The organism is Streptomyces incarnatus (genome assembly GCF_001027185.1).
Lineage (GTDB): Bacteria > Actinomycetota > Actinomycetes > Streptomycetales > Streptomycetaceae > Streptomyces > Streptomyces puniciscabiei.
This window is the reverse complement of the sequence record NZ_CP011497.1, coordinates 5144334-5259676: the sequence shown is the minus strand read 5'-3', so window position 1 is coordinate 5259676 and position 115343 is coordinate 5144334. Positions and strand designations below refer to the sequence as shown.

At 71.1% G+C, this 115343-nt stretch carries 89 protein-coding genes, 2 tRNA genes, 1 other RNA gene and 1 pseudogene (1 of these 93 only partly in view); 35 read left to right on the top strand and 58 right to left on the bottom strand.

Translation table 11 applies throughout. The annotated features are described in order from the left end of the window. The 6 genes from ABB07_RS23640 to ABB07_RS23615 form a co-directional block, all read right to left on the bottom strand. A protein-coding gene (locus tag ABB07_RS23640) for an amino acid permease (RefSeq protein WP_208900582.1) crosses the window boundary here: on the bottom strand, positions 1–1119 show its 5' portion. It extends 357 nt beyond the left edge of the window; 1119 of the gene's 1476 nt are visible here — the first part of the coding sequence; its start codon is at positions 1117–1119; its stop codon lies beyond the left edge, outside the window. A 388-nt stretch (positions 1120–1507) separates the two neighbouring features. Beyond that, on the bottom strand, positions 1508–2149 hold the full coding sequence (locus tag ABB07_RS23635) for an IclR family transcriptional regulator (protein WP_055707718.1): 642 nt from the start codon (positions 2147–2149) through the stop codon (positions 1508–1510). Between the two features lie 416 nt (positions 2150–2565). Next, entirely contained in the window at positions 2566–4368 is a 1803-nt protein-coding gene (locus ABB07_RS23630; protein WP_208900581.1) for a DEAD/DEAH box helicase, read from the bottom strand. A 117-nt stretch (positions 4369–4485) separates the two neighbouring features. Next, the gene (locus ABB07_RS23625; RefSeq protein WP_208900580.1) at positions 4486–4860 is read right to left on the bottom strand and encodes a type II toxin-antitoxin system death-on-curing family toxin; all 375 of its coding nucleotides are present in this window, start codon (positions 4858–4860) and stop codon (positions 4486–4488) included. Then, positions 4857–5057, bottom strand: a complete 201-nt coding sequence (locus ABB07_RS23620) for a hypothetical protein (protein WP_208900579.1) — start codon at positions 5055–5057, stop codon at positions 4857–4859. Before ABB07_RS23620 ends, ABB07_RS23625 begins: the two co-directional genes overlap by 4 nt. A 50-nt stretch (positions 5058–5107) precedes the next feature. Next, a complete protein-coding gene (locus ABB07_RS23615) occupies positions 5108–6538 on the bottom strand; it encodes an MFS transporter (protein WP_208900578.1) in 1431 nt (476 codons plus the stop codon). 175 nt (positions 6539–6713) lie between these two features. Between ABB07_RS23615 and ABB07_RS23610 the strand changes: the two genes are divergently transcribed. The 3 genes from ABB07_RS23610 to ABB07_RS23600 all read left to right on the top strand — a co-directional run bounded on the left by ABB07_RS23610 (position 6714) and on the right by ABB07_RS23600 (position 8150). Next, positions 6714–6811 (top strand) — tRNA-OTHER (locus tag ABB07_RS23610). A 17-nt stretch (positions 6812–6828) separates the two neighbouring features. Continuing rightward, a tRNA-Cys gene (locus ABB07_RS23605) sits at positions 6829–6903 on the top strand. A 281-nt stretch (positions 6904–7184) separates the two neighbouring features. Further along, the gene (locus ABB07_RS23600; RefSeq protein ID WP_244189484.1) at positions 7185–8150 is read left to right on the top strand and encodes a tyrosine-type recombinase/integrase; all 966 of its coding nucleotides are present in this window, start codon (positions 7185–7187) and stop codon (positions 8148–8150) included. A 389-nt stretch (positions 8151–8539) separates the two neighbouring features. Here ABB07_RS23600 and ABB07_RS23595 read toward each other — a convergent pair whose 3' ends face one another. Beyond that, a complete protein-coding gene (locus ABB07_RS23595) occupies positions 8540–8917 on the bottom strand; it encodes a DUF6415 family natural product biosynthesis protein (RefSeq protein WP_208900576.1) in 378 nt (125 codons plus the stop codon). Positions 8918–9035: 118 nt separating this feature from the next. Here ABB07_RS23595 and ABB07_RS23590 point away from each other — a divergent pair, with 118 nt between their 5' ends. Further along, on the top strand, positions 9036–10187 hold the full coding sequence (locus tag ABB07_RS23590) for a helix-turn-helix domain-containing protein (RefSeq protein ID WP_208900575.1): 1152 nt from the start codon (positions 9036–9038) through the stop codon (positions 10185–10187). 615 nt (positions 10188–10802) lie between these two features. Here ABB07_RS23590 and ABB07_RS23585 read toward each other — a convergent pair. The 3 genes from ABB07_RS23585 to ABB07_RS23575 form a co-directional block, all read right to left on the bottom strand. Continuing rightward, positions 10803–11465 carry a helix-turn-helix domain-containing protein gene (locus tag ABB07_RS23585; protein WP_208900574.1) on the bottom strand — a complete coding sequence of 221 codons (663 nt, stop codon included), beginning with the start codon at positions 11463–11465 and terminating at the stop codon, positions 10803–10805. A 180-nt stretch (positions 11466–11645) separates the two neighbouring features. Next, the gene (locus tag ABB07_RS23580; RefSeq protein WP_208900573.1) at positions 11646–11888 is read right to left on the bottom strand and encodes a hypothetical protein; all 243 of its coding nucleotides are present in this window, start codon (positions 11886–11888) and stop codon (positions 11646–11648) included. Next, positions 11888–12298 (bottom strand): hypothetical protein, encoded by a 411-nt coding sequence (locus ABB07_RS23575; protein WP_208900572.1) that lies wholly within the window; start codon positions 12296–12298, stop codon positions 11888–11890. Before ABB07_RS23575 ends, ABB07_RS23580 begins: the two co-directional genes overlap by 1 nt. Before the next feature lie 1437 nt (positions 12299–13735). Between ABB07_RS23575 and ABB07_RS23570 the strand changes: the two genes are divergently transcribed. Then, entirely contained in the window at positions 13736–14338 is a 603-nt protein-coding gene (locus ABB07_RS23570; RefSeq protein WP_208900571.1) for a recombinase family protein, read from the top strand. Positions 14339–14700: 362 nt separating this feature from the next. Here the strand turns inward: ABB07_RS23570 and ABB07_RS23565 are convergent, their stop codons facing one another. The 11 genes and pseudogenes from ABB07_RS23565 to ABB07_RS23515 all read right to left on the bottom strand — a co-directional run bounded on the left by ABB07_RS23565 (position 14701) and on the right by ABB07_RS23515 (position 26622). Then, a complete protein-coding gene (locus ABB07_RS23565; protein WP_208900570.1) occupies positions 14701–15264 on the bottom strand; it encodes a hypothetical protein in 564 nt (187 codons plus the stop codon). 67 nt (positions 15265–15331) lie between these two features. Then, complete coding sequence (locus tag ABB07_RS23560) at positions 15332–16045, bottom strand: hypothetical protein (protein WP_208900569.1); 714 nt, start codon at positions 16043–16045, stop codon at positions 15332–15334. 61 nt (positions 16046–16106) lie between these two features. Further along, positions 16107–16616: a SigE family RNA polymerase sigma factor gene (locus ABB07_RS23555; protein ID WP_208900568.1), complete on the bottom strand. Its 510-nt coding sequence runs from the start codon at positions 16614–16616 to the stop codon at positions 16107–16109. Positions 16617–16777: 161 nt separating this feature from the next. Continuing rightward, positions 16778–17938: an SUKH-4 family immunity protein gene (locus ABB07_RS23550; protein WP_208900567.1), complete on the bottom strand. Its 1161-nt coding sequence runs from the start codon at positions 17936–17938 to the stop codon at positions 16778–16780. Between the two features lie 128 nt (positions 17939–18066). Continuing rightward, positions 18067–18453, bottom strand: coding sequence for a hypothetical protein (locus ABB07_RS23545; protein ID WP_341845897.1), 387 nt, complete (start codon positions 18451–18453; stop codon positions 18067–18069). A 183-nt stretch (positions 18454–18636) separates the two neighbouring features. Next, positions 18637–20946 (bottom strand): xanthine dehydrogenase family protein molybdopterin-binding subunit, encoded by a 2310-nt coding sequence (locus ABB07_RS23540; RefSeq protein ID WP_208900566.1) that lies wholly within the window; start codon positions 20944–20946, stop codon positions 18637–18639. Beyond that, positions 20943–22725: pseudogene (locus ABB07_RS42030) on the bottom strand ((2Fe-2S)-binding protein). Before ABB07_RS42030 ends, ABB07_RS23540 begins: the two are co-directional and overlap by 4 nt. Next, positions 22722–23615 carry an FAD binding domain-containing protein gene (locus ABB07_RS23530; protein ID WP_208900565.1) on the bottom strand — a complete coding sequence of 298 codons (894 nt, stop codon included), beginning with the start codon at positions 23613–23615 and terminating at the stop codon, positions 22722–22724. The pseudogene ABB07_RS42030 and the gene ABB07_RS23530 overlap by 4 nt, the downstream one beginning before the upstream one ends. A 258-nt stretch (positions 23616–23873) precedes the next feature. Next, the gene (locus ABB07_RS23525; protein WP_208900564.1) at positions 23874–25565 is read right to left on the bottom strand and encodes a beta-N-acetylhexosaminidase; all 1692 of its coding nucleotides are present in this window, start codon (positions 25563–25565) and stop codon (positions 23874–23876) included. Positions 25566–25738: 173 nt separating this feature from the next. Then, positions 25739–26020, bottom strand: coding sequence for a DUF3039 domain-containing protein (locus ABB07_RS23520; RefSeq protein WP_055707729.1), 282 nt, complete (start codon positions 26018–26020; stop codon positions 25739–25741). A gap of 29 nt (positions 26021–26049) precedes the next feature. Beyond that, complete coding sequence (locus ABB07_RS23515; protein WP_208900563.1) at positions 26050–26622, bottom strand: YqgE/AlgH family protein; 573 nt, start codon at positions 26620–26622, stop codon at positions 26050–26052. Positions 26623–26899: 277 nt separating this feature from the next. On the opposite strand from ABB07_RS23515, the gene murA reads away from it, so the two are divergent. Beyond that, positions 26900–28240 carry a UDP-N-acetylglucosamine 1-carboxyvinyltransferase gene (gene murA / locus ABB07_RS23510; RefSeq protein ID WP_208900562.1) on the top strand — a complete coding sequence of 447 codons (1341 nt, stop codon included), beginning with the start codon at positions 26900–26902 and terminating at the stop codon, positions 28238–28240. 343 nt (positions 28241–28583) lie between these two features. Here the strand turns inward: murA and ABB07_RS23505 are convergent, their stop codons facing one another. The 9 genes from ABB07_RS23505 to ABB07_RS23465 form a co-directional block, all read right to left on the bottom strand. Next, on the bottom strand, positions 28584–28865 hold the full coding sequence (locus ABB07_RS23505; RefSeq protein WP_023550134.1) for an HU family DNA-binding protein: 282 nt from the start codon (positions 28863–28865) through the stop codon (positions 28584–28586). A 348-nt stretch (positions 28866–29213) separates the two neighbouring features. After that, complete coding sequence (locus ABB07_RS23500; RefSeq protein ID WP_208900561.1) at positions 29214–30629, bottom strand: NAD-dependent malic enzyme; 1416 nt, start codon at positions 30627–30629, stop codon at positions 29214–29216. 366 nt (positions 30630–30995) lie between these two features. Next, the gene (locus ABB07_RS23495) at positions 30996–33401 is read right to left on the bottom strand and encodes a HelD family protein (protein ID WP_208900560.1); all 2406 of its coding nucleotides are present in this window, start codon (positions 33399–33401) and stop codon (positions 30996–30998) included. A 182-nt stretch (positions 33402–33583) separates the two neighbouring features. After that, on the bottom strand, positions 33584–34351 hold the full coding sequence (locus ABB07_RS23490) for an anti-sigma factor family protein (RefSeq protein WP_244189481.1): 768 nt from the start codon (positions 34349–34351) through the stop codon (positions 33584–33586). 62 nt (positions 34352–34413) lie between these two features. Continuing rightward, the gene (locus ABB07_RS23485) at positions 34414–34998 is read right to left on the bottom strand and encodes a sigma-70 family RNA polymerase sigma factor (RefSeq protein WP_030167252.1); all 585 of its coding nucleotides are present in this window, start codon (positions 34996–34998) and stop codon (positions 34414–34416) included. A 217-nt stretch (positions 34999–35215) separates the two neighbouring features. Next, complete coding sequence (locus ABB07_RS23480) at positions 35216–35809, bottom strand: CGNR zinc finger domain-containing protein (protein ID WP_208900558.1); 594 nt, start codon at positions 35807–35809, stop codon at positions 35216–35218. Positions 35810–35950: 141 nt separating this feature from the next. Then, a complete protein-coding gene (locus ABB07_RS23475; RefSeq protein ID WP_208900557.1) occupies positions 35951–36517 on the bottom strand; it encodes a hypothetical protein in 567 nt (188 codons plus the stop codon). Continuing rightward, positions 36514–36717, bottom strand: coding sequence for a DUF397 domain-containing protein (locus ABB07_RS23470; RefSeq protein WP_208900556.1), 204 nt, complete (start codon positions 36715–36717; stop codon positions 36514–36516). Before ABB07_RS23470 ends, ABB07_RS23475 begins: the two co-directional genes overlap by 4 nt. A 10-nt stretch (positions 36718–36727) precedes the next feature. Beyond that, a complete protein-coding gene (locus ABB07_RS23465; RefSeq protein ID WP_208900555.1) occupies positions 36728–37582 on the bottom strand; it encodes a helix-turn-helix domain-containing protein in 855 nt (284 codons plus the stop codon). Positions 37583–37807: 225 nt separating this feature from the next. On the opposite strand from ABB07_RS23465, the gene ABB07_RS23460 reads away from it, so the two are divergent. Next, a complete protein-coding gene (locus ABB07_RS23460; RefSeq protein ID WP_208900554.1) occupies positions 37808–38305 on the top strand; it encodes an ATP-binding protein in 498 nt (165 codons plus the stop codon). Positions 38306–38323: 18 nt separating this feature from the next. Further along, entirely contained in the window at positions 38324–38680 is a 357-nt protein-coding gene (locus ABB07_RS23455; protein ID WP_208900553.1) for a hypothetical protein, read from the top strand. 137 nt (positions 38681–38817) lie between these two features. Here the strand turns inward: ABB07_RS23455 and ABB07_RS23450 are convergent, their stop codons facing one another. The 3 genes from ABB07_RS23450 to ABB07_RS23440 all read right to left on the bottom strand — a co-directional run bounded on the left by ABB07_RS23450 (position 38818) and on the right by ABB07_RS23440 (position 42584). Beyond that, complete coding sequence (locus tag ABB07_RS23450; protein ID WP_208900552.1) at positions 38818–39987, bottom strand: uroporphyrinogen-III synthase; 1170 nt, start codon at positions 39985–39987, stop codon at positions 38818–38820. 87 nt (positions 39988–40074) lie between these two features. After that, positions 40075–41454 carry a nitrate/nitrite transporter gene (locus ABB07_RS23445; RefSeq protein ID WP_208900551.1) on the bottom strand — a complete coding sequence of 460 codons (1380 nt, stop codon included), beginning with the start codon at positions 41452–41454 and terminating at the stop codon, positions 40075–40077. Between the two features lie 125 nt (positions 41455–41579). After that, complete coding sequence (locus tag ABB07_RS23440; protein WP_208900550.1) at positions 41580–42584, bottom strand: LysR family transcriptional regulator; 1005 nt, start codon at positions 42582–42584, stop codon at positions 41580–41582. Between the two features lie 96 nt (positions 42585–42680). On the opposite strand from ABB07_RS23440, the gene ABB07_RS23435 reads away from it, so the two are divergent. Beyond that, on the top strand, positions 42681–43871 hold the full coding sequence (locus ABB07_RS23435; RefSeq protein WP_208900549.1) for an MFS transporter: 1191 nt from the start codon (positions 42681–42683) through the stop codon (positions 43869–43871). A gap of 195 nt (positions 43872–44066) precedes the next feature. Here the strand turns inward: ABB07_RS23435 and ssrA are convergent. The 5 genes from ssrA to ftsE all read right to left on the bottom strand — a co-directional run bounded on the left by ssrA (position 44067) and on the right by ftsE (position 48067). Then, positions 44067–44435: a transfer-messenger RNA gene (ssrA, locus tag ABB07_RS23430) on the bottom strand. Positions 44436–44549: 114 nt separating this feature from the next. After that, the gene (gene smpB, locus ABB07_RS23425; RefSeq protein ID WP_153535457.1) at positions 44550–45092 is read right to left on the bottom strand and encodes an SsrA-binding protein SmpB; all 543 of its coding nucleotides are present in this window, start codon (positions 45090–45092) and stop codon (positions 44550–44552) included. Positions 45093–45173: 81 nt separating this feature from the next. Beyond that, positions 45174–46358 (bottom strand): S41 family peptidase, encoded by a 1185-nt coding sequence (locus ABB07_RS23420; RefSeq protein WP_208900548.1) that lies wholly within the window; start codon positions 46356–46358, stop codon positions 45174–45176. Between the two features lie 67 nt (positions 46359–46425). Further along, positions 46426–47343: a permease-like cell division protein FtsX gene (gene ftsX / locus ABB07_RS23415; RefSeq protein WP_208900547.1), complete on the bottom strand. Its 918-nt coding sequence runs from the start codon at positions 47341–47343 to the stop codon at positions 46426–46428. A 34-nt stretch (positions 47344–47377) separates the two neighbouring features. Then, positions 47378–48067, bottom strand: coding sequence for a cell division ATP-binding protein FtsE (gene ftsE / locus ABB07_RS23410; RefSeq protein ID WP_055707746.1), 690 nt, complete (start codon positions 48065–48067; stop codon positions 47378–47380). A 237-nt stretch (positions 48068–48304) separates the two neighbouring features. Between ftsE and ABB07_RS23405 the strand changes: the two genes are divergently transcribed. Beyond that, the gene (locus ABB07_RS23405; RefSeq protein WP_023550109.1) at positions 48305–48496 is read left to right on the top strand and encodes a hypothetical protein; all 192 of its coding nucleotides are present in this window, start codon (positions 48305–48307) and stop codon (positions 48494–48496) included. 101 nt (positions 48497–48597) lie between these two features. Here the strand turns inward: ABB07_RS23405 and ABB07_RS23400 are convergent, their stop codons facing one another. From ABB07_RS23400 to ABB07_RS23385, 4 genes are all read right to left on the bottom strand, one after another. Continuing rightward, entirely contained in the window at positions 48598–49503 is a 906-nt protein-coding gene (locus ABB07_RS23400; RefSeq protein WP_208900546.1) for an LPXTG cell wall anchor domain-containing protein, read from the bottom strand. 309 nt (positions 49504–49812) lie between these two features. After that, a complete protein-coding gene (gene prfB, locus ABB07_RS23395) occupies positions 49813–50919 on the bottom strand; it encodes a peptide chain release factor 2 (RefSeq protein WP_208900545.1) in 1107 nt (368 codons plus the stop codon). 242 nt (positions 50920–51161) lie between these two features. Next, a complete protein-coding gene (locus ABB07_RS23390; RefSeq protein WP_208900544.1) occupies positions 51162–52388 on the bottom strand; it encodes a serine/threonine-protein kinase in 1227 nt (408 codons plus the stop codon). Between the two features lie 144 nt (positions 52389–52532). Then, positions 52533–54215, bottom strand: coding sequence for a serine/threonine-protein kinase (locus ABB07_RS23385; RefSeq protein ID WP_208900543.1), 1683 nt, complete (start codon positions 54213–54215; stop codon positions 52533–52535). Between the two features lie 357 nt (positions 54216–54572). Here ABB07_RS23385 and ABB07_RS23380 point away from each other — a divergent pair, with 357 nt between their 5' ends. The 7 genes from ABB07_RS23380 (at position 54573) to ABB07_RS23350 (ending at position 69687) form a co-directional block, all read left to right on the top strand. Beyond that, on the top strand, positions 54573–58769 hold the full coding sequence (locus ABB07_RS23380) for an FHA domain-containing protein (RefSeq protein ID WP_208900542.1): 4197 nt from the start codon (positions 54573–54575) through the stop codon (positions 58767–58769). Between the two features lie 206 nt (positions 58770–58975). Continuing rightward, positions 58976–60361 (top strand): ABC transporter substrate-binding protein, encoded by a 1386-nt coding sequence (locus ABB07_RS23375; protein WP_208900541.1) that lies wholly within the window; start codon positions 58976–58978, stop codon positions 60359–60361. A 70-nt stretch (positions 60362–60431) separates the two neighbouring features. Continuing rightward, positions 60432–61712, top strand: coding sequence for a carbohydrate ABC transporter permease (locus tag ABB07_RS23370; protein WP_208900540.1), 1281 nt, complete (start codon positions 60432–60434; stop codon positions 61710–61712). Beyond that, positions 61709–62548 carry a carbohydrate ABC transporter permease gene (locus ABB07_RS23365; RefSeq protein WP_208900539.1) on the top strand — a complete coding sequence of 280 codons (840 nt, stop codon included), beginning with the start codon at positions 61709–61711 and terminating at the stop codon, positions 62546–62548. Before ABB07_RS23370 ends, ABB07_RS23365 begins: the two co-directional genes overlap by 4 nt. Before the next feature lie 159 nt (positions 62549–62707). Further along, positions 62708–64951 (top strand): bifunctional glycosyltransferase/CDP-glycerol:glycerophosphate glycerophosphotransferase, encoded by a 2244-nt coding sequence (locus ABB07_RS23360; protein WP_208900538.1) that lies wholly within the window; start codon positions 62708–62710, stop codon positions 64949–64951. A gap of 173 nt (positions 64952–65124) precedes the next feature. Beyond that, entirely contained in the window at positions 65125–67329 is a 2205-nt protein-coding gene (locus ABB07_RS23355; protein ID WP_208900537.1) for a bifunctional glycosyltransferase/CDP-glycerol:glycerophosphate glycerophosphotransferase, read from the top strand. A gap of 6 nt (positions 67330–67335) precedes the next feature. Then, positions 67336–69687, top strand: a complete 2352-nt coding sequence (locus tag ABB07_RS23350) for a bifunctional glycosyltransferase/CDP-glycerol:glycerophosphate glycerophosphotransferase (protein ID WP_208900536.1) — start codon at positions 67336–67338, stop codon at positions 69685–69687. Positions 69688–69752: 65 nt separating this feature from the next. Here ABB07_RS23350 and ABB07_RS23345 read toward each other — a convergent pair whose 3' ends face one another. After that, positions 69753–70166 (bottom strand): organic hydroperoxide resistance protein, encoded by a 414-nt coding sequence (locus ABB07_RS23345; protein ID WP_208900535.1) that lies wholly within the window; start codon positions 70164–70166, stop codon positions 69753–69755. Positions 70167–70268: 102 nt separating this feature from the next. Between ABB07_RS23345 and ABB07_RS23340 the strand changes: the two genes are divergently transcribed. Then, positions 70269–70745 carry a MarR family winged helix-turn-helix transcriptional regulator gene (locus ABB07_RS23340; protein ID WP_208900534.1) on the top strand — a complete coding sequence of 159 codons (477 nt, stop codon included), beginning with the start codon at positions 70269–70271 and terminating at the stop codon, positions 70743–70745. On the opposite strand, the gene ABB07_RS23335 is transcribed toward ABB07_RS23340, so the two are convergent. Beyond that, positions 70742–72325, bottom strand: a complete 1584-nt coding sequence (locus ABB07_RS23335) for a glycosyltransferase family 39 protein (RefSeq protein ID WP_208903585.1) — start codon at positions 72323–72325, stop codon at positions 70742–70744. The genes ABB07_RS23340 and ABB07_RS23335 overlap by 4 nt on opposite strands. 245 nt (positions 72326–72570) lie before the next feature. On the opposite strand from ABB07_RS23335, the gene ABB07_RS23330 reads away from it, so the two are divergent. The 4 genes from ABB07_RS23330 to ABB07_RS23315 all read left to right on the top strand — a co-directional run bounded on the left by ABB07_RS23330 (position 72571) and on the right by ABB07_RS23315 (position 77697). Beyond that, complete coding sequence (locus tag ABB07_RS23330) at positions 72571–73839, top strand: glycosyltransferase family 87 protein (protein ID WP_208900533.1); 1269 nt, start codon at positions 72571–72573, stop codon at positions 73837–73839. A 44-nt stretch (positions 73840–73883) separates the two neighbouring features. Further along, positions 73884–75584: a glycosyltransferase family 2 protein gene (locus ABB07_RS23325; RefSeq protein ID WP_208900532.1), complete on the top strand. Its 1701-nt coding sequence runs from the start codon at positions 73884–73886 to the stop codon at positions 75582–75584. Between the two features lie 179 nt (positions 75585–75763). Further along, complete coding sequence (gene galE / locus ABB07_RS23320) at positions 75764–76744, top strand: UDP-glucose 4-epimerase GalE (RefSeq protein WP_208900531.1); 981 nt, start codon at positions 75764–75766, stop codon at positions 76742–76744. 11 nt (positions 76745–76755) lie between these two features. Then, a complete protein-coding gene (locus ABB07_RS23315) occupies positions 76756–77697 on the top strand; it encodes an ADP-ribosylglycohydrolase family protein (RefSeq protein ID WP_208900530.1) in 942 nt (313 codons plus the stop codon). Here ABB07_RS23315 and ABB07_RS23310 read toward each other — a convergent pair. Beyond that, positions 77684–78307 (bottom strand): TetR/AcrR family transcriptional regulator, encoded by a 624-nt coding sequence (locus ABB07_RS23310; protein ID WP_208900529.1) that lies wholly within the window; start codon positions 78305–78307, stop codon positions 77684–77686. The genes ABB07_RS23315 and ABB07_RS23310 overlap by 14 nt on opposite strands. Positions 78308–78507: 200 nt before the next feature. Here ABB07_RS23310 and ABB07_RS23305 point away from each other — a divergent pair, with 200 nt between their 5' ends. The 4 genes from ABB07_RS23305 (at position 78508) to ABB07_RS23290 (ending at position 84378) form a co-directional block, all read left to right on the top strand. Next, positions 78508–79422, top strand: coding sequence for an ABC transporter permease (locus ABB07_RS23305; protein WP_208900528.1), 915 nt, complete (start codon positions 78508–78510; stop codon positions 79420–79422). 91 nt (positions 79423–79513) lie between these two features. Continuing rightward, positions 79514–80350, top strand: a complete 837-nt coding sequence (locus ABB07_RS23300) for an ABC transporter ATP-binding protein (protein ID WP_208903584.1) — start codon at positions 79514–79516, stop codon at positions 80348–80350. 150 nt (positions 80351–80500) lie between these two features. After that, on the top strand, positions 80501–82717 hold the full coding sequence (locus tag ABB07_RS23295) for a CDP-glycerol glycerophosphotransferase family protein (RefSeq protein WP_208900527.1): 2217 nt from the start codon (positions 80501–80503) through the stop codon (positions 82715–82717). Then, on the top strand, positions 82714–84378 hold the full coding sequence (locus ABB07_RS23290; protein WP_208900526.1) for a glycosyltransferase family 2 protein: 1665 nt from the start codon (positions 82714–82716) through the stop codon (positions 84376–84378). Before ABB07_RS23295 ends, ABB07_RS23290 begins: the two co-directional genes overlap by 4 nt. Positions 84379–84689: 311 nt before the next feature. Here the strand turns inward: ABB07_RS23290 and ABB07_RS23285 are convergent, their stop codons facing one another. The 3 genes from ABB07_RS23285 to ABB07_RS23275 all read right to left on the bottom strand — a co-directional run bounded on the left by ABB07_RS23285 (position 84690) and on the right by ABB07_RS23275 (position 91768). Beyond that, entirely contained in the window at positions 84690–86201 is a 1512-nt protein-coding gene (locus ABB07_RS23285) for a hypothetical protein (RefSeq protein WP_425264754.1), read from the bottom strand. Next, positions 86182–86673 (bottom strand): GtrA family protein, encoded by a 492-nt coding sequence (locus ABB07_RS23280; RefSeq protein ID WP_244189480.1) that lies wholly within the window; start codon positions 86671–86673, stop codon positions 86182–86184. The genes ABB07_RS23285 and ABB07_RS23280 overlap by 20 nt, the downstream gene beginning before the upstream one ends. Positions 86674–86833: 160 nt before the next feature. After that, positions 86834–91768, bottom strand: coding sequence for an NAD-glutamate dehydrogenase (locus ABB07_RS23275; RefSeq protein ID WP_208900524.1), 4935 nt, complete (start codon positions 91766–91768; stop codon positions 86834–86836). 847 nt (positions 91769–92615) lie between these two features. On the opposite strand from ABB07_RS23275, the gene ABB07_RS23270 reads away from it, so the two are divergent. Then, the gene (locus ABB07_RS23270; RefSeq protein ID WP_055704228.1) at positions 92616–93182 is read left to right on the top strand and encodes a DJ-1/PfpI family protein; all 567 of its coding nucleotides are present in this window, start codon (positions 92616–92618) and stop codon (positions 93180–93182) included. 149 nt (positions 93183–93331) lie between these two features. On the opposite strand, the gene ABB07_RS23265 is transcribed toward ABB07_RS23270, so the two are convergent. Together ABB07_RS23265 and ABB07_RS23260 are read right to left on the bottom strand one after the other, a co-directional pair. Beyond that, on the bottom strand, positions 93332–94000 hold the full coding sequence (locus tag ABB07_RS23265) for an HAD family hydrolase (protein ID WP_208900523.1): 669 nt from the start codon (positions 93998–94000) through the stop codon (positions 93332–93334). 67 nt (positions 94001–94067) lie between these two features. Continuing rightward, the gene (locus tag ABB07_RS23260; protein WP_208900522.1) at positions 94068–94580 is read right to left on the bottom strand and encodes a DUF6912 family protein; all 513 of its coding nucleotides are present in this window, start codon (positions 94578–94580) and stop codon (positions 94068–94070) included. 330 nt (positions 94581–94910) lie between these two features. Here ABB07_RS23260 and ABB07_RS23255 point away from each other — a divergent pair, with 330 nt between their 5' ends. Then, on the top strand, positions 94911–95549 hold the full coding sequence (locus ABB07_RS23255; RefSeq protein WP_208900521.1) for an Rv3235 family protein: 639 nt from the start codon (positions 94911–94913) through the stop codon (positions 95547–95549). A gap of 95 nt (positions 95550–95644) precedes the next feature. On the opposite strand, the gene secA is transcribed toward ABB07_RS23255, so the two are convergent. After that, positions 95645–98455, bottom strand: coding sequence for a preprotein translocase subunit SecA (secA, locus tag ABB07_RS23250; protein WP_208900520.1), 2811 nt, complete (start codon positions 98453–98455; stop codon positions 95645–95647). A gap of 262 nt (positions 98456–98717) precedes the next feature. Here secA and ABB07_RS23245 point away from each other — a divergent pair, with 262 nt between their 5' ends. Next, complete coding sequence (locus ABB07_RS23245; RefSeq protein WP_208900519.1) at positions 98718–99287, top strand: GNAT family N-acetyltransferase; 570 nt, start codon at positions 98718–98720, stop codon at positions 99285–99287. Positions 99288–99340: 53 nt separating this feature from the next. Beyond that, on the top strand, positions 99341–100516 hold the full coding sequence (locus tag ABB07_RS23240; protein ID WP_208900518.1) for a winged helix-turn-helix domain-containing protein: 1176 nt from the start codon (positions 99341–99343) through the stop codon (positions 100514–100516). Between the two features lie 3 nt (positions 100517–100519). On the opposite strand, the gene ABB07_RS23235 is transcribed toward ABB07_RS23240, so the two are convergent. From ABB07_RS23235 to mtnA, 7 genes are all read right to left on the bottom strand, one after another. Then, positions 100520–101266, bottom strand: a complete 747-nt coding sequence (locus ABB07_RS23235; protein WP_208900517.1) for a response regulator — start codon at positions 101264–101266, stop codon at positions 100520–100522. Positions 101267–101470: 204 nt separating this feature from the next. Next, positions 101471–102163: a ribosome hibernation-promoting factor, HPF/YfiA family gene (gene hpf / locus ABB07_RS23230; protein WP_388759058.1), complete on the bottom strand. Its 693-nt coding sequence runs from the start codon at positions 102161–102163 to the stop codon at positions 101471–101473. Between the two features lie 311 nt (positions 102164–102474). Beyond that, positions 102475–103395, bottom strand: coding sequence for a ComF family protein (locus ABB07_RS23225; RefSeq protein WP_208900515.1), 921 nt, complete (start codon positions 103393–103395; stop codon positions 102475–102477). A gap of 146 nt (positions 103396–103541) precedes the next feature. Further along, on the bottom strand, positions 103542–105380 hold the full coding sequence (locus ABB07_RS23220) for an LpqB family beta-propeller domain-containing protein (RefSeq protein WP_244189479.1): 1839 nt from the start codon (positions 105378–105380) through the stop codon (positions 103542–103544). After that, complete coding sequence (gene mtrB, locus ABB07_RS23215) at positions 105370–107481, bottom strand: MtrAB system histidine kinase MtrB (RefSeq protein WP_208900513.1); 2112 nt, start codon at positions 107479–107481, stop codon at positions 105370–105372. The genes ABB07_RS23220 and mtrB overlap by 11 nt, the downstream gene beginning before the upstream one ends. Position 107482: 1 nt before the next feature. Further along, complete coding sequence (mtrA, locus tag ABB07_RS23210; protein ID WP_191870552.1) at positions 107483–108172, bottom strand: two-component system response regulator MtrA; 690 nt, start codon at positions 108170–108172, stop codon at positions 107483–107485. A gap of 178 nt (positions 108173–108350) precedes the next feature. Continuing rightward, complete coding sequence (gene mtnA / locus ABB07_RS23205; RefSeq protein WP_208900512.1) at positions 108351–109493, bottom strand: S-methyl-5-thioribose-1-phosphate isomerase; 1143 nt, start codon at positions 109491–109493, stop codon at positions 108351–108353. 140 nt (positions 109494–109633) lie between these two features. On the opposite strand from mtnA, the gene ABB07_RS23200 reads away from it, so the two are divergent. From ABB07_RS23200 to ABB07_RS23180, 5 genes are read left to right on the top strand one after another with little or no spacing between them, the layout of a single operon-like run. Beyond that, on the top strand, positions 109634–111004 hold the full coding sequence (locus ABB07_RS23200; protein ID WP_208900511.1) for a DUF7847 domain-containing protein: 1371 nt from the start codon (positions 109634–109636) through the stop codon (positions 111002–111004). Between the two features lie 4 nt (positions 111005–111008). After that, positions 111009–111791 (top strand): DUF4129 domain-containing protein, encoded by a 783-nt coding sequence (locus ABB07_RS23195; RefSeq protein ID WP_208900510.1) that lies wholly within the window; start codon positions 111009–111011, stop codon positions 111789–111791. Further along, positions 111788–112984 carry a DUF4350 domain-containing protein gene (locus tag ABB07_RS23190; RefSeq protein WP_208900509.1) on the top strand — a complete coding sequence of 399 codons (1197 nt, stop codon included), beginning with the start codon at positions 111788–111790 and terminating at the stop codon, positions 112982–112984. The genes ABB07_RS23195 and ABB07_RS23190 overlap by 4 nt, the downstream gene beginning before the upstream one ends. Beyond that, on the top strand, positions 112984–113973 hold the full coding sequence (locus ABB07_RS23185; protein ID WP_208903582.1) for an AAA family ATPase: 990 nt from the start codon (positions 112984–112986) through the stop codon (positions 113971–113973). The genes ABB07_RS23190 and ABB07_RS23185 overlap by 1 nt, the downstream gene beginning before the upstream one ends. After that, positions 113973–115283: a DUF58 domain-containing protein gene (locus tag ABB07_RS23180; RefSeq protein ID WP_208900508.1), complete on the top strand. Its 1311-nt coding sequence runs from the start codon at positions 113973–113975 to the stop codon at positions 115281–115283. The genes ABB07_RS23185 and ABB07_RS23180 overlap by 1 nt, the downstream gene beginning before the upstream one ends. Positions 115284–115343: the final 60 nt, after the last annotated feature.

Below are 115343 nucleotides of genomic sequence, written 5' to 3'. Positions count from 1 at the left end.
GGTGTTGGCGCGGGGCACGCCGGTGCGGGGGTGCACCTTGGCGAACAGCGGCGGCACGAGCCCGTCCCGGGCCATGGCGAACAGGATGCGGATCTGCCCGTACTGCACGGTGAGCACCACGCTGGTGGTGGCCACGACGGCGCCGATGGACAGCAGGACGGGCCACAGGTTCCCGCCGCCGACGGACCGTACGAGCACCTCGCTGAGCGTGGCCTCGGTCCCCGCGAACTGCTTCCACGGCATGGCACCGAGCGCGGCGACCGCGACGAGGACGTACAGGGCGGTGACGAGGACGAGGGACAGGATGATCGCGCGCGGCAGGTCTCTTTGCGGGTTGCGTGCCTCCTCACCGGCGGTGGAGGCGGCGTCGAACCCGATGTAGGAGAAGAAGAGCGAGGCGGCTCCGGCACTCATGCCGGCGGCGCCCAGCGGGAAGAGGGGGTGGAAGTTCCCGGCGCGGAAGGCGGTGAAGGCGACGGCGCAGAACAGCACGAGGGCGGCGATCTTCACGCCGACCATGATGGTGTTGGCGACGGCGCTCTCCTTGGCCCCGCGCAGCAGGACGACCATGGCGAGTACGACGATGAGGGCGGCGGGGATGTTGAGGGTGCCCCCGGCCCCGGGCGGGGCGCTGAGCGAGTCGGGGAGGGTGACCCCGAAGGTGAGCTGGAGCAGCTCGTTGACGTACTGCCCCCAGCCCACGGCGACGGCGGCCACCGACACCCCGTACTCCAGGATCAGACACCAGCCGCACACCCAGGCGACCAGTTCGCCGAGGGTGGCGTAGGCGTAGCTGTACGACGACCCCGAGCCGGGGATCATGCCGGCCAGCTCGGCGTACGACAGCGCCGAGAACAGGGCGGTGACGCCGGCGAGGACGAAGGACACGACGATCGCCGGCCCCGCCTGGGGCACGGCCTGGCCCAGCACCACGAAGATGCCGGTGCCGAGGGTCGCTCCCACGCTGAGCAGCGTCAGCTGAGCCACGCCCATCGTCCGCTTCAGCGGGCTGCCGGCGGCCTCACCGACGAGTCGTTGCACCGGCTGACGCCGGGTGAGCCGACGCGTGCCGCTCGCGTCTCGTGCCGGGGCCTCCGGCCGGGTGCCTACTGTGTCCACCGCGCTGTTCCCTCCGCCTCGGGGCTGTATGGCCCTTGATGATGCGGAGGTGGGGGTGGGGTGGGGTGTGCGGATCGGCCAAAGGTGCGGGTTGGTGATTGGCCGGATGAGCAATGGGGTGGCAGGGGGTCGTGTGCCGGGTGCGGGTGCGCGGGGGCTGGTCGCGCAGTTCCCCGCGCCCCTTACGGGGCGCTCCGCCGCCGTAGCTGCGGGCAGTCGTGCCGCTGGGGCGGCACGGGTGGGCGGTGGGGGTCCCCCGCTCGAGCGAAGCCGAGAGTGGGGGAGGCACCCCGCGAGCGCGGGCGAGCGAGACCTACCCCCGGTCGGCACCAGTGCAGGTCAGCGAGTCAGTACAGGGCACCCGGCACACCGCTCAGCGCAGCCGGCGTCAGCGCAGCGCCTCCGCGACCTCCCGTGCCGCTTCCACCACCCTCGGCCCCACCCGCTCCGGTACGGAGTCCGCCAGCATGACGACGCCCACGCTGCCCTCGACGCCCGTGACGCCCACCAACGGCGCCGCGGCCCCGCTCGCCCCGGCTTCCAGCTCCCCGTGCGTGAGGGTGTACCCGGGATCCGCGGACGGCGACTGCCGGGCGGACAGGATCGCCTTGCCGGCCGCCCCCCGGTCCAGCGGATGCCGGAACCCGGCGCGATAGGCCACGTGATAGTCGGTCCAGGTCGGTTCGACGACGGCGACGGCCAGCGCCTCCGTCCCGTCCACCAGGGTCAGGTGCGCGGTGGCCCCGATGTCCTCGGCGAGCGACCGCAGTGCGGGCAACGCGGCCTCCCGCACCAGCGGATGCACCTGCCGGCCGAGCCGCAGCACCCCGAGCCCGACCCGGGCTCGCCCGCCCAAGTCGCGCCGTACGAGGGCGTGTTGTTCCAGCGTGGCGAGCAACCGGTACACCACGGTACGGTTCACGCCCAGTTTTGTGGACAGCTCGGTGACGGTCAGCCCGTGGTCGGTGTCGGCCAGCAGCTTGAGGACACGCAGTCCCCGATCGAGCGTCTGAGAGGTCTCCGCGGTCACGACGCCCACTCCTTCGGCGGTGAGGTCGGCGACCCCCTGAGCGGCGGATGCGTCGTCGAGTCCCGTCGGCGACGCGCTTCAGAGGCCGCCGATCGGCAGGACGCCCGGCGGCTCCGGGCCATGTCGCTTCACGGCTGCGCTCCGCGGCGGCGCTGCCACGGGGCGTGTGCGTAGCGGGACAGTAGCGAAGCCAGTTCGCTGAGCGGAAGTCTCCGTCCAGAATCCGGGCAAGACTACTTCCGGCCTGCCGCGATTCGTCCGGAAACGCACAGGCCCCAGGAACTGACAAAAGCCAATCCCTGGGGGGTCCGGGGCGAAGCCCCGCGCCGGCACCCGCCCAGCCGACCGAGACAGGTCGGTGGGTAAGCGGGTGGGCGGGTGGGCGGGCGGGCAGATATCGCCAACGCAGCGGAGCGTCACCGCATGCGCGTGGCCCACTCCTGCACCTTGGCGATCCGCTGCCGCAGCTGCCCCGCCGTGGCCTCCGCACTCGGCGGCCCCCCGCACACCCGCCGCAGCTCGGTGTGGATCACACCATGCGGCTTGCCACTCTGATGGACATACGCGCTGACCATGGTGTTCAGCTGCTTGCGCAGCTCCATCATCTCCTTGTGCGTGACCACCGGCCGCCGCTCGGCCGGCAGCTCCAGCAGGTCGGCCTCGCTGTCCGGCTTCTTCCGGCTGTGCGCGATCTGCCGGGCCTGCCGCTTCTGCAGCAGCAACTGCACCTGCTCGGGCTCCAGCAGCCCGGGAATGCCGAGGTAGTCCTGCTCCTCCTCGCTCCCCGGGTGCGCCTGCATGCCGAACTCGGCGCCGTCGTAGAGCACCCGGTCGAAGACGGCGTCGGACTCCAGCGCCTCGAAGGGCAGCATGTCCTGCTCGCCGGTGTCCTCGTCCTGCTGCTTGTTCGCCTCCTCCATCTCCTTCTCGGATTCGGCGTACGGGTCCTCCTCGCCCTCCTTCTTCGGCTTGTCGAGGGCGTGGTCCCGCTCCTTCTCCATCTCGTTGGCGAAGGTCAGCAGGTCGGGCACGGTCGGCAGGAAGACGGACGCGGTCTCGCCGCGCCGCCGGGACCGTACGAAACGCCCGACGGCCTGCGCGAAGAACAACGGAGTGGAGATGGTGGTCGCGTACACGCCCACCGCGAGCCGGGGCACGTCGACACCCTCCGACACCATGCGCACCGCGACCATCCAGCGGTCGTCGCTGCCGCTGAAGTCGTCGATCCTCTTCGACGCGCCGGCGTCGTCGGAGAGGACGAGCGTGGCCTTCGTCCCCGTGATCTCCCGGATCAGCTTGGCGTACGCACGCGCGGAGTCCTGGTCGGAGGCGATGACGAGGGCGCCGGCGTCCGGGATGGCCTTCCTGACCTCGGTCAGCCGCTGGTCGGCGGCGCGCAGCACGCTGGGCATCCAGTCGCCGCGCGGGTCGAGCGCCGTACGCCAGGCCTGGCTGATCGCGTCCTTGGTCATCGGCTCGCCGAGCCGGGCGGCGATCTCGTCACCGGCCTTGGTGCGCCAGCGCATGTTGCCGCTGTAGGAGAGGAAGATGACCGGCCGGACGACGCCGTCCGCCAGGGCGGACCCGTACCCGTAGGTGTAGTCCGCGGCCGAACGCCGGATGCCGGCGTTGTCCTCCTCGTACGTGACGAAGGGGATGGGGTTGGTGTCGGACCGGAAGGGCGTACCGGTCAGCGCGAGCCGGCGCGTGGCGGGTTCGAACGCCTCCAGGCAGGCCTCGCCCCAGGACTTGGAGTCACCGGCGTGGTGGATCTCGTCCAGGATCACCAGGGTCTTGCGCTGCTCCACCCGGTTGCGGTGCAGCATGGGCCGCACGCCGACGCCCGCGTAGGTGACCGCGACGCCGTCGTACTCCCGGCCGAGGGGTCCCGCGCTGTACTCGGGATCGAGCTTGATGCCTATCCGTCCGGCCGCCTCGGCCCACTGCTTCTTCAGGTGCTCGGTCGGCGCGACCACGGTCACCTGCTGCACGACGTGGTGGTGCAGCAGCCAGGAGGCCAGCGTCAGCGCGAAGGTGGTCTTGCCGGCGCCGGGCGTGGCGACGGCGAGGAAGTCACGCGGCTGCTCCTGGATGTACTTCTCCATCGCCCCCTGCTGCCAGGCACGCAGCTTGCTGGCGGTACCCCAGGGCGCGCGGCCCGGGAAGGCGGGCGACAGGTGGTGGGAGTGGGAGGAGGAGGTGGCGGCGGTGGTAGTCACGGTCTCCGTTTATGGGGCTGGGCGGCTCGGCTACGTATGACAACCGGGCCACCCTACCGGCGCCCCGACGGTGTCAACGCCCGGACGAGGCCGGGTCGCCCGTGGGTGGGACCCACGTCACAGCTGCCGCAGTCGCCCCGCGATCACCGCGACATCACCGAGGTCGCCGGAGGCCACATCGCTGACCAGGTCGTACGCGGCGTCCTGGTCGACGCCGGCGAGATCCACACCGTTGACGGCGAGGAAGGTGGCGGTGGCGAGCCAGGCGGTGCGCTTGTTGCCGTCGACCAGGGGGTGGTTGGCGGCGAGGGCGTGCAACAGGGCGGCGGCCTGGTCGGACAGGTCCTCGTACGCGGCCGTACCGAACATCCGGGCCCGCGGCCGGTGTACGGCCGAGGCCAGCAGCCCGGGTTCACGCGCCTCGGGCGGCCGGCCACCGAAGGCGATCTCGGCGATGGCGGTGACCTCGGCCACGGTGAGATGGCGGCTCATTCGCCCAGCCTCCGCAGCAGGTCGGCGTGGCCGCGCGCAAGGCGCTCGGCATGGGTGCGGACGACCGCCCGCTCCTCGTCCAGATACCGGTGTACGGCCGCCATGGCGACCTCGTCGGTCCGGCGGCCGGTGGCGTCGGCGAGGTCGTCCAGCGCCTGCCGGGTGGCGGGGTCGAGGACGACGGTCAGCTCGTGCATGGCGGAAGGCTAGCCGTGCGACAGGCCACCCGGCGACCGGTTTTCCCAGGTCACCGCGCCTTCAGCCGGGTCGTCACCCATGCCCCCACCAGCGCCACCCCCGCCATCGGCAGGAACACGGCGGCGAAGGCCGCGGGATGGGCGCCGGCGGTGCCCGTGGCCGTGGTGGTCGCGCTGCCGCCGCCCAGGGCCGCGAAGGCGGCGCCGGTCGCGGCGAGCAGGACGACGTTGGAGAGGGCGTCCGAGATCTGCAGCGCGGCGGAGTTGGCGCCGGCCTCCTCCGGGGCGGACAGCTGGAGCAGGAGCACGCTGGTGGACGAGATCACCAGGCCCATGCCGAAGCACCCGAAGGCCCAGGCGACGCCGACCGTCCAGACCGGCACGGAGTGCACGAGCACACCGGGCGCGGCGGTGATCGCGGCGGCGACCAGCACCATGCCGAGCGTCATCAGCCGTTCCCGGTACGGCTGCACGCGCGGCCGGGACTGCACCCAGGAGCCCAGCGCCCAGGTGCCGCCGCCCGCCGCCAGGGACAGCCCGGCGAGCATCGGCGACAGCCCGCGCTGGGTGACCAGCATCAGCGGCACGAAGGACTCGGCGGCGATGAAGGAACCGGCGGACAGACCGCGCAGGAGCACGACGGAGGGCAGGCCGCGAGCGGCCCGGTAGGTGCCGCGCGGCAGCAGTCCGAGGACGGCCGGCACGAGCAGGGCGGCGCCGGCCAGCCCGGGGAGCAGGGACAGCGGGCGCGGGTCCTGGGCGGCGTACTGCAGGAGGCCCGCGCCGAGGGAGATGCCGAGGGCGAGCCGGATCCGCCGCCGGTCGAAGGAGAGGGCGCCGGCCTCCTCGTCCACCGGGCCCGACGCCCTGCGCCGTATCTGCGGCAGGGCGAGGGCGAGCGGGAACACGACGAGCGCCGGAATGCCGAGGAAGACCCAGCGCCAGCCGAGGTGTTCGGTGACGGCGCCGGAGGCGAGGGGGCCGACGATGGACGGTACGACCCAGCCGGCCGCGAACGCCGCCATGATCGCGGGGCGCAGCCGCTCGGGGTAGGCGCGGCCGACGACGACGTACAGGGCGACGATGACCAGCCCGCCGCCGAGCCCCTGCACGGCCCGGCCGAGGATGAACACCCACATGACCTGCGCGGTCCCGGCGATGACCAGCCCCGCGGCGAAGGCTCCGATCCCCGTGGTCAGCGCCCCGAGCGGCCCGCGCCGGTCGGACCACTGGCCGGCCAGCACCATGCCGAACAGGCTGGTGGTGAAGTACCCGGAGAAGGCGAACGCGTACAGCGTCAGGCCGTCCAGTTCCCGCGCCGCGACCGGCATGGCCGTGCCGACGGCGGTGGCCTCGAAGGCGATCAGCAGCACGACGGAGACGATCCCGATGCTGAGCGCCCGGTGGGCCCGGCCCAGCACGCCGTCGTCCTGCCCGACGGGGTTGCGGACGGCGGCGGCACGCGACTCGAGGGCACTCATGGCGTCAGAGTAAGGCGCACAGTGCGGTATGACCCCTGTCGGTGGTCCTGCTCGCGCTGCGACCTTGGTCGTACGCCTCCGGCCGTTCATGAACGCCGTATGGCAGTCGCATTGCGGCCCGCCCGTTCCCCTTGAGCCCCTCTCCCCCGGCCCCCTACGGTTACTCCATCAACACGGCCGTGTGCCCGAGTGGTTCAGGGGCTCACCCGCGCTGCACCCAACAGCGAGCTCCGCTCGCGGGGAGTCACGCGGGTTCGCATCCCACCACGGCCGACACAACAACCGAACACGGCCGTGTGCCCGAGTGGTTCAGGGGCTCGCCTGCAAAGCGAGTTACGCGGGTTCAATTCCCGCCACGGCCTCCATAAGTAGCTTTGATCTGCATGTTCCTTGATCAAAGACTGCTCTCACAGCAAGGGACTCCCGTCCGAGACGGGGCTAGGTCAGTTGCTTGGTCCACTACCGACTGACCTAGCTCCACAGAGCGCCGTACGGCGCACAGGGAGCCCAAGTGACCAACCGAGCAGCCACACGTACACCTCTCCGGAGCGCGCTCAGGAAGCCTCAGAGCAGCGCTGAGCCGACACAGCCGACAGCACCTCTCCGCGTAGTCGACGGACGCTCAGCCACGGATGCACGTACGGCCATGCTGGAAGAGCTGGACTTGCACCTGAGCACGATCACCAACAGGTTCGGCCGACCGTTCCAGCGCAAGACCATCAACGCGTACAAGTTCGCTGGTGTCGCTCTCCACAACTGGATGACCGAGAGCGGCATGGAAGGTGACTTCACCGCGTGTGATGTGGCCACCCTCAACCGCTTCTTTCGCTGGTACTACCAGGTGCACGACGTGCCCAAGAGCCAGGACGGCAAGGGCGGTTACACGGGAGGGACCAACACCCTCCAAAGGAACCTGCGCCCTCTGTTCATCTACTTGGCAGAGGAGTACGACCACGCCAATCCGTATGACTCCCCCAAGCTCCACAGGTACACGGCTCCCCCTATCGGTAAGCCCAAGACGCTCTCAGAAGAGTTCGTGAATGACGTACTCAAGGTCACTGGGAACGGCTCCCCGAAAGTCCGTGACTTCCAGACCGTGAGGGATCACGCGATCATCCGTGTACTCACGGAGGGACTGAGGGCAGAGGAACTGTTGAACCTGCGGGTTGAAGACCTTGACCTGACTGGACACACGCTGGTCGTCGTTCCCCTCAAGATGGACCGGAACAGCATTGACGGGAGGGTCATTCCACTTCAGCCAAAGACGGTAAAGGCTCTCGTTCGGTATCTCCGAGTGCGCTCCACTCACCCCATGGCCGACGCAACGCCGTTCCTCTGGCTCGGTACCCGTGGTAGGGGTCCACTCCAGTACAGGGGTCTGTACGTCATGGTGAAGAAGCGTGCTGACCAGGCAGGCTACGACCCTGCACAGGTAGCCCCTCACTCGTTCTGCCACACGTGGGCAGACGACTTGAAGGCAGCAGGAGTCTCGGGAGAACACATCATGGCTATCCGGGGATGGAAGTCCCCCGCCATGTTGCGGCGTTACGGAGCAGACATGGCCAGCACTCGGGCTGTGAATGCCGTACAAGGATTGGGAGACAGATACTAATTCGACACAAAAAAGAAAGGCCCTGCCGAATAGCGGGGCCTTATTCTTTTTCTTTATGTAATTTTGAACTCCGACCCCCCCCACCTTTAAAACTTGGTAAATCTTCCGGGGTGCCCCAGTCTTTCGAGTGCCTAGAGCTTCGTAGGGGTTAGGCAGTAGCCGCTACGACTCCTTACGCCATGGGGCATCAGGGGAAGTCAGTTTGGCCACCAGGACGCGCGCCAGAATGCGAATGGGAGCCTCATCCGGTTTCACCAGGTGAGCGTGTTCCCGGTGTGCCCATACGGTCCAACCAGGACCGGAGTTGCCGTATTCGTGAGCGACGGCTACCGCGTCCTCTGGCTCTATGATCAGTCCGTCGCAGTACCGGCACACGTGAAGGGTCTGGGTCACTGCTCACCCCCGAGGTTTACGTAGTGGTCGGCAAGGGCTCTGACGGACCGTGCGAGCCTCTGAGCGTGCGCCACACCGGCCGGAAACGAACCGTTGGAGGGTTCCAGCCTCAGCCGCATACGGGCCTCTCCTACGCACGCCAGAGCACATGCGCGCGGTACGTCATCCTCGGGGAGCCTCCCGGTTGCTTTCTCGATCTCGGGGATAGCCAGCATGACCATTCCCCGGAGTAGGAGAGTCAGGGTCTCCAGCTCTTCCGTGCTGGGAAGCTCAGCGTCTTCCGAGAGCAGCCGTGTAGCCGTCTCACGCATCGTCTGTACGTCGATGGGAACAGGCTTGCTCCCTGTGGCCTCTGCGGCGGTACGGCGCGCCATGTCGGCTCCTGTGGTCGGTGGGGTTCTGCGTCTGTCCACCCAACCGATCCGCCGACGCCATAGGGCAGTTGACCAGCGTTGACTACGATGGACGTCAACAGTCAACGGGAGCTGCACCATGGTCGACTTCGGGTCAGAGGTACGGACGGCACTCAAGGCACAGGGGAAGAGCCTCAGAGGTGCAGCCAAGGAACTCCATTACGACGTGGCCTATCTGAGCCGTGTACTCAATGGGAAACAGGCTCCCTCAGCCGAGTTGACCCAAGCCGTTAACGAATACCTAGGGCTCTCCCTCACCGTTGAAGACAGCGGCTCTCATGACGATGAGATGGACGCATGGGAACTTGCTCGACGTGTCCAGGCCAGCGACGTAGGAAACGCCACCCTAGAGCGGCTAGAGCGCGCCTTTGACGGTCTGGCCATGGCGTACCCAAAGGCTGATCCGGCAGAGCTGTTGAGGCACGTACGGAAGCACTCCGCCTATGTCGTAAAGCTCTTGGACGGTAAGAAGACGCTCTCAGAGCACCGACGCTTGTTGGTCATCGGAGGATGGCTCTCCCTCTTGGGTGCGACAGTCCATATCGACCTCATGCAAGACGATGCGGCTACGGCTCGACTGGAGACAGCAGCAACGCTTGCAAGGGAAGCTGGACACCCTGAGATTGAGGCATGGTGCTATGAGACAGAGGCTTGGAGAGTCCTCACCGATGGGGATTACGTCCAGGCCGTTGACCTCTCCCGTGCGGCTCAGGAGATAGCTCCTGCCAATGGCTCAGCCATCATTCAGGCAACGGCACAAGAGGGCAGGGCACACGCACGGCTCGGGGAAGCCAAAGAGACTTACTCTGCCATTGAGCAGGTACAGGCTCTCTCGGCTTCCAGGGGAGCCCCTGACAGTCCAGAGCACCATTACCGCTACGACCCCGCCAAAGCCCTTTCCTACACGGCTACAACGCTCGCATGGCTAGGGGATTCGGCGGCAGAGCCTTACGCACGGGAAGTAATCCAGAGGCTGAGTCCGAGTGACGACGTAAGCAAGTGGCCTAGGCGTGTGGCTTCAGCGAATATCGACCTTGCTCTAGTTCTGTTGAAGGATGACCGGCTGGATGAGGCTTGCGACTCTGCACAGAAAGCCATTCTGTCCGGCCGAGTAGTCCCCTCGAATCATTGGCGTGCGCTGGAAGTAGTGAAGGCTGTTGAGGCTAGGCAGCTTCCGGAGAGTGCAGATCTGAGAGAGGCATACCAGGGGCTCAAGGCCATTGAGTCTTAGCCAGACAAGTAACTCCCTGGTGATTCTGAGAGCACCCTCAAACTCGGAACTTTTCCCCTGGTACTCAGAGCCCCATCAACAGTAGTAACTCATCTATAGCCCTGACACCCCAGAGCCTAGGGGTATTGGCTGGAATTTCCTTTCAATTCAAATGCAGTGGCCTCATTTTGGCTATTCAATAAAGGAATTGATGTACCCCAGCCGGCATCTGCACTACGGAATTCCAGTGAATTCATGAATGCCGCTTTGAGGCGCGGCGGTTTCTAGAGCCTATTGAACTTACCTAACAAGAAAAACCAGGGAATCCAGGGGAGACCAAGGCTTAACCAGAGCCTTCCATGTCCAATAGGTCTTACCGAAGGTGCGGAGCACCGTAGGGAGAGACCAGAGCTAGCCAAATCCAATACCATTCCATACCTTCAATCAGCTCTAAGCTCTGGTCACCTCCTGGTTTTGCTGTTTCCCTGGTGTGTGTTTATTACTTTGTTTGTTTAGTGGGTCTCACAGACCCAAGGTTTCCCAGACCATTGGGTCTCTCTGACCCAATGCTTTGGGTCTCACAGACCCAATGCTTTTGACCTTTGGGTCTCACAGACCCAATGTGGTGCAGTCTCCCTAAGCATTGCGCTTCTCCAGATCCTCACGCATGTAGTCCAAGACGCTCTGTAGGCCGTGGTGGTCTCGAACTCCATACTCCTCCTTGGCTTCCGTCCAGGTCTTAGGGAAGGGAGGCCAGCGCTGGTCATCCGGCAGAGTGCTGTATGACTCTAGGAAGGCTTCCAGGGAGTCCCACCCTGGTACCTGTAGGCGAGAGGTATCGATCTCGTCAGAACGGCTCTCAGGGGCGCTCTTGGTACTGCTCTTGCTCTCCTCTGGCTCAGACTTCCCGAGAACCTTGTTTAGGTACGACTGATCCAAGTCCTCTGCGAACTCTGCTGGCACGTAGAGGGTGTAACTGTTGGTCGGGTACTTCTGATTCTCAGACGTCTTGACCTTTGTGTAAGAGATGAGCCCCTTGTCTTTCAGACCGGCAATGGCTCTCTTCACTGTGGAGTCTGAGAAACCCACATACTCAGCGATGTGCTCACGGGAACAGAAGATCTTTCGGTCATCTCCTCCACGGATATTGAGGAACTGATACACGCTGCGCTCATAGTGAGTCATGAGACCTGGTGTCCATACCCACTTGGCGTCCTGGTCAAATCTGGAGCGCTTCCATCTGATCCCTGGCTTATCCAGTGGGATCATGCCTCTTGGTTCATCTAGGTTGTCGGTCATTTGGTGTATCCTTATCTTAGCGAGATTGCTTTAGCTACCGGGTTAATAATTCGATGCATGAAATGGCTCCCCTGTCTACACTTCGTTCATCGCAGTTTCCCTCCTTGAAGTCATGAGGCCAATGACACAGAGAGACCCCCATTTCCATCTGATTGGATCTGGGGGTCTTTCTATTTCTGCTCAATCAATGCGAATGGGTCGTGCAGTTCTTTGATGAAATAGAACCCCTCTTGGAGTTTCAGGGTGGAATGCTCCGGACGGCTCGGAGAGTAGACCCGAGTTCTTCAAAGAATCAAGAATTGTCCAGTAATCATCCTCGGGGAACTCTTTTGAAAACCTCTCTTCACTGATGAGTTCTCCGGTGGATTCAAGTTCTGTGTAGATTGCTAGTGCGGGAAGGCTCAATTCCTCTGGTTTGGTCACTAGCCCTCCAATGGATTTGGGTACAGGTGATAGGTACGCTCTCCCATGTATCCCTGAGTGCTGCTGACTAGCTTGTGAATGTGCCCGGACTGCTCTAGAACCTCTAGCGCGTTGTTGAACTCAATCTCTGTAGCCCCTGGAAGACGCTCCAAAAATTGCGCCTTTACGGCACTGGATACAGCCGGACGATTCTGACCTAGGTACTGGTGGACGATATCCAAGATGGCTGGTCCAGCCTGAGACATAACAGCTTGTCTGTGCTGCTCTCTCTGGTGAGCTTCAATCATTCTTCTGTGCTCAGCCTCCATAGCCGCTTCCTTGGCTCTCTTCTCTGCCTGGTATTCAGGTGTCGTCACACGAGCCCAGTAGTTCTCACTGGCTCCGAAGCTGAATGCGTTTGGGTTGGTCATTGTCTTTCTCCTTGGTTAGTTCAGTGTGTATCTGTGTGGTTTGTGGCTACGGTCCACCACTAGCCAGCCTCTGTCTTCAAGCTCGAATACTGCCTCTTTGAGGTCTTGGCGATTCAGCCCCAGACCCAGAGCCTCACAAAGCTCATCCTGAGTGTGTCTTTTACCGTCCCCCTCGAATGACTTCAGGTACATCCATAGAAGGTTCGCTCTCGCGGTAACTCGGCTCTGCCGTCTGGCCTCTTGGTTGGGGTCTCTACCTTTTCCTTCTAGCTCGATTACTTCTGTCTGGTCTTCCATCTCTTCCTTTCTCCTATGCTGCTGCTCTGAGGCCGGTAGGCCAAAGGCTGTCTGTAAGGTGCTCTCTCACCTCTTCTAGACACTCTCTTAGCTCTGTGAGTGTCATACGGCTTTCTTCTGCCAGCGTGGCCGCAGAGACGTTCTCAGCGCGTCCGTGGTGCTGTTCCATGAGGCAGAGGACTGTGAAGGCTTTAGGTGTCATCGCCGTACCCCCTACCTATGCCAACCAGCCGTTACGGCGTAGCTCATCCATGCACTCTTCAAGCGGGAAGTACGGAACTCGCATACGGATTAGGTAGTCTTCCCAAGCCTCTTCACTGAGAGAGATACCCTTACTCCACACAGTCCAGGCTGCTTTAGCGTGCTTGGATAGGCCGGGTACCTGGTGAATGGCTGCTGTTGTACGCGGGATTGTGCTCATTGTTTCTCCGGGAAGTCGTAGTTGCTTTGCTACGCCTCTCCCTCCTATAGATATTTTCTCACGAATACGTGCAACGTTGGATTGAGCCCAAGACAGCAAAGAGCCCCGACCGCTACGCCATGTAGTCGATCGAGGCTCTAATTAACTCTTTAGCTACTCTAAGTAGTTTTGGAGTTGGTACTGTTTATAAATCAGTGATCTCGCCGTTATGAAATCGTTGTAAAAACCCCTTGCTTCTCAGGGTCAGAAGTGTCTATGCGGCTGCCTCCAGGGCAGTCCCTAGACCTCCCTCAATGGCCTGGTAGCCACGTCCCTCCACGGCTCCCTGGGTGAAGCTCCCTGAGCGGCCCTCTAGCGCGCCAGCGAACTTGCGTAGGCCGTCCTCTGCTAGCTGCACCCCCTGCTCGCTGCGTGCTGCTGTCTCGGCTCCCATGCGGTCGACTGCATCCATGTCTACCGGTGCGCCTGGTCCAATGTTCATGATCGTTCTCCTGTCTGTCGTCTCTGTCTGGCTCCATCCCTCCCTGACTCCATTGTCCCAGTTCTGTAGCAACGTTTGTAGCGTTCTCGCCCGTTCATCAAACGATCGTTAGATGAACCTGCGCCGACAGTGCCCGAGTTGACCCCGAGAGCCCCCGAATCTGTTCATCAACCCGTTCATCTATCTGCTACTGTTCATCTTGTTCGGGCGGGGGTTTGATGAACGCGGAGGGGTAGTCATGGCACTGGTCGGCATGGTTCGGGTGAGCACCGACAAGCAGGAGACGGCTCGGCAGCACGACGCACTCACTGAGGCAGGGTGCGTGAAGGTCTTTGAAGAGAAGATCTCCGGAAAGCTCACCGTTGCGGAGCGCCCTGGTCTCTCTGCTGCTCTCGACTACATGCGCGAGGGAGACATGCTCACCGTTCAGGCCGTTGACCGACTCGGCCGGAACCTCCTTGAAGGTCTGCTCATGCTCAATGAGCTGTTCCAGAAGGGATATGCCGTGCGTGTCCTGGAAGGCATTGCCAAGGGTGACCACACAGAGCGCAGCCTGATCCTCGACCTTGCTTTCGCTCTGGCTGAGGACCGGCGACGGGAGATCGTCAAGGAGACGAACAAGGGTCTTGAGGCTGCCCGTAAGCGTGGTCGCGTAGGTGGTCGCCGTCCGGTCATGTCTGAGGCTCTGACGGCTCAGGCTGTAGCGCTCCGGGACAAGGGATTCACCATCCGGCAGATTCAGCCGCACCTCACCTACAAGACCCAGAGCGGAGAGAGCCGTAACCCGTCCGTTGGTGCCATCTCTCAGGCTCTCCAGGCTCACGACGAGAGCCAGAGCTGAACTCCCCCACCACGGCCCCTCAGAGCCCCGTACAGCGCCCCTGGTGCCTACGGGGTTCTCCTGTGTTCCGACGTGTCTACGGCCGTCTCTGCCCGGTAGTTGAGTCAGTCGCCTGCACTGGTCAGAACCGCTTGACCATGGGGACGAGCCTGGTCAGACTCGGTACGAGTCCCAGGCTGCGTGAGCAGACTGCAAAGCGAGTTACGTGGGTTCGAATCCCGCCACGGCCTCCAGCGCCTTGACCAGGCACAACGAAAGGGCGGCATCCCGGGAAGGGTGCCGCCCTTTCCGGTCGTCCGTCTCAGTTGTCTCTCGGACGGTGGCTGACACCTGACCACGTGGACTGACGTGACGGGCCTCGTCTAAGAAGGCGGGTAGTTGGCCTGGTACAAGGCGAGCCGCTGTTCTCGCCCGCCGACAAGCTCCGAGAGCCGCAGCATGATGTGCTCGTTCAGCTGGGCTCGCAGGGAGTAGAGGCGGTCGACCTCCGTTGCCGCGTAGGGGCCGCCGTCGTCATCGGCCGCGCTCAGGGAACCGTCGACGTACTGCAGGACCCGGCGTGACGCGCCCCGCGTGTGCGGGTCGTACGAGCCGACCCACCATCCGTCACGCATCACGGCATCGGTTGCCGCCTGCGTAGCCTTGCGAAGTTCCTCGATACGGTCCTCCACCTCGGCCGCGGACTCGCGCAGCCGACCATGGGCCTTGGCGTCCACCACCTCATACAGGTAGTCGTGCCAGTCTCGATAGGCCGCGCGTAAGGCGATCAGCCGTGTGACTTCTTCCTCGCCCCGCTGCCTGCGGCGCTCCTCAGCCCTTTCCTCGGCGGCGACGCGCGCGACGCGCAGGGGACCCAGATATCCGCCCAGGGCCGTAAGGCCGGCCCCCAGTAACGCGCCGAGCGCGCCCCACAGCGCACCATCCATAGGCCCCCCCTCTCCGAGCCCAGAGTTTCACACACCCGCGCAGCGAGTTACGTGGCTGCTGCGGGCGTTACTGCCACTGCGGGCTGGTCGCGATGGCGCGTAGTTGGGCCGGTGTCAGGATCGGGGTGGTGCGGGTCGAGGGGGCGTTCTGGCTCGGTGCCTGCCACTCCATGAGGGTGATGTAGAGGCCGTCGGGACGCAGTACGTTCACCGTCTCGTGCCCGGGGTCCGTGCCGGGTGGGGCCTGCCGGGACTGGATCAGGGTGCCGTCGGGCAGGGGTTTCGTGCCGGCGAAGACGTGGCTGCGGATCGCGGTGGTGGAGGTCTGCCGGGAGACGTGCACCTCGAGCAGCGACGTGCCGTGGCCGTCGTCCACCCACAGCTGCCCGGACCGCCGGCCGCCGGGCGGGCTCGCATGGGTCAGGCCGGTCGGCAGCAGCGCGGTCAGGGTGGCGAGGGCGCGGTCGGCGGGCAGTGTGCCGGTGAAAGTCGGCTTCGGGGTGGCGGATGCCGTGGGCGAGCCGGTTGTGGCCGAGGCGGCCGGACCGGCGAGCGTGCGGTCGGCCGGTCCCCGGTCGGACAGCTCCCCGGAAACGGCCGTCGCGCCGAGCCCGGCGAGCGCGAGCACGGCTGCCCCGCTCACGCCGAGGGCCGTGGCGCGGCGGCGGCGCCTGCGCCGGCCGTTGCGGACACCGGCCTGCAGCAGTGACGGGGTGTTGGGCGGCTCGAAGGTCAGGAGGGTGGTGCGGAGGGCCTCGGTGAAGTCCTCTTCGATGGGCATGGCGGGTCACCGCGTTTCCGGGGTCGACGACAAGGGCGAGGTGGGTGCCGCGGCACCGGGGTCAGGGGCTGACGAGCTCGGACAGGTCGTGGCCCAGCAGGTCCCGGATGCGGGCGAGCGCCCGCATGCTCTGGTTGCGTACCGCGCCCGGCCGGACCTGGAGGATCTCGGCGGTCTGCTCGACGCTGCGGTCCTCCCAGTAGCGCAGGAGCAGCACGGCCCGGTCACGGGCGGAGAGCCGGCCGAGAGCGTCGAGCAACGTGAGCCGCAGCGTGGCGTCGGGCTCGGTGACGGCACCGGTGTCCGGCAGGGTGTCGGTGGGCTGCTCGGAGCTGCTGCGCCGGCGGCGGTGGGACAGGTAGGTCCGTACGAGGACGGTGTGCGTGTAGGCCGCCGGGTCGTCCGCCTGCGCGATCTTGCGCCAGTTGGCATACATCCGGCCCAGCGTGTCCTGCACCAGGTCCTCGGCGAGGTGCACATCACCGCTGGTGAGCACGCACGCCGAGCGGAACAGAGGTGCGGAGCGGGCGGCGGCGAACGCCATGAATTCCTCTTCGTACCGGCGCTTCATCCGAGATCCTGTTCGTCGTCCACACTCTGAAGACGCTGTGGCCACCGGATTGCGTCCCACCCTCAGAAGCAGAAATCCCGCCGCCCCCGTGCCCTCGGTCCCGCCGCCCCACCCACGGGAGGAATTACGCCGGTTCCGTGCCGGTCACAGCCCCCGGCGGGTCAGAGGACGCCGCCCGCCTCGTCCTGGAACAGTTCCGTCCAGTAGTGCCAGTCGGTGCCGGGCGCCGTGCCCGTGGGGTCGACGGCCGACAGGATGTGGATCATCACCGCGGCCAGCTGGTCGTAGGCGGCCGTGGTCAGTTCGTGGCCGAGGTGTTCGTCGATGGTGCGCTCGTGGTGCAGGAGCCAGAGCGTGAAGGCGAGGGTGGAGACGTCGGTGTTGAGGGGGTGGAGCGTGCCCTCCGGCTCGCTGAAGGTCAGGACCGCGCCGGTTCTGCCGTCGAGCACCAGGCTGTTGTGCTCGACGAGGTGACCCAGCCGGATCAAGTGGTCGGCGTGGGCGGGGAGTTCACCGATCGGGTGGCCGCCCGAGCACTCCTCGGTGACGTACTCCCGGAGCGTCGGCAGCGGGATGTCCGTGTCGGCGTGGAAGAGGACCGCCGCCTCCGGCAGCCCGGTCTCCCGGAGGAAGCGCCGGGTCGGCTCGTGCGTGAGCGTCGCGGGGAAGTCGACCTCCTCGAAGCGGGTCACCCGGCCGTGGCCGAACTCCTGGTCCAGGATCCGGGCCGGCACGTCCAGGGTCAGGCCGGATGTCGTGCCGGGGCCCGCGACCAGGGCGAGCGGGCGGATCAGGGCCGCCGCCTTCCAGTACGGCGGGACCTCGCCGCCCGCGCCCTCCTCGAAGAGGGAGAGCAGCCGGCGGGTCGCCTCGGCCACGGTCCCCGGGCCGTACTGACCCGCGAGGGAGGCGAAACGGCCGCGCAGGCCCGCCAGTTCCTCGGTGACCGCGGCGAAACGCAGCAGAGTGTCCAGGGAGGGAGCGAAGGGCCGGGGGCGTGACGGGTCGAAGAGGTAGGCCGTCGTCAGCTCGCCGGTGCCGCCGTCGAGCAGGATCGACTCGCGCTTCATGCCCGCCGGGCTGAGGAGTTCGCCTATGACCAGGCGGTCGCGCAGCTCGGCCGCCACGCGGAACGGTCCGTCCGCGGCGTCGGCGAGGGTGCGCAGGCCGTGCCTGCGCAGCGGGGAGAAGGTCAGCAGACCGGTGTCCGCGGGCAGTCCGGCGCCGCTGAGCAGGCCGCGCGTCGGCGCGTGCGTGACATAGCGGTCCAGCTCGGCCTCGGTCAGCGTGATCGCCGCGATCCCGGCATCCGTCGTGCTCATCGCTCCCCCGCGATCTTCCCCGTCGGTGCGCATGTGCGCCGGGCGCACATCAGTCCGTGCGTGCGAGTGCGCCCACTGCTCCGCACCCTACGCCGCCCCACTGACAACGGCCCTCACCAGGAAGGACGTCAGGCGACCCGGGCACGTTGCGCGGGCGCGAGGAGCTCCTGCACCGTCTGCTCCGGCGTCCACGCCGAGGTGTCCGGCCACAGGCCGGTGCGCGGGGTGCGGCGGCGCGGTTCCCCGTCCAGGCCGGCGACGGTCCGGCTCGCGCCGTAGCCCGACTTCGCACGGCCTGACTCCCGGGCCGCGACCGCTTCCGCGTCCGGCGCCAGGACGACGACGTGCAGCGGGCGGGTGCGGATCAGGCCGACGCGGGCCCGCGGGTTCTCGCCGAGCGCACTCGCCGAGCGCACGTCCTGCACCACGGCCGTGAAGCCGGCCTCCGCGTACGCCGTCGCCGTCGCCGTCGCCGTCGCCGTCAACAGGCGGTACCGCAGCCGGAGTCGGGTCACGGCCTCCTCGTCGGCGCCTGGGGTGTGCTCACAGCGGCTGGTGACGACCGTCCGGCGGAAGACGACACCCCGGACGTGCGCCGCGTGCGGCAGCTTCCGCCGGCAGTTGCGCCACCGTCGGCCTGCCCGCGGCCATCGCCCCGGTGATGACCCACAGCCCCGTCGATCAGGTGCGGCGGCGGCTCACTGCGCCGTCACCACCGCCGCCTGCGGCCGGATCGGGAGCCGGTTGACCGGGCGGCCGGTGGCCGCGCGGACGGCGGAGGCGATCGCGGCCGGGGCCGTGACGACCGGGACCGCGCTGACGGACTTGGCGCCGAACGGGGCGACCACGTCCCGTTCCTCGACCAGTCTGACGATCCGGATGTCCGGGGCGTCCAGCGCGGTCGGGAGGGCGTAGCCGGTCAGGTCGGGGTGCCGGATCAGGCCCCGGGGGGTACGCAGGTTCTCGGTGAGCGCGATGCCCACGCCCTGGGTCACGCCCGCCTCGATACGGGCCGCCAGCTGGGTCGGGTTGAGGACCCGGCCCACGTCCTGGGCGACCGCCAGCTCCACCACCCTGACCGAGCCCAGCTCGATGTCGACGTCCACCACCGCGCGGATCGCGCAGAAGGCCAGGCCCACGAAGGCGTCGCCCTGGCCGGAGCCGTTCAGCGGCTCGGTGGGGTGCGGGCGGCACTGCGCCGTGGCCCACAGCTCCTTGCCGTCCATCGCCTCCGTGACGGTGGTCGACAGCACGCCGTCGTACGAGGTGATCTTGCCGTCGGTGATCTGCAGCAGCTCCGTCGACATGCCGAACTTGTGGGCGAGCGGCTGCAGGAGCTGGGTGCGGACCATCTTCGCCGCGCGCTCCACCGCGCCGCCCGACACCCAGGTGTGGCGGCCCCGGCAGCCCGCGCCGGCCGGCGGCTGGTCGGTGTCGACCGGCGCCACGTGGACTTCCTCGATGCCGAGGGTCTCCTGGACGATCTGCCGGGCGAGGGTGGTGAAGCCCTGGCCGGTCTCCACGGCGGCGCACAGGACGGTCGCGACGCCGTCGTGGACCTTGACCGTCGCGGTGGACACCTCGTCGGCGCCCTCCGCGCCGAGCATGTGCACCATGCCCAGGCCGTAGCCGACGCCCCGGCGCACCGCGCCCGGTTCGCCCGCGCCCTCGGGGCCGCCGGGCAGCAGCCACTCCTCCTCGGGCGTGTCCTTGGGCAGGGCGGGCAGCGGGAAGTCCCGCACCGCTTGCAGGAGTTCGGCCACCGGGGCGGGGCAGGTCACCGTCTGGCCGATCGGGAGGACGTCACCGGTCGCCAGGACGTTGCGCAGGCGCACCTCGGCCGGGTCCAGGCCCAGCTTCTTGGCCAGCTTGTCCATCTGCGCCTCGTAGGCGGCGCACACCTGCATGGCGCCCTCGCCGCGGACATGGCCGGAGGGCGGGTTGTTGGTGCGCACGGCCCAGCCCTCGATGAAGGCGTTCGGGACGACGTACGGGCCGCACGCGAAGGAGACGGCGGCGGCCAGCGCGTCGGAGGAGGTGTCGGCGTACGCGCCCGCGTCCAGCAGGATCTGCGCCTCCACCTTCACCAGCTTGCCCTCGGCGTCCGCGTGGTGGCGGTACCGGAGGAGCGTCGGGTGACGGTGGGTGTGGCCGAGGAAGGACTCCTCGCGGGTCGCCGTGAGCTTCACCGGGCAGCCGGTCCGCAGGGCGAGCAGGCCGAGCGGGAGCTGGAAACCCTGGTCCTCGCGGTCGGCGGTGGCGCCCGGCACCCCGGTGACGACGATCTTCACCCGATCGGGGGACAGGCCATAGCAGGCCGCGGCCGTGTTGCGGTCGGCGTGCGGGTCGGTGGAGGCCAGGTACAGCTCCACGCCGCCGTCGGGGCGCGGCACGGCGAGCCCGGCCTCGGCGCCGATCGGGGCCGGGTCCTGGCGCCCTATGCGGTACAGGCCCTCGACGACGACCTCGCCGACCGCCTCCGGGTCGCCGTGCCGGAGCGGGATGTGCCGGATCAGGTTGCCGTCGGGGTGCAGCGGCTCGGCCTCGAAGGCCTGCTCGGGGTCGGTGACCGGGTCGAGTACCTCGTACTCGACGATGACGGCCGCCGCGGCCATCCGCGCGGTGTCCGGGTGGTCGGCGGCGACGGCCGCGATGGGCTCGCCGTGGTGCCGTACGACCTCGGAGGCGAACACCGGCCGGTCGGGGGTGCCCCGGCCGTGGCGCGGGGTGCCGGGCACATCCTCGTGCGTGACGACGGCCCGTACGCCGGGCATCTCGCGCGCGTGGCTGGTGTCGATGGACACGATGCGCGCGTGCGCGTGCGGGGAGCGCAGGACGGCCGCCCACAGCAGGCCTTCCGCCCACAGGTCGGCCGCGTACGGGAAGGTGCCCTCGGTCTTGGCGCGGGCGTCGGCGTGCGGCAGGGAGGCGCCGAGGCCGTGCGGCCACGGCTCGGCCTCGGGGGCGGGTTCCGCGGCGGTCGTCGCCGTGGCGGCTTCGTTGCTCACGCCTGGCCTCCGTCCTGGCCGTAGTGCGGGTCGTGCGGGCCGTGCGGTCCCGGGGTGCCGTGCGGCGGCGTGCCGTACGGGTCGGGCGTGCCGTACGGCGGCGTGTCGCCGTAGCCGCCGGGAGCGGCCTGCGGGGTGTCGAACGCGCCCGGCGCCTCGAACGCCGACGGGTTGACCCCGCCCGCGCCGGGGCCGGCCTGGTGGGGAATACGGGCCTCGTCCGCGTCCGTATCAGCGTCGGCCGCGCGGGAGGCCTCGCGTTCGGCGACGACCTCCTTGACGGCCTCCAGGACGCCCCGGTAGCCGGAGCAGCGGCACAGGTTGCCGCACAGCGCCTGCCGGGTCTCGAGCTCGGTCGGCGCGGGGTTGCCCTCCAGCAGGTCGTGCACGGTCATCGCCATGCCGGGCACGCAGAAACCGCACTGCACGGCCCCGCACCGGGCGAGCGCGCGCTGCACGTCGGAGGGCTGCCCGTCGGCGGCCAGGCCCTCGACCGTGCGCACCTCGCTGCCGGCCGCGGTGACCGCCGGGACCAGGCAGGAGGCCACCAGGCGGCCGTCGACCTGGACGTTGCAGGCCCCGCACTCGCCCTGCGAGCAGCCGTCCTTGGCGCCCGCGAGGCCGAGCCGCTCGCGCAGCACGTACAGCAGCGACTCGCCGATCCAGGCGTCGGTGACGGGCCGGTCGACGCCGTTGACGCGCAGGACGTAGGAGGCCAGGGGGTGGTCGTCGTGCGGCGGGACGGGGGCGGTGTGCTCCGCCTGTCCCTCGGCGGCTTCCTGCGGCCGGGGCGCGGTGTCCTCGGCGGCTCCCTGCGGCGCGTCGTCCGTGCCGGGTGCGGCTGCGACGGCGGCCTCGGATGCGTCGTCGGCGTGCTCCGGTACGGCTGCGGAGGCCGGGGGCCGCGGCGCCGCGGGGTCGGCCGCCGCCGCGTCGGGCGTGGCGGGGCCGGTGGGCTTCGTGGGCTCTGTGGCCGCCTGTGGGGCTCCGGCGGAGGCCCGGACCGGCCGGCCGGTGCCCGGCGTCGCCGGGTCCGGGCTCCCCTCCCCCGGTCCCCCCGGTCTCCTCGGGGGCGGCCGGGCCGTGGTCGGGCGGGGCCTGTCCGTACCGCTCGTCGGGTGCGGGGGCATAGCCCGGCGTCGCCGCGCCCGCCGGTGCCGGGGCGCCCGGGCCGCCCGCCGGGTGGGCGTCGGTGTGGTCGGGCAGGCCGGTGCGGCCGGTCTCGGCGGGCCGGTCCCAGGAGCGGGCCGTCTCCGGCGTCGCCCAGGGCGCGGGCGCGCCGCCGGGCAGCGTGGCCGGCGGGGTGCCGCCCCACTGCTCCACGAGGGAGGACGTGGTGAACTCGCCCGACTCGTCCGGGAGGTCACCGCCGGCGACGGGGATCGACCACTGCCCGGTGACGTCGTGTCCGGGCGCGGCCGGCGCCGGGGGCTCCTCGAAGGTCCAGTGCTGGGTCGCGCCGGGGTTGTACGAGAACCGGTCGTCCGCGGCCTGCGCCTGGGGCGCGGCGTTCGGGTCGGGCCACTCGGCGCCGCCCGCGGGCGCGCTCCAGGTGCCGTTCGCGGCGGGGTCCCCGGTGCCGGGGGCGACCGCTATCCGCGGCGGCACATAGCCGTGACCCGGCGCGGCCAGTGGGCTGTCGCCGGACAGCAGGGCGTCGATGCCGCCCTCGGGGAGCTTGACGAAGGCGGTGGCGCCGTCGTCGTAGTCGCCCTGGGGCAGCGGGTCCCAGCGTCCGCCGCTCTGGGGCGTGCCCTCTCCGTGCTGGTCGTCGGTCACGACAGCGCCCTCCCCAGTGCTCGTCGGGCCAGTGCGGCGACGGTGCGCCGCAGGTGCAGTACGGCGGGCGGAAGCGCGGGCACCGAGCCGTCGGGCTCCGGCGCCGGGTCCGGGATGCAGGCCGCGGCGACGTACTCGCCGAAGGCGTTCAGGGCCTCCGGGACGAGCGCGCGGTCGTTGTCCCAGTCGATCAGCTGGGCGACCCACTGCTCGGCCTCCAGGGGCCTGAGCGGCATCGGCGCTATGGCACCGACGGCGCACCGCACTCCGCGCCGGGCGGGGTCGAGGACGAGGGCCACGGAGGCCAGCGCGCGGCCCGGGCCGGTGCGTCCGGTCGCCTTCAGGAAGACCTGCGGGGCGTGCAGCAGGGGCACGCGCACGAAGCCGATGAGTTCGCCGCCGCGCAGCATCTCCATGCCGGCCAGCAGGTGCGACACCGGGATCTCCCGGCGGGCTCCGCCCGGGCCCGCGATGATCAGCGTCGCCTCCAGGGCTGCCAGCACCGGCAGCGCGTCCCCGGTGGGGGCGGCCGAGGCGATGTTGCCGCCCAGGGTGCCCGCGTTGCGGATGTGCGGCGGGCCCGCGGCACGCGCGGCGGCGGCGAGCGCCGGGATCAGGGCCGCGAAGTCGGGGCGGCCCATGCGCGCGTGCGTGAGTCCCGCGCCGAGCAGCGCGTGGCCGTCCTGGTACTGCCAGCCGCGGATCTCGCTGATCCGCCCGAGGCCCACCAGGGCGGCGGGCCTGAGCTGGCCGGAGTTGACGGCGGCCATCAGGTCGGTGCCGCCCGCGACGGGCACGGCGGCGGGCATGGCCGCGAGGGCCGCCACGGCCTCGTCCAGCGTCGTGGGCAGCGTGACGGCCTGCTCCGCCTGCGGTGCGTGCGTGGTCAAACCGGCTGCCCCTTCCCGCTGCCCCACCTGGTCCCACCTGTGTGGCCGTACGGTACGTGCTCACAGGGCGGACGTGGCAACTCTGGCACATCTTCGCAGGGGGCGAGCGCGGGGGTCCTTTAGGAGGCATTCACCCACTTCATCGCGGAGATGGTCCGGTTTCGCACGGCATCGCCGGTGCGCGCCGATTGACACTCTTCGGTGACCCTTGGCGCGGTTTTCCAGCACTTGTTCGAAACGGCCCGCCAGACCGTACGGTCACCTGTTCGGCGGCGGTCCTTCGATCGGGCGACCGAGGACGCCGGGGCGTTTCTGCCACGGCCGGGGTCCGGCGGGTGGCCGGTAGGCGACGCCGAGGGCGTCAAGTCGCGCGTAGTGGGTGGCCATACGGCGTTCAAAACCGGCGAAGTCCCGCTCGTCGGGGGCGGGCAGCCGGCTCCAGGCCACCTCGGCGAAGGCCGCGAGCCGGGGGAAGGTCTGGTAGTCCACCCGCCCGATGTCCTCCATCACCTCGGTCCAGACGTTGGCCTGAGTGCCCAGCACATGCCGGGCCTCCGCCTCGGTGAGGCCCTTCGGGACGGGCTCGAACCGGTACACGTCCTCCAGGGTGCGCACGAACCCGATCGGCACCGGCTCGTCCTCGCCCGGGGCCTGACGGTGGTCCAGGTACACGTACTGCTCCGGGCACATGACGACGTCGTGCCCGGCCCGCGCGGCCGCGATCCCGCCGCCGTAACCGCGCCAGGACGACACCGCGGCGCCCTTGGCGAGCCCGCCCTCCAGGATCTCGTCCCAGCCGATGAGCCGGCGCCCGCGCGCGGCGAGCCAGGCGTCGAAGTGCCCGATGAACCATGACTGGAGCTCGTCCTCGTCGGCGAGCCGGAGATCCGCGATCCGGGTCTTGGCGGTCACCGACTCGGTCCACTGCTCCTTGCGGCACTCGTCGCCGCCGACATGGATGAACTCGGACGGGAACAGCTCCAGGACCTCCTCGAACACCCCCTCGTAGAACCGCAGGGTGGTGTCGGTGGGGGCGAGTACGTTGGCGGAGATCCCCCAGTTGTCCCAGACGGTGAGGGCGGTGGTGTCGATGACGTCGGTGTTGCCGAGTTCCGGGTACGCGGCGATGGCGGCCTGCGAATGGCCGGGTACGTCGATTTCCGGGACGACGGTGATATGCCGTTCGGCGGCGTAGGCGACGATCTCCCGGATGTCGTCCTGGGTGTAGTAACCCCCGTGGGGTTTCTCCTCCCACAGCGGGGACGCCCGGTGACCGAATTTCGACCGTGCCCGCCAGGAGGCGGTTTCGGTCAGTTTCGGATACCGCTTGATCTCGATCCGCCAGCCCTGGTCGTCGGTCAGATGGAAGTGGAGGACGTTGAGTTTGTGCGCGGCCATCAGATCCAGATAGCGCAGCACGCCCTCCTTGGGCATGAAGTGCCGTGCCACGTCCAGGAGTAGCCCGCGCCAGCGGAAACGGGGTGCGTCGCGGACGGTGACGGCCGGGATCTCCCACTCGGTCCGGCCGGTGACGGGGGCGCGCCGGAAGGCCTCCGGGCCGAGCAGCTGACGGAAGGTCTGGGCGCCCCAGAACAGGCCGGCCTCACTGGCGCCGCAGATGTCGACGAGGTAGCCGTCGGCGCACAGCTGATAGGCCTCCGGGCTGCCGAGTTCGTCCTCCAGCGAGGGGTTGATCCGCAGCAGGATGCGCGAGCCGCTGTCGCGGTGCGGGTCCAGCGGCAGCCCGGTCGCCGCGCCGACGGTCGTCCGCAGCCAGCGCGCGACCCGCCCGGCGCCCTCGGTGGCGTCGATCTCGGCGCCCGCGTCGATGACGAATCCGGTGCCGCCGCCGGGCAGCGAGGCCGAGACACGGTTCGGCGCGGGGATGAGCGCCACGTCGGGTTCCGGGAAGAGGGGTGTGTCGCTCGTCTCGCCGAGTTCGTCGCTCATGTCGCCCGCCGCACCTCCGTCACGTGCGTTGCACTGCGTGCAACCACCGTTCCGCTCCGTACAACTTCGACCGGAGGCTACAGGTCTGGACCACTCCCTGACCAGAGAACGCGAAAACCCCGGCGCGTGCGCGGCGCACACGCACCGGGGGCCTCACGTACGCGGGCGGACCGCTACTTCTTGTCGCCGCCCTTGTCGTCGCCGCCGCTGCCCATGGAGTCGTAGATCTCCTTGCACATGGGACACACGGGGTACTTCTTCGGGTCGCGGCCCGGCACCCAGACCTTGCCGCAGAGCGCCACGACGGGGGTGCCGTCGAGGGCGCTCGCCATGATCTTGTCCTTCTGGACGTAGTGGGCGAAGCGCTCGTGGTCACCGTCGCCGTGGGACACCTGCGGCGTCGGCTCTACGAGGGTCCCCGTACCAGTCCCGCGCTCGGGCTCGAGAGTGCTCATATCGCCAAGGGTACTGAAGCTCACAGGCATCAGTTGAGCGACGGGTCGTCCGGATACGTGGCCACCATCGCGAGCTCGTTGCGCTGGCGGCGCAGCACCTCCCGCCAGAGCCTCTCCGGGGCCGGGGAGGAGACGTCCCCGGGCTCCGACTCGACCACGTACCAGGCGCCCTCGACCAGCTCGTCCTCCAGCTGGCCCGGGCCCCATCCGGCGTACCCGGCGAAGATCCGCAGGGAACCGAGGGCGGCGGCGAGCAGTTCCGGCGGCGCCTCCAGGTCGACCAGGCCGATCGCGCCGTGCACCCGGCGCCAGCCGAGCGGGGCGAGGTCGCCGCTCGCGCCGCCCGGGATGACCGCGACGCCGAGCGCGGAGTCCAGCGAGACGGGGCCGCCCTGGAAGACCACGCCGGGCTCGCCGGTCAGGTCGGCCCAGCCTTCCAGGATGTCGCCCACGTCCACCGGGGTGGGACGGTTGAGGACGACACCGAGGGAACCCTCCTCGTCGTGGTCGAGAAGGAGCACCACCGCGCGGTCGAAGTTCGGGTCCGCCAGGGCGGGAGTGGCCACGAGCAGCCGCCCTGTGAGCGAGGACACCTCGGTCATGCCAGACATGATCCCGCATCTTCCCCTTCGGTGGGGAGCCAATCGGGGTGCGGGAGTGAACGCAGCTCAGGGAGTCCGGGAGCATCCCGGGCGCACGCCACGAGCGGTGACCCCATGTGCCCGTTTGGGAACGGTTCGTGTTGTGACACAGATATGACGTTCCTGGGCGGTCCTTGGGCTTACGGGCGGGGGGTGATCGGCGATTACCCTGTCTCTCCCGGCCCCCGCGCAACAGTGATCGGCCGCCCCCTGACCAACTCATCGGAACGCGAGATACATGACCGTCAACGACGATGTCCTGCTTGTCCACGGCGGAACCCCGCTGGAGGGCGAGATCCGTGTCCGCGGTGCGAAGAACCTCGTACCGAAGGCCATGGTCGCCGCCCTCCTGGGCAGCGCGCCGAGCCGCCTGCGCAACGTTCCCGACATCCGTGACGTGCGCGTCGTCCGCGGCCTGCTGCAGCTGCACGGCGTGACGGTCCGGCCGGGCGAGGAGCCCGGAGAGCTGGTGATGGACCCGACGCACGTCGAGAGCGCCAACGTGGCTGACATCGATGCCCACGCGGGTTCCAGCCGTATTCCGATCCTGTTCTGCGGGCCGCTGCTGCACCGCCTCGGCCACGCGTTCATCCCGGGCCTCGGCGGCTGTGACATCGGCGGCCGGCCCATCGACTTCCACTTCGACGTGCTGCGGCAGTTCGGCGCGGTCATCGAGAAACGCGCGGACGGGCAGTACCTGGAGGCCCCGAAGGGCCTGCGCGGTACGAAGATCCGGCTGCCGTACCCGTCCGTCGGCGCGACCGAGCAGGTGCTGCTGACGGCCGTACTGGCCGAGGGCGTAACGGAGTTGTCCAACGCGGCCGTGGAGCCGGAGATCGAGGACCTGATCTGCGTCCTGCAGAAGATGGGCGCGATCATCGCGATGGACACCGACCGCACCATCCGCATCACGGGTGTGGAGCGGCTCGGCGGTTACACCCACCGCGCCCTCCCGGACCGCCTGGAGGCCGCCTCCTGGGCTTCCGCGGCGCTCGCGACCAACGGCAACATCTACGTCCGCGGCGCCCAGCAGCGGTCGATGATGACGTTCCTGAACACCTACCGGAAGGTGGGCGGCGCCTTCGAGATCGACGACGAGGGCATCCGTTTCTGGCACCCCGGCGGCCAGTTGAAGTCGATCGCGCTGGAGACGGACGTACACCCCGGTTTCCAGACCGACTGGCAGCAGCCGCTGGTGGTCGCGCTGACCCAGGCGACGGGCCTGTCCATCATCCACGAGACGGTCTACGAGTCCCGGCTGGGCTTCACCTCGGCGCTCAACCAGATGGGCGCGCACATCCAGCTCTACCGCGAGTGCCTGGGCGGCTCCGACTGCCGCTTCGGCCAGCGCAACTTCCTGCACTCCGCGGTCGTCTCGGGCCCCACCCGGCTCCAGGGCGCCGACCTGGTCATCCCCGACCTGCGCGGCGGCTTCTCGTACCTCATCGCGGCCCTGGCGGCCGAGGGCACGTCCCGCGTCCACGGCATCGACCTGATCAACCGCGGCTACGAGAACTTCATGGAGAAGCTGGTCGAGCTCGGAGCCAAGGTCGAGCTGCCGGGCAAGGCGCTCGGCTGACGACGGCCACTCCCACCCGGCCGGGGCAGCACGCATCCCGGCCGGGGGTCCGGGGGCCCGCGGCGGAGCCGCTGATGTCATGGCCCCCGGGTAGACACAGCATGGAGAAGCCGGTCGAGGTCGGAGCCGAGGTCGAGCCGCCGGGCAAGGCGCTCGGCCGGTCCGCGTCAACGGCGAAAGGGCGGCCTCCCTCGTGCGAGGGGGGCCGCCCTTTTCAGCGTCTTCGGCTCAAGCGCCCCAAGGGGGCGCGGGGAGCTGCGCGACCAGCCACGACGGGCCCGCAGCCGCCCACGGCGCTCCACCGCAGCGGTGCTCCGGTGGACCGGCGCTCGAAGCGGAGCGCTTACTTGCCCTTGGCCGCTTCCTTGAGCTTGGAGCCCGCGGTGACCTTCACGCTGTAGCCGGCGGGGATGTTGATCGGCTCGCCGGTCTGCGGGTTGCGCGCGGTGCGAGCGGCACGGTGGGTGCGCTCGAAGGTCAGGAAGCCGGGGATGGTGACCTTCTCGTCGCCCTTGGCGACGATCTCGCCGACGGTCTCGGCGAACGCGGCCAGCACGGCGTCGGCGTCCTTGCGGGTCACCTCGGCGCGGTCGGCCAGCGCGGCCACCAGCTCACTGCGGTTCATGTTGTTACTCCCGTGTTTTTCTTGCCGTTGGGGTGTGCCTTGCGGCGGAGACGCCCGAGGCACTGCGATGCCGATGCGCTCGCGCCCAGGGACGCATCCTGCCCCTACCTGCGGCGGTAAAGCCAATCCGGCACCCGTAGGAGTCGTGAGAACACCCTGGGGAGTCACACGAAAAGCGCCCGCTCGGCGTCACCCTAGAGGGCGCCCGGCATCGGCTGGTTCCACGACGCGCCGGTGCGGGGGCCGCCGTGGTGATCCTCACAGCCCCTGCACAGTACGGCACGCCGTCACCGGGACGTCGCCCGGCCGCCACTCCGCCGTCACCCGGCGGAGCGGCACGGCGGGCGGCTAGGCCGTCGCGCCCGCCGCCCTGGCGGCCTCGCGGACCGCGCCCGCCACGGCGCCCGCGACCTTGTCGTTGAAGACGCTCGGGATGATGTAGTTCGGGTTCAGCTCGTCCTGGCTGACCACGTCGGCCAGGGCCTTCGCGGCGGCCAGCATCATCTCGGTGTTGACGGTGCGGGACTGGGCGTCCAGCAGGCCGCGGAAGACGCCCGGGAAGACCAGCACGTTGTTGATCTGGTTCGGGAAGTCGGAGCGGCCGGTGGCCACAACGGCCGCCGTCTGCCGGGCGATTGCGGGGTCGACCTCGGGGTCGGGGTTCGCGAGCGCGAACACGATGGCGCCGTCGGCCATGGCGGCCACGTCGTCGCCGTCGAGGACGTTCGGGGCGGAGACGCCGATGAACACGTCGGCGCCGCGCACGGCCTCCTTCAGGGTGCCGGTGAGGCCCTCGGGGTTGGTGTTGTCGGCGATCCAGCGCAGCGGCGAGTCGGCCGGGGCGTTCACCAGGTCCTCGCGGCCGGAGTGGACGACCCCGTGGATGTCGGCGACGACGGCGTTCTTCACGCCCGCGGCGAGCAGCAGCTTGAGGATGGCCGTACCGGCGGCGCCGGCGCCGGACATGACGACCCGGATGTTCTCGATCGCCTTGTCCGTGACGCGAAGTGCGTTGGTCAGGGCGGCGAGGACGACGATCGCGGTGCCGTGCTGGTCGTCGTGGAAGACGGGGATGTCGAGGGCCTCGCGCAGCCGGGCCTCGATCTCGAAGCAGCGGGGGGCGGAGATGTCCTCGAGGTTGATGCCGGCGAACCCGGGGGCGATGGCCTTGACGATCTCCACGATCGCGTCGCTGTCCTGGGTGTCCAGGCAGATCGGCCAGGCGTCGATGCCGGCGAAGCGCTTGAAGAGGGCCGCCTTGCCCTCCATGACGGGCAGCGCGGCCTTGGGGCCGATGTTGCCGAGGCCCAGCACGGCGGAGCCGTCCGTCACGACCGCAACGGAGTTGCGCTTGATGGTGAGGCGGCGGGCGTCCTCGGGGTTCTCGGCGATGGCCATGCAGACGCGGGCCACGCCGGGCGTGTAGACCATGGACAGGTCGTCACGGTTGCGGATGGGGTGTTTCGACGCCATCTCGATCTTGCCGCCGAGGTGCATCAGGAAGGTTCGGTCGGAGACCTTGCCGAGGGTGACGCCCTCGATCCCGCGCAGCTTCTCGACGATCTCCTCGGCGTGCGCGGTGGAGGTGGCCGCGATGGTGACGTCGATACGGAGCTTCTCGTGGCCGGACGCGGTGACGTCGAGGCCGGTCACCGAGCCTCCGGAGGACTCGACCGCGGTGGTGAGCTGCGAGACGGCGGTTCCGCTCGCGGGCACCTCCAGCCGGATGGTCATCGAGTAGGAGACGCTGGGCGCCGTTGCCATGGCCGACTTCCTCTGCTTTCACCGTGTCGCGAGTTGTGCCGTCCGATCGTCGCACCTACCGCGGAGTACGTGGTAGTCGCCCTGGATTGCGGACGTTGTGTTCATGAGCGGTGCGGGGGTGCCGCATGGTTTCGGAAAACCACTTCCACCATACGAGAGAGGATCAGGCAAAGAAAGAGACCCACGTCACAGTCCGACGTGGGTCTCTCTCACGCTCATGACACCGACCCGCCATGCTCGCCTCGCGGCAAGTGGTCCCTCGCAGGGACGAAGGTTGGGCCCGGGGGCTTGGATCGGGCCGGTGCCACACCAAGGCTAACAAACCGGCGCCCCGGGGCCATTCCCGTACCGGATGTTCACAGGAAGTCAGTCCCGCAGCAGGTCCGGCACCCCGGCCGCGTCCGGCTCGTCCCGCTCCCCCGACACCACCGTCAGCTGCTGGGTGGCCCTGGTCAGCGCGACGTAGAGCACGCGCAGCCCGGCCGGCGACTCGTCGGCGATCTCCGCGGGCGACACGACGACCGTCGCGTCGTACTCCAGCCCCTTGGCCTCCAGGCTGCCGAGCGCCACCACCCGGTCGCCGAGCCCGTCCAGCCAGCGCCGGGCCTCCGCGCGCCGGTTCATGGCGACGACCACGCCGACCGTGCCGTCCACCAGCTCCAGCAGCCGTTCGGCCTCCGCGCGCGCGGTGGCCCCGAGGGAGTCCCGTACGACCACGAACCGCGGCTCGACCCCGGTGGACCGCACGGCGCTCGGCGCCTCGGAGCCGGGCATGGCGAGCGCGAGCACCTTGGCGGCGAGCTCGGCGATCTCGGCCGGGTTGCGGTAGTTCACCGTCAGCTCGAAGCGGCGCCGGGGCCGGGTGCCGAGGGCCTCGTCGCGGGCCTCGGCGGCCTCGTCCGGGTCGGACCAGGAGGACTGCGCGGGGTCGCCGACGACCGTCCAGGTGGCGTGCCGGCCGCGGCGGCCGACCATGCGCCACTGCATCGGGGTGAGGTCCTGGGCCTCGTCGACGATGACGTGCGCGTACTCGGTGCGCTCCTGCGCCAGGCGCTCGGCCCGCTCCCGCTGCGACTCCTCGCGCACCGGCATCAGCTCCTCCAGGCCGGTGAGCTGGTCCAGCGGGTCGAGCTCGCGCTTCTTCCGGGGCCGGGCCGGGGCGCCGAGGATCGCCTGGAGCTCGTCCAGCATGGCGATGTCGTGCACGGAGTGGCCGTCCCGCTGCAGCGAGCGGGCCACCTTGCGGATCTCGCCGGGGTTGAGGATGCGGCGGGCCCAGCGACCGAGCCGCTTCTCGTCGGCCATGGCGGCGAGCACGGCCCCAGGGGTGAGCTCGGGCCACCAGGCGTCGAGGAAGGCGAGGAAGGAGTCCTCGGAGGTGACGTCCTCGTCGAAGGAGGAGCGCAGTTCGGCGGCCAGCTCGGGGTCGGTGTGCCGGGCGGCCGCCCCGGACTTCGCCCACAGGGCGTCCAGCAGCAGCCTGCGGGCGCGCGGGCGCAGCAGGTTGACCGGCGCGGTGCCGCCGAGGGCCGTACGGCGGATACGTTCCAGCTCCTCCGCCTCCAGCTCCAGACGGCGTCCGAAGGCGACGACGCGCAGGCGGGACGGCGGCCCGGCGAAGGCCCGCGCCGCCCTGCCGTCGGCGCCGGCCGTCCCGTCGGTCTGGTCGCCGCCGTCGTCCAGGGCGAGCTGCCCCAGTGAGCCGGTGCCGGCCGGTCCCAGTTCCAGGGCGCCCCGGGCGGCCTTCCGCAGCACCTTCAGCATCCGGTGCGAGCCCTTGGCGCGGGCCACGGCCGGGGAGTCGTACAGCGTGGCCTCCGCACCGTCGACCAGCGAGCCGATCGCGCGGATCGCGACCTGGCCCTCCTCGCCGAGCGAGGGCAGCACGCCCTCGGTGTAGGCCACGAGCAGCGGGGTCGGGGAGACGATCAGGATGCCGCCCGCGTATCTGCGTCTGTCCTGGTAGAGCAGGTAGGCGGCGCGGTGCAGGGCGACGGCGGTCTTGCCGGTCCCCGGGCCGCCCTCCACATAGGTGATCGAGGCGGCGGGGGCGCGGATGACCAGGTCCTGCTCGGCCTGGATGGAGGAGACGATGTCCCGCATGGTGTGGCTGCGGGCCTGGCCGAGGGCGGCCATGAGGGCGCCGTCGCCGATCACGGGCAGCTGACGGCCGTCGAGGCGGGCGGTCAGCTCGGGCCGCATCAGGTCGTCCTCGACGCCGAGCACCCGGCGCCCCTTGGACCGGATGACCCGGCGCCGTACGACCCGCCCGGGATCCACCGGGGTGGCCCGGTAGAAGGGGGCGGCGGCGGGCGCCCGCCAGTCGATCACCAGCGGCGAGTAGTCCTCGTCGAGCACGCCGATCCGCCCGATGTGCAGGGTCTCGGCGATGTCGGCGGTGTTGTCGGGCCGGACCGCGCCCTCCGCGGGCTCGACGGCCGTGTACGCGCCGTCCGGTCCCTTCTTGCCGTCCTTGCCGAGCAGCAGGTCGATCCGCCCGAACAGGAAGTCCTCGAACTCGTTGTTCAGCCGGTTCAGGTGGATGCCGGCCCGGAAGACCTGCGCGTCCCGCTCGGCCAGCGCGCCCGGGGTGCCGACCTGGCCGCGCTTGGCCGCGTCGTGCATCAGGAACTCGGCCTCGTGGATCTTCTCCTCGAGCCGCCGGTACACCCGGTCCAGGTGTTCCTGCTCGACGCCGATCTCCCGGTCACGGACGGAATCGTGTGCGCCGTGTACCGAGCCGACCGCGGACTGCTGAACCTGAGCGGCCACCGGGCCCCCTTCTGACGTGCTGGGCAGCCGTCAACCGTACGTCAAGGGGACCCGTCAAAGCTACGGGGCGGCAGTTCCCAGGGGCGCGGGGCCGTGCCGATATGCGGCTCCGCCGCGTGGGCGCGACGAGCACGGACAGGACCCAAAACCGCCCCAGGACCCGGCCGAGCCCGCCGCAGGCGCTACGCGTTCACCTGTACGAGCTTCTTGCCCTCGAAGGTCACGACCTCGAAGTGGTCGATCTCGTTGGGCTTGAAGGCCGCCGCGCCGCCGATGTAGAGCGGTTTCCTGGACTCCGGCGTCTTCCCGTCCGGGATGCCGTAGCCCCAGTTCGGCACGGACCAGGAGGACATCGTCACGCGCTGCCCGTTCTTCGCGACGAGCACGAGGGAGCACTTCAGCGGCCCCTTGGCGTTCTTCAGCTCCAGGACCGCCTGGGTGCCCCAGTCCTTCTGCTGCATCGCGATGGTGGCGCTGGTCTGGGACGCCGGGTCCGTGGCCGACTTCCTGTCGGGCATGGACTCGAAGGTGGTCTGCGCCGCGGACGCGGTGACCTGCCCGCCCCCGCCCGACCCGCTGTTCACCGCCACCGCGGCCAGCGGTCCGGCGATGATCAGCGCGGCCGCCGCGGCGATCATGTAGAAGCTGCGCCGGCGCTTCTGGGCGCGCTTCTCGGCGACCTCGTCGACGAGCTTCTCCACCAGCCGCGGGCTGGGCTTGGCGGACAGCGAGTCGCCGATCGCGGGGCTGCTGCCGGAGCCCGGCAGATCCGCGAGCGCGGCCAGCATCGGCTCCATCCCGGCGAGCTCGTCCAGCTGCTGGGCGCACCACTCGCAGCCGGCGAGGTGTGCCTCGAAAGCGGTTGCCTCGGCGTCGTCGAGAATCCCGAGGGCGTACGCGCCGACGGTCTCGTGCTCGCTCGGCACCGAAGATCCCGATTGGGGGCTCATGGGTCCAGACATACCCGGACCACCTGCACCGAATCCCTGCATCCCCCCGTAACCACTGCTCATCACGCCGTCACCCCCCGCTCCTCCAGTGCCAGCTTCATCGACCGCAGGGCGTAGAACACCCGAGAGCGCACCGTGCCGCTGGGTATACCCAGCGTCTCGGCCGCCTCATTGACCGTACGCCCCTTGAAGTACGTCTCGACGAGGACCTCCCGGTGGGCCGGGGTCAGGTCGTCGAGCGCGTCCGACAGCGTCATCAGCCACAGCGCCTTGTCGATCTCGTCCTCCGCGGGGATGACCTCCAGCGGCGACGGATCGACCTCCTGCGGCCGGGCCTGCCGGCTGCGGTGGCCGTCGATGACGATGCGGCGCGCGACCGTCACCAGCCAGGGGCGTACCGAACCGGTCGCCCGATTGAGCTGACCGGCGTTCTTCCAGGCACGGATGAGCGTTTCCTGTACGACGTCCTCGGCGCGCTGCCGATCACCGGCGACCAGGCGCAGGACATACGCGAGCAGGGGTCCGGCGTGCTCTCGATACAGCGCACGCATCAGCTCCTCGTCAGGTTCCGAGGGCTGTGAGGACATGCGATGTCGGGCCCTCGATCCACGTTCATTGGCCACGGCCGCATCCTTGCGCACGCCCACCTCCGGTGTCCGGGGGTTCCCCCAGTCGGTCGCTCGCCCACCCGTACGGAAGGAGGCGGCGTGGCGTTCAAACGGAGGTGACAGTTTTCTCCGGGGTGACGTGACGAGCGGGACATGCGACCACAATCCCCCCACTTGATCTTCACATTTCAGACACGCGGCCGGGGAAGGCCGACGATTCCCGTGTACGACACACCTAAACCCGGTGTTACGGAAATCACGCCCGCGCGAGCGCGGCCCGCCGCCGGTGCCGGGCCACCCGCTCCCGGTTCCCGCAGACCTCGCTGGAACACCACCGCCGGCGCCGGCCCCGGGAGGTGTCGACGTACACGAGCGGGCAGTCGTCCCCCTCGCACTCTCGCACGGCCGCCCGCGCGACGGGATCGGTGAGCAGGTCCACGGCGTCCCGCGCGACGACCGCGAGCAGCCTGGCGCAGGTCGGCGGGTCGGCCAGCTCCCTGGTGAGCCCGCCGTCCGGACCGCGTACGGCACGCGGGGCGGGGGTCTCGCCCCGCGCGACCTCGTTGACCCGCCGGAGCGCGCTGTCGTACGCCGACGTGTCCGGCGCGTGCGGATTGCGCACCAACTGCCCGATGTGCGCGCGCAGTTCCCGGAACCCTACCAGCCAGGAGGCGTCGGCCCCGCCGAGCGCCGTCCCCTCCGGCACGAGCCCCACCCCGCCGATCCACGCGCACAACGCCTCGACACCGTCCAGCCGTTCGGCCGGATGCGTGGTCGCGAGCAGGTCGAGACAGACCCGCCCGGCGTCGAACCGCGGCTCGTACGGGGGTGTGGCCGTACCCAGTGCCATGCGCCTGTCACCGCCTAGGCAGGAAGCGGGGTTCTTCTCTTCACAGTGCCTGCCCGGGGGCTTGGTCGGAACCCCTCGTACTCCTGTTCCGGCCGACCTGGACGCCGCACGGAGGGCCGGAGCGCCGGGGGTCATCCTCTCCTAGTCTTCCCAGAACGCCCAGAAAACGCCCACTTCGGTATCGGATACTGCGACGAGGCCACAATCGGTCGTGTACACAGAGAGGCACGACCATTCCGTGTCAGGGTTCAGGAGGTCGACGGTTGGGTTCTCGTACGCGTCTGCCGCATTCGTAAAGAAGGTGGAGTTCGCCCCAAATCTGGCCAGAACTGTCCGACTATCCTTGAAAAGTTGCTCTTTGCGATTTTCGAAATCTTTGATCCCGGCCGCCTGATAGAAATCTCCCTGCAGGGCGACCAGGAGTTGAGTCGCCGATTCCCCGCCAATCTCGTAGAGACTTTCCTGAATCTGCTCGGGACTCCATGGCATGAAAGGGGAGCCGATTCCACTTCGGTCCCCGTTGACCTCTGGTGCATGGTTCATCGAGTGCCATCCGCGCGGATCAGTCGCCTTGAGCACCATCAAGGCCACTGCGTCCCGGCGCCAGTCGTCATGCTCTCGCGGGCCTACCCGCACGAAGGTACACGCACCGCCGAAGAGGTTGAGCACTGCGGATTTCCAGGCTGCCTCGACGGTCAGACCGGTCATGAATGCCCCTCTTGCATGCGGGCCTCTGCGCGGGTCCACGGCGTCAGGAATTTCGCCCAAGTGGCGGGGGTGACGGTGAGGTGGGGGGCGGTGGGGGTCTTGGAGTCTCGGATGTGGATGGTGGTGGGGGTGGTGGCTATCTCGACGCAGTTCGAGCCGTCGGGACTGTAGGTGGACTTCTGCCATCGAAGGGTCGGCATGGTTACTCCTTCATAGCTCCTGGATGCGGTGGTGAATGAAGTCGCGCGTCTCGGCTGGGCTGAGCGCACAGGACTCCATGCGGTTGAACACCGCCCGGTACTTGTTCAACTGGGCCTCGGCGTCGATGAACTCGCAGGCGCCATGGTGCGAATCCAGCTGGACGGTGTCGAGCTGCGGGACAGGGCCCTCGACGTAGTCGAAAGGCTGGCCGGTGGTCGGGAACTGGTCGGCGCCGAAGGGGATCACTCGGACGGTGATGTGCGGCAGTTCGCTCATGTCGAGCAGGTGCTTGAGCTGACCACGCGCCACGGCAGGGCCGCCGAAGTTCATGCGGAGTGCCGTCTCATGAATGATCGCTGTGTATGGGGTCGGGTCGGTCCTGTGCAGAACGCCCTGCCGCTTCATGCGGTGCGTGAGGCGGTGTTCGATCTCGTACTGCCGCATCGGCGGCGCCGCCGACCGGAAGATGGCACGGGCATGGTCGGTGGTTTGCAGCAGGGCTGGGACATGGATCACGAGCGCCACCCGCAGCGCGGACGCGTGATGCTCCAGCTCGGCGAGATCGACCAGTGCGACCGGCACGTGCTCGCGGTACTCCTCCCACCAGCCGCGGGTCCGTCGGCCGGTCATCGCTGCGAGGGCGTCGATGAGTGCTTCGTCCGCGCAGTCGTAGACGTGCGCCATGGAGCGCAGCCGGTCGGCGCTGATGGGAGTACGGCCGGTCTCGATCATGCTGATGCGTGCCTGGTTGACGCCGAGCAGTTCGGCGGCGCCGGTTGCGGTAAGTCCCGCACGCTCACGAAGTTTGCGCAGCTCTGCACCCAGCCTCCGCTGCCGGAGCGTCGGACTGTTGGTGGGCGGCACTCCTTCTCCTTCCTGGCCGCGCCGTGGTGCCACTCTCCCTCACACGAGTGAAGAATGGACGCATCCCATGTATTCCGTTAGATGCATCTAACCATCTGCCCTACGGTAATCATGCGTCGCCCAACTCCCCACGCCCATAAGCCGGAAGCGCACCTCCCCAGGCAAAGCCACCGTCTGCGTGATCAGTTGAGCGAGCCCGAGTCCCTTCTCTCGACGGAGGTTTCCATGGGCACCGTATCCCTGCCCGACACCTGGGTGTACGCCCTTCGCCTGCCCCATGATCCCCGCGCGGCACGGGTCGCACGTATGACCGTACGGAGCGTGCTGAGCGGACACGGCAGACAGGACCTGCTGGAACCTGTCGAGCTGCTGGCGTCGGAGCTGGTCGCCAACGCCTACCGGCACACCCACGGCCCTGCCTCCCTCCGGCTCACTGCCCTCGCGGACGGCAGGCTCAGGGTCGGGGTCTGGGACAGTCACCCGCGCATCCCGGCGCCCTTCGGAGACCCGCCCTGGGACCGGGTGCAGGCGGCCCCGGCGGACGCCGAGTGCGGGCGAGGACTCCACCTCGTGCAGGAGTACGCCGACTGGTGGGGCGGTTTCCGGATCGGTGACGGTCCGCTGGAGCGGGGCGCCGGGAAGCTGTTGTGGTTCGAGGTGGGCGGGCGGTCGACCTCGGGGCCGTTGTCACTCCCGGCCGGTACCGTGAGTGCAGGAAGCTGAGCATGGAGGAGCCGCCGCGTGAGCACACAACCGGATCACGGCCACGAGCTGATTCCCCGCCCCGAGCGCACTCCAGCGGCCGTGCGCATAGCGCTGGCGCGCCTCGCCCCGCACCGGCTGAGTGAAATGGAACAGCACAAGGAAGAGGCTTTGGGAGCCGCCCTCCAGGACGGCAAGATCGGCCACCTCCAGTACTGGCTCACCTACTGGCATGCGCAGGTGGAGATCGAACGGCGACCCGACCTGCGCTCCCGTTACCAGGCCGCGTTGGACTCCGTACACAACACGGGCACCAGGGACGACCCCGACTTCCGCGCGGCCATGTCCGAACTCCGCGCGGTCGAAACCGAGGCCCGCCAGGCGATGTCCGCATGAGCTGGCGGCAGGAGGCGGGCCCGAAGGGCAATGTCGCGCATGTACCCGGTGGATTCTTCCTGTACTTGATCGTCCCGCGGCACGAGTGCCTGTACATCCACCAGGCGACCTACTTGTGAGCTGAAGTCCGGGCCCGCCTACGCGTCCGCGTACTTCGCGTCCGTCGCCGGGTCCAGGGCCAGGCGGTAGCCGCGCTTGACCACCGTCTGGATCAGCTTCGGGGCGCCGAGGGCCGTGCGGAGGCGGGCCATCGCCGTCTCCACCGCGTGTTCGTCGCGGCCCGCGCCCGGCAGGGCGCGGAGGAGGTCCGCCCGGGGCACGACCCATCCGGGGCGGCGGGACAGGGCCCGGAGCAGGGACATTCCCGCCGGAGGGACCGGCCGCAGGGCGCCGTCGACCAGGACCGCGTGGCCCCGGATCTCCACCCGGTGGCCGGCGATCGGCAACGCGCGGGCGCGGGCCGGGAGTTCCTGGCAGAGGAGCTGGACCAGGGGACCCAGGCGGAAGCGTTCCGGCTGGATCGTGTCCACGCCGTGGGCCTGGAGGGGGAGCGCCGTCACCGGGCCCACGCAGGCCGGGAGGACGTCATGGACGAGGGCCGACAGGAGCTCCTCCCGCAGGCCCCGGGTTTCCGCCCGGGAGAGCAGAGACGCGGCCGCGGGCGCGCTGGTGAAGGTCAGCGCGTCCAGGGAGCGGGAGACCGTCGCGTCCAGCAGGCGGTCCAGCGGGGTGACGTCCTCCGGGGGCATCCAGCGGTACACCGGGACCGGGACCACCTCCGCCCCGCCGGCCCGCAGGGACTCGACGAAGCCGGGCAGCGGCTCGCCGTGCAGCTGTACGGCGATACGGCGGCCCTCGACGCCCTCCTCCAGCAGGCGGTCCAGGACCTCGGCCAGCGATTCCGAGGAGGGCGACCACTCCTCCGTCAGACCGGCCGCGCGGATCGCGCCCTTGACCTTGGGGCCCCTGGCCAGGAGCTCGGCGCCGCGCAGCCGGCCGAGCAGCTGCTCGCCCAGGCCCCAGCCGTCGGCGGCCTCTATCCAGCCCCGGAAACCGATCGCCGTGGTGGCCACGACCACGTCGGGCACCTGGTCGATGATCTCCTTCGTCGCGGCGAGCAGTTCGCCGTCGTCAGCCAGCGGCACGATGCGCAGGGCCGGTGCGTGCAGGACGCTGGCTCCGCGCCGCTGGAGCAGTGCGCCCAGCTCGTCGGCCCGGCGCGCGGCGGTGACGCCCACGGTGAAGCCCGCGAGCGGACCGTGCTCGACGGCGCCACGGGGTCCGGGGTGCTGCTCTTCGTCGTACATGGGGCTCTCCTAGCTGGCCGGCGCGCGAATCGAGCCTGTCAACGGCGCGTGACAGGCTCGGTTCGGCTTCATTGCACCGGTGTTACGTCACACTTCCGCGTAGCTGAGCTGCGCCTTTGTCTCCGAAGCCGCCGCTTGCACAGCCTCTCGCGCCGGGCGGCGAAGGTATACGGCCCACGTCACCGCGAAGCAGACGCCGTAGTAGGCGAGGAAGGCGACGAACGCCCCGGTGCCGGAGCCGTAGGAGAGGAAGGACTGGCGGAAGGCGAGGTTGATGCCGACTCCGCCGAGCGCGCCGACCGCGCCGATCAGCCCCATGGAGGCACCGGAAAGACGCCGGCCGTAGAGCACCGCCGCCTCCCCCTCCAGGCCCTTGGCCAGGGCCTTGGTCTGGAAGATGCCCGGGATCATCTTGAACGTCGAGCCGTTGCCGAGCCCGCTGAGCACGAACAGCACCACGAACACGCTCGCGAACAGCGGCAGCGACTTCGCCTGGCTCGCGGCGATGAGGCCGCCGGTGGCGGCGGCCATGGCGACGTAGTTCCACAGGGTGATGCGGGCGCCGCCGAAGCGGTCCGCGAGCCGCCCGCCGATGGGCCGGACCAGCGAGCCGAGCAGCGGGCCCATGAAGGTGAGGTACGTCGCCTGCAGCGGGGTCCGGCCGAACTGGTTCGTCAGCACCTGGCCGAAGGCGAAGCTGTAGCCGATGAAGGAGCCGAAGGTGCCGATGTACAGGAACGACATGATCCAGGTGTGGGCGTCCTTCGCGGCGTCCTTGGCCGCGCCGGTGTCGTTCTTCACCGTCGCCAGGTTGTCCATGCAGACGGCGGCGAGCACGGCGGCCACGACGATCAGCGGGATGTAGATGCCCAGCAGGACGCGCGGGCCGCCGCCGGCGCCGATGACCGCGAGGGCCACCAGCTGGATCGCCGCCACGCCGATGTTGCCGCCGCCCGCGTTCAGGCCCAGCGCCCAGCCCTTCTTCCGCAGCGGGAAGAAGGCGTTGATGTTGGTCATGGAGGAGGCGAAGTTGCCGCCGCCGATGCCGGCCAGCAGGCCGACGACCAGGAACGTGCTGAAGGACGTGCCCGGCTTCATGACCGCGAAGGCCGCGATCGTCGGGATGAGCAGCAGGCTCGCGGAGATGATCGTCCAGTTGCGGCCGCCGAAGACGGCCACGGCGAAGGTGTAGGGGACGCGCACGACCGCGCCGACGAGGGTGACCATCGAGGTCAGCAGGAACTTGTCGGCGGGCGTGAGGCCGTACTTCGGGCCCATGAACAGGACGAGGACGGACCACAGGGTCCAGATGGAGAAGCCGATGTGCTCCGAGAGGACGGAGAACCACAGGTTGCGGTTGGCGATCCGTTCCCCGGTCGCCTTCCAGAATCCCTCGTCCTCCGGGTCCCAGCGCTCGATCCAGCGGCCACTGCGACGGGTTGGGGCTGTTGGGGCTGGGGCTGTCATCACGCCTCCACGGGGGCTACGGCTGCTAGGTCTGCCGTCGACCTGCCATCGACTGACTCAGCCCGAAGGTAGGGAGGGCGCGTTTCCTGTCTGTGGCTGTGGGTGACCGGAAGGGAACGTTGCTCTCACTCGGCCGGGGACCGGTCGGTGAGGCCCGCTCCCGGGCGCATGACACCGGCGTCGATGGCGGGAATCCATCCCCCGGCCGGCCGCCGCAGCCACCCCCGCTCCCCCGCGAGCTCCGCCGCCGCCCGGCGCAGCGCGTCCAGCCCGGGATGGACCAGCCCCTTGCGCCACACCAGGGAGACCGGCGACAGCGGGACCGGATCGACGAGCGGCCGGCGCACCGTGCGGGGCAGCGCCGGGAAGTCCACGACGGCCAGCACCGGATGCCGGTTCTTGGCCATGATCCGCTCGAACTCCTCGTCCCCGACCGCCAGCGGCAGGGGCGCGGCGAGCCGGATGCCCCGCCCCTCGAAGAGCCGGGTCGCCAGGTCGGTCCACTCCAGGGTGCGCGGGTTCCCGGCACCGGCGTAGACGGTCTCGCCGGCCAGCGCGGCCACCGGCACCTCGGCGCGGGCGGCCAGCGGATGGTCCTCGGGCAGGACGACGGCCATCGGCTCGTACCGCACCGGCTGCTGCTCCAGACCGGACCGCAGCGCCGGGTCCAGGCCGGCGAAACGGCCGAAGGAGGCGTCCAGCCGGCCGGCCAGCAGCTCGGCGGCCGCCCCGGTCAGGCCGCTCTCGTAGCGGGCCATCAGCTCGCAGTCCGGGGCGAGTTCGCGGGCCCGGTGCAGCACCCGGCGGCCGGTGGCCAGGCCCGCGGAGTTGAGGTCCACCAGCAGCGGGCGGGACCGGCCGGGGGCGAAGGCGGCGAGCAGGTCGTCCTGGGCGGCGAGGACCCGCCGGGCGTGCGGCAGCAGCCGCGCGCCGTCCGCGGTCAGGGTCACCTGCCGGGTCGTGCGCACGAACAGCTCGGCGCCCAGCTCCCGCTCCAGCCGCCGTACGTCCCGGCTGAGCGCCTGCTGGGCGACGTACAGGCGGGCCGCGGCCCGGGTGAAGTGCAGGTCCTCGGCCACGGCGAGAAACGCGCGCAGGAGACGGGGATCTATGTCGGCGGGGACGGGCATGCCCGTGAACTTACAACGCAGGTGCGTGAATCCGCACCGAGAAGGTGTTGGACCCCGTGATCCACTCGGGGCGAGGGTGAACCCATGCCCTCCGTCATGTCCACAACCACCGGCGCCTACCGCCGCCTCTTCTCGCTCCCCGGAGCCCGCGCCTTCACCACCGGCAACCTCCTCGCCCGGCTGCCCATGGGCATGTTCAGCGTGAGCGCCGTCGTGATGATCGCCGGCTCGCGGGGCTCCTACGCCCTGGCCGGTGCCGTCACCGCGACCGGACTCGCGGCGACCGCGCTGGCCGGGCCCTGGACGGCCCGCCTGGTGGACCGGCACGGGCAGGCCCGCGTCGCCGTACCGGCCACGCTCGTGTCCGTGCTCGGCAGCCTCGCGCTGCTGCTGTGCGTCCGCTACGACGCCCCCGGCTGGACCCTGTTCGCCGCCTACGCCCTCACCGCGGCCACTCCCAACATCGGCGGCCTGTCCCGCGCCCGCTGGGCGCATCTGCTGCGCGACGAGCCGGGCGCGCTGCACACCGCGAACTCCTTCGAACAGGCCGCCGACGAGCTGTGCTTCATGCTCGGCCCGGTGCTGGCCTCCTTCCTCACCGGCACGTTCTTCCCGGAGGCGGGCACGCTCACGGGCGCGGTGCTGCTGCTCGCCGGCATGCTCCTGTTCACCGCCCAGCGGAGCACCGAGCCGCCGCCGCGGGCGCGTTCCCAGGCGCCCTCGCCGCTGCGCAGCCCGGGCATCCCGCCGCTGCTGGCCTGTTTCACCGCCATCGGGGCGGTGTTCGGCTCCATGGAGGTCGTCACGATCGCCTACGCCGACGCGCAGGGTCACCGTACGGCGGCCGGCGCTGTCCTCGCCCTGCAGGCGGCGGGCTCCTGCGCGGCAGGCCTGGGGTACGGGGCGGTACGGCCGACGGGGGTGCGGCTCGGCCACTGCCTGACGGCGATGGCCGCGCTGATGACCCTGCCCTGGCTGGCCGCGGGTCTCACCGGTTCCCTGTGGGCCCTGGCGGGTGCGCTGCTGGTGGCGGGGATGGCGACGGCTCCGACGATGGTCACGGCGATGACGCTGGTACAGCGCCGCACACCGCAGGACCGGCTCAACGAGGGGATGAGCCTGATGGTGACGGGGCTGCTGACGGGGATAGCGTGCGGCTCGGCGACGGGGGGCTGGGCGGCGGAGCACCTCTCGCCGGTCTCCGCGTACGCCGTACCAGCGGCCGGCGCCACGCTCGCGCTGGGGGTGGCTACGCTCACCCGCGCCGGCGGGGTGCCGGAGCCTTGAAGCCGACGGCACTGCAGCTCCCTAAGGGGCGCGGGGCTGTATCGATATGCGGCTCCGCCGCGTGGGCGCGAGCAACCCACCACCCGCCCGCACCCGGCAACAGCGAAGCACCCCCACGACGCATCCCCGCATGACAACGGCCCCGCCGCTGAGAGCGACGGGGCCGTTACATGGGGCTGAACCCCCGGAGGGGCCTCGTGGAGATGGCGGGAATCGAACCCGCGTCCAACGGTGCGGAATCAGGGCTTCTCCGTGTGCAGTCCGCTTCGCTTTTCTCAGCCCCGGCGATCACGCGAACAAGTCGCCGACGGGCTCAGTCACTGTTTGATTTCCCTCTTCACCCCGTGACCGGGATCAAGGTTTAGTTCCCTAGCTGATGCCAGGATCCGGGTCGGGAACAGCCCCGGGCTGACACTTCGCAAGTCGCTACTTAGGCAGCGAGGGCGAAGGAATCGCGCTTGGTGTTGGCGATTATTTTTTGCGACATATGGTTTACGAGATCATTGCCGCTTCCTCGACACGCTTCCCCTGCTTCGACAGCCGCTGTCGAAACCGATCATCCCCATGTTGATTTTTCAAACCCTCCGTGGAGGGGCCGCGCGCACTCGCTGTGGAGTGCGGTGCCATCGTACGTGACCAACGCACGACGATGCCAGCGTATTCCCTGCGGTCGGCCGGCTAGACGCCGCGCTGCCTGCGCTTCGCCGCCGCGATCGCCCGGTCCGACTCCCGCCGGTCCTGCTTCTCGCGCAGCGTCTGCCGCTTGTCGTACTCCTTCTTGCCCCGTGCGAGAGCGATCTCGGCCTTCGCCCGGCCGTCCTTGAAGTAGATCGCGAGGGGCACGATCGTGTGACCCGTCTCCTGGGACTTCGACTCCAGCTTGTCGATCTCCTCGCGGTGCAGGAGCAGCTTGCGCTTGCGGCGCGCGGAGTGGTTGGTCCAGCTGCCCTGGTGATACTCGGGGATGTGGGCGTTGTGCAGCCAGGCCTCACCCCGGTCGATCTGGACGAAGCCGTCGGTCAGCGAGGTCCGCCCCTCGCGCAGCGACTTGACCTCGGTGCCCATGAGCACGAGCCCGGCCTCGTAGGTGTCGATGATCGCGTAGTCGTGCCGGGCCTTCTTGTTCTGGGCGACGATCTTGCGCTTGCCGCCCTTCTCGCCGTCCCTGGCCTTGGCGGCCCCGCCGCCCTGCTTGGGCTGGGACTCCTTCGGTACGTACATTCCCTTGCTCATAGTGCCGACCATTTTCGCACCACACAGGGGGTGTGAGTACAGCCGATTACGAGGGGCCACCAGGCGTGGCTACGACGCGTCGCCCAGCCCCGCGAGCACCGTCTCGGCCCGCGTCAGGGCCTCCGGGCCCGCGTCCAGGTCGGGGGTGATGCCCCGGCCGTCGACCGCGTGGCCGGAGGGGGTGCGGTAGTGGCCGACGGTCAGCTCGGCCACCGAGCCGTCGGGCAGGGTCGTCGGCATCTGGATGGAGCCCTTGCCGAAGGTGCGCGAGCCGATCACCACCGCGCGGCCCCGGTCCTGCAGGGCCCCCGTGAGCATCTCGGCCGCGCTCATCGTGCCGCCGTCGACCAGGGTGACCAGGGGCCGGGTGGTGTCGCCGCCGGGGTCGGCGTGCAGGGCGCGCTGGGCGCCGTCGACGTCGTACGTGGCGACCAGGCCGCCGTCGAGGAAGGCGGAGGCGGTGTCCACCGCCTCGGTGACCAGGCCGCCCGAGTTGCCGCGCAGGTCGAGTACGACCCCGGCGTCGGCCGGGGCCTGCCGCAGCGCGGCGCGTACGGCGGCGCCGGAGCCCTTGGTGAACGCGGCGATCCGGATGACGGTGACCCCGCCGGGCAGCCGGTGCACGGTCACGGAGTCGGTGGACAGGCTGGCCCGGTGCAGGGTCTCGGTCCACGCGCGCGTGCCGCGCTGCAGGCCGAGCGTCACAGCCGTACCGGCACTCGCGTCGTCGGCGTCGCCGCGCAGTAAGGAGACCACGTCGGTGACCGGACGCCCGTCGACCCGCTCGCCGTCGACGCTGCGCAGCCGGTCGCCCGTGCGGATCCCGGCGGCGGCGGCCGGCGAGCCCGGCTGGACCTTGGTCACCTCGATCCGGCCGTCCCGCTCGCGCCGCGCCCACAGGCCGACGCCGGTGTAGCGGCCGTCGAGGGCCTCCTGGAACTCCTGGTACTCGCCCTCGCTGTACACCGCGCCCCAGCGGTCCCCGCTGCGGCTGACGGCCCGCTCGGCGGCCTCCATCGGGGACTTGCCGTCGGCCATCGCCTCGGCGGCGGCCCTCTGGACGTCCTCGTGCCCGGTGGCCGCGCCCTTCGGGGCGGGAGCGGCCTTGCGCGCGGAGGCCACCGGTGCGGCGGCCTCGGGTTCCGGGAAGGAGCCGGTGGCGGCGCCGGTGACCAGGACGCCGGCGAAGACCAATGTCAGGGCGGCCCCGCGGCGGAAGCGGCGGGGCGGACAGAACAGGTCGCGGCCTGACATGGCGGTGAGTCTAGGACAACGCGAAGGGCCGTACGGGCGGATGCCCGTACGGCCCTCTTGGCATGCGTCACACCTTCAGGTACTTGCGCAGCGCGAAGAACGCCGCAAGTGACGGCATCAGAACGCTGGTTGCGAGGATCAGCGGCAGCTTGGTCAACACCGCGTCCCAGCCGACGAAGTTGATGAGGGTGAGGTGGTGGGCGAGGTCCATGCCGTGGTCGATGGTGAAGTACCGGCCGACCACCAGGGCCACACAGGCGAGGCCGCCGCCGATGAGCCCGGCGACCGCGGCCTCGGCGATGAACGGCGCCTGGATGTAGAAGCCCGAGGCGCCGACCAGGCGCATGATCCCGGTTTCGCGCCGGCGGCTGAACGCCGAGACGCGCACGGTGTTGATGATCAGCAGCAGCGCGACGATCAGCATCATCGCCATCACGCCGAGCGCGCCGCGGTTCATCAGGTTCAGCAGCGTGAAGAGGTTGTCCAGGATGCCCTTCTGGTCCTGCACGGACTGCACACCGGCGCGCCCGTTGAAGGCGGACGCGATCACCTGGTACTTCTGCGGGTCCTTGAGCTTGATCCGGTACGACTCCTGCATCTGGTCCGGCGTCAGCGAGCTGGCCAGCGGGGAGTTGCCGAACTGCTCCTTGTAGTGCTTGTACGCCTCGTCCTGCGACTCGTACGACACCTTCTCGACGACCGGCATCTTCTTCAGGTCGGCGAGGATCTGGTTCTTCTGGTCCTCGGTGACCGCGCCCTTGGCGCAGTTCACGTCCGAGTCGGCGTCGTGCTTGTTGCACAGGAAGATCGAGACGTTGACCTTGTCGTACCAGTAGCCCTTCATGGTGCTCACCTGGTCGCTCATCAGCAGCGAGCCGCCGAAGAGCGCCAGGGACAGGGCGACGGAGACGATGACGGCGAAGGTCATCGTCAGATTGCGGCGGAGACCGACACCGATCTCCGACAGGACGAACTGGGCGCGCATGGCGTCTGGTCGAGCCTTTCCGTCGTGAACTTGCTTAGTGCTGGTAGCCGTAGACGCCGCGGGCCTGGTCGCGGACGAGGCGGCCCTTCTCCAGCTCGATGACGCGCTTGCGCATCTGGTCCACGATGTTCTGATCGTGTGTCGCCATGATGACCGTGGTGCCCGTCCGGTTGATCCGGTCGAGCAGCTTCATGATGCCGACGGAGGTCTGCGGGTCGAGGTTGCCGGTGGGTTCGTCGGCGATCAGCAGCTTGGGCCGGTTGACGAAGGCCCGCGCGATGGCCACGCGCTGCTGCTCACCACCGGACAGCTCGCCGGGCATCCGGTCCTCCTTGCCGCCGAGCCCGACGAGGTCGAGCACCTGCGGCACGGACTTGCGGATCTCGCCGCGGGACTTGCCGATGACCTCCTGGGCGAAGGCCACGTTCTCCGCGACGGTCTTGTTCGGCAGGAGCCGGAAGTCCTGGAACACCGTCCCCAGCTGGCGGCGCATCTGCGGCACCTTCCAGTTGGAGAGGCGCGCGAGGTCCTTGCCCAGCACGTGCACCTGGCCGTGGCTGCACCGCTCCTCGCGGAGGATGAGCCGCAGGAAGGTGGACTTTCCGGAGCCGGAGGACCCCACGAGGAACACGAACTCGCCCTTCTCCACCTCGAGGGAGACATCCCTGAGTGCGGGGCGGGTCTGCTTGGGGTAGACCTTGGAGACGTTGTCGAATCGGATCACGGATGCACCACGGGTCGCCGGGGGTAGATGAGCGTGACCATACGCGAACCGGGTGTGCAAGTGCAGTCGCAGGTCGAGGTTGGGTAAGGCTTGTACGTTTTTGTACCGGCAGCTCTTCCCGCCCGGCTCTCCCGGGCCCCGCGCACGCGCTCCGTGAACCTGGCACAGTGGAAGGGGGAACGTTCTCGTTCCCGTGCGCGTTGTACGAGTGAAGGCCGGTTCGAGGAGGGCGAGCGCATGACGTACGACCGGTTGGTGTGCGCGAACTGCGCGGCGCCCGTGAGCGAGGGCCGGTGCCCGGTGTGCCGTGCCAACCGCGAGCGACTGCAGCAAGAGGGCTTCCTGGGCGGGGTGAACCCGATGGCGCTGATCGCACTGCTGGCGGTGCTGATCGCCGCGGTGGCGCTGCTGGCGCACCAGACGGCCTGAGGCCGGCAGGCGTAAGAAAAGCTTCAGAAATCCGCGAGGGCCCGGGGCGTTGAGCCCCGGGCCCTCGCGTCTGCGCGTCGGTGCGCCGCGTGACCGTACGGTTACGCGGCCGCGCCGCCCCGGCCGCCCGCCAGTCGCGGCAGGACACGGAAGCCGATGCCGCCGGCGATCATCGTCGCGGCGCCGATGAGCAGGAACGCGGTCTGGCCGGCACCGGTCTCGGCGAGCTGCTTGCCGTTGCCCTTGTTCTGGGTCTGGGTGTCGGAGCCCGTGTCGGTGAGCTGCGAGGAACCCTGGTCCTGGGTGGCGGGGCCGTTGCCGCCGTTGGGCTTGTCGTTGTTGCCACCGGTGGTGGAGCCGCCGGTGTTGCCGCCGCCCGTGGTGCCGGTACCGCCGGTGTTGCCGCCACCGGTGGTGCCGGTGCCGCCGGTGTTGCCGCCGCCGGTGCCGTTGCCGCCACCCGTGCCGTTGCCGCCGCCGGTGGTGGTGCCGCCGGTGCCGTTGTCACCGCCAGTGGTGTTGGTGCCACCGGTCGTGTTGGCGCCACCGGTGGTGTTGGTGCCACCGGTGGTGTTGGTGCCACCGGTCGTGTTGGTGCCGCCGCTCGTGGTGTCGCCGCCGCCGATGACGCCGCCGATGGTGACGTCACCGCCGGTGGTGTCGGTGCCACCCGTCGTGTCGGTGCCACCCGTCGTGTCGGTGCCGCCGGTGGTGTCGGTGCCACCCGTCGTGTCGGTACCGCCGGTGGTGTCGGTGCCACCGGTCGTGGTGCCGCCGGTGCCGTCCGTGCCGCCGGTCGTGGTGCAGACGCCGAGGTCGCAGCCGCCGTCACCGCCGTCGGTGCCGCCGTTGTCACCGCCGTCGGCGTGCACGCCCAGATTGATCGGGCCCGCCTGGACATCGATGCCCGCGGCGGAGGCCGCGCCGGCCGCGGTCAGTGACGCACCGGCCGCGATCACGGCGCCGGCGGCTATCCGCGCGACCCGGATCCGCGTCTTCTTCGTCATGTGGTTGCTACCCCCAGTAGCTGATCGTCAATGAGGCGGCGCCTGGGGCCTTGCCGTGATCGACGGGAGGCAGCCGGTGACGAAGACAGCGTCAACCCATTCCCCCGGTTCACATGCGCCCCAAGGTACGCATGCCGCGCTTAACCCTTCCGATTTTTCAAAGCAACGTCAAGGCCGTTGCGGGCGCGATGTCCCTTCGGGAGGTGTTTGCGGCGAGTTGAAGCCTGTGAGTGTGATGTAAAACCCAGACAAAAGACAACTGCCGCCTCGCGGGCGGCAGTTGTCCTATCGGCTGTCATGTCGACAAAGTTACTTCTCCTGCTGCTTGCGCCAGCGAATGCCGGCCTCCAGGAACCCGTCGATCTCGCCGTTGAACACGGCCTCCGGGTTGCCCACCTCGTGCTCCGTCCGCAGGTCCTTGACCATCTGGTACGGGTGCAGCACGTACGAACGCATCTGGTTGCCCCAGGAGTTGCCGCCGTCGCCCTTGAGGGCGTCCATCTTGGCCTGCTCCTCCTGCCGGCGCCGCTCCAGCAGCTTGGCCTGGAGGACGTTCATGGCGGTGGCCTTGTTCTGGATCTGCGACCGCTCGTTCTGACAGGAGACGACGATGCCGGTCGGCAGGTGGGTGATGCGGACCGCGGAGTCGGTGGTGTTGACGCCCTGGCCGCCCGGGCCCGAGGACCGGTAGACGTCGATCCGCAGCTCGCTCTCGTCGATCTCGACGTGGTCGGACTGCTCGACCACGGGCAGCACTTCCACGCCCGCGAAGGAGGTCTGGCGGCGGCCCTGGTTGTCGAAGGGCGAGATGCGCACGAGGCGGTGCGTGCCCTGCTCGACGGAGAGGGTGCCGTAGGCGTACGGCGCCTGGACGGCGAAGGTGGTCGACTTGATGCCGGCCTCTTCGGCGTACGACGTCTCGATCAGCTCCGTCTTGTAGCCGCGCTGCTCGGCCCAGCGCAGGTACATGCGCTGGAGCTTCTCGGCGAAGTCGGCGGCGTCGACGCCACCGGCCTCGGCGCGGATGTTGACGAGCGCCTCACGGGAGTCGTACTCACCGCTGAGCAGCGTCCGGACCTCCATCTCGTCCAGCGCCTTGCGCACCGCGGCCAGCTCGGACTCGGCCTCGGCACGGGTGTCCGGGTCGTCCTCCTCCTCGGCCATCTCGAAGAGGACCGCGAGATCGTCGATCCGGCCGCGCAGCGCCTCCGCCTTCCTGACCTCGGCCTGGAGGTGGGAGAGCCTGCTGGTGATCTTCTGCGCCTCGTCCGGGTTGTCCCACAGGGACGGCGCGGCCGCCTGCTCCTCGAGCACGGCGATGTCTGCCCTCAGCTTGTCGAGGTCCAGGACGGCCTCGATCGACTCCATGGTCGAGGAGAGGGACTTCAGCTCTTCGGATACATCGACGACTGCCACGCATCCAGCGTAACGGCTGTGGCAAGCGACCTGGGCCGACCGGTGCCGGTGCTGCGATGGCCGTCCTGGGGGCTCCGCCCCCAGACCCCCTTTTGCCCACCCGCCCACCCGTCTCGGTCGGCTGAGAAGTACCGCGGGCTCCTGGGGCTCGGTGGGCTGGGAGGGTGCCGTCTTGGCCGACCGAGTCGGGTGGGCGGGTGGGTGGGAAACGGGGGTCCAGGGGGCGGAGCCCCCTGGGTGGGTCACGGGGCCGACGTGCTGTGGGTGCCGGACGGTGCGTCGGAGTCCCCGTCGGCGGACGCCCACCACGCCCCGACGCCCACCACGGCCGCCACGACGACCCCGGCCACCCCCAGCGTCACCCGGCGCCGCCGCACCGCGGCCCGGTGCCGGGCCGACCCCGGCCGGGGCGCACCGGTGGCCCGGGGAACGCGCGCCGTGCCGTGGGCCCCGCCCGCCAGCTCGTCCGGCCCCGGCACCCTCATCGAGGTGTGCGTGTCGCGGTTGGAGTCGGGTTTGGCCCCGGGGACCAGGGACACCGCACCCCGCCGCCGTACCGGCTCGTCCCCCGGCGGAGCCGGCGGCAGCGCCTCGGCGGCGCCCTCCTCGGAGAGGTCCGGCTCGTCCACGTCCAGCGGCGGTATCCCGGCCAGCGTCGGCAGCTGTTCCCGCAGCCGCGCCGCCAGCTCGGAGGCGCGCAGCCGGGACGCGGGCGCCTTGGCCAGGCACTGCACGATCAGCTGCCACAGCTCCTCCGGGATACCGGGGAGGGGCACGACCGTCTCGGTGACGTGCCGGCGCAGGACCGCGCCCGGATGGCCCCCGCCGAAGGGCGTGAAGCCGGCCAGCAGCTCGTACAGGACCGTCGCCAGGGCGTAGATGTCCACGGACGCGCGCGGCGGCAGGCCCTCGACGATCTCCGGGGCCAGATAGTCCGGCGTACCGATGATCTTCGTGGCCCGCGTCCGCTTCGGCGAGTCGATCAGCTTGGCGACGCCGAAGTCCGTCAGCAGCGCCGGGTGCGCGCCGCCCGGCCCGAGCGGGCCCTGCATGTCCAGGAGCACGTTCTCCGGCTTGACGTCCCGGTGGACGACCCCGGCCGCATGGGCCGCCGCCAGCGCGTCGGCGACGTCGGCGACGATCGCCACGGCCGCCTCGGGGGCCAGCCGCCGCTCGCGCTCCAGCCGGGTGCGCAGGTCGGTGCCGCGCACGAGGTCCATGACCAGGGCCAGGTCGTTGCCGTCGACCACCAGGTCGCGCACGGTGACGATGTGCGGGTGCTCCAGGCCGAGCAGCGCGGTGCGCTCCTGGACGAAGCGTCCGACGAGCTCCTGGTCGGAGGCGAGGTCCTCGCGCAGCAGCTTGACGGCGACGGGACCCTCCGGCCCCTCGCCCAGCCACACCGTGCCGGCGCTGCCCCGCCCCAGGATCTGGTTCGCGGTGTACCGGCTGCCGATCTTCCGTGCCAAGACTGCTCCTACAGACGCGCGTTGTCGCGTGGTGTCGTTAAAACTACGCGTCCGGAGAGCCAACCTTCACCGCGGAGACGGAAATCACCCGCCAGATGTCGACAAATCCGCAAACTCGCGGTCAGTTACCGCGAGTACACGGGGTCAGTTGCCGCCGCCCGAGGAGCCGCCCAGGTCCTTGACCCACTTGCTCACCCGACCGGCCCAGTGGCTCACCTCGTGCCAGTAGCTCCGGCCCTGGCCGATCCAGGTGTGCAGCGGGGTGAGCTCATAGATCAGCCAGCTCGCCACGACCAGGATGACGATCGTGAACAGGCAGCCCTTCAGACAGCCGAGTCCCGGGATCTTCATCGGGTTGGCGCTGCGCTGGCGGGGCGCCCGGGGCTCGCGGGCGGGCCGCTGCGGCTCCGGCGCGGGCGGCGCGTACCGCTGCGGCGCCTGTGGCGGGGCGTACTGCTGGGGCTGCTGCTGCGGCGCATAGCCGTACCCCTGCTGGTACCCCTGCTGCCGGCCGCGCGGCTGCGGCTGCTGCGGACGGCCCTGCGGGGCCTGCCGCGGCTGCTGCTGCGGACGGGCCACCTGCCGCTGGGGCCGGTGGCGCAGCGGGTCGTCCTCCGGGGACAGGTACTGGATCTGCGTCTGCTCGTTGCGGTCGCGGGCCGCGCGCAGCTGGGTCTGCCAGGGGTGCGGCTGCTCGGGCTGCTGCCCCTGCGGGCCGGTGTTCGGCAGCACCGCCGTCGGGTCGGCCGCGCCCGTGTGCGGCAGTACGGCGGTCGGGTCGGCGGCGCCGAGGGGGCCGCCGGTGTGCGGCAGCACGCTGGTCGCCGCGTTCGGGTCGTACGCGCCCTGGGGACCGGTGTTCGGCAGCACCTGGGTGGGGTCGGCGGCGCCGGGCACGCCCGGGACGGCGGTCGGGGCCGGGTCGGGGGCCAGCAGCGCGCCCACCCCCTCGGCGGCGGCGATCTGCGCGGGGTTCGCGTGCACCCCGATGCCCTCGGCGACGACCCTGAGGCCGCGCGCGAGGTTCTCGGCGCTCGGCCGGTCGTCCGGGTTCTTGCGCAGGCAGCGCTCTATGACCGTCCACAGCGGGTCCGGGACGGTGGAGGGGCGGCGCGGCTCGGCGCTCAGGTGCTGGTGCAGCACCTCCAGAGCGGTGCTGCCGGCGAACGGCGGGCGGCCGGTGACCAGCTCGTACAGCAGGATGCCGGCGCCGTAGATGTCCACGGCGGAGGTCTGCGGGCGGCCCTCGGCGGACTCCGGCGCCACGTACGCGGGCGTGCCGACGAACTCCTGGGTGCGGGTCAGGCCCGGGGAGTCGGCGAGGCGGGCGATGCCGAAGTCGGTCAGCATCGGGTGCATCTGGCCGTCCTGCTGGGCGAGCAGCACGTTGGCGGGCTTCAGGTCGCGGTGGACCACGCCGTCGGCGTGGCTCGCGGCGAGCGCGTCGGCGATCTGCGCGGTCATCAGCGCGGCGGCGACCGGGGTCAGGGGCCCGCTCTCGCGCAGGTAGCGGTGCAGGTCGGGGCCGTCGACGAGGTCCATGACCAGCGCCAGCAGATCGCCCTCGACGACCAGGTCGCGGACCCGGACGATGTTCGGGTGGGTGAGGCGGAGCAGCACGGACCGTTCGCGCAGGAAGCGCATCACGATGTCCGGGTCGCTCGCCAGCTCCTCCTTGAGGACCTTGATCGCGACCGTCTCGCCGGGCTGCCCGGGTACGGCCGCCTCGGCGCCCGCGGTCTCGCGCTGGCGGGCACGCCAGACGGTGCCTGTGGCGCCGCGTCCGAGCGGCTCCTCAAGCAGGTACTTGCTGCCGACTGGCCGCACGTCACGCGCTCCCTGCTGCTTGCTGGTGCTTGCTTCGCTGCATTCCGGTTGTCGTTCCGGTTGTTCCGACCCACTGTAGTGCCGCCCCTGTGGGCACCACGTGTCGACGGAAAGACGCGCGTCCCGGTCTGCTGGTTGCCGGAGCCGGACGTGACCGATCTCAAGTGATCGCCGGTGCGCCACTGGTCAGGCACTTTTGGGGGCAGAGCCGACCAATCAAGATCACTTCTCTCCGGGTTCCGGGCGCGTTGTCGGTGGCAGGTGCGAGGATGCCTTCCAGTACTGGCCGACGTGCTCGTGTGGGGTGGGGGGAAGTCCGTCCCGCGCAGACCCGCGCAGAAGGGACCGCTGACGCCGATGCAGATCCGGCTGACCGTCGTAGACCCGCTGGGCCCGGCCCCGCAGCGGGGCCGTGCCGCGAGCCGCGACGTGCTGGTCACGGCGCCCACGGGCACGGATCTGGCCGCGGTCGCGTCGGCACTGGCCGGGGCGGTCACCGGGGAGGGCCGCGACGCCGCGAACTCCTCCGTCGTGCTCTACGCCGGCACCGAGCGGCTGGACGCACGCCGCTGCACCCTCGGCGAGCCCCCGCTGGTCGACGGCGCCGTGCTGTCCCTGGGCGCGCCCGCGGCCCCCGAGCCGCATCCCGAGCTCGACGACGCCCCGACCCAGCTGCATGTCGTCGCGGGTCCGGACGCGGGCGGGGTCCATCTGCTGCACGGCGGCCGGATCACCGTGGGCCGCTCGGCCGAGGCGGACGTGCCGCTGGACGACCCCGACGTGTCCCGGCTGCACTGCGCGGTCACGGTCGCCGCGGACGGGCAGGTGTCCGTCGCCGACCTCGGCTCCACGAACGGTACGGCGCTGGACGGGGTGCGGGTGGGCGAGCACCCGGTGCGGGTCCCTGCCGGGGGCTTGCTGCGGATCGGGGAGTCGGCGCTTCGGGTTGCTCCGTCCGGGGGGCCGGGGGCGCCGACCGTCGCCGACGGTGAGGGGTGCCTTCGGGTCGTCCGGGGCGCGTTGCCGGGTGCGGGTGCGTCGGGGTTCTCCGGGTCCGGTTTCCCACCCGCACCACCCGTGCGGGCATCGTCGTCGGGTGCGGGTGGCCCTGGTGGGGCGGTCTCGCCGTCGGCGGGTGCCGGTGAGGCTGGTGGGGCGGACTCGCCGTCGGCGGGTGCGGGTGGGGCTCGGGGGGCGGGATCGCCGTCTGCGGGTGCCGGTGAGGGTCGTGGGGCGGGATCGCCGTCTGCGGGTGCCGGTGGGGCTCGCGGGGCGGGATCAGCGTCGGCGGGTGTGGGTTCCGTCAAGGGTGTGTCGGGTGGCGGTGGGCTCCTTGACGGTGCGGCGTCTTCTGCGGCCGGTGCCTCCGGGGTGGGGCAGCACAGTTATGGCTCCGGTGGCTGGGGGACCTCCGGCAGCGGGGGGCAGGAGCACCGGCGCGGGGAGTCGGCCGTGGTGCCGGGGCAGGGCGGGGCGCCCCGGATCGAGAGCTCAGCCGGTGCCGCCTCCGGCGGGGACACGCACGCGGGGCGCGTCGGGGTCGGCGGGACGGACGGGGAGCCGCTGGGCAGTGGCCGCCAGGGCACTCCCGTCCGGGGCATCGACGGCAGGGGCATCGGCGGTAGGGGCGTCGACGGCAGGGGCATCGACGCCCCGCAGGGCGCGCGGCGGCGTGGGCTCGGTGCCTGGGCGCGCCGGCTGGCCGGTGGGCGGGGCGAACAGGCCGCCGTTCCCGAGGCGTACGACGGCACCGGCGCCCGAGCCGGCGCCGCTCCGGCGGTCACCGCACCGCAGCAGCCGGAGACCTGGCCGGATCCCGCCGCACTGCTGCTGACCGCTCTCGGTCCTGGGCCCCGGCTGTGGGAGCGCGGGCCCGGTCATCCGGAGACGCTGACCGTGCGGCTCGGCACGGCGGACCGCAGCGCGCCGGACGGCTCCGGTGTGCTGCCCGCGGTGCCCGTGACGGCGGCGCTGCGCGAGGCGGGCGCGCTGGGCCTGGCCGGGCCACGCCCCCGGCTGTCCGGGCTGGCCCGTGCGGCGCTGGCCCAGCTGGCCGCGCTGCACTCGCCCGGCCTGCTGGAGATCGTGCTGATCAGCGCCGACCGGTCCCGCCCCGTGGAGGAGCGCACGGCCGAGTGGTCGTGGCTGGGCTGGCTCCCGCATATCAGGCCGGGCCACGGCCAGGACTGCCGGCTGCTGCTGGCCTACGACCGCGAGCAGGCGGCGGCCCGCACGGAGGAACTCCTGCGCCGGCTCGACGACCACGCGGCGACCGGCAGAACAGCGGCCCACCCCGCCCGGGTCCCGGCACCTGGCACGGCACCGGGCGCCCCGGCCCCCGGCGAGCCGGCCGGCACAGCCACGCCCGGCGCCCGCTCGGGTGCCGCCGGTACTCCCTTCACGGGCGCACCGGACCAGAGCACGTCCGACCCGTTCGGCACCCCCGCGCACGGCCCCCGCACGGGCGCACCGGACCAGAGCACGTCCGACGCGTTCGGCACCCCCGCGCACGGCCCCGGCTCGGGTGCCGGCGCCCAGTCCTTCCTTTCCGGCACACCGGCCCAGGACATCCCGACCGAGGCGTCCGGCGCCCCGGCTCAGGGCCCGATCCCCCACGCCCAGGGCGCCGGGGCCCAGGCAGAGGCCCAGCCCCAGGTTCCGGAGACGGACCGGTGGGACACCCCCGGCGACCCCGCCCAGGCGGGCCTTCCCGGCCCCCGCGTCACTCCCGCGCCAGGCACTCCCACCCAGGCCCGGACTTCGCGCCACCCCGGCACCACCGCGCACGCCACCGGCACCACCGACACGGCCGGCACCCTTCGCACCCCCGGCGCACCGCGCACCCCCAGCACCCCACCCCACGGGACCACCCCGACCCCCACCTCCACCGGCAGCCCCGCCACCGCCCCCGAACAAACCCCCACCGGCACCCACCCCCCGGTCACCCCCTCCGCCCCCACCCACCGCCCCTCCTGGGCCAAGGAGGAGGCCGAGGTCGGCGGGGGCGGCGGGTTCGCCGGTCCCTGGACCGTCGTCGTCGTGGACGGCGATCCCGGCGGCGGCGCCCTGCGGGATGCCCTGGCGCGGCTGGCCGTGGCCGGGCCGCGGGTGGGCATCCATGTGGTCTGCCTCGCCGAGACGGAGCCCGCCTCGCCCGCCTCCCCCGTGACGCGGACGTACGAGGCCGCGTGCGCGGTGCTGCCGACGTTCCGGCACTGCGGTGCCGTGGCCCTGCTCAGCGGGGATGTGGCGACGGCGCTGCGGCTGCTGCGGGTGGCGCCGGGCGGGCCCGTCGGACCGGGGACGCTCGCCGCCGTGGACGCCGTCTCCCTCGCCTGGGCGGAGCGGTTCGCCCGGGCGCTGGCGCCGCTGCGGCCGGACGGCCCGGCCGGCGAGCAGGACACGCGCGTGGCGGCGCCGTTGCCGCAGTCGGCGCGGCTGCTGGACGAGCTGGGGCTGGCCCGGGCCACCCCGGCGTCGCTGATGGCGCGCTGGGCCGACGCGGCCGATGACACCCAGGCGCTGGGCGGCCGGGCCCGGGCGGTGCTCGGTGCCGGGCCGCGCGGGCCGCTCACCGCCGACCTGGTGGCCGACGGACCGCATCTGCTGATCGAGGGGCCCGCCGGCAGCGGCCGTACGGAGCTGCTGCGGGCCGTGGTGGCCTCGCTGGCCGCCGCCGAGCGGCCGGACCGGCTGGGTGTCGTCCTGATGGACGGGCGGGACGGCGTCGGGACGGGGACGGGGCGCGGCGAGGGCCTGCGGGCGTGCACCGACATACCGCATGTCACCACCCATCTGATCGCCAACGACCCCGTGCGCATGCGGGAGTTCGCCCAGTCGCTGGCCGCCGAGCTGAAGCGGCGGGCGGAGTTGCTGGGCCGGACGGACTTCGCGCAGTGGCACGCGGGGCGTGAGGTGTCGGGCCGGATCGTCGCCCAGCGCACGCCCGGCACCGCGAGCGGGGACATAGAGGCGCCGCCCAGCTCCACCCTGCGGCTGCGGCCGGGGGCGGCCGCACGGCAGCGGGCCGAGGCCGCGCCGCCGCTGCCCCGGCTCGTGGTCGTCGTCGACGACCTGGACGCGCTGGTCTCGCCCCCGCTCGGCTCGCCGGGCCGGCCCGCCGCCGGTTCGGTGATGCGCGCGCTGGAGGCGGTGGCCCGGGAGGGCGAGCGGCTCGGCGTGCACCTGGTGGCGGCGGCCGGGACCGGTGGTCGTACCGCGGAGACCGAGCCCGCGCGCCGGGCGGCCCTGCGGGTCGTGCTGGACGCTCCCCGGCCGGGGCCGGACGAACCGGCGCCGGGCCGTGGCCGGCTGGCGTACGCCGACGGGCGGGCCGTCGGTTTCCAGGCCGGCCGGGTGACGGGCCGGATCCCGCGCACCGCGACCCAGCGGCCCACGGTGGTCCCGCTGGACTGGCAGCGCATGGGCGACCCCCCGGCCCGCCGGCCCGTGCGGGAGCTGGGCAACGGCCCCACCGACCTGGCCCTGCTGGCGAGCGCGGTGGACCGGGCGGCCCGGGAGGTGTCGGCGGCCCAGGTGCCGTCCCTGCTGTAGCCGACAGACCCTGCTGTCACCGAAGCTGTTAGGGAAGAACGACGCATACACCCCCGGTCACGAGCCGGTCACGATGCGCCGCTCGACACCGCAGACGCTCTTGCCGCCCCTGAGCGGCCCGGCGTAGACCGGATCGCACGGGACAGTCTTCTTGACGTTCATCGACGTCCAACGACGTTCAACGGAGAACGACGAACGGGGAAGTGATGCGCAGCAGAAGCAGCAGCACCATCCGGACACACAGGACCGTCACCACACTCGCCGCGCTCCTCACGGGAGCCCTCGCCCTCAGCGCCTGCTCCAGCAGCGGCAAGGACACCAAGGACGGTGGCACGGGCGGCGGCCCCTCGAAGAGCGCCTCCACCGTCAGCCTGCCCAAGCTGAACGGCGCGCACCTGGAGATCGCCGCCGTCTGGACCGGTCAGGAGCAGAAGAACTTCAAGCAGGTGCTGGCCGAGTTCGAGCGGCGCACCGGCGCGCAGGTCACCTTCGTGCCCGCCCAGGACCCGATCATCAACTTCGTCGGTTCCAAGATCGCGGGCGGTCAGCCGCCGGACGTGGCCATGCTGCCGCAGCCCGGCGCCATCAAGCAGGCCGTGCAGCGGGGCTGGGCCAAGCCGCTCGCGCCGGACGCCCTGAAGGAGCTGCGGAAGAACTACTCCCAGGGCTGGCAGGACATCGGCAAGGTGGGCGGCAAGCAGTACGGCGTCTACTACAAGGCCGCCAACAAGTCGCTGATCTGGTACAACGCCAAGGTTTTCGAGGGTGCGGGCGCCACGGAGCCGAAGACCTGGCCGGAGCTGCTGAAGACGGCGCAGAACGTGTACGACTCCGGTGTCACCCCGTTCTCGGTCGGCGGCGCCGACGGCTGGACGCTGACGGACTGGTTCGAGAACGTCTATCTGTCCCAGGCGGGCCCGCAGAAGTACGACCAGCTCGCCCAGCACAAGATCAAGTGGACGGATCCGTCGGTCAAGCAGGCGCTGACGACCCTCGCGCAGATCTGGGGCAGGAAGGACTATCTGGCGGGCGGCCAGGACGGCGCGCTGCAGACGGAGTTCCCGGCCTCGGTCACCCAGACCTTCACCGGCGGCGACCAGCCGAAGGCCGCGATGGTCTACGAGGGCGACTTCGCGCAGGTCAACATCGGTGAGACCAAGGCGAAGGTGGGCACGGACGCGAAGGTGTTCCCGTTCCCGGCGGTCGGTTCGAGCGCGCCGGTGGTCTCCGGCGGTGACGCGGCGGTGATCCTGAAGGACTCCAAGGCGGCCCAGGCCCTGGTCACCTTCCTCGCCTCCCCGGACGCGGCGACGATCCAGGCGAAGCTCGGCGGCTATCTCTCGCCGAACAGGAACGTGCCGGTCTCGGCGTACCCGAACGCGGTGCAGCAGAAGATCGCCAAGGCGCTGATCGCGTCCGGCGACGACTTCCGCTTCGACATGTCCGACCAGGCCCCGCAGGCCTTCGGCGGCACCCCGGGCAAGGGTGAGTGGAAGGACCTGCAGGACTTCCTGAAGAACCCGGCGGACGTGGCGGGCACCCAGGCGAAGCTGGAGAAGGACGCGGCGGCCGCGTACGGAAGCGGGAGCTGATCCGGCGATGACGTCGGCAGCGGCGGCCGGGGCCCCACCGGGTCCGGCCGCACCCCGCAGTCGTAGGAGCGTGACCGGCACCCGGAGGACGGTGGCAGCGCTGTTCCTGCTGCCCGCCCTGGTGCTGCTCGGCGCGCTCGTGGTCTACCCGATCGGGTACTCGGTCATCCGCAGCTTCTACGACGCCAACGGCGACGGGTTCGCCGGCGTCGGCAACTACAAGACCCTCTTCACGGACGACGGCATCCGCACCGCCCTGAAGAACAACGTGATCTGGGTGGTGTTCGCCCCGACGGTCTCCACCGCGCTCGGTCTCGTGTTCGCGGTGCTGACCGAACGGGTGCGCTGGGGAACGGCGTTCAAGCTGGTCGTCTTCATGCCGATGGCGATCTCGATGCTGGCGGCCGGGATCATCTTCCGGCTGGTGTACGACCAGGATCCGCACAAGGGGGTCGCGAACGCGGTGTGGGTGGGGGTCCACGACACCTTCGCGCAGTCGTCGGCGTTCCCCAAGGCCCACCCGGGCCGCGAGTCGCCGCTCGTGCCCCAGGGCGGCGGCTTCATCACCAGGGTCCCCGTGCACGCCGGGCAGCCGGTCGCCCTGCCGCTCGTCGGCGTGGCCCCGGACCAGATGCCGGACAGCGCGAAGAGGGCCGTGGCCGCCCGGCCCGAGCCCGGGAGGATCACCGGGACCACCTGGCAGGACTTCACGCGCGGCAAGGGCGTGGGACGGCTCGGCGCGCCCGACCCGTCCGAGCTGGGCTACGCGGGGATGCGGATCGAGGCGGTGAAGGACGGCACGGTGGTCGCCACCACCAAGGCGGCCGCGGACGGCACCTTCACGCTGCCCGCCTCGGCCGACGGCGCGCGGCTGCGGCTGCCCGCGGGCAACTTCAAGGAGCCGTACAACGGCGTCGAGTGGCTCGGCCCCGCGCTGGTCACCCCGGCGATCATCGGGGCGTACGTGTGGATGTGGGCGGGCTTCGCGATGGTGCTGATCGCGGCCGGGCTCGCGGGCGTGCCCCGGGAGCTGCTGGAGGCGGCCCGGGTGGACGGTGCGAACGAGTGGCAGGTGTTCCGCAAGGTCACCGTGCCCCTGCTGGCGCCGGTCCTCGCGGTCGTCACCGTCACCCTGATGATCAACGTGCTCAAGGTGTTCGACCTCGTCTACATCATCGCGCCGGGCTCCTCCCAGGACGACGCCGACGTGCTCGCCCTGGAGCTGTACCGCAAGGGCTTCGCGGAGAACCAGCCGGGCGTCGCGAGCGCGATCGCGGTGCTGCTGCTGGTGCTGGTCATCCCGGTGATGGCGTTCAACATTCGCCGGCTGCGGCGGGAGGTGCGGCGATGACCTGGCTGCTGGAGAAGATCAACGGTGGTCTGGTCCGCGCCTTCCTGATCGTCGTGGGGCTGTTCTGGCTGGTGCCGACGATCGGGCTGCTCGCCTCCTCCCTGCGCTCGCCGGAGGACATGAGCGCGAGCGGCTGGTGGAAGGTGTTCACCGAGCCGTCCCAGCTCACCTTCGCCAGCTACCGGAAGCTGCTGGAGAACGGCGACATCACCCACTCCCTGTGGAACACCGTGCTGATCACGGTCCCGGCGACGGTCCTGGTCGTCGCGGTCGGCTCCCTCGCGGGGTACGCGTTCGCGTGGATGGAGTTCCCGGGCCGGGACTGGTGGTTCCTGGGCGTGGTGAGCCTGCTGGTGGTGCCCGTGCAGGTGGCGCTGATCCCGATCGCCGAACTGTTCGGGAAGATCGGCCTGTTCGGGAGCATCCTCGGTGTGATCCTGTTCCACACCGGCTTCGGTCTGCCGTTCGCGGTGTTCCTGCTGCGGAACTTCTTCGCGGAGATCCCGCGCGAGCTGCTGGAGGCGGCCCGGCTCGACGGCGCCGGTGAACTGCGGCTGTTCGCCCGGGTGGTGCTGCCGCTCGCCGGGCCGGCGATCGCGAGCCTCGCCATCTTCCAGTTCCTGTGGGTGTGGAACGACATGCTGGTCGCCCTGGTGTTCACCAAGTCCGGCACCCAGCCGATCACGGTCGCCCTGCAGACGCAGGTACGGCAGTTCGGCAACAACATCGACGTGCTGGCACCCGGTGCGTTCATCTCCATGGTGATCCCGCTGGCCGTGTTCTTCGCGTTCCAGCGGCAGTTCGTGTCCGGGGTGATGGCGGGCGCGGTCAAGTAGCAGGACACTTCAGCACTCTTCCGAGGGGCGGGCCGCAAGGGGCCCGCCCCTCGCCGTTCACCCGCTGTCCCCCACATGCCGTACGAACCGTAACCAATTCACTCCATCGGCCGTTTCCGGTCAGAACCCCCGCGCCGACCGACGACCCTTGGATGTCCCTTGCCCAGGTTCAGTGTCATTGTCCCCGCGTACAAGGTCCAGGCGTATCTCTCCGAGTGCCTGGACTCGGTGCTCTCGCAGTCGTACCCCGATCTGGAACTGATCGCCGTGGACGACTGCTCGCCGGACGCCTGCGGGGCGATCATCGACGAGTACGCGGACCGGGACGCGCGGGTGCGGCCCGTGCACCTGGCGGAGAACCAGGGGCTCGGCCGGGCCCGGAACGCGGGGATGGCCGAGGCGACCGGTGACTACCTGGTCTTCCTGGACGGCGACGACACGCTCACCCCGGACGCGCTGCGCTCGATCGCCGACCGGATCAAGGAGACCGGCGAGCCGGACGTCCTGGTGTACGACTACGCGCGCACCTACTGGGACGGCCGGGTGGTGCGCAACCAGCTCACCGGCCCGCTCGCCGAGCAGAGCGCGGCACCGTTCCGCCTGGAGGACCGGCCGGGGCTGCTCAGGGTGCTGATGGTGGCCTGGAACAAGGCGTACCGGCGGGACTTCGTGGCGGAGCACGGCTTCACCTTCCCGCCGGGCTACTACGAGGACACACCCTGGACCTTCCCGGTGCTGATGACGGCGGGGTCGATCAGCACCCTGGACCGGGTGTGCGTGCACTACCGGCAGCGCCGCCGGGGCAACATCCTCGGCACCACCAGCGCGCAGCACTTCGATCTGTTCGAGCAGTACGACCGGGTCTTCGCGTACGTCGAGGAGCGTCCCGAACTGGCGCGGTGGCGGCCGGAGTTGTTCCGCCGGATGATCGACCACTACGCCACGGTGTTCACCAAGCGGGACCGGCTGCCGCGCGGCAGTCACGGCGAGTTCCTGCGCCGGGCGCGCGCCCACTACCGCCGCCACCGCGTCCCCGGAGCCCGGATGCGGCGCCGCAGCATCCTGGTCCGCTTCGGCCTGCACCGCACCTTCCGCGCCCTCCAGCTGGCCTCGGCCGTGCGCCGGCGCACGTTCAAGGCGGTGGTGAAGCTGGCCCGGGCCGTGCGGACCGGCGGGCTGCGGCTGCACTACCGGATCCAGCTGCGGCTGCCCGTGCGCGCCGACCGGGCGGTGTTCGGCTCCGGTGCGGGCCGGGGCCACGGCGGCGACCCGGGCGCCCTGGAGGAGGCGTTCCGCACCCACGTCCCGCACATCCGCACCGCGTGGATCGCCCGTCCCGAGCACCAGCACGCGGTCCCGCCCGGCCCGCGCCGGCTGCGGCCCGGCACCGCCGCCTACTGGACGGCGCTGGCCCGCGCCAAGTACCTGGTCACCGACGACGTCCTGGACCCGGGCCTGCGCAAGCGGCCCGGGCAGATCCTGGTCCAGACCCGGCAGGGCACGCCCCTCAAGCACATGGGCCTGGACCTCCAGGAGCGCCCGGCGGCGGCCCGTGACACCGACTTCGCCCGGCTGCTGAGCGAGGTCGACCAGTGGGACATCGTCCTGTCCGGCAACCGGCACTCGACCCTGACCTGGGAGCGGGTCCTCCCGGGCCGGTACCGCACCCTGGAGTACGGGTCGCCGCGCAACGACGTCTTCCAGCGGGCGACCTCGGCGGACGTGACCCGGCTGCGCCAGTCGCTGGGCATCCCGGAGGGCGCGGTCGCGATCCTGTACGCGCCGACCCACCGGGACTACCTGCGCACCCAGCGCCCGCTGCTGGACCTGGAGCGGATCGTGCGCCGCCTCGGCCCGCGCTTCGTGATCCTGGCCCGCCCGCACCCCACCCGCGGCGGCCCCCTGGGGGCGGGCGGCCGGATCATCGACGTCGGCGACCATCCGAGCGTGCAGTCGCTGTGCCTGGCCTCGGACGCCCTCCTCACCGACTACTCGTCGATCATGTTCGACTACGCCAACCTGGACCGGCCGATCGTGGTGCACACCGGCGACTGGGACGCGTACCGGGCGGCCCGTGGGACCTACTTCGACCTGTGCGACTTCCCGCCGGGCGCGGTCGCGCACAGCGAGGACGAGCTGATCGACATCTTCGCGACCGGCCACTGGCGCGGCTCGCGCTCGGCCCAGCTGCGGGTGGCGTTCCGGGAGCGGTTCTGCCCGTACGACGACGGACGCGCCGCCGAGCGGGTCGCACGGCACGTGGTGCTGGGCGGGACGGGGCTGCCGCCGGTGGTGCCGCTGGAGCAGCGCAAGCCGGTGCCGTCGGCCTGTGCGCGCTCCCCGCTGGCCACCGCCACCGTGCCGCAGCCTTCGGGTTCCCGCCCCGTCACCGAGAGGCGCTGACCGGCGTTGATCTCTTCGGGAGTTCCCGTGCCCCTCGGCTCGACGCGGCCGACCCCGAGCCGGCCGTCCACCTGGCGTCCGGCGGGGCGGCCCGGCCGCGGGGCCGGCCCAGGCCCTGTCGTCAGGACACGCCTCCGCACGACACGCGTCCGCAAGACAACAGAAAGAGCAGAATGCCCCGCTTCAGCATCATCGTCCCCTCCCATGGGGTCGCCGCCCGGCTGTCCCAGGCGCTGGACTCGGTTCTCGGCCAGTCCTTCGGCGATCTGCAGCTGATCCCGGTCTGCGACGCCGCCGACTCCCCGGCCGCAGCCGTGGCCGCCGGACACGCGGAGCGGGACTCCCGGGTGACCCCGGTCCACTCGCCGCCGTCCGCCGGTCTGAGCGGGGCACGCAACGCGGGGATCCGTGCGGCGACCGGCGCGTATGTGCTGTTCCTCGACGGCGACGACCTGCTGCTGCCGGGCGCGCTCGCGGCGCTGGACGCCCGGCTGACCGAGACCGCCGACGTCGACGTCCTCTATGCCGAGCACGAGCGGGCCCCCTGGTGGGAGGGCGAGCCGACCAACCCGGCCGCGCCGCTGTTCGCCGGGGCGCCGAAGGGTGCCTTCGCCCCCGCCGACCGGCCGGAGCTGACCGGCGTCCAGCTCCCGGCGTGGAGCGCGGCCTACCGCCGCGGCTTCCTCACCGAGCACGAACTCGCCTTTCCCGACAGCTACTTCACCGACCTGGGCTGGGGCGGGCTGACCACGCTCGCGGCCGGGCGGATCGCGGTGCTGCGCCGGGTCGTCGTACGGCACCGGCTGCGCCGGCAGGGCAGCCGGCTGAACCTGCCGGGGCCGCACCAGCACGACCTGCTCGACCAGGTGGAGCTCGTGCTGACCCGGGCCGCCGAGCGGGAGCTGCCCGCCGAGCGGACGCGCGCGCTCTTCGAGCAGCTGTTCGCCCAGGTGCTGAAGACCGCGTCCCGGCCGGAGCGGCTGCCGTCCGGGCACCGGGCGTTCTTCCGCCGCGCCGCCCGCCTCTACCGGCGCCACCGCCCGGCCGGTTTCCGGGCCCCGGGCGGCAGCCTGGGCGTGCAGCACCGGCTGCTGGCGACCGGGGCGTACAGCGCGTTCCGGGCGCTGCGCGGCGCCAACCAGCTGGCCGTGAACACCGCCGAGGCCCTGCCGCGCCCGCGCGCGGTGCGCACCCGGCTGCGCTACGCCCGCGACCTGCACCGCCCGCTCGACGAGAACCTGGCCGTGTACTGCGCCTACTGGGGCCGGGGGTACACCTGCAACCCGGCCGCGATCCACGCCAAGGCCCGCGAACTCGCCCCGCACATCCGCTCGGTGTTCCTCGTCGAGGCCGGTCAGGCGCACGCGATGCCGAAGGACGTGGAGTACGCGGTGATCGGCTCCCGCCGCTACTGGGAGGTGCTGGCCCGCGCCAAGTACCTGGTGAACAACGCCAACTTCGCCGAGGGCATCGTCAAGCGGCCCGGCAGTGTGCACCTGCAGACCCAGCACGGCACCCCGCTGAAGACGATGGGGGTGGACCAGTCGACGTACCCGGTGGTGGCCGCGCGGTCCGGCAGCTACACGAAACTGCTGGGCCGGGTCGACCGCTGGGACTTCAACCTCTCCTCCAACCGCCACTCCACCCAGATGTGGGAGCGCGCCTTCCCCGGCTCCTGGGAGGCACTGGAGTACGGCTATCCGCGCAACGACGTCTACTACACGGCGACCGGCGAGGACGTGGCCCGCGTGCGGCGGGAGCTGGGCGTCCCCGAGGGCAGCACGGCCGTCCTCTACGCCCCCACCCACCGCGACCACCACACCGGCTTCGAGCCCGGCCTGGACCTGGAGGCGTTCTGCGCGGCGGCCGGCGAGGACGTGGTCGTGCTCCTGCGCGCCCACTACTTCTACGACCGGGGGCCAGGAGGCCCGAGCGATGGCCGGATCATCGACGTCACCGCGCACCGCTCGGCCGAGGACGTGTGCCTGGCGGCGGACGCGCTGGTCACCGACTACTCGTCGATCATGTTCGACTACGCCAACCTGGACCGGCCGATCGTGGTGTACGCCGACGACTGGGACGTCTACCGGGAGACCCGGGGCGTCTACTTCGACCTGATGGCCGAGCCGCCGGGACCGGTCGCGCGCACCCCGGACGAGCTGGCCGCCGTCTTCAGGGACGGCTCGTACGCGGGCGACCGGGCCGCGGCGCTGCGGGCGGCGTTCCGGGAGCGGTTCTGCGAGTTCGACGACGGCCGGGCCGCCGAACGCGTCGTACGGCGGGTGCTGCTGGGCGAGCCGCCGGAGGCTCTCCCGCCCGTGATCCCGCCGGCGCGGCGCGTCCCCGCCCCCGCCGCCGCGACCCTCGTGAGGAGCTGACCCGCCGTGCCCCGCTTCAGTCTGATCGTGCCCTGTTTCAAGGTGCAGGGCTTCCTGCGCGAGTGCCTGGACTCGGTGCTGCTGCAGTCCTTCAACGACTTCGAGCTGATCGCCGTGGACGACCGCTCCCCCGACGGCTGCGGCGCCATCCTCGACGAGTACGCCGGACGCGACCCGCGCGTGAAGGTGCTGCACCTGCCGGAGAACGTGGGTCTCGGCCGGGCCCGCAACGCCGGGCTGCCGCACGCCACCGGCGACTACCTGTTCTTCCTGGACAGCGACGACACCCTCACCCCGGGCGCGCTGCGGGCGATCGCCGACCGGCTGACCGAGGCCGGGGACCCGGACGTGCTGGTCTTCGACTACGCGCGCACCTACTGGTGGGGCGGCACCCGGCGCAACGCCCTGGCCGAGGTGCTCACCGAGGCCGGTCCCGGCACCTTCGGCGCGGACGAGTACCCGCAGATCCTCGACCTGCTGATGGTGGTGTGGAACAAGGTCTACCGGCGGGAGTTCGTGGCGGCGGAGGGCTTCGCGTTCCCGCCGGGCTACTACGAGGACACGCCCTGGACCTTCCCGGTCCTGCTCAGCGCCCGGCGGATCGCCGTGCTGGACCGGATCTGCCTGAACTACCGGCAGCGCCGGCAGGGCAACATCCTGTCCACGACCAGCCGCAAGCACTTCGACATCCACGACCAGTACGAGCGGGTCTTCGCGTTCGTCGAGCAGCGCCCGCAGCTCGCGCACTGGCGGCCGTACCTGCACCGCAAGATGGGCGAGCACTGCCTGGACATCCTGGCCAAGCCGGACCGGCTGCCGCCCGCGGACAAGGCCGAGTTCTTCCGGCGGACCCGGGAGATGCTGCGGCGCCACCAGCCGGTGCAGACCGCGCCGTCGGGGCGGGCCGTGGCGCCGGGGCAGGCCGTGGCGCCGGAGACGCTGCCGGGCGCCCCGGCCGGTGGCGGGGCCGCTCTGCCGGTGGGCTCCTGGACGGCGTACCGGATCGGGCGGCAGGCGGCGCGGGCCGGGCAGGAGGCGGCACGGCTGGCCGCTCTGGCGGGCGGCGCGGCCGCCGCCCGGGCCCGCGCCGGCTGGGCGGCCGTGCACACCCGCCGTCCGCTGGACCCGCACCTGGTCGTCTACTCGGCGTCCTCGCACCGGGGCGTGCTCGGCGACCCGGCCGCCGTCTACGCCAAGGCCCGGGAGATCGCCCCGCAGCTGCGCGGGGTATGGGTGCTGAAGGACGAGGAGACCGCCGACCGGCTGCCGTCCGGGGTGGAGCACGTGATCGTGGGTTCCCGGCGCTATCTGGAGGTCACGGCGCGGGCCACGTTCTTCGTGAACGACGTCAACTGGCCCGGCACGCTCACCAAGCGGCCCGGCAGCGTGCACATCCAGACCCACCAGGGCACCCCGCTGAAGTACATGGGCGCGGATCTGCTGGACAAGCCGGGCGCCCGGCTCGGCTTCGACGTGCCGCAGATGCTGCGCCGGGCCGACCGCTGGGACTACAGCCTGGTCGCCAACCGCCACTCGGAGCTGGTCTGGGAGCGCGCCTACCCCTGCCATTTCACCTCGCTGCGCACCGGCAGCCCGCGCAACGACGTGCTGGTGAACGGCGCCGAGAGCGACTTCCGGCAGCGGTACGGCATCCCGGAGACCGACACGGTCGTGCTGTACGCGCCGACCCGCCGGGACTACCGCCGCAGCGGGCACGTGGACCGGATCGACCTGGCCCGGTTCGCGGCGGACCTGGGCGAGGCGCTGGGGGCGGGCCCTGGCGAGGGTCTGGGTGAGGGCTCTGGCGAGGGTCTGGGTGGCCTTAGTGAGGGCCGGGGCAACGGGCTCACCCTGGTGGTCCGGCTGCACCCGTCGCTGGCGACCGGCCCCGCGCGGGGCATGGGCCTGACCGAGCTGGACCGGCGCGGGATCGTGGTCGACGCGACCGACGAGCCGCGCGTGGAGGACGTCCTGCTCGCGGCGGACGTGCTGGTCACCGACTACTCGGCCGTGATGTTCGACTACGCCAACCTGGACCGGCCGATCGTGGTGCACGCCGACGACTGGCCCGCGTACACCGCGAGCCGGGGCGCCTACTTCGACATCACCGCCGAGCCGCCGGGGCACGTCGCGCGCTCCTACCGCGAGCTGGCCCGGCTGTTCGCCTCGGGGTCCTGGCGGGACGAGGAGTCGGCGCGGCTGCGGGCGGCGTTCCGGGAGCGGTTCTGCGAGTTCGACGACGGCCGGGCCGCCGAGCGCGTCGTACGGACGCTGCTGCTGGGCGAGCCGATGACCGGCCCGGGCGCGGCCCGGATCCCGGGCCAGGCGGTGGGCCCGGACGCCCTGGCGTCGGCGTAGGCGCACGCCTGGAGGGTGCCGGCCCGGACCGGCACCCTCCAGGCGGTTCTCCGCGGATTACCGGTTCACTCGATGACGAGGTCGACCTCGACGTTGCCCCGGGTCGCGTTGGAGTAGGGGCAGACCTGGTGGGCGGTCTCGACCAGCTTGCGGCCGGTCTCCGCGTCCACGGTGTCGGGCAGCTCGACGCGCAGCGTCACCTTCAGGCCGAAGCCCTCGCCCTGCTTGCCGATGCCGACCTCGGCGGTCACGGCGGCGTCGCTGACGTCGACCTTGGCCTGCCGGCCGACGAGGCCGAGGGCGCTGCCGAAGCAGGCGGCGTAACCGGCGGCGAAGAGCTGCTCGGGGTTGGTGCCCTCGCCGTTGCCGCCGAGCTCCACCGGCGGGGCCAGCTTCAGGTCGATCCGGCCGTCGGAGGAGACGGCACGGCCGTCCCGGCCGTGGGTGGCGGTGGCGACTGCGGTGTAGAGCGCGTCCATGAAGACCATTCCCTCTCGGGTGCGGGGTTCGCTGTGACCACAAGTAGAGCACACAATTAAGTTGTGCACAACCAAATGGCTCGCAAGAGCTATCCTGGAGCCATGACCGCCTCGCCCACCGCCGTCGACTGGCTCCGCCTGGACCGCCAGATCTGCTTCTCCCTGCACGCCGCGTCCCGCGCCTTCAACGGCGTGTACCGAGTGGTCCTGAAGGACCTCGGGCTCACCTACCCCCAGTACCTGGTGATGCTGGTGCTGTGGGAACAGGGAGACCTGCCCGTCAAGACGCTGGGCGAGCATCTGCGGCTCGACTCCGGCACCCTGTCCCCGCTGGTCAAGCGGCTGGAGGCGGCCGGCCTGGTGCGCCGGGAGCGCAGCGCCGAGGACGAGCGCTCGGTATGGGTCCGGCTCACCGAGGAGGGCGCGGCTCTGCGCGAGCGGGCCCTGGAGGTGCCGCGCCGCATCGCCCGGGCGACCGGCTTCGAGCTGGAGGAGATCACCGAGCTGCGCGCCCGCCTCGACCGGCTCACGACCGCGCTGGACGCGGCGGCCCTGACCGCGGGGGGCGAGGAGAGCTAGCCGACGCGGGCAGGAGCCGGCGCGGGCAGGGGCTTCATCGGCTCACGGACGTACAACCGTACGGCCATGCCGCCCCGCAGCACCTCTTGCCGCCCGGTGAAGTACCGCCGCAGCACGGCGAGTTCGGCCCGCTCGGTGCGGTTGCGGGGGATCCAGCGCCCGGCGAGCAGGTCCGGGTCCGCCACGACCCACACCCGGTCCAGCCGCGCCATCCGCCGCAGCACCTCCCGGGCCCCGGCCTCGCGCCCGTACAGCGTCCCCGACCCGGCGGCGCCCTCCCCCAACGCCACGTCCCGCGCGCCCCGGAACGCTCCCGGATAGGCCAGAGCCACGTTCCGCGCGTGCGCCGGCAGGAACACCACGGCGTCCCCGGGCCCCAACTCCCGCGCCACGACCCGCGAAACAGCACCGAGGTCATCGGGCCGGGCCCCGGGGTCCCGGTCGGCCCGGAGGAGGGGGAGCTGATGCAGGAAGGCGAGGGCGACGGCGAGGACACCGGCGAGGGTGACGAGGGGGGACCGCGAGAGCGTGCGGGATGGCGGCGAAGGGCGCTTTTCCGGCCGGCCGTCGACGCGGGCGGCGTTCGGCCCCCGTGAACGGTCGTTCCTCGGCTGAGGCAGAAAGCACCTCCCCGGCCGGCCGCTCCGCCGCAGCCGCCCCGCCACCCCAGCCACCCGCTCGGCCCCCGCCGCCACCAGCAACGGCGCCCCGCTCAGCGCGTACAGCACGTACCGGTCGACGAACAGCGGCGAGGCCTGGGAGGCCAGCATCAGCACCGCGGGCGGCACCACGGTCAACGGCAACGCCACCCCCGCGAGGGTGATTTCCCCCCGCCGCCCCACGAGCCCGGCCGCCCCGGCCAGCGCAAGGCCGAGACACACCGCGTACACCCCGCCCGAGGGCCCGAGGAACCCCCGCACCAGCCCTTCCGCCGTCGCCGCCGTAGGCCTCCGCAGCCACGCCACCTGCGCCGCCTGCCCCCGCGACACCACGGCCATCGGCACCAGCGACACCACGACCCCGCCCGCCGCGCACGCCCACCGACGCCACACCCTCCCCCCGACCCGGGCCGGCGCCAGCGTCCCCGCGTGGGCGCACAGCACCAGCACCGCGAACTCGTGCAGCCAGCAGGTGAGGCCGAGGACGGCGCCGTACGCCGCCCAGGAACGCGCGGAACCGCGGTGCACGGCCCGTACGAAGAGCAGCGTCGCCCAGGTGGCCCCGGCGGCCACCAGGGCGTACGAGCGGCCCTCCTGCGCATAGTGGCCGGCCATCGGCGCGACGGCGTACAGCAGCCCGGCCCACAGCCCGACGCGCGGCCGGGACAACCGGATACCGAGCGCCGCCACCAGCGCGGCCGTCGCCGCCGCCGCGCACACCGACGGCAGCCGCAGGGCGACCTCGCCGGGACGGACGGCGAGGACGGCGTGCACGAGGAGGTAGTACAGGCCGTGCACGGCGTCCACGTCGTGCAGCAGCAGCCAGATCTGCGGCACCGTGCGCCGCCCGACCTGGAGGCTGACGGCCTCGTCGCGCCACATCCCGCCCCGGTCGAGCCCCCAGAGCCCGACCGCGAGCATCACCAGCGCGGGCACCCCCACGGCGATCAGGCGGTGGGGCCGGGCCCGTCGACCGCGCGGCACGCGCCCCGCCCCGCCGGCCGGCGCGCCGACCGCCGTCGCAGCCGCCCCGCGCGACTGCCGTTCCACAGGAAGCCCGACGTTCACCACGGCCCGCCCGATCTTTTGCGATTAGCCAACCTTTTCACAGCCATGACGGCGTATCGGCAGGAATGGACCATCCGCCCGGCTTAGGCTCCCATGCGATGAACCGTCTCCGTGTCAACTCCGGTCCGGTCCCCGGCGTCACCGCCCTCTGGCTCGCCACCCGCGCGCTGATGCTGTGGCTGCTCACCCACGACAGCGCCCCGCTGCTCGGCGGGGGGACGGTGGCCCGTGAGGTGTGGTGGCTGTACGGCGACTGGTACGGCGTCCTCGCACACGGCTCGTTCCCGGCGCACGACACGCTGTGGCAGTACCCGCCGGGCGCCGGAGTGGTGCTGCTGGCGCCGCGCCTGCTGCCGTGGCTGACGTACTTCCAGGCGTTCGTCGTACTCACGCTGGCCATGGACGCGCTGGTCACGGCGGCGCTGACCCGCGCGGGCCAGCTTCCCGGGCGCAGCCCGCTCGGCGCGGTCCTGTGGGCGGGCGGCCTGCCGCTGCTGCTGCACCTCCCGCTCGCCCGGTACGACGTCCAGGTCACCGCCCTGGCCGTGCTCTCGCTGCTCGCGGTGGGCCGCTCTGCGCGCGCGGCCGGGGTCTGGGGAGCGCTGGGCGCACTGGTGAAGGTGTGGCCCGCGCTGGTGCTCCTGGGCACACCCCGGGGGCCGGCCACGCGCCGGGCCTGGGGGTGGGCGGCGGCCACCGGCGCCGTCGCCCTCGCTGTGCTCGCCGCGCTGTTCGCCCATCCCCTGTCCTTTCTGCGGGAGCAGGGCGGACGGGGCGTGCAGATCGAGTCGCTCGGCGGTACGGCGCTGAACCTGGCCCGGCACGCCGGCTGGCCCGGCCGCGCGCGCTACCGGTACGGCGCCACCGAGCTGGTCGGCCCGCATGTGCAGGCGGTCGCCACCGCCTCCCTCGCGCTGACGGCGGCCGCGTTCGCGCTGCTGGTGGTGTGGCGGACGCGGGCGCGGCGGTGGAGCGAGGCCACGCCGTTCGACGCGGCGCTGTGCGCGGTGCTGCTGTTCACGGTCACCAGCCGGGTGATCAGCCCGCAGTACATGATCTGGCTGCTCGGGCTCGCGGCGGTGTGCCTGACCTCGCGGCACACCAGCCAGCGGCCGGTGGCGGCGCTGCTCGTGGCGGCGGCGGCGCTGAGCGCCCTGGTGTTCCCGATGAACTACGGCGAAGTGATCGACGGCACATGGACCGGCTGTCTGCTGATGCTGGCCCGCAATGGGATCCTGGCGGTCGCGTCCGCGCTGTCGCTCCTCCGGTTGTGGCGTTCGACACACACCGAGGAAAAGACTCCGCAGAAAACGGAACCCCGGCCCGATTCCGACCGTCTTCCGGACCGGGCGCTAAGCCTCTCTTAACAGGGTATTACCGAACATTTCTACGCTCCCGGCCTGTGGACCCGATGCGATCAGACTCGACTGACACACCCGATACAGCAGGTACCGCCGAGTCGCCGCGCCCGGCGCAGGTCGGTGTCGTCGTCATCGGCTACAACGACCTTACCCATGTGGGTGACGCCGTGCGCTCCGCGCTCGCGCAGGGACCGGCGGTCGCCGAGGTCGTCGCCGTGGACGACTGCTCCACGGACGGCAGCGCCGAGCTGCTCGACCGGCTGGCCGCCGACGAGCCCAGGCTGCGGGTGGTGCACCGGAGCGAGAACAGCGGCGGCTGCGGCAGCCCGCGCAACGCCGGGATCGACGCCGTGACCACGCCGTACGTGATGTTCCTGGACAGCGACGACGTGCTGCCGCCCGGTGCAGTGGACGCGCTGCTGGCGGCGGCCACCGAGGCGCGCGCCGAGGTCGCGAGCGGGCTGTGCGTCCGCCGGGAGCTGCCCTCGGGGCGCGAGCAACCCTGGCAGGCGCCCCTCTACACGGCGCACACCGTCCTCGCGCGCCCCTCCCAGCGCCCGCGCCTGGTCCACGACACGCTGTGCGTCAACAAGCTGTACCGCACCGACTTCCTGCGCGAGCACGGCATCCGCTTCCCCGAGGGCCGCTTCCTCTACGAGGACATCGTCTTCACCGCGCGCATACTCGCCGCCGGCCCGCGCATCGCGCTCGTACCGGACCGCGTGTACGTGTGGCATGTGCGCCGTGCCGCCGAGCAGCTGTCGCTCTCGCTGGACCGGGAGCACATCGACAACTGGAAGGCGCGCGTGGAGGCGTGCACGCTGGCGTACGAGATCCTGCTGGGCGCCGGGCAGAAGGAGCTGGCGCGGGCGGCGCGGGCCAAGTTCCTCGACCACGAGGTGCGCATGTACGCCCGCGAGCTGGGGTTGCGCGACGCGCAGTACCGGAGCGCGTGGTGGGCGCACACCCGGGAGTACCTCGCGGGCTACGACGCCGCCGACTGGGAGCTGAACCCGGGCGCCCCGGGCCGGCTGCTGGCGCGGGTCGTCATGGAGTCGCCCGAGCCCCGGGACCTGCCCCGGCTGCGCGAGCTGGCCGCCCGCCCGGCGCGCCTGCTGCCGCCCTACGCCAGCACTCCCGACGGTGTCCCCGTCTGGGCCGCCGACCTCCCCCAGGTCACCCTCACACCGCTCCTGACCCGCCCCACCGCTCTGCTCCCGGTGGCGGTCGACGCGGAACTGCGGCCACGCGCGCGTGCCTCGCTGCTCCATCTGCGGCTGCACGAGCTGTACGGCAGGGTGGCCGAGGCGGGCCCGCGCGAGGTGGACGTGGAGTGGCAGTCCCGGGAAGACGAGGAGCAGAGACGGGGGCGTACGACGGTTCCGCTCACGCCCTCCGGCGCGGAGACCGGCACGGCGACCGAGGGAGAGACCGGCGCGGGGAGCGGACGGGAGACCGGCGCGGGGAGCTGGACGGCCGAGCTGCCCGTCGATCTGGCCGGTCTCGGCGCCGGTACCTGGGACCTGCGGCTGACCGTGCGCTTCGCCGACGGCGCGGAGCGGGAGGTGACGGGGCACGCCCTGACGGGCGCCGGCCGGCTGCGCCGGCGCGCCGTCCCGAGCGTCCGGCACGGCGTGCTCCTGGTGCAGCCGTACGCCACGCACTCCGGCGCACTTGCCGTACGCCTGGCGACCGGGGTAGGCGGGGTGGTGCAGGTGGCGCGCAACCGGCTCCGGCGCCTGCTTCACTGAGACGCCCGCCGGTTCACGCGGGACACCCGCCACTTCACCGGGACACCCCCTGATCCGAGGGAAACCCGGTGATCCGAGGGAACACCCGCCGACCCGGCGGGACGCCCACTGCTTCACTGAGAGACGCCCGCTGCTCCACCGAGCGGCTGAACGGGCCAACTGACGAGGAGACGGCCGCAATGACCTGGCTGATCACCGGCGGTGCCGGATACATCGGGGCACACGTCGTACGGGCGATGACCGAGGCGGGCGAGCGCACGGTCGTCTACGACGACCTGTCCACGGGCGTCGCCGAGCGCGTGCCGGCGGAGGTCCCCCTGGTGCGGGGCTCGGTGCTGGACGCGGAGCTTGTGGCCCGCACGCTCGCCGAGCACGAGATCAGCGGGGTCGTGCATCTGGCGGCGAAGAAGCAGGTGGGCGAGTCGGTGGAGCGCCCGCTGCACTACTACCGGGAGAACGTCGAGGGCCTGCGGGTCCTTCTGGAGGCGGTGACGCGGGCGGAGATCGGGGCCTTCGTCTTCTCCTCCTCGGCCGCCGTCTACGGCATGCCGGACGTCGACCTGGTGACCGAGGAGACCCCCTGCCGGCCGATGTCCCCCTACGGCGAGACCAAGCTGGCCGGCGAGTGGCTGGTCCGCGCCACGGGCCGGGCGACCGGCATGTCCACGGCGTCGCTGCGCTACTTCAACGTGGCGGGCGCGGCCGCCCCCGAATACGCCGACACCGGCGTGTTCAATCTCATCCCCATGGTCTTCGAGAAGCTCACCGAGGGCGCGGCGCCGCGCATCTTCGGCGACGACTACCCGACGCCGGACGGCACCTGCGTGCGTGACTACATCCATGTGGTCGACCTGGCCGAGGCCCACGTCACCGTCGCCCGCGCCCTGGCCTCCTCCCCCGGCACCGACCTGACCCTCAACATCGGCCGCGGCGAGGGTGTGTCGGTGCGCGAGATGATCGACCGCATCAACGCGGTCACCGGCTACGACCGCGCCCCGACCGTCACCGCGCGCCGCCCCGGCGACCCCGCACGCGTGGTCGCCTCCGCCGCGCGCATCGCCACCGAGCTGGGCTGGCAGGCCAAGTACGACGTCCAGGACATGATCACCTCGGCCTGGGAGGGCTGGGTGCACCACCATCCGGAGGCGGCGCGGTCCTGAGGCTCCGCGGGGTGAGCAGTCCCGGAGTCCTCGCACGCGCGGCCGGCGCCGTGCTCGGCTCCGCCGTCGGCGACGCGCTCGGGGCGCCCTTCGAGTTCGGCCCCGAGGGCGCCTTCTCCGCCCGTTTCCCCCGCCCCGGACACGGCGGCGAGATGTGCGGAGGCGGCGGCTGGGAGCCGGGCGAGGCGACGGACGACACCCAGATGGCGGTCCTGATCGCCGAGTCGCTGCGGGACCGCGGCGGCCTGGACCTGCCGGACGTGTTCCACCGCTTCCAGCGCTGGGCGGCGGCCGATCCGAAGGACATCGGCCTCCAGACGGAGGCGGTCCTGACCGGCGGCGACCCCTGGGACACGGCCGCCGCCCGGCACTTCCGGACCAGCCAGCGGGCAGCGGGCAACGGCGCGCTGATGCGAGCGGCCCCCTCAGCGGTCCACTTCGCCCACGCCGGCCGCGCGACCACCATGGACGCCGCCCGCCGCCTCGCCGCGCTCACCCACGGCGACCGCGCGGCCTGGGAGGGCACGGCGGCGCTGCACGAGCTGATCCGCGTCGCCCTGACGGGAGACGACCCGCTCAGCGCCGTACCGGCGACGCTGCTCGCCGTCCACCCCGACCACCGACGGCGCTACGCGGTGGTCCTCTCCCCCGACTGGCACCCCGACCAGGCCACCGAGTTCAACGGCGCGGTCTGGCCATGTCTGGGCTCGGCGGTGTGGGCGCTGCGGACGACGACGTCGTACGAGGAGGCGGTCCGTGCGGCCATCGACCTCGGCGGGGACACGGACACGGTGGCGGCGGTCACGGGGGCGCTGGCAGGGGCGGTGTACGGGGTCGGCTCGATACCGGCCCGCTGGACCGGGCCTCTGCACGTGCCACTGCCGGGATTCGGCAGCCGGGTACTGCGCGCGACGGACCTGGCCGAACTCGCCGTGAAGCTCACAACGCCTTGAGCGCCCCCGCCGTGGCCCGGGCCAGGTTGGCCAGGTAGCCCTTGGGGAGCTTCGGGGAGCGGATGACCACCGCGCGCCAGTACAGCGGGCCGGAGATCACGTCGAGGGCGAGGTCGGGGTCGACGCCCGCGCGCACCTCACCCCGCTCCTCCGCCGCCGCCACGATCTTGCTGGCCACGCCCTCCTGCCCGTCCCGCAGGGCCTTCTGGAAGGCGTCGGCGATGTCGGGATTGCGGGCCGCCTCCGCCTGGAGGTCGGGGACGATCTGCGAGGCGACCGGATGGCGCAGGGCGCGGGAGGTGACCTCGTACAGGAGGCGGAGGTCGCCCTCCAGGGAGCCGGTGTCCGGTACCGGCAGGCCCAGCACCGCCATCGCCGACACCACGTCCAGGACGAGGTGCAGTTTCGAACGCCAGCGCCGGTACACCGCGGTCTTGCCCACCCCGGCCCGCCGCGCGATGCCCTCGATGGACATCCGCGCGTATCCCACGGCCGCGAGCTCCTCGAAGACCGCGGCCCGGATGGCCTCGGTCACATCCTCCCGGAGTACGGCGGCCCCGGCGGGGGTCCGGCGCGGACGCGTCGTCGGGTCGTCGGCGTTCGTCGTCATGACGCACAGCATAGGGCGTAACGACGAAACGGTTGCGTTCCGACGTCGATTGGTTCTACCCTCGCCGTTGCGACGATACGGTCCCGTCCCGACGTAAGAGAACGTGAAGAGAAACGTAAGGAAACGTCGGACCGGTGACCGTGCGCCCCGGCAGCCGGCCGGGCCGCGGCATCCCCTCCCCCCGAGCGAAAGCAGCGGATGTGAGCCAGGTCCTCGACACACCGCCCCCCACCCAGGCCCCGGCCGACGACGACCTCGCGGCACTGGCCGCCCGGCACGGCCTGACGGTCAGCGGCGCCCGCCCCTCCCTGCCGGAGTACGTCCGCCAGCTGTGGGCCCGGCGCCACTTCATCACCGCCTTCGCCACCGCCAAGCTCACCGCCCAGTACAGCGAGGCGAAGCTCGGCCAGATCTGGCAGGTCATGACCCCGCTGCTGAACGCGGCGGTCTACTACTTCATCTTCGGTGTGCTGCTGGGCACCAGCCACGGAGTGAAGGACTACGTCCCGTTCCTGGTCACCGGCGTGTTCATCTGGACGTTCACGCAGAGCTCGATCCAGGTCGGCACCCGCGCGATCTCCGGCAACCTGGGCCTGGTTCGCGCCCTGCACTTCCCGCGCGCCGCCCTGCCGATCTCCTTCTGCCTCCAGCAGCTCCAGCAGCTGCTGTTCTCCATGACCGCACTGGTCGTCATCCTGCTCTGCTTCGGCATCCCGGTCGCCGCCTCCTGGCTGCTCGCGATCCCGGCACTGGTGCTGCAGTTCGTGTTCAACGCCGGCATGTCGCTGATCATGGCGCGCTGGGGTGCCAGGACTCCGGACATCGCCCAGCTGATGCCATTCATCCTCCGCACCTGGATGTACACGTCCGGCGTGATGTGGAGCATCAGCAAGCTCACCAAGAAGGACCACCTGCCGCACATCGTGACGGTCCTGCTGGAGACCAACCCGGCTGCGGTCTACATCGACCTCATGCGGTACGCGCTGATCGACAGCTTCCACGCCAAGCAGCTCCCCCCGCACGTGTGGCCGACGGCGATCGGCTGGGCGCTGGTCGCCGGCGTCGGCGGCTTCATCTACTTCTGGAAGGCTGAGGAGAGGTACGGCCGTGGCTGAGCAGACACCCGGGAACCCCGAGAACCCCAAGAACCCCGAGCGCTCCGCGAACCCTGACGGGACCGCCGAGGAGACCCCCGACGAGCGCATGATGCGGGAGCGGCTCGAGCGCCTCTCCAGGGCCGAGAAGATCCCCACCGTCGTGTGCGACGGCGTCGACATCGTCTACCGCGTCAACGGCACCGGCTCCGGCCGCGGCTCCGCCACCGCCGCCCTCAACCGCATCCTGCGCCGCAAGCAGGCGGAGAAGGCGGCCGGTGTGCGCCGGGTGCACGCGGTGAAGAACGTGTCGTTCGTCGCCTACAAGGGTGAGGCGATCGGCCTGATCGGCACCAACGGCTCCGGCAAGTCCACGCTGCTCAAGGCCGTCGCCGGCCTGCTGCCGGTGGAGAACGGCCACATCTACACCCATGGCCAGCCGTCCCTGCTCGGCGTCAACGCGGCCCTGATGAACGACCTCACGGGCGAACGCAACGTCTACCTCGGCGGGCTCGCCATGGGCATGTCCCGGGAGCAGGTCAAGGAGCGCTACCAGGACATCGTCGACTTCTCCGGCATCAACGAGAAGGGCGACTTCATCACCCTTCCGATGCGCACGTACTCCTCCGGTATGGCCGCCCGGCTGCGCTTCTCCATCGCCGCCGCCAAGGACCACGACGTGCTGCTGATCGACGAGGCCCTGGCCACCGGCGACCGCAGGTTCCAGATGCGCTCCGAGGAGCGGATCCGCGAACTGCGCGCGACAGCGGGTACGGTCTTCCTGGTCAGCCACAACAACAAGTCGATCCGCGACACCTGCGAGCGGACCATCTGGCTGGAGCGCGGCGAACTGCGCATGGACGGGCCGACCGAGGACGTCATGAAGGAGTACGAGGCCTTCACCGGCGACAAGAGCGACAAGAAGGTGCAGGGTAAGAAGGCGGCGTAGAAGTTACCGGGAGGGAAACCGCGCGCGGCGGAACTCCATCTTCCTCTCTGGGCCCTCTCTTACCCGCTCAGCGGTTATCCCTTTCATCCGCTTAGTGACAATATGTTATGAAGACTGGCCCGAACCCTAGATCCAAAGGAGTCCACTGCGATGCCCCAACTCAGCGTCATCGTCTACGGACCGAACGCACAGGGGCATCTGACAGAGTTGCTGGACTCTCTGGAGGCCCATCCGCTGACCGATGCCGAGGTGATCGTCGCGGCGGTCGGTGACTGGGCGCGCGAGGCCGCCGAGGGCCACGCTCCCGAGACGGTGGTCGTGCCGCTGCCGGACGGCACCGGTGACGCGGCGGCCCGGGCCGCCGGCGCCGCCCGCGCGACCGGCCGCTGGCTGCACTTCGTCCACGCCAAGGACAGCCTGCCGGCGGGCGCCCCGCGGCTGATCGCCGAGCGGACCGCCGAGCTGGACGCCGCTGACACCGATGGCGCAACGGGCGCGGACATTCTGCTCCTCGACCACGTCACCACCACCTGGCAGACCGCCGGCACCCCCTCCCGCGACGGCCGGCTCCTCGCCGCCGTCGGCCGCGCGAGCCTGCCCCTGGACGAGGCCGCCGACCTGCTGCGCCTCACCCCGCTGCTCGGCAACCGGGTGCTGCGCGCCGAGTTCTGGCGGGCGCACGAGGAGCACCTCACCACCGGCGACGAACCGCAGGCCGCCCACGCCGCCCTGCTGCTCGCCGGCCGTGTCGCCTGCCTGAACCAGGCGGCGTACGAAAGCCGTGAACTGCGCCCCGAGAGCCTGCCGCCGCTCGCCCCCGAGGACCGGTTCGACCTGATCGAGCGCTACGAGTCGCTGCTCGCGCTCGCCAAGGACCGCCGCGCCGCCCGCGTGGCGCTGTACGACCTGATGATGCGCGACCTCGTGCGCACCTTCGCCGGGGAGAACCTGCCCGACGCGGTCGCCCGCGAGTTCTTCCGCCGCGCCTCCCTCGCCGCGGTCCGCTGGCGCCCCGAGAACCACGAGCACCCGGCGGGCGTGGAGGGCGTACGGCACTCCCTGCTGGAGGAGGGCGCGTACACCAAGTACCGCGCGTTCCAGGCCGCCAACCGCACCCGCCGCGCCGCCAAGAAGGCCGTACGGACCCGGAAGAAGCAGGTCGGCGCCAAGCTCCGCGACCAGCAGTACCGCCGCGCCCTGAACCAGCCGGTCAATCCGAACCTGGCCGTGTTCGCCGCCTACTGGGAGCGCGGTGTGGCCTGCAACCCGGCCGCGATCGCCGCCAAGCTGCGCGAACTCGCCCCGCACATCCACCCGGTGTGGGTGGTGTCGAAGAGCAACGAGGCCCTGCTGCCGCCCGGCACCGACCATGTGATCCCCGGCACCCGCCGCTACTGGGAGACCCTGGCCACCGCCAAGTACCTCGTCAACAACGTCAACTTCCCCAACGCGGTGGTCAAGCGCCCCGACGCGATCCACCTCCAGACCCACCACGGCACCCCGCTCAAGCGCATGGGCCTGGACCAGATGGAGCACCCGGCCGCCGCGAAGGGCCTCGACTTCGACGCCCTGCTGGCCCGCATCGACAAGTGGGACTACAGCGTCAGCGCCAACAGCCACTCCACCCGCATGTGGGAGCGCGCCTACCCGGCCCGCTTCACCTCGCTGGACTACGGCTACCCGCGCAACGACGTCTTCTACTCGGCCACGGCCGCCGACGTCCGCGCCGCCCGCGAGCGCCTCGGCATCCCGCCCGGCAAGACGGCCGTCCTGTACGCGCCCACGCACCGCGACTACGAGGCCGGCTTCACCCCGCGCCTGGACCTCGCGGCCCTCGCCGACCGCCTCGGCGAGGACACCGTGCTGCTGGTCCGCGCCCACTACTTCTACGGCGGCGCCGCCTCCCCGCTGACCGGCCTGCGCCGCTCCGGCCGGATCATCGACGTCTCCTCCTACGACCCCGTCGAGGAGCTGTGCCTGGCCGCCGACGCGCTGGTCACGGACTATTCGTCCATCATGTTCGACTACGCCAACCTCGACCGCCCGATCGTCGTCTACGCCGACGACTGGGAGACCTACCGGACCACCCGGGGCGTCTACTTCGACCTCATGACCGACCACCCCGGCCAGGTCGCCCGCACCCAGGAGGAGCTGACGGAGATCTTCGCCTCCGGCGCCTGGCGCGACGAGAGCGCGGCCAAGGCGCGGGCCGCCTTCCGGCGCAGGTTCTGCGAGTACGACGACGGCCGCGCCGCCGAGCGGGTCGTACGACGGGTGTTCCTGGGCGAGCCGGAGGAGTCCCTGCCACCGGTGATCCCGCTCGAGGAACGCACCCCCGCCCCGACCCCCGAGGAGGCCTCGGCATGACGACCCCCGACGTGACGGTGACGGTCATCGTCTACAACGACGCCGCCCGCCTGCCCCGGGCGGTCGCCTCGCTGCGCGCGCAGACGCACGCGAACATCGAGATCATCATCAGCGACGACCACTCGACGGACAACACGCCCGAGGTGGCGCGCCGCCTGGAGGCGCAGGACGACCGCGTCCGCTACCTCCGGCTGCCGGAGAACAGCGGCGGCTGCAGCGCCCCGCGCAACCGGGCCATCGACATCGCCCGGGCGCCGTACCTGATGTTCCTCGACAGCGACGACGAACTGACGCCCCGCGCGGTCGAGTTGCTGCTCGCCGCGCACCGCGAGCGCGAGGTGGACTTCACCATGGGCGCGGTGCGCCGGCACCGGGTGGACACCGGCCGCCGCACGACGTGGATGCCGCACCTCGTCGCCGAGCGCCGCACGGTGGAGGGCATCGACGCGGACCCCCGCCTGCTCTTCGAGCACCTGTCGACGAGCAAGATGTACGCGCGCTCCTTCCTGGACCGCCACGAACTCCGCTTCCCGGAGGGCATCCACTACGAGGACCAGCTGTTCTCGGCGCAGTCGTACTGCCTGGCGAAGGCGTTCACGATCATTCCGGACCCGGTGTACATCTGGTACATCGACCCGTACGCGGCGGCCGCGGCGGCCTCGATCTCCAACCAGCGGCACAAGGTCACCAACGTCCGCGACCGTGTCCATGTCCAGCGCCTGATCGACGACTTCCTGGTGGAGAGCGGGCACGCGGGGCTGCGCGAGGACAAGGACTTCAAGTTCCTCAAGCACGACTTCCGGATGTACGCCGGCGACCTGCCCTACCGGGACGAGGAGTGGCTGGCCGCCTTCGCGGACATCATGAATCCCTACCTGGACACGCTGTCCGACGGCGCGTACGTCCGGCTGCCCCGGCAGGAGCGGGTGGTGCTGGAGCTGCTGCGGGAACGCCGGCTGGACGAGCTCGGGCTCGCGGCACGCGGGCTCGGGCATCCGGTGGCGCCGCGGCAGGTCACGGCCGACGCGGCGGGAGTGCCGTACTGGGGCGACAGCGTGCCCTCGTCCGACCGCGGCCGCCGTGAACTGGCCGTGCCCGACCTGGAGTTGGACACGCGTCCGTTCCCGAGCGCGCTGTTCCGGCACGAGATCGTCGAGCTGACGCCCGGCCGGGGGGCCTCCCTCACGCTGGCCATCCGCACGTACGACCCCGGGCTGCGCCTCCCTGTCGGCCCGCAGCGCGCCGGCCTGATCCTGTCGCCGGGCAACCGCCGCATGACGGTGCCCTTCCGCCTGGACCCGGTCAGCCCCGGTGTCTTCGAGGGCACGGTCCACCTGGACCTGACCGAGGCCCCGCTGCCCCTGCAGGGCTTCGCGGGCGTACGGCACCCCCTGGTCCGTCTCCATCAGCAGGGCCTGGCCAACTCCGGTCTCCTGCTGGCCCCGCCGGACTTCCCCACGCTCACCGCCCGCATCGAGTACCGCTCCGGTGCGACCCCGCACGAGCTCACCGTCGAACCGGAGGGCCGCAACCCCGGCCGCCTGCAGCTCCGCTGGCAGCCGGTCGGCGTCACGGCCCGCGTCATCCGCCCGGTCGTCCAGAAGGTGGCCCGCCCGAAGGTCCGCAAGGCAGCGAAGCTGCTGTCGAGCGTGCTGCGGTAAGAGGGGGCCGGTTCGAAGCGCCGTCGGGGTGAGGGCGCGTGGACGACTGCGGGCCCGTGGGAGGCGAAGCGCCGTTGCACTGACGGCGCATGGCCGGCTGCGGGCCCGTCGTGGCTGGTCGCGCAGTTCCCCGCGCCCCTTACGGGGCGCTGCGGCGCCGGCGCCTTCGAAGCACCGCCGCCGCTGCGGGCAGTCGTGCCGCTTGGGGCGGCACGGGTGGGCGGTGGGGGTCCCCCCGCTCGAGCGAAGCCGAGAGTGGGGGAGGCACCCCGCGAGCGCGGCCAGCGAACCCCCCGTTGGCCAGCCGTAACTCAGGGCTGCACTCGGTACAGGACCTGTGAGGCTGGACCGACCGTCACCTTCCGAAGGCCCGGTCCCGCCAGGCTCCTCGGACCCACGACCCACTTCACGTCGTACTGGCGCAGAATCCCGGCCCGGTCGGCAGCAGACGTCCCCGCGGCGAAGTAGCGGGCAACCGCGTCCTCCCGCCGCGCAGAGTCCTTCAGGAACACGTCCGGATACCCCGGCGCCACGGTGTACGCCCCGTACGCGGGGATCTGCCGCGCCGGAGTCGTCCGGGCCATCACCACGTCCCCGTACTTCACCCACGGCGTGATCCAGTGGTACCCCACCCACGGCGTCCGGTACTTCGCGGCGACAACGGAGGGCAGCGCGGCACGGCCCGTCACATAGCCGAGCGTCCCCACCTGCGTCCACGCACCGACGACCAGCGCGGCGCCCAGCACACACGCCCAGCCCGCACGCACCGCCCGCCGCCCGGCCGAGACGACCTCCAGCGCGGCCGCGAGCTGCGCCGGGATCAGCGCGGCGGGCAGGGCGCGGCCCCAGGAGTAGTGGCCGGACAGCCCGCCCGCGGCGAACACCAGCACGCCCAGCAGGAAGAACAGCACCAGCGGGTCCCAGCGGTCCCGCCGCCACCGCAGCACCAGCGCCGCCACCCCGAGCAGCACCAGGCCGAACCGCGCGGGAAGGTCCTCGTACAGCGGCTTGTGGATGGCCTCCAGGTCCGCACCGGCGGAGAAGAGGGAGAAGAAGTCGTAGTACGGCCACAGCCACAGCAGGAGCATGCCCAGGGCGAGCGCGCCGGCCAGCCGCAGCAGCACCGGGCGGGCCGGCCGCGCCGCGATCACCATCGCCAGCGCGCCCAGTGAGGCCACGACGCCGGTGAACTGGTGGCACAGCAGGACCAGCGCCCAGAGCACACCGAGCCACAGCCACCTTCCCCACGCGGCCTCCTCCCGCGTCGCGCGCGTGACCCAGGCCCAGAAGTGGAAGGTGAGGCCGAGCGCGAAGACGCTGGGGTACGACACCGTCAGCGCGAGGGAGTTCAGGCCCAGGAAGCCGGACCAGTTGAACAGCAGCGGGCCCCAGAGGAAGAGCAGGCTGAGCAGGGCCAGGGCGGGGGCCGCGCGGTGGGCGCTGAGCGTGCGGACGTACCGCCAGACCCCGGTGACCAGCAGGGACAGGCCGACCAGCGCCGCGAGCCGCAGCACCACGAACACCGACAGGCCGGTCACCTTGGCGACCAGGCCCAGGACCAGCATCCACGGCGAGTAGTAGGGGCTCGGCGTATCCGCGTCGACCAGCGGGTTGCCGGGATGGAACAGGTTGTGGCTCAGGCGCTGGACGGTGGCCGCGTGCATGCCGAGGTCGCCCGCCCAGGGCAGGCGGACGATCACGAGGAGCAGCAGCACCACGACGAGCGCGGCGGCGGCCTGCGGCAGCGCCCGGCCGGCCCGCGCGGCGCCCTGCGGTGACTGTGTGCGGCTCACCGGTTCGATGTCAGACGGTGCGGTGTGCATCGTGCTGGAACACCCACGTGCGGTAGACGAGGAATCGGAAGGCGGAGGCGAGCACGATCGACAGTGCCTTCGCCCCATTCGACTCCAGCACGCTGTGCAGGCCGAAACCGTGGTAACCGACCCAGAACAGGCCGATTTCCATCACGACACCGAGGCCGCTGAAGACGAAGAACAGGATGATCTGGCTGCGGGTGCGCGAGGACCGGTCGCGATAGGCGAAATAGCGGAATCCCGCGTAATTCGTCACCATGGCGATACAGCTGGCCAGGACGTTCGCGGTCATCGCCTGCCAACCCAGGCCGTGCAGCAGCAGGTTGAAGATCAAGAAATTGACGAGGACACCGCTGCCGCCGACGATCCCGAATTTCACGACCTCCAGCACCGCACGCGTGACGGGCCGCCGGGCCGGAGCCGGGGCCGGCGCGGGTGCCGGTGCTGGTGCCGGTCGGGTCTCGGTGAGTTGAACAGTCACACCGCAGACCCTATCCGAAGGCCATCGTTTAGCAGGAAACAGTAAATTCGTTGATCTTGTTTGGCTAATCCTCGGCAAGAAACGGAACGCCCCGGGCCGGTTCGTCGTCGGCCCGGGGCGCTCTCAACCGCCGTACGGCTGCGCGCTCACCGTCGTACGGCTACGAATGCGTGCGCAGCAGCGTCCGCATCGTCCGCATCGCCACCGACAGGTTGGCGAGGTCGAAGGTCTCCGAACCGCGGATCTCCTCGAGGGTGGTGCGCGCCCGGCTCAGGATGGGCGCGTTCCGCTGCTCCCAGGCCTTGAACCGCTGCTCGGGCGTGGACGTGCCGTTTCCGGCCGCGAGGACGTCCGCGGTGAGCCCCGCGTGCGCCGCGTACAGGTCCTCGCGGATGGAGGCGCGGGCCATGGACTGCCAGCGGTCGTTGCGGGGCAGCTCGATGATGCGGTCCATCAGCTGGGTGATGCTGAGGCGGTCGGCGAGGTCGTAGTAGACCTCGGCGACGTCCAGCGGCTCCTTGCCCGTGCGGTCGGCCACCGACACGATGTCGAGCGCCGGGAAGGCGGAGGAGAACCCGGCCACGCGCGTGGCGAGTTCGTCCGGGACACCGGCCGCGGACAGCTCGTCGTACACGTGCTGGTACCACTCCAGGTCCGCGCCCTTGAGCAGCTTCGGCAGCTCCTGCCAGACCCTCTCGACCCGCTCGGCGAAGAACTCGACCGTCTCGGCGAGCTGCAGCGGCTGCGGCCGGTTGTTGAGCAGCCAGCGCGTGCCGCGCTCGACGAGGCGCCGCGAGTGCAGCCGGATCCGGGTCTGCACGGCCGCGTCGACCTTGTTGTCCAGGGCCTCCACCGCGTCCCACACCGGTGCCGAGCAGAAGATCGCGCGGGCCGCGGTCTGGGCGCGGACGATCTCCTCCAGGGAGGCACCGGTCTCCTCGCGCAGGCGGTGCAGATACGTCGTACCGCCCGTGTTGACCGTGTCGTTGACCAGCACGGTCGTGGTGATCTCGCGGCGCAGCGGGTGGTTGTCGACCGCGTCCGCGAACCGCTCGCGCAGCGCCGTCGGGAAGTAGGCGTGCAGCAGGCTGCGCAGGTACGGGTCGTCCGGCAGCGAGGTGTGCAGCAGCTCCTCGGCGACCGTGATCTTCGTGTACGCCAGCACGACCGCGGTCTCCGGGCTGGTGAGGCCCTGGCCCTGGCCGAGGCGCTCGCGGATCTGGCGGTCGGTGGGCAGGAACTCCAGCGCCCGGTCCAGGTGGCCCTCGCGCACCAGGTGGCGCAGGAACCGCTGCTGGGCGTGGAGCATGTCCTTGGCCTGGAACAGGGCGTTGGCCAGGGCGGTGTTCTGCGCGTAGTTGTTGCGCAGGACCAGCGCGCCGACCTCGTCGGTCATCTCGGCGAGCAGCTTGTTGCGCTGCTTGACGGTCATGTCGCCGTCCGCGACCAGGCCGTTCAGCAGGATCTTGATGTTCACCTCGTGGTCGGAGGTGTCCACGCCGGCGCTGTTGTCGATCGCGTCGGTGTTGATCTTGCCGCCGTGCATGGCGAACTCGATCCGGCCGAGCTGGGTCAGACCCAGGTTGCCGCCCTCGCCGACGACCTTGACCCGGAGGTCCTTGCCGTCGACCCGGATGGCGTCGTTGGCCTTGTCGCCGACGTCCGCGTTCGACTCGACGGACGACTTCACGTACGTGCCGATGCCGCCGTTCCACAGCAGGTCGACCGGCGCCTGGAGGATCGCCTTCATCAGGTCGGCCGGGGTCATCTTGGTGACCTTGCCCTCGATGCCGAGGGCCTCGCGGATGTGGGCGTTGACCGGGATCGCCTTGGCGCTGCGCGGGAAGATCCCGCCGCCCGCCGACAGCAGCTCGGTGTTGTAGTCGGCCCAGCTGGAGCGGGGCAGCTCGAACAGCCGGCGGCGCTCGGCGTAGGAGGTCGCCGCGTCCGGGGTCGGGTCGATGAAGATGTGCCGGTGGTCGAAGGCGGCGACCAGGCGGATGTGCTCGGACAGCAGCATGCCGTTGCCGAACACGTCACCGGACATGTCGCCGATGCCGACGACCGTGAAGTCCTCGGACTGCGTGTCCACGCCCAGCTCACGGAAGTGCCGCTTGACGGACTCCCAGGCGCCGCGCGCGGTGATGCCCATGCCCTTGTGGTCGTAACCGGCCGAGCCGCCGGAGGCGAAGGCGTCGCCGAGCCAGAAGTTGTACTTCTCGGCGACCCCGTTGGCGATGTCCGAGAAGGTCGCGGTGCCCTTGTCGGCGGCGACGACCAGGTAGGTGTCGTCGCCGTCGTGCCGGACCACGTCCTGCGGCGGCACGACCTCGCCGGCGACCATGTTGTCGGTGATGTCGAGCAGGCCCGAGATGAACATCTTGTAGCTGGCGATGCCCTCGGCCAGCCACGCGTCCCGGTCCACGCTCGGGTCGGGCAGCTGCTTGGCGACGAAGCCGCCCTTGGCGCCGACCGGCACGATGACGGTGTTCTTCACCATCTGCGCCTTGACCAGACCGAGGATCTCGGTGCGGAAGTCCTCGCGCCGGTCGGACCAGCGCAGGCCGCCTCGCGCGACCTTGCCGAAGCGCAGGTGCACGCCCTCGACCCGCGGCGAGTACACCCAGATCTCGTACGCCGGGCGGGGCGCCGGCAGGTCCGGGATGGCCTGCGGGTCGAACTTCATGGAGACGTAGTCGTGCGGCCGGCCGCCGTGCGCCTCCTGGAAGAAGTTCGTGCGCAGGGTCGCCTTGATGACGGTGAGGAAGGACCTGAGGATCCGGTCCTCGTCCAGGCTCGCCACCTGGTCCAGGGCCGCGTCCAGCTCCTCCAGCAGGGCGTCCGTGATCTCAAGACCGGCCTTCTGCCGGTCCGGCGACATCCGCGCCTCGAACAGGGAGACCAGCAGGCGGGTGGTGTGGACGTTGTTGCGGAGGGTGTCCTCCATGTAGTCCTGCGAGAAGGTCGAACCAGCCTGCCGCAGGTACTTGGCGTAGGCGCGCAGCACCATCGCCTGCCGCCAGGTCAGCCCGGCGCTCAGCACGAGCGCGTTGAAGCCGTCGTTCTCCGCCTTGCCGGTCCAGGTCGCGGCGAAGGCCTCCTGGAAGCGTTCGCGCGCGTCGTCGGCGAGGTGGTCGCCGCCGGCCGCCGTGGGCATCCGCAGACCGAAGTCGTAGATCCAGGCGGTGGTGCGGTCCGCGCAGCGCAGCTCGTACGGCCGCTCGTCGGTGACCTCGACGCCGAGGCGGCTGAGCACCGGCAGCACCTTGGAGAGGGAGACGGTGCCGCCCTTCTGGTAGATCTTGAACCGGCGCTCCTCCGGACCGGCACCCACCGGCTCGTACAGGCTCAGGCTGAAGGTCTTGTCCTCGCTGAGCTGCTCCAGGTGGACCAGGTCGGCGACCGCGGCGCGCGGGGTGTGGTCGGCCTTGTAGCCCTCGGGGAAGGCGTGGTTGTAGCGGCGCAGCACCTCGGCCGCGCGCTCCTCGCCGCACTCGGCGGTCAGCGCCTCGGCGAACGCGTCGGCCCAGGACCGGGCGGCCTCGACCAGGCGGGCCTCGATCCGTTCCTTGTCGGCGTCCGACATCTCGGGCAGCACGGTGCCCGGCGGGACACGGACGACGAAGTGCAGCCGGGAGAGGATCGACTCGGTGTTCCAGGCGGTGAAGTCGACGCTGACGCCGCCGAGCTCCTCCTTCAGGATGTCGATGATCCGCAGCCGGACACCGGTGGTGTAGCGGTCGCGCGGGAGGTAGACGAGGGCCGAGTAGTAGCGGCCGTACTCGTCCTGGCGCAGGTAGAGCCGCAGGCGCCGCCGCTCCTGCAGGTACAGGACGCTGGTCACGATGGACTGCAGCTCGGCGACGGGCGTCTGGAACAGCTCGTCGCGCGGGTAGGTCTCCAGGATCTGCAGCAGGTCGCGGCCGTCGTGGCTGTTGGGGGAGAACCCGGCGCGCTCGAGGACCTCGTCGACCTTGCGGCGGATGACGGGGACCCGGCGGACGGACTCGGTGTAGGCGGCCGAGGAGAACAGACCGAGGAAGCGCCGCTCCCCGACCACGTTCCCGTCCGCGTCGAACTTCTTGACGCCGATGTAGTCCAGGTACGACGGCCGGTGCACGGTGGCCCGGCTGTTGGCCTTGGTCAGCACGAGCAGCTTGTGCTCGCGGGCCTTGGCGCGGGCGTCCGCCGGAAGCCGCTCGAAGGAGGGGCTGACCGGGTGCTGCTCGTCCTCGGCGTGGTGCGGGTCGGAGCGCAGGATGCCGAGGCCGGTGCCGGGCACGGCGGCGAGCGTGTCGTCCTCGCGCAGCTGGTACTCGCGGTAGCCGAGGAAGGTGAAGTGGTCGTCGGCCAGCCAGCGCAGCAGCTCGCGGGCCTCCTCGACCTCGGGCGAGGGGAGGTCGCCCGGGGCGGGCTCGCTCGGCAGCTCGTCGGCGATCCGGGTCGCCGTGCTCCGCATCTTCTCCCAGTCCTCGACGGCCTCGCGCACGTCGGACAGCACGCGCAGCAGATCGGCGGTGATCTGCTTCAGGTCGGCGCGGTCGGTCTCCCGGTCGATCTCGACGTGGATCCAGGACTCGAAGTGCGCGTCGTGCGGCAGGTCACCGCTCGGCGGGGTCGGCAGGACCTCGATCAGCTTGCCGGTCAGGTCGCGCCGGACCACGAACTGCGGGTGGACGACGACATGGATGCCGCGCCCGCGCCGGGTCAGCTCATTGGTGACCGAGTCGACGAGGAAGGGCATGTCGTCGGTGACGACCTCCACGACCGAGTGGCTGCAGGTCCACCCGTTCTCCTCGACGGTCGGGGTGTGTACCCGCACGTTCGCCGTGCCCTGGGGGCGCATCTCGGCGAGACGGTAGTGCGAGACCGCGGCGCCGAAGACGTCGACCGGGTCGCGGTCGGTGAGGTCTTCCGGGGCGGTGTGCAGGTAGTAACGCTGGAGGAACGCGAGCACGGACTCGCTGTCCGGGGTGCCCGGGGAGCCCTCGCCCTCGGTCCCGGTCGGTAGATACCCCCCGACCGGGCTGTTCTCAGCTACCCGGGCAGCCCTCTCGAGCAGCTCGGCCTTGGCTTCGTCCAGCTTGGTCTGCATTGTCCTCTGACTCCTGTCGCGCGCCGTTGCGTGACGTAGAAGGAAGTACGGTCTCTTTCCCACCGGCTCGACGCCACGGCCCGGGGTGTCCGGTCCGCTTCGACGCTATGCCGCGAGGTGAGATGAGCGGGGGGAATTCGGCCATTCTCGACACGCCCGTCGGGTGTGACGCCGGTCTCGGCGCCGTCGTGTCCAGGGTTGTCCTCGGCGTCCCGGAGGCTCCCACGGCCCCGTCCCGCCCGCGAAGACCAGCGACCGCCGCCCGGTCACGGAGGTGTTCCGTGCAACCCGGGCGCAGGGCAGGAGCAGGATCGCCCCCGCGAGATATCGCGCTGATCACGCCACAAGGCTATCGCTCCTTACCGGGGGCCCGTCATGAGCCGTATGTGTACAAAACCGAGGGGTGAAGTTTGACGTTCTGCACAGGGGTGGGCCGGGGCGTGGTGACGTATTCGGTCGGGTGGGGTCCGTGGGGTTTGGGAGGGCGGCGGCGTGGGCCGGTGTGGGGTGGCACGCGCATGCCGGGACGGGCGAGGGGCGGGTGCCCTGATGTGGCGGCGGGCGACCCTGATGCGGTGGCGGGCGTCCGGTCCGCGCGGTGGCGGGCGTCCGGTCCGCGTGGCGGCGGGCGTCCGGTCGCGCCGGCGGGGCCCTGACCGCAATCTGAGAACAGGGCACCCTGCCGCCAGGTGAGGCCCCGGCGCTCGCCCGAGGGGGCCGGAACCGCGTCGGCCCCCCTTGGCAAGCACGCCCGGTGTTGGCACGTTGCCCAGGGACAGTGCGTCCCGCCCAGGAGTGCACCAGGAGTGCAGGAGCACCCAGCACCGGAGTACCCGGAGGAGCCGACATGCCCGCGAAGATCCTGATCGTCACCGGCGACGCCGCGGAGTCCCTGGAAGTCCTCTACCCCTACCAGCGCCTGCGCGAGGAAGGCTACGAGGTCCATATCGCGGCCCCCTCCCGCAAGACCCTCCGCTTCGTCGTCCACGACTTCGAACCCGGCTACGACACCTACACCGAGAAGCCCGGCTACACCTGGCCCGCCGACCTGGCCTTCGCCGACGTGGACCCCGGCGAGTACGCGGCCCTCGTCATCCCCGGCGGCCGGGCCCCCGAGTATCTGCGCAACGACCCCGAGCTCCGCAAGATCCTCAAGGCGTTCTTCGACTCCGACCGGCCGGTCGCCCAGATCTGCCACGGCCCGCTGCTCACCGCGGCGATCGACAGCCTGCGCGGCCGCCGGGTCACGGCGTACCCCGCCCTGGAGCCGGACATGCAGGCAGCCGGTGCGAGCTTCCAGGACACCGAGGCCGTGGTCGACGGCACCCTGGTCTCATCCCGGGCCTGGCCCGACCATCCGGCCTGGATGCGCGAGTTCCTCCAGGTGCTCCGCTCGAAGGCACCGGCGAGCTGAGGGGCGGCCGGCGGCGTCTCGCCGTGGTGGTCGTGGTACGCCGCCGGGTTGCCGGTCCGCCGCGGCCACTCGCGCGGTTCCCCGCGCCCCCGGGAGCTGCACCGCGGTCGGCTCCGTGGCACCGGCCCCAAGAAACCCGGCGCCCACGGCTACGCCGCTATTCGCTCCGCTTCCTCCACCGCCTCGGCCAGCGTGTCCACCACCGGCACCCCCACTTCCTCGAGGCTGGCCCGGCTGTGCGACCCCCCGGTGTACAGCACGGCCCGCGCGCCCACACCCCGCGCGGCGACCGCGTCGTCCGCCGCGTCCCCGATCACCACGGTCCGCGCAGGCTCGACGACCCCGCTCAGCGCCTCCAGGTGCCGCACCATGTGCGCGGCCTTGCTCCCCCCGGACGGCCCCGTACGCCCGTCGACCCGCAGAAAGTGCGCCTCTATCCCGAACCCCCGCACGAGCGGCAGCAGCTCGTGGTGCACGTACATGCTCAGCAGTGACTGGCTGTGCCCCGACGACCGCCACCCCGCGAGCAACTCCTCCGCCCCCTCGGTCAGACGGCACCGCGCCCGGTGCTCGGCGTAGTACCGGTGGAAGACCCCGTCCATCAGCTCCCACTCGGCATCGGTCGGCAGCCGGCCGATCAGCCGCTCGTAGAACTTCGGCACCGGCACGCAGTACAGCGACCGGTACTGCTCCAGCGTGATCGGCGCGAGCCCCAGCTCGGCGAAGGCCGCGTTCGTCGCCCCGATGATCGCGTCATTGTCGTGGAACAACGTGCCGTTCCAGTCCCAGACGATGTGCGCGCTCCCGTTCATCCCCATGCCAAAAACCGTACCCGCCCCCACTGACAACGAGACCGGTCGGCGAATCCGCCCAGGTCAGACCGGGTCAGGCGAGTCCGACGAGGTTGGGGATCTCCTGCGTGGCGTACCACAGCAGCTCGTGATCGTCCGCGCCGTCCACGACGAACTGAGCGTCGTCGTCCCCGCCGTCGGCCGCCTCCAGCGCGTCCGCCGCCGCGGCCACGTCCTGCTCCGCGTCGTCGGCGTCCACGTGCACCGCGGCCGCCTTCGCGAGCGGCACCGTCACCGTCACGGTCACCTCGCCGAGGGCGGACGGGTCCAGGGCACGGTCCGGGTCGACGCTCGCGGCGCCGTCGGCCACGTCCACGGCGACCACGACCCGGCGCCGTACCGCACCCGGATCCGCCGCCAGGAGCCGCAGCGAGGCCAGCGCGGCCCGGCCGAGCGCCGCGTACTCCAGTTCCTCGATGTCCTCGGAGAGATACCACTCGCGCAGCGCGGGCGTGACGGCATACGCCATGAAGGGGCCGCTCCCCAGCTCACCCGTCTTGTGCGCCTCGGCGAGACCGGGGAGGGTCAGGGGGACGTAGACGCGCATGCTGGCCGCTCTTTCCTGCTCAAAGGCTCCGCTGAGGCCCCGGGAAGGTGTGCTGCCGGCGTCTCCCGGAGGGCCTTCAGGATACGTGCGCCCGTCCCCTTTCGGGTCTGTGCCCACGCCCCGGGAGCCGTCGACTCCGGATCACGCGTTCACGCGGCGACCCGCCGGACACCAGGGATCCGCGGCACCCGCCTCACTCGGATAGGTGAACGTCTGCGGACCGCCCGGCCGCGCCGCGCCTGCCTTGCCACCCCGCTCCCCGCCCCCGTACAAGATCCCCACCAGCGAGTTACCGCCCGGTATCAACCGGGCCCGCCGAACGGGGACCCCATGAACAAGGTCATGAGCCGCACCGCGCCCGAGGCGACGGCGAACCGCACCCCGCGCCACCGCCCGCCGACCCGCCACGACACCCGCCGCCCGGGCGGCACCCCGCCCCGGAAGCCGTCGATCAGGGGGAGGCACGGCATGCCACCGACCGCGCCCCGAAACACCGGCACGGCCCTCACCACGTCGGCGGCCACGGTTCCGCCGTCGCCTCAGTCCACGGCTCCCACCAGGCCGGAGACCAAGGCTCTGCCCACGCCGCAGACCCCGGCTCCCACCAGGCCGAAGCCCACCTTGCCCCCGGTACGCCCCACCGACGTCTTCGCCGACCGTCTGCTGGCCGTCCTGAGCGGTCAGCGGCCCGTCCACTGGATGCTCCGCCACACCGCCGGCCGCGCCTACGACGACCTGACCCGCCTCGCCGAACGCAGTCCCCTGCGCACGCGCGGAGCCCGCCCCGTCGTCCACGACATCGGCTACTACGTCCCCAGCGAGGGCGCTCTCGAGGTCTTCGCCCGCATCGCGGCCGGCGACCAACTCCGCGCCCTGGCCTTCCGCCTGGAACGCGGCCAGGACCGCCGCTGGCGCTGCACAGCGGTGGAAACGGGCCCCCGCCCCCAGCAACCGCCCCTGGACACCTGAGGGAGCGACGCCGAAGGGCCGGGCCCCCGAAAGGAAGCCCAGCCCTTCTCACGGTCAACGCACCGCGCTCACCGTCAACGCACCGCAGGCGAACGCTACTTCTTGCGGCGCCGCCCGCCCTTGGCCTGCCGCCGCCGCTCGGCCCGCGTCAGCCCGTCCGCCTCGGAGCGCACCGGCTCGTCGTCCTCCAGGTCGCGCTCCAGGATGCCGCCCTCGCCGTCCACGGTCGGCGCCGAGAAGTGCAGATCCCGCCGCTGCGGGACGTCCAGCCCCTTCGCGCGGATCTCCGGACGCGCCCCGGCCTGCGCCGGAACCGTCTCCGGAACACCCTCGCCGACCGGCTCCGCGACCTCGACCGGAACCTCCTCGACCTGCTGCTCGACCTGGACCTCCAGGTTGAACAGGTAGCCGACGGACTCCTCCTTGATGCCGTCCATCATCGCGGTGAACATGTCGAAGCCCTCGCGCTGGTACTCGACCAGCGGGTCCTTCTGCGCCATCGCGCGCAGGCCGATGCCCTCCTGGAGGTAGTCCATCTCGTAGAGGTGCTCACGCCACTTGCGGTCGAGGACCGACAGCACGACCCGGCGCTCCAGCTCACGCATGATCTCGGAGCCGAGCTGCGCCTCACGGGCCTCGTACTGCTCGTGGATGTCCTCCTTGATGGACTCGGAGATGAACTCCGCGGTCAGACCGGCCCGGTCGCCGGCGGCGTCCTCCAGCTCCTCGATGGTGACCTTCACCGGGTAGAGCTGCTTGAAGGCGCCCCACAGCCGGTCCAGGTCCCAGTCCTCGGGGAAGCCCTCGGCGGTCTCCGCCTGGACGTACGCGTCGATCGTGTCGTCCATGAAGTGCTGGACCTGCTCGTGCAGATCCTCGCCCTCCAGAACGCGCCGACGCTCGCCGTAGATGACCTCGCGCTGCCGGTTGAGGACCTCGTCGTACTTCAGAACGTTCTTACGGGTCTCGAAGTTCTGCTGCTCGACCTGCGACTGCGCGGACGCGATCGCGCGCGTGACCATCTTGTTCTCGATCGGCACGTCGTCCGGCACGTTGGCCATGGACATCACGCGCTCGACCATCTGGGCCTTGAACAGGCGCATCAGGTCGTCGCCGAGGGAGAGGTAGAAGCGGGACTCGCCCGGGTCGCCCTGACGGCCGGAACGACCGCGCAGCTGGTTGTCGATGCGCCGGGACTCGTGCCGCTCGGTGCCCAGGACGTAGAGCCCGCCGAGCGCCTCGACCTCCTCCTTCTCGGCCTTGACCGCCGCCTCGGCCCGCTCCAGCGCGGCCGGCAGGGCCGCGGCCCACTCCTCGATGTGCTCCTCGGGGTCGAGGCCGCGCTGGCGCAGCTCCGCCTCGGCGAGGTCCTCGGGGTTGCCGCCGAGCTTGATGTCCGTACCACGACCGGCCATGTTGGTGGCCACGGTCACCGCGCCCTTGCGGCCGGCCTGAGCGACGATCTGCGCCTCGCGCTCGTGGTGCTTGGCGTTGAGCACCTCGTGCTGGATGCCGCGCTTGCTGAGCTGCTGGGAGAGGTACTCCGACTTCTCGACGGACGTGGTGCCGACGAGGATCGGCTGGCCCTTCTCGTGCTTCTCGGCGATGTCGTCGACGACCGCCTCGAACTTGGCGACCTCGGTGCGGTAGATCAGGTCCGACTGGTCCTTGCGGACCATCGGCCTGTTGGTCGGGATCGGGACCACGCCGAGCTTGTAGATCTGGTGGAACTCGGCGGCCTCGGTCATCGCCGTACCGGTCATGCCGGAGAGCTTGTTGTAGAGGCGGAAGAAGTTCTGCAGGGTGATCGTGGCGAGCGTCTGGTTCTCGTCCTTGATGTCCACCCCTTCCTTCGCCTCGATCGCCTGGTGCATGCCCTCGTTGTAGCGGCGGCCGGCGAGGATACGGCCGGTGTGCTCGTCGACGATCATGACCTCGCCGTCGAGGACGACGTAGTCCTTGTCGCGCTTGAAGAGCTCCTTGGCCTTGATGGCGTTGTTCAGGTAGCCCACGAGCGGGGTGTTCACCGACTCGTACAGGTTGTCGATGCCCAGCCAGTCCTCGACCTTGCTGACGCCGGCCTCGTGGATGGCGACCGTGCGCTTCTTCTCGTCGACGTCGTAGTCGCCGGTCTCCTCGACGCCCTTGAGCGGGTTGCCCGCCTCGCCCCGCTTCAGGCGCGTGACCAGCTTGGCGAAGTCGCCGTACCACTTGGTGGCCTGGTCGGCCGGGCCCGAGATGATCAGCGGCGTACGCGCCTCGTCGACGAGGATGGAGTCGACCTCGTCGACGATGGCGAAGTTGTGTCCGCGCTGGACGAGCTCGTCCTTGGACCACGCCATGTTGTCGCGCAGGTAGTCGAAGCCGAACTCGTTGTTCGTGCCGTAGGTGATGTCGCAGTGGTACTGCTCGCGCCGCTGGGCCGGGGTCATGCTGGCGAGGATGCAGCCGACGCTCAGGCCCAGGAACTTGTGGACGCGGCCCATCATCTCGGAGTCGCGCTCGGCCAGGTAGTCGTTGACCGTGACGATGTGGACGCCGTCGCCGGACAGGGCGTTGAGATAAGCGGGCAGGGTGCCGACGAGGGTCTTGCCCTCACCGGTCTTCATCTCGGCGACATAGCCGAGGTGGAGCGCGGCGCCACCCATCAGCTGCACGTCGTAGTGCCGCTGGCCGAGGACGCGCTTGGCGGCCTCACGGACGGTGGCGAACGCCTCCGGGAGCAGGTCGTCCAGGCTCTCACCGTCGGCGTACCGCTGCTTGTACTCATCGGTGAGGGCCCGCAGCTCGGCGTCGGAGAGGTTCACGAAGTCCTCTTCGATGGAGTTGACCTGGTCCGCGATGCGGTGCAGCTTGCGCAGGATCTTGCCTTCGCCTGCACGCATGATCTTCGAGAGGACGGACACGGGGGTTTGTCTCCTTGCCGGTCGGGCCTGGGACGGTCGGTTTCCATTTGACTTACTGAGCAACGGCCATCGTATGCGAGGACCCGGCTGGGCCGGGAGGCCTGGCGGTCCGACGGCTGTTCGTCGCTGCTTCATCCAGGACAACGGACGGGGCATGCGCATAGTGCCGCATCCACGCGAGGAATTGCGCGAAATGTGATCACGTGCTCACGTATAGCGAAAATCCGTGGCCCGGCCGGGTACCGCCGAGCACAATCAGCCGATGGAACCCGTCACACTCGCCACGGACCGCCTGATCCTGCGCACCGTCGGCCCGCCCGACACCCAGGCGGTGTACGACGCCGCGCAGGACCCGGAGATCCAGCGCTGGACCACGGTGCCCTCGCCGTATCTGCCCGAGCACGCGAGCGGATTCACCGAGGAGCTGGTCCCCGACGGCTGGGCGCAGGGTTCGATGTTCACCTTCGGTGTGTTCCTCACCGGCGGGGAGCTCGTCGGCGTGCTCAGCCTCACCATGCGTTCGCTCGGCGTGGCGGAGGTCGGCTTCTGGGCGGCCAAGGAGCACCGCGGGCACGGTTACGTCACCGAGGCCGCGCTCACCGCCTGCCGCTGGATCTTCACCGAGGTCGGCGTCGACCGGGTGGAGTGGCGCGCCGAGGTCGGCAACCACCCCTCCCGCGCGGTGGCCGAACGCGCGGGGTTCACCATCGAGGGCACCCTGCGCTCCGCGCTCAACAACAAGGGAGTGCGCCGGGACTGCTGGGTCGGCTCCCTGCTCCCCTCGGACCTGGGCCTGCCGTCCACGGCGCCGTACCTGCCCGCGCGCGGCTAGCGAAACCGCAGCTCACCGCGGGTTGTCAGTGGCACCCTCTATCGTCCGGGTGCATGACGACCCTTCCGCGCCCGACCACCACCCTCACCGCGGACGACGCCCGCCGCATCGCCCTGCGGGCCCAGCGCTTCCTCGGCGCGCCCGACCGGCGGGCCGGAGTGCGCGGCGTGCTGCGCCACCTCGGCGCGGTCCAGCTCGACACGATCTCGGTGCTCGCCCGCTCCCACGAACTGGTGCCGTACGCCCGGCTCGGCGCGGTCGGCCGCAAGACCGTCGAGGCGGCGTACTGGAAAGACACGCACGCCTTCGAGTACTGGTCGCACGCGGCGTGCATCCTGCCCGTCGAGGAATGGCCGCACTTCGCCTTCCGCCGCCGTGCGTACCGCGACCGGCCGCACTGGAACCACGAGCTGCCCGAGGGGGTCTACGACCAGGTCGTCAAGCAGCTCCGCGCGGAGGGCCCGCTGACCTCCACGGAGCTGGGCGGTGCCAAGAAGACGAGCGACTGGTGGGACTGGTCCGGCACCAAGGTCGCGGTGGAGCGCGCGCTGATGTACGGCGAGGTGGTGTGCGTCGAGCGACGCGGCTGGAAGCGGGTGTACGACCTCGCCGAGCGCGCGATCCCGGACGCGCTGCTGCACGACGAGCTGGACGACACCGAGTGCCTGCGCCGCCTGGTCCGGCTGGCCGGCGAGTCCCTCGGCGTCGGCACCCGCGCGGACATCGCCGACTACCACCGCCTCAAGGGCGAGCAGGTCGACGCGGTGATCGCCGACTCGGGCCTGGTGCCGGTCGAGGTCGAGGGCTGGGGAAAGCCCGCCTGGGCCGATCCGGCGGCGCTGGCGGCACCGCCGCGCGGCCGGCACCGCACCACGCTGCTGTCGCCGTTCGACTCACTGGTCTGGGAGCGGGCGCGTACGGAGCGGATCTTCGGCTTCACCCACCGCCTGGAGGCGTACGTGCCCAGGCAGAAGCGGGTCCACGGCTACTTCGCGATGCCGGTGCTCGCGGGCGGCCGGCTGGTCGGACGGGTGGACCCGGCGCGCGAGGGCCGCACGCTGGTGGCCAGGCAGGTGACTCTGGACGGCCCGAAGGCGGTCCGGGCGGTCGCCCAGGCCCTGACCGAGGCGGCGACCTGGGTCGACTGCACGGACGTCCGGGTGGAGCGGGTGGACGCACCCAGCCTGCGCGAGCCCCTGACGAGGGAACTCGCCGGTCTGCTCGGGTAGGCGCTAGCGGATCTCGAGGATCTTCTCCCGCATCGCGTAGACCACGGCTTCCATCCGGGAGTGCAGCTGGAGCTTCTCCAGGATGTTGCGGACGTGGTTCTTCACGGTGTTCTCGGAGATGAACAGTTCCTTGGCGATGTCCCGGTTGTTCATCCCGGTGGCGACGAGCTTGAGGACCTCCAGCTCCCGGTCGGTCAGCCGCGGCGCGGGCACCAGCCGGCGCTCGTCGGTGCGCTGGATCATCGACTTGAACTCGGTGAGGAGCTTGGACGCCATGGACGGGCTGATCTGCGACTGCCCGTCGGCCACCGCGCGGATGGCGGTCGCCACCTCGTCCGTGGAGATCTCCTTGAGGAGGTAGCCGGTGGCGCCCGCCTTGATCGCGTCGTAGAGGTCGGCCTCCTCGTCGCTGATCGTCAGCATGATGATCTTGGCGCTGGGGGCGACCTCCTTGATGGAGGTGCAGGCCTCGATCCCGCCGCGCTTGGGCATGCGGACGTCCATCAGCACGATGTCGGGCAGCAGGTCTGCGGCCTTGTCCACGGCCTCGGCCCCGTCACCGGCCTCGCCGACGACCTGGATGTCCTCCTCGGCGGCGAGCACGATCTCCAGGCCGCGCCGGAAGAGGGCGTGGTCGTCCACGACCAGGACTCTGATCGGCTCCGCGCGCACGGCGCCCGCCTCCGGGCCCATGCCGACGACACCGTCGTCGCCCTCTTCGTCCCGCATCGGTCCGAAGGTGTCCGCCATCGTTCCTCCCCCTGAAGGCTGTGGCCTGTGGTCCTGTGCCATCGCCAACCCAAGGCAGCGGCCCACCGGTTGGGCCGGTCCGGTCATGATTTCATGCCCGGGCGGCACCGGGGTGACGTGCGAGGCGCGAACCGGTCGCACGCAGGTGCCCCTGGGGGCGCACACGCGCTTCCAGGGGCACCGGCTCGGCATGGGCCGGACAGGTCAGCCGCCGAGCGTGCCACCTGCCGCGGGGGGCTGCGCCTCAGCGACCATCGGGTCCGTGCTGAGGTGGATCACGCCGTAGTCGTAGGCGTGCCGCCGGTAGACGACGCTCGGTTCCTTCGTCTCCGCGTCGACGAACAAGTAGAAGTCGTGGCCGACCAGTTCCATCTCGTAGAGGGCCTGGTCCAGGCTCATCGGGGCGGCGACGTGGGTCTTCTCGCGGACGATGAGGGGGCCTTCTCCCTTGACCTCCAGCGAGCCGATCTTCTTCGTCGGCACTCCGTCCGTCTCTTCCTCATGGACGGGGAGGCCGTTGCCGTTCAGCGTCGCCGCGCCCGGGACGTGGTCGGGAACCTCGGCCGCCGAGATCCGGCGTGCGCCACGGCGCGAGAACCGCTTGTCGTGCTGCTTGCGCAACCGGGCGTCCAGCTTCTCCGCCGCCAGGTCGAGTGCCGCGTACGGGTCGCTGGCCGCCGCTTCCGCCCGGATCACCGGACCGCGGGAGCGGAGGGTGATCTCCACTCGGTCACAGCGGTCTGCCTGTCGCGGGTTGGGCTCCTTGGACACCTCGACGTCGAGGCTGATCACCTTGGCATCGAGCCTCTGGATCTTCTCCAGCTTCAGCTTCTCGGCCACGTGCTTGCGGAACCGCTCGGGCACCTCGGTCTTGCGGCCTTTGACGACGATGTCCACGCAGAACTCCGTTCCCGGATCGCTCCGCTCCATCGGCGGAGCATCTCCCTTTTGCACCAGGTCCGGTGAGCACCGGACCTCGGACTCGGTGACTTCCACCTCCTCCTCCCCCAAGGGCGAGATCTCCACCCCACCGGCACGGGTGATTGCCGAAAACCCGTGGCACGGCATTCGATATGAGAGGTGTGGCCTGCGCCTTTCCTCACAACCGAACATATCTCGCCCGGACGGATGTCGTCACCCTCTACTCCGGCGTACCTCCGTTCAGGTGAATTACCCCTCTCGCTACCTGCAACGACGCAGGTCGGCGGTCAGTTCCTGTTTATTTCGAAAGAATCCAGCGGAGCGGCGATCACAGCGGCACGGAGCGCATGCCCGAGGGTGTTCACGACCGTCTTTTCCGGTGCACCATGCACCCACTTCACGCCCTCCCACCGTGCTCCGCTCCGTCGTTCATCCCTTCCTTCCCGAGTTACGGCCCCGTACACGACTGTTCTCACTCCAGTTCCCTCCTCTGCCACCTCCCGGACAGCCCGGGCCGCCTCCGCGAGGCTGGCGCCCGTGGTGATCAGGTCGTCGACGAGCACGACGTGTCCCGCACCGAGCAGCCGGCCACCGCCCGCCGTCACCTCCAGCGCGCCCGCGAGGTTCGCCAGGCGCTGCCGCGCGTCCAGCCCGGCCTGGTCCGCGACCGGCCGACGCTGGCGGAGCACGGCCGCCACCCTGGCCGGCGTGCCGGTGCGCCGCAGCTCCCCGGCCGCCGCGAGCGCCATCCGCCGCACCGGATCGTGCCCGCGTGCCCGCACGGCCCACCGGGCGGAGGGCAAAGGCACGAGCAGCACGGTCCCGGAACCGACGGCACCGGCCCTGGAACCCGCGCCGACGCCCGGACCCGCCTCGGCGCCGAGGCCGCCGTCGGCGGTGACAGCGGCGCCGGTGCCGCCGAGGCCCGCCCGCACGGCTCCGGCCAGGGCCCTGCCCAGGGTCCCCGTGAGGGCCAGCGCGCCCCGCTCCTTGTGCGCGAGCAGCAGCGTGCGCACCTCCTCCGCGTAGGGGGCCACCGCATGCACCACCGGCAGCCCGGCCGGCTCCGGCACCGGCCGCACCCGCCGCGGTGCGCGGCCGTACAGCGCGTGCCGGCACCGCGGGCAGAGCACCGTACGAGGTGCTCCGCAGCCCGCGCAGTCGGTCGGCAGCACCAGGTCGGTGAGGTCCTGCCACCACCCCCGCATGTCCACCACTGTGCCAACGCGGGAGCGGCCCGGCCACCCCTGTGGACAACGCCCTGTGGACAACTCCGGGGAACGCGCACCGCCCTTCACTCACGCGAGTGAAGGGCGGGCATACGGCCATCCGGAGGAAACGCCGCGCGCGGCGCTCAGCCCGGATAGACCGGCGCCGTTCCGTCCTTGTCCACCTTCTGCCACTGCGCCCCGGACGGCAGCCGTACGATCCCGTCGTCCTGCGAGTAGGCCACCAGCGGCACCCGCTCGTCCTCGGACGCGGCGATCGACTTCACGCCGGTGAGCGCGCCCGGCGCCGGTCCGTCGAGCGTGGAGCCGTCGACCTGGACGTACCGCATCTGCAGCACACCGCCCTGCTCCCGGCCGGCCACGAGCAGCCTGCTGTCCCCGGCCCAGGACAGGGCACTGACCTGCTCCAGGTCGGGCGCCGCCGACCGCAGTTCGACCACCGATGTGCCCTGCCCCGTGCCGTCGTCGTGCTGGATCCGGCCGATGAGCAGGGACTGCTTGCCGGCCTTCTCCACCACGAGCGCGATCCGTACGCCGTCGGCGGCGACCCGCGCGTCGCTGATCCGGCCGGACAGGTCCGGGACCGCGACCTCCGCCGGTTTGGCGGCGCCCTGTCCGAGGACGTACAGCCGCGGATGGCGCGGATCCCGGTCCGCCACCCACAGATCGCCGCGGGCGTCCCAGCTCGGTGTCGTCAGCCGCTCGTCCGGGGTCGCGCCCTGGCTGGTCACCAGCGCCTGGCCCAGCGAACCGCCCGACGCCAGCGACGTCACGTACAACGACCTGCCCTGGTCGCCTACGCCAGCCCCGCTGTGCTCGTCCCGTGACACCGCCACCGACTCGAGCGCCTTGCCGCCCTCGCCCAGCGGACCGGGCACCGGCACGGCACTGGTGGTGGTGCTGCCGGTCGGCATCCGGACCAGCCGGTGCTTGCCGTCGAGGTAGTAGAGGTTCTCGGGGCTCTTGGCCGACCCGTGCCAGGCGGTGGCCTCGGCGCGCTCCTCGCTCAGGTCGCACAGCCGGTGGCCGCCGACGCCCTGCAACTCGACGGACTCCAGCGTCGGCGCCAGGTTCCGCAGCGTGAACAGCACCTGCGTCGCCATCTCCGTGCACCTGGTCGCCGCGACCTGGGACACCTTCAGGTTCAGCGGCACGGTCAGCTTGTTCTGGTCGTCCGGCGCCAGCCCCGACACGTCCTCCTGCAGGGCCGTGCCGGTCGGGAAGCTGGACCTGACGACCGGCCCGAGCCAGCGGGTGGGGCCGGCCACCAGCGAGCGGACCATCTGCGTCATCGGGTCCACCTTGCTGCGCACGAACACCGGATCGGCGACCGCGACCGGCTCCCCGGTGGACCCGCCCGTCGTGCCGGAGGCGAAGTAGTACTTGTCGACGGAGGTGTAGTTCCGCTGGAAGTCCGACTTGCCCATCACGACGCCGTCGGGCAGCCCGTCGATGCGCCACTGCCCGTTCTTGGGATCCCGGGCGAGGTGCACCTTCTTCTGGTAGGAGCCGTCGGCCGGCTGGTACGCCTGCTGTGAGTCCACCGTCGCTACCCTGCTGCCCGCGAGAACGCAGGTGACGCTGTTGGCCGTCTCGCGGCCGCTGCCCGCCCGGCAGTCCGGCTCGATGCTCGGCCCGTTGGCGAGGACGGTCGTCGACTGCTCCGGCCCCCAGCTGCGCGCCGCCTCGGGCGTCAGATACTTGCGGGCCGTGTCGTACGCCGGGTCGTCGCTGGTCAGGGCCTCCAGGAAGCCCTGCATGATCTCGGCGGGACCGGCGCCCTCGGCCGGCGGCATGGCGAACACCCGGACCCCGGTGTCCTGCCGCGGCGTGGACTCCACGTTCCGCAGATCCCCACTGTCCGGCATCGAGGCGCACCCGCCCAGCAGTACGGCCCCCAGGGCGGCGTACGCCACCGCGCGTCCCGGCCCGGGCCGGGCGCCCCCCCTGCGGTCAGCGCCCACGAAATGCCTCCCCTGGCTCGGTCGAGTCCTCCCTGCCGGCCGCATCCGGCCGGGCCGCGCCCGCGCCGGGTGCCGGACGCGTGGCGGGCCTGTCGTCCGCGCGCCCTGCGCCACCTGGGGGCCGGGGCACCACGCGCGCGCCGTTGCCGTTACCGGGCAGTGCGGCCGGGTCGGCGGCGGGGGCGGCAGACAGCCGCGGCGCGATCTGGGCGCGCGGCGGCAGCGCCGGCGCCTGGCTGCCGGTGGGCTGCACGGGAACGGTCGCCCGCTTCTCCTCGCCCCCGCCCGGCAGGCCTGCCTCGTCGAGGCCGCGGTTGCGGCGCGAGTCCTTGGGCTCCAGCGGTATCGGTGAACCCCGCAGCGGCTCGTCGGCGGTCCTGGGCAGCGTCAGCCGGAACTGGGAACCGCCGCCCGGCTCACCCCAGGCCTGCAGCCAGCCGCCGTGCAACCGCGCGTCCTCCAGGGCGATCGACAGCCCGAGACCCGTACCGCCGGTGGTACGCGCGCGTGCCGGGTCCGCCCGCCAGAAGCGGCTGAAGACCCGCGTCGCCTCGCCCGGCTTGAGTCCCACGCCGTAGTCGCGCACGGCGACGGCGACCGCGCCGCCCGCGGCGGCGAGCTTGACGACGACGTCCTTGCCCTCGCCGTGCTCGACGGCGTTGACGACCAGGTTGCGCAGCACACGCTCCACCCGGCGGGCGTCGGCCTCGGCGACGACGGGCTGCTGGTCGCCGACCACGCGTACGTGCGTGCCCTTGCGCTCGGCGAGCGGCTCGGCACCGCTGACCACACGCCGGACGACCTCCCTGAGGTCTATCGGCTCGGCCTCCAACGCCGCCGCGCCCGCGTCGAAGCGGCTGATCTCCAGCAGGTCGGCGAGCAGCGACTCGAACCGGTCCAGCTGGTCGGCGAGCAGCTCGGCCGAGCGCGCGGTCACGGGGTCGAAGTCCTCGCGCGCCTCATGGATGACGTCGGCGGCCATGCGGACGGTGGTCAGGGGCGTGCGCAGCTCGTGCGAGACGTCCGACACGAACCGGCGCTGCATCCGCGACAGGTCCTCCAGCTGCTGGATCTTCACCTGGAGGTTCTGCGCCATCTTGTTGAAGGCCTCGCCCAGACGCGCGATGTCGTCCTCGCCGGTGACCTTCATCCGCTCCTGCAGCTTGCCCGCGGACAGCCGCTCCGCGATCCCGGCCGCCATCCGCACCGGCGTGACGACCTGGCGCACCACCAGCCAGGCGATGGCACCGAGCAGGACGACGACGAACAGACCGGCGGTCGCGAGCGTGCCCTTGACCAGGCTCAGCGACTTCTCCTCCTGCGTGAGCGGGAAGAGGTAGTACAGCTCGTACGGCCGCCCGTTCGGGTCGTTGACCTGCTTGCCGATGACCAGCGCCGGCTGCGACTCCTTGCCGTTGGCGTAGACGATCCGGGTGTAGCTCTGAGCGGCCGTCGTACCGCTGTTGACGCGCTCGCGCAGGTCGTCGGGGATGCTGGACGTCGGGTTGACGTTCCCGGAGCCGCGGGGGCTGCGGCCGCCGCCGCTGTCGTCACCGACGGGCAGCGTGACGACGTCGAAGGCGCCCGCACCGCCGCTGGACAGCGACTCCACGAGGTCGCTCATCCACGGGATGACGTTCTGCGACTGCCGGCCGTCCGCGGTCGCGGTGCCATCGGCGGTGGCGCTCCCCGCGGCCGCGCCCTTGTCGGCGCCGCTGGCGGCCTCGTCCGCCTTCTGCTTGGCCACCGCGAAGCCGCCCGTGGCCTGGCTCTGCGAGGCCCTCACCTTCGCATCCAGCAGGCCGTTGCGCACCTGCCCGATCACGACGAAACCCAGCAGCAGCACCACGCCCAGCGACATCACGAGCGTCGTGGCGACGACCCGTAGCTGGATGTTGCGCCGCCACAGCCGCATCACCGGCAGCAGCGGACGGCGCACCCAGCGCAGGAACAGCCTGATGACGGGGCTGCGCTGGACCCCGCCCTCGAGCAGTCCGCCCTCGAAGAGATTCCTGAACCGGGCACCCGCCGTCCGGCCGACAGGCCGCCCCGGACGGGCCCCGGACCGCCCGGGAGCCGAAGCGGCGCTGTCCCCGGACATGTCAGCTCGGTCCGGCCTTGTAACCGACACCACGGACGGTCACCACGATCTCGGGCCGCTCCGGGTCCTTCTCGACCTTGGAACGCAGCCGCTGGACGTGCACATTCACAAGCCGCGTGTCGGCGGCGTGGCGGTAGCCCCACACCTGCTCGAGCAGCACCTCACGGGTGAACACCTGCCACGGCTTGCGGGCGAGCGCGACCAGCAGGTCGAACTCCAGCGGGGTCAGCGCGATGGACTGCCCGTCCCGCTTCACCGAGTGCCCGGCCACATCGATGACCAGGTCACCGATGGTCAGCTGCTCCGGCGCCGGCTCCTCCGACCTCCGCAGCCGCGCCCGGATCCGGGCGACCAGCTCCTTGGGCTTGAACGGCTTGACGATGTAGTCGTCGGCGCCCGACTCCAGGCCCACGACCACGTCGACGGTGTCGCTCTTCGCCGTGAGCATCACGATCGGCACGCCGGACTCCGCCCGGATCAGCCGGCACACCTCGATGCCGTCCCGGCCGGGCAGCATCAGGTCGAGCAGAACCAGATCGGGTTTGGTCTCCCGGAAAGCGGCCAGCGCCTTGTCGCCGTCGGCTACGAAAGACGGCTCAAAACCTTCACCACGCAGCACGATGCCGAGCATCTCGGCCAGTGCGGTGTCGTCGTCGACGACAAGGACTCGTCCCTTCATAAACGACATCATCCCATTCTCGTAACAGTGACAGAGGCGCTGGTGAGCGAGGTCACTGGCCGGTGACGATAGTCGTACGAGGGCGTCACTGTCTGCCCCCGTCCGCCGGCGCCGATGTCAGGGACGGCTGCCGGGCGCCCCGCGAGGATGCCGCGACAGGTGACACGGGCCATGCGGCAGGGGAAGCCGATCAGCCGGTCGTCACCTGGCGTGACCTGGCGCACAGCTCCGCAAGAGCCTGGGCCGTCACGGGCGAGACGATCCCCTCCTCGGTGACGATGGCCGTCACCAGCTCGGGCGGCGTCACGTCGAACGCCGGGTTGTACGCCTGGGTCCCCAGCGGCGCCACCGGCACCCCTCCTCCCGCTCCCGTCACCGGCACATGCGGCACGGCGACCTCGGTCACCTCGAAGCCGGGTCGCTGCTCGACCTCGATGGACGCCCCGTCCGAGGTGTCGGGATCGACCGTCGTCACCGGCGCCACCACGATGAACGGCACATGGTGGTACCGCGCGAGCACGGCGAGCGGATAGCTGCCCACCTTGTTCGCCACCGAGCCGTCGGCCGCGATCCGGTCCGCCCCGATCAGCACCGCGTCCACCTCACCGGCCGCGAGCAGCGAACCCGCCGCGTTGTCGGTGAGCAAGGTGTACGCCATGCCGGTGCGGGCCGCCTCGTACGCCGTGAGGCGAGCCCCCTGCAGCAACGGGCGCGTCTCGTCCACCCACAGCCGCCGCAGCCGCCCCTGACGGTGTGCCGCGAGCGCCACCGCGAAGGCCGTGCCCTCACCGCCCGATACCAGCGAACCGCTGTTGCAGTGGGTGAGGATCCGGTGTCCGCCGCCGGGCAGCAACTCGTCCAGCAGCGCCAGTCCGTGGGCCGCCATCAGGGCACTGGCCTCGGCGTCCTGCCGGTGCAGCGCCCGCGCCGCGACCAACGCCGCCGTCGCCGCCTCGGTGGGATCGCCGCCCGACGCCAGCGCGTCCTGATACGCGGCCTGGGCACGGCGCACGCCGACGGACAGGTTCACCGCCGTGGGCCGGGCACCCTCGAGAGCCCGCGCCGCCTCGGCCACGTCGAAGCCACGCGCGGCGGCGAGCGCGACACCGTACGCCCCCGCGATCCCGAGCAGCGGCGCCCCCCGCACGGCGAGCGAACGGATCGCCTCCACCAGCGCCGACGCGTCGGTGCACACCAGCTCGACCTCCTCGGTCGGCAGCCGCGTCTGATCGAGAAGCACCAGCACAGGGCCTTCGGGCGGTTCCTCCCATCGGATCGCAGGTATCTCGGTCGACCGCTTGTCCCCGTCGGTTCGCGCCTGCTGATCAGCCATGCCGTCAGTCTGCCCCGGATCCGGCGAACAATTGAAGGCATCCAGCGCCCACCGCGGCCGGTCCCTCGATGACCACCCCATGGCACGATGGCTGCCAACCTGCCGCCGCGACCGCGGACGGGCACCGAGAAGGAGCTTCGATGACAGACACTCCGGGCTGGGCCTCGCCCGGAACCGCCCCGTCGAACGAGGAGCGGGAACCCGGCGCGTCCGGTCCCACCGAGCCTGCCGACCGCCCCGGCCACACCCCGCCCGCACCGCAGCCGGGTGCCCAGCCGCCGGGCCCAGGCGTGAAGTGGTCCAAGGAGCAGCCGCCACCCGGACAGTGGTCCGCGCCCACCGGTGCCCCCAGCCCGCAGCAGACCCCGCCTCCCCCGCCGCCCGGCCCGGGCTGGACCGGACAGCCGCCCGGCGGCTATGGAGGCGGGTACGGCGGCCCTCCCGCCGGCTACGGCGGTTACGGCGCCCCAGGCGGCCCCGGAGCCTGGGGCGGCGGCTGGGGTGGCCCCCCGCCCGCGGCCAAGCCCGGCGTCATCCCGCTGCGCCCGCTCGGCGTCGGCGAGATCCTCGACGGCGCCGTCTCCACCATGCGCACCCACTGGCGCACAGTGCTCGGCATCTCGCTCACGGTCGCTCTGCTCACCGAAATCAGCCTCGTCCTCCTGCAGGGCTTCGTGCTGAACGACGCCCTCGCCCAGGTGCGGGTCGGCAACCGCGCCGCCAACCCCGACGAGGTGTTCCGCGCCCTGCCCGACATGATGATCGGCGCCGGCATCATCGCTGTGGTCACCACGATCGCCGTGGTCATCGCGACCGCGCTGCTGACGACCATCACCAGCCGTGCCGTTCTCGGCAGGACGGTCAGCCTCGGCGAGGCCTGGCGCGACGCCCGCCCGCAACTCCCCAGGCTGTTCGGCCTGATCCTCCTGCTGGGCCTGATCGTCTTCGGCGTGATGGCCGGCGGAGCGCTGCCCGGGATCCTCGTCATGGCCGTCGGCGGCGACGTGGTCGCGGGGGCGGGCCTGCTGGTCCTGGGCCTCCTCGCAGCCTCCGTCGTCACGACATGGCTGGTGATCCGCTTCTGTCTGTCCACTCCCGCCCTGATGCTGGAACGCCAGAGCGTCGTGAAGGCCCTGAGCCGCTCCGCGAAGCTGGTACGCGGCTCCTGGTGGCGCACGTTCGGCATCATGCTGCTCACCGGGCTCATCGTCCGGATCGTCCAGGTACTCATCGCCATCCCCTTCGCCGTCATCGGGGCCGCCGTGAGCGGCGACGGCATCACCGACCTGCTCGGGACCGGCGGCGGTCACACCGGCTGGGCGTACCTGATCATCCAGGGAATCGGTGCGCTGATCGGCAGCGCACTCACCCTGCCGATCAGTGCGGGCGTCACCGTGCTCCTCTACATCGACCAGCGCATCCGCCGCGAGGCCCTCGACCTGGAACTGGCCCGCGCCGCCGGGGTCCAGGCCTCCGGCGCAGGCGCCCCCGGCCCCGTCCCGGGGAGCTGATGCGGTGAGTCCGACGGGGGGAGTACTCACGGCGGCGGCCCGCACCGGCGCCGGCGAGACAGTCGTACGAGGCCTGCTGCGCGCCGCGGGCACGGCCGTCCGCGCAGCCGGAGGCTCGGGAGACGAGCCACCGGTGACCATCCCGCGCGGTCCCGCGCGGGAGGCGGCGCGCCGCGAGCTGTCCAAGCGGATGTACCACGAGAACGACCCCGGGCTGTTCCAGCGCGCACTGAACGCCTTCTGGGACTGGCTCGACCGGCTGTTCAACTCTGCTGCGTCGGCCACACCCGGCGGCACGACCGGCCTGGTCGTCGTGGTCCTGTTCGTCGTCGCCGTCCTGGCCGCCCTGTGGTGGCGCCTTGGCACCCCGCGCCGGCAACCCTCATCCTCCGCCGCCACCCTGTTCGACGACCGACCCCGCAGCGCCGCCGAACACCGCGCGGCCGCAGCGGCGCACGCGGCCCAGGGCCACTGGAACCAGGCCGTGCAGGAACGGATGCGGGCCATCGTCCGCTCCCTGGAGGAGCGCACCCTGCTCGACGTCCGCCCGGGCCGCACCGCCGACGAAGCGGCCGCCGAGGCCGGCCGGACCCTGCCCGCACACACCGGCCGACTGCGGTCCGCTGCCCGCGAATTCGACGACGTGACATACGGCGGACGCAGAGCGGGCGAGCAGTCGTACCACCGCATCGCCGAACTCGACCGCGACCTGGAACTCGCCAGGCCCGCCCTCACCCACAGCACCACGAGCGCGGCCCACACCACCCACCCGGGGGCCGCCGAGTGACCGCCGAGGCCACGCTGCCGACGACCTCCACCGCGCCCACCGCCCGGCAGGTGTGGACCCGCGCGCGAGGCATCACGCTCGCCGCCGTGCTCGTCCTGGTGGCGGCCGTCGCCATGGCCGCCGTACGCTCCACCGATCGGCACGGCGAACTGGATCCGCGCTCCGCCGACCCCTACGGCAGCCGTGCCGTCGCTCAACTCCTCACCGACCGGGGCGTCTCCACGCGCGTGGTCACCTCGCTCGGAGCCGCACGGAACGCCGCCGGGGCGGACACCACCCTCCTCGTCGCCGTACCCGACCTGCTGACGAGCAGTCAACAGGCCCAATTGCACAAGGCAACCGCGACCGCCGGCGGCCGCACCGTCCTGGTCGCGGCCGGCAGTTCCTCCGTCGAACGACTCGCCCCCGGGGTCACCGCAGACCCCGCCACCAGCGGCGCCACCACGCTCGCCCCCGACTGCACCCTGCCCGAGGCCCGGCGAGCCGGCAGTGCCGACACCGGCGGCATCCGCTACACCACCACCCGCCCCGACGCCGACCGCTGTTACCCCAGCGCGCGTCTCGCCACGCTGCTGCGCATCCCCGAGGCATCGGGGGGCGGCGACACCGTCGTGCTCGGCGCGCCCGACATCCTCTACAACGACCGCCTCGACAAGCAGGGCAACGCCTCGCTCGCCCTTCAACTCCTCGGCTCCCGCCCCCATCTGGTCTGGTACCTCCCCTCACTCTCCGACGCCTCGGCCACCACCGGCGGCGACCGGAAGGACTTCCTCGACCTGCTCCCCTCGGGCTGGCTCTGGGCCACCCTGCAGCTCTTCATCGCAGCGGTCCTCGCCGCCTTCTGGCGGGCACGCCGCTTCGGCCCCCTCGTCCCCGAGAAACTCCCCGTCGCGATCCGCGCCTCCGAGACCGCCGAAGGCCGCGCCCGCCTCTACCGCAAGGCCGACGCCCGCGACCGCGCGGCCACCGCTCTTCGCTCCACCACCCGCATCCGCCTCGCCCCCCTCGTCGGCATCCCCGTCACCCAGGCGCACACGCCCGAGGCGCTGCTCCCCGCCCTGGCCGCCCACCTCACCGGCGACCAACAGGCCCTGCATTCCCTCCTCTTCGGACCGCCGCCCGGCGACGACACGGCCCTCATCGCACTGACCGACCAACTCGACGCCCTCGAAAGAGAGGTACGCCGTTCATGATGGACCCGACCACTGACAACGCCGGGAACACCGGGGACGCGGGCACCGCCCGAGCCTCCCTGGAAGCCCTGCGCGCCGAGATCGCCAAAGCCGTGGTCGGCCAGGACCCCGCCGTGACCGGCCTCGTCGTCGCCCTCCTGTGCCGCGGACACGTTCTCCTTGAAGGAGTCCCCGGAGTCGCCAAAACGTTGCTCGTCCGCGCCCTGGCATCCGCGCTCGAACTCGGCACCAAGCGCGTCCAGTTCACCCCCGACCTGATGCCGAGCGACGTCACCGGCTCCCTCGTCTACGACACGCGCACCGCCGAGTTCTCCTTCCAGGAGGGCCCGGTCTTCACCAACCTCCTGCTCGCGGACGAGATCAACCGCACCCCGCCCAAGACCCAGTCGTCCCTCCTCGAAGCCATGGAGGAACGCCAGGTCACGGTCGACGGGACCCCGCGCCCCCTCCCCGAGCCGTTCCTGGTCGCCGCGACCCAGAACCCGGTCGAGTACGAGGGCACTTATCCCCTCCCCGAGGCGCAACTCGACCGTTTCCTCCTGAAACTGACGATCCCTCTGCCCTCCCGGCAGGACGAGATCGACGTCCTGACCCGCCACGCCTCGGGCTTCAACCCCCGGGACCTGCGCGCCGCCGGCGTACGCCCCGTCGCGGGACCCGCCGACCTGGAAGCGGCCCGCGCCGCCGTCGCCAAGACGACCGTGTCCCCCGAGATCACCGCCTACGTCGTGGACATCTGCCGCGCCACCCGGGAGTCGCCCTCCCTCACCCTCGGCGTCTCGCCGCGCGGCGCCACCGCCCTGCTGGCCACCTCCCGCGCCTGGGCCTGGCTGACCGGCCGCGACTACGTCATCCCCGACGACGTCAAGGCACTCGCCCTGCCCACCCTGCGCCACCGGGTCCAGCTGCGCCCCGAGGCCGAGATGGAAGGCGTGACCGCGGACTCCGTCATCAACGCCATCCTCACGCACGTCCCGGTCCCTCGCTGATGGCACTCACCGGACGCGCCGCCCTCCTCGCGGCACTCGGCTCGATCCCCGTCGGCATCCTGGAACCCGGCTGGACGGGCATCCTCGCGGTCAACGGCCCGCTGGCCCTCGCCTGCGCCTGCGACTACGCACTCGCCGCCCCCGTACGACGGCTCGTCCTGTCCCGGTCCGGCGACACCTCCACCCGTCTCGGCGAAGCCGCCGACGTCACGCTCACGATCACCAACCCGTCCCGTCGCCACCTGCGGGCACAGCTGCGGGACGCCTGGCCACCCAGCAGCTGGCAACCTGACACCGAGGTCGAGGCCTCCCGGCACCGTCTGACCGTGCCTCCGGGCGAGCGCCGACGAGTGACGACCAGGCTGCGCCCCACCCGCCGCGGAGACCACCAGGCCGACCGCGTGACGATCCGCTCCTACGGCCCCCTCGGGCTGTTCTCCCGCCAGGGCGCCCACAGGCTGCCCTGGTCCGTACGGGTTCTGCCCCCGTTCACCAGCCGAAAGCATCTCCCGTCGAAACTCGCCCGATTGCGTGAACTCGACGGCCGCACCAGCGTGCTGACCCGCGGGGAGGGAACCGAGTTCGACAGCCTGCGCGAGTACGTCCCCGGAGACGACACCCGCTCCATCGACTGGCGAGCCACCGCACGCCAGTCCGCCGTCGCCGTCCGCACCTGGCGTCCGGAACGCGACCGCCACATCCTGCTCGTCCTGGACACGGGCCGCACCTCGGCCGGCCGCGTGGACGACGCACCGCGCCTCGACGCCTCCATGGACGCCGCGCTCCTCCTCGCAGCCCTGGCCTCCCGAGCCGGCGACCGCGTGGCGCTCCTGGCGTACGACCGCCGGGTCCGCGCCCTCGTCCAAGGCCGCTCGGCAGGCGACGTACTGCCGGGCCTGGTGAACGCGATGGCCACACTGGAACCGGAACTCGTCGAGACCGACGCCCGGGGCCTCACCGTGGCAGCGCTGCGTACGGCGCCTCGCCGGTCCCTGATCGTGCTGCTCACGACGCTCGACGCGGCCCCCGTGGAGCAAGGTCTGCTCCCCGTGCTTCCGCAGCTCACTCAACGGCACACCCTTCTCGTCGCCTCAGTGGCCGACCCGCACATCGCCCGCATGGCAGAGTCCCGGGGCAGTGCAGAGGCGGTGTACGAGGCAGCGGCGGCGGCTCAGGCGCAGAGCGAGCGTCAGCGCACCGCCGAGCAGCTGAGACGGCATGGCGTGACCGTTGTGGACGCGACGCCTGAGGATCTGGCACCGGCGTTGGCAGACGCGTATCTGGCTCTGAAGGCGGCGGGCCGCCTCTGATCGGTCCTGGCTCAGCCGCCCTTCGGGGTACTGCGGGCCAATAAACGGCCGGCCATAAAC

What these genes read in the sequence shown, in the direction of transcription:
- ABB07_RS23440 (WP_208900550.1), bottom strand. Translation starts at nt 42,584, where the DNA reads ATGCCCGTCCCCGCCGACATAGATCCCCGTCTCCTGCGCGCGTTTCTC.
- mtrA (WP_191870552.1), bottom strand. Translation starts at nt 108,172, where the DNA reads ATGATGTCGTTTATGAAGGGACGAGTCCTTGTCGTCGACGACGACACC.
- ABB07_RS23375 (WP_208900541.1), top strand. Translation starts at nt 58,976, where the DNA reads ATGCGCAGCAGAAGCAGCAGCACCATCCGGACACACAGGACCGTCACC.
- ABB07_RS23520 (WP_055707729.1), bottom strand. Translation starts at nt 26,020, where the DNA reads ATGAGCACTCTCGAGCCCGAGCGCGGGACTGGTACGGGGACCCTCGTA.
- ABB07_RS23625 (WP_208900580.1), bottom strand. Translation starts at nt 4,860, where the DNA reads ATGAGCCGCCATCTCACCGTGGCCGAGGTCACCGCCATCGCCGAGATC.
- ABB07_RS23275 (WP_208900524.1), bottom strand. Translation starts at nt 91,768, where the DNA reads ATGCAGACCAAGCTGGACGAAGCCAAGGCCGAGCTGCTCGAGAGGGCT.
- ABB07_RS23570 (WP_208900571.1), top strand. Translation starts at nt 13,736, where the DNA reads ATGGCACTGGTCGGCATGGTTCGGGTGAGCACCGACAAGCAGGAGACG.
- ABB07_RS23330 (WP_208900533.1), top strand. Translation starts at nt 72,571, where the DNA reads ATGAACCGTCTCCGTGTCAACTCCGGTCCGGTCCCCGGCGTCACCGCC.
- ABB07_RS23620 (WP_208900579.1), bottom strand. Translation starts at nt 5,057, where the DNA reads ATGCACGAGCTGACCGTCGTCCTCGACCCCGCCACCCGGCAGGCGCTG.
- ABB07_RS23185 (WP_208903582.1), top strand. Translation starts at nt 112,984, where the DNA reads ATGGACCCGACCACTGACAACGCCGGGAACACCGGGGACGCGGGCACC.
- ABB07_RS23490 (WP_244189481.1), bottom strand. Translation starts at nt 34,351, where the DNA reads ATGAGCCCCCAATCGGGATCTTCGGTGCCGAGCGAGCACGAGACCGTC.
- ABB07_RS23585 (WP_208900574.1), bottom strand. Translation starts at nt 11,465, where the DNA reads ATGACCGACAACCTAGATGAACCAAGAGGCATGATCCCACTGGATAAG.
- ABB07_RS23285 (WP_425264754.1), bottom strand. Translation starts at nt 86,201, where the DNA reads ATGCACACCGCACCGTCTGACATCGAACCGGTGAGCCGCACACAGTCA.
- ABB07_RS23405 (WP_023550109.1), top strand. Translation starts at nt 48,305, where the DNA reads ATGACGTACGACCGGTTGGTGTGCGCGAACTGCGCGGCGCCCGTGAGC.
- ABB07_RS23325 (WP_208900532.1), top strand. Translation starts at nt 73,884, where the DNA reads ATGCGATCAGACTCGACTGACACACCCGATACAGCAGGTACCGCCGAG.
- ABB07_RS23515 (WP_208900563.1), bottom strand. Translation starts at nt 26,622, where the DNA reads ATGACCGAGGTGTCCTCGCTCACAGGGCGGCTGCTCGTGGCCACTCCC.
- ABB07_RS23590 (WP_208900575.1), top strand. Translation starts at nt 9,036, where the DNA reads ATGGTCGACTTCGGGTCAGAGGTACGGACGGCACTCAAGGCACAGGGG.
- ABB07_RS23400 (WP_208900546.1), bottom strand. Translation starts at nt 49,503, where the DNA reads ATGACGAAGAAGACGCGGATCCGGGTCGCGCGGATAGCCGCCGGCGCC.
- ABB07_RS23255 (WP_208900521.1), top strand. Translation starts at nt 94,911, where the DNA reads ATGAACAAGGTCATGAGCCGCACCGCGCCCGAGGCGACGGCGAACCGC.
- ABB07_RS23310 (WP_208900529.1), bottom strand. Translation starts at nt 78,307, where the DNA reads ATGACGACGAACGCCGACGACCCGACGACGCGTCCGCGCCGGACCCCC.
- ABB07_RS23475 (WP_208900557.1), bottom strand. Translation starts at nt 36,517, where the DNA reads ATGACCGGTCTGACCGTCGAGGCAGCCTGGAAATCCGCAGTGCTCAAC.
- ABB07_RS23240 (WP_208900518.1), top strand. Translation starts at nt 99,341, where the DNA reads ATGACGACCCTTCCGCGCCCGACCACCACCCTCACCGCGGACGACGCC.
- ABB07_RS23225 (WP_208900515.1), bottom strand. Translation starts at nt 103,395, where the DNA reads ATGCGGGGGTGGTGGCAGGACCTCACCGACCTGGTGCTGCCGACCGAC.
- ABB07_RS23435 (WP_208900549.1), top strand. Translation starts at nt 42,681, where the DNA reads ATGTCCACAACCACCGGCGCCTACCGCCGCCTCTTCTCGCTCCCCGGA.
- ABB07_RS23470 (WP_208900556.1), bottom strand. Translation starts at nt 36,717, where the DNA reads ATGCCGACCCTTCGATGGCAGAAGTCCACCTACAGTCCCGACGGCTCG.
- mtnA (WP_208900512.1), bottom strand. Translation starts at nt 109,493, where the DNA reads ATGGCTGATCAGCAGGCGCGAACCGACGGGGACAAGCGGTCGACCGAG.
- ABB07_RS23575 (WP_208900572.1), bottom strand. Translation starts at nt 12,298, where the DNA reads ATGACCAACCCAAACGCATTCAGCTTCGGAGCCAGTGAGAACTACTGG.
- ABB07_RS23480 (WP_208900558.1), bottom strand. Translation starts at nt 35,809, where the DNA reads ATGGCACTGGGTACGGCCACACCCCCGTACGAGCCGCGGTTCGACGCC.
- ABB07_RS23245 (WP_208900519.1), top strand. Translation starts at nt 98,718, where the DNA reads ATGGAACCCGTCACACTCGCCACGGACCGCCTGATCCTGCGCACCGTC.
- ABB07_RS23265 (WP_208900523.1), bottom strand. Translation starts at nt 94,000, where the DNA reads ATGGGGATGAACGGGAGCGCGCACATCGTCTGGGACTGGAACGGCACG.
- ABB07_RS23600 (WP_244189484.1), top strand. Translation starts at nt 7,185, where the DNA reads ATGCTGGAAGAGCTGGACTTGCACCTGAGCACGATCACCAACAGGTTC.
- ABB07_RS23290 (WP_208900526.1), top strand. Translation starts at nt 82,714, where the DNA reads ATGACGACCCCCGACGTGACGGTGACGGTCATCGTCTACAACGACGCC.
- ABB07_RS23460 (WP_208900554.1), top strand. Translation starts at nt 37,808, where the DNA reads ATGGGCACCGTATCCCTGCCCGACACCTGGGTGTACGCCCTTCGCCTG.
- ftsX (WP_208900547.1), bottom strand. Translation starts at nt 47,343, where the DNA reads ATGCGCGCCCAGTTCGTCCTGTCGGAGATCGGTGTCGGTCTCCGCCGC.
- ABB07_RS23365 (WP_208900539.1), top strand. Translation starts at nt 61,709, where the DNA reads ATGACCTGGCTGCTGGAGAAGATCAACGGTGGTCTGGTCCGCGCCTTC.
- ABB07_RS23380 (WP_208900542.1), top strand. Translation starts at nt 54,573, where the DNA reads ATGCAGATCCGGCTGACCGTCGTAGACCCGCTGGGCCCGGCCCCGCAG.
- ABB07_RS23300 (WP_208903584.1), top strand. Translation starts at nt 79,514, where the DNA reads ATGCGGGAGCGGCTCGAGCGCCTCTCCAGGGCCGAGAAGATCCCCACC.
- ABB07_RS23555 (WP_208900568.1), bottom strand. Translation starts at nt 16,616, where the DNA reads ATGAAGCGCCGGTACGAAGAGGAATTCATGGCGTTCGCCGCCGCCCGC.
- ABB07_RS23355 (WP_208900537.1), top strand. Translation starts at nt 65,125, where the DNA reads ATGCCCCGCTTCAGCATCATCGTCCCCTCCCATGGGGTCGCCGCCCGG.
- ABB07_RS23235 (WP_208900517.1), bottom strand. Translation starts at nt 101,266, where the DNA reads ATGGCGGACACCTTCGGACCGATGCGGGACGAAGAGGGCGACGACGGT.
- ABB07_RS23260 (WP_208900522.1), bottom strand. Translation starts at nt 94,580, where the DNA reads ATGCGCGTCTACGTCCCCCTGACCCTCCCCGGTCTCGCCGAGGCGCAC.
- ABB07_RS23180 (WP_208900508.1), top strand. Translation starts at nt 113,973, where the DNA reads ATGGCACTCACCGGACGCGCCGCCCTCCTCGCGGCACTCGGCTCGATC.
- ABB07_RS23340 (WP_208900534.1), top strand. Translation starts at nt 70,269, where the DNA reads ATGACCGCCTCGCCCACCGCCGTCGACTGGCTCCGCCTGGACCGCCAG.
- ABB07_RS23345 (WP_208900535.1), bottom strand. Translation starts at nt 70,166, where the DNA reads ATGGACGCGCTCTACACCGCAGTCGCCACCGCCACCCACGGCCGGGAC.
- ABB07_RS23565 (WP_208900570.1), bottom strand. Translation starts at nt 15,264, where the DNA reads ATGGATGGTGCGCTGTGGGGCGCGCTCGGCGCGTTACTGGGGGCCGGC.
- ABB07_RS23505 (WP_023550134.1), bottom strand. Translation starts at nt 28,865, where the DNA reads ATGAACCGCAGTGAGCTGGTGGCCGCGCTGGCCGACCGCGCCGAGGTG.
- ABB07_RS23270 (WP_055704228.1), top strand. Translation starts at nt 92,616, where the DNA reads ATGCCCGCGAAGATCCTGATCGTCACCGGCGACGCCGCGGAGTCCCTG.
- ABB07_RS23445 (WP_208900551.1), bottom strand. Translation starts at nt 41,454, where the DNA reads ATGACAGCCCCAGCCCCAACAGCCCCAACCCGTCGCAGTGGCCGCTGG.
- ABB07_RS23420 (WP_208900548.1), bottom strand. Translation starts at nt 46,358, where the DNA reads ATGTCAGGCCGCGACCTGTTCTGTCCGCCCCGCCGCTTCCGCCGCGGG.
- ABB07_RS23335 (WP_208903585.1), bottom strand. Translation starts at nt 72,325, where the DNA reads ATGCTCGCGGTCGGGCTCTGGGGGCTCGACCGGGGCGGGATGTGGCGC.
- ABB07_RS23595 (WP_208900576.1), bottom strand. Translation starts at nt 8,917, where the DNA reads ATGGCGCGCCGTACCGCCGCAGAGGCCACAGGGAGCAAGCCTGTTCCC.
- ABB07_RS23525 (WP_208900564.1), bottom strand. Translation starts at nt 25,565, where the DNA reads ATGAGCGACGAACTCGGCGAGACGAGCGACACACCCCTCTTCCCGGAA.
- ABB07_RS23615 (WP_208900578.1), bottom strand. Translation starts at nt 6,538, where the DNA reads ATGAGTGCCCTCGAGTCGCGTGCCGCCGCCGTCCGCAACCCCGTCGGG.
- smpB (WP_153535457.1), bottom strand. Translation starts at nt 45,092, where the DNA reads ATGTACGTACCGAAGGAGTCCCAGCCCAAGCAGGGCGGCGGGGCCGCC.
- mtrB (WP_208900513.1), bottom strand. Translation starts at nt 107,481, where the DNA reads ATGTCCGGGGACAGCGCCGCTTCGGCTCCCGGGCGGTCCGGGGCCCGT.
- murA (WP_208900562.1), top strand. Translation starts at nt 26,900, where the DNA reads ATGACCGTCAACGACGATGTCCTGCTTGTCCACGGCGGAACCCCGCTG.
- ABB07_RS23550 (WP_208900567.1), bottom strand. Translation starts at nt 17,938, where the DNA reads ATGAGCACGACGGATGCCGGGATCGCGGCGATCACGCTGACCGAGGCC.
- ABB07_RS23500 (WP_208900561.1), bottom strand. Translation starts at nt 30,629, where the DNA reads ATGGCAACGGCGCCCAGCGTCTCCTACTCGATGACCATCCGGCTGGAG.
- ABB07_RS23200 (WP_208900511.1), top strand. Translation starts at nt 109,634, where the DNA reads ATGACAGACACTCCGGGCTGGGCCTCGCCCGGAACCGCCCCGTCGAAC.
- galE (WP_208900531.1), top strand. Translation starts at nt 75,764, where the DNA reads ATGACCTGGCTGATCACCGGCGGTGCCGGATACATCGGGGCACACGTC.
- ABB07_RS23295 (WP_208900527.1), top strand. Translation starts at nt 80,501, where the DNA reads ATGCCCCAACTCAGCGTCATCGTCTACGGACCGAACGCACAGGGGCAT.
- ABB07_RS23560 (WP_208900569.1), bottom strand. Translation starts at nt 16,045, where the DNA reads ATGCCCATCGAAGAGGACTTCACCGAGGCCCTCCGCACCACCCTCCTG.
- ABB07_RS23450 (WP_208900552.1), bottom strand. Translation starts at nt 39,987, where the DNA reads ATGTACGACGAAGAGCAGCACCCCGGACCCCGTGGCGCCGTCGAGCAC.